The sequence below is a fragment of the Paractinoplanes aksuensis genome (genome assembly GCF_024137025.1).
Classification (GTDB): domain Bacteria; phylum Actinomycetota; class Actinomycetes; order Mycobacteriales; family Micromonosporaceae; genus Actinoplanes; species Actinoplanes aksuensis.
The window spans coordinates 55,398-138,037 of sequence record NZ_JAMYJR010000014.1 but is presented as its reverse complement, the minus strand read 5'-3'; the positions used below and the strand labels follow the sequence as shown (position 1 = coordinate 138,037).

Sequence of the window (82,640 nt, the reverse complement as noted above, 5' to 3'; positions counted from 1 at the left end):
AGAGCACCGCCACCAAGGCGACTGCCACCAAGGCGACGGCGGCCAAGAAGACGGCGGCCACCAAGGCTGCTCCGGCCAAGAGCACCGCGACCAAGACGGCGGCCGCCAAGAAGACGACCGCCCGTAAGACCACCACGGCGGCCACCGCGGCGACTCCGGCTCGCGCCCGCGCGACGGGAACGACCCGCAAGACCCGCTAGTTCCGCGCGCAGAGGCGTCCACCCGAACGGTGGACGCCTTTCGTGTGTCCGGGGCACGGGAACCGTGGCCCGCCTACCGTCGGCGGACATGGGGCGTGATGTATCGCCGCGAGGACTGTTCGGCCGGTCGCTCATCGCCACGCTGGTCTTCACCGCGGCCGTGGTGCCGGGCTGGACGTTCGGCGGGCTGGCCGAGCGGTACACCGGTTCGGGACTGCTCGACTGGCTCGTCACGGGGGCCTGGGCCGCGCTGACGGTGCGTCTGCTGGCCCCGTGGGCCTCGTACCGGCCCCGGGACGCCTGGCTCGGCCTGATCCCGCTCTACAACTGGTATCTCGTCTGTGTGCTCGGCTGGCGGGTCTCGCTGCTGCCGTTGCGCGACTGGGAGCCGCGCGAGGACGAGTTGTGGCGGGCCCGCTGGCTGGCCGGCGACCTGATCGGTTACTGGCGGGCCGACCCCGTGGCTGTGCCTAGAGGCGAGCCGGCGCGAGCAGCCGCTCGCCGGCCCAGGTGAGCAACCAGGCATCGCCTTTGGCGGTCTTGTAGGGCTCGCTGTCGGCCTCGTCGAGCAGGGTGGCCAGCAGGTGCGGGATTATCTTGCCCTGGCTGCAGATCGCGGCCAGACCGCCCGCGCGCACGTCGAGCAGGCGCTGCGCGGCCAGCTTGGCCTTGGCCGGCGCCTCGTCGGCCTCGGCCGGCTCGGCGAACGCCCCGTCGACGACGATCGGCAGACCGCCGTACGCGGCCGACACCGGCTCCAGGGTCTGCTTGCACCGCAACGGCGTCGCCGCGATCAGCCGCTCGGGACCGATCGGGCCGCAGACCGCGGCGAACCGCTCGGCCTCGGCCTGACCCTGCGCGTCGATCGGGCGCAGGGCGTCGTTGCCCGACCACTTCTTGCGCTCGCCGGCGTGGGCGTGCCGTACCAGCACCACGACCGCGGTGACCGCGGGCAGCGCGGCCGCGTGGTCGAGCACGACCCGCTCGTCGGCGTAGGTCAGCCGGGCCGCGGCCTCGTCGAAGGTGAGCCAGGCGATCTCGTCGACCTCGTCGGTGTCCTGTACCGGGCCGCCGTCGCCGGCCGCCGCCATCAGCCAGTAGTCGACCGTCTTGGGCCGGCCGTCGGGCAGCTTGTACGAGACCGAGGGCAGCGCGGCCCGGACGCGGACCGGCTGGCCCGTCTCTTCCAGCACCTCGCGCGCGGCGCCCAGGATCGGCGGCTCGTCGGGGTCGAGCTTGCCCTTGGGCAGGGCCCAGTCGTCGTAGCGTGGACGGTGCACGAGACAGACGCGGCCGTCGTCGCGCACGAGCACACCGCCGGCGGCGCGGACCGTTGACGCCTCGCTCACTTGACCGCCTTGCCGATGACGCGGCGCAGCAGCGCCTCCTGCAGGTGCACCTTGGGGTCGGTGGGGTTGGCCGGGTGCCGGTGCCAGGTGCCGTCGCCGGCCAGGTCGAAGCCCTCGGTGGTGTCGGCCATCGACAGGTCGAGCACGTAGCGCAGCTCTTCCCGGGCGGTCGGCAGCGTGACCCGCACCAGCGCCTCGACCCGGCGGTCGAGGTTGCGGTGCATCATGTCGGCCGAGCCGATCCAGTACTCGGCGTCGTCGCCGGCGCCGAACCGGAACACCCGCGAGTGCTCCAGGAAACGGCCGACGATCGAGCGGACCCGGATGTTGTCGGACAGCCCGGGGACGCCGGGCCGCAGCGCGCACATGCCGCGGATGATCAGATCGGACTTCACGCCGTCCTGCGAGGCGCGGTAGAGCGCGTCGATGGTCTCCTCGTCGACGAGCGAGTTCACCTTGATCTGCACCAGCGCCTCGCCGCCGGAGCGGGCGATGCGGGCCTGCTCCTCGATCCGCTCGATCAGGCCCGAGCGCACGCCGTGCGGGGCCACGAGCAGACGACGGTACGACCGCTGACGGCTGTAACCGGTGAGCACGTTGAACAGGTCGGTGACGTCGGCGCCGACCTCGGGATCGGCGGTCAGCATGCCGAAGTCCTCGTACAGCCGGGCCGTCTTGGGGTGGTAGTTGCCCGTGCCGATGTGGCAGTACCGCCGGATCTGGTTGCCCTCCTGGCGTACGACCAATGCGGTCTTGCAGTGGGTCTTGAGCCCGACCAGGCCGTAGACGACGTGGCAGCCGGCCCGCTCCAGCGTGCGGGCCCAGGCGATGTTGGCCACCTCGTCGAAGCGGGCCTTCACCTCGACCAGCACGACGACCTGCTTGCCGGCGGCGGCCGCGTCGACCAGCGCGTCGACGATCGGCGAGTCGCCCGAGGTGCGGTAGAGGGTCTGCTTGATGGCCAGTACGTTGGGGTCGGCCGCGGCCTGCTCGATGAAGCGCTGGACGCTCGTCGAGAACGAGTGGTACGGGTGGTGGACCAGGATGTCGCTCTCGCGCAGCCGGTTGAAGACGCTGCGCGGCACCTCGCCGTCGGCCAGCTGCGGATGGGTCGACGGGACGAACGGGCGGTCCTTCAAATCGTCGCGGTCGCACTCGCCGAAGACCTGCCACAGCGACGACAGGTCGAGCAGGCCGGGCACCCGCTGCACGTCCGAGCTGACCACGTCGAGCTCGCGGACCAGCAGGTCGAGCACGTGGTCGCTGATCGAGGCGGCCACCTCGAGCCGCACCGGCGGGCCGAACCGGCGCTGGGCCAGCTCACGCTCGAGGGCCTGCAGCAGGTCCTCGTCGCGGTCCTCGTCGACCTCGAGCTCGGCGTTGCGGGTGACCCGGAACAGGTGCCATTCCTGCAGCTGCATGCCCGGGAAGAGCTGGTCGAGGTGGACGGCGATGAGCTCCTCGACGGGCAGGAAGCGCACCGCCCGGCTGTCGTTCTGCACCGTCACGAAGCGCGGCACGTTGTTCGGCACCTTTATGCGGGCGAACAACTCGTTCCCGCCGCCGTCGGGGTCCCGCAGCACGACCGCCAGGTTCAACGACCGGTTCGAGATGTACGGGAACGGGTGCGCCGGGTCGACCGCGAGCGGCGTCAGCACGGGGAACACCTGCTCGCGGAAGTACGTGCGCAGCCGCTCGCGCTCGGGGGCGTCGAGCTCGGCCCAGGTGACCACCTCGATGCCCTCGGCCGACAGCTTGGGCCGCACCTCGTCGCCGAAGCAGGCCGACTGCCGGGTCACCAGGTCGGCCGTGCGCTGCGAGATCATGTCGAGCTGGTTGCGCAGCGAGGAGCGGTCGCCGCCGCGCATGGGCAGGCCCGCGTTGAGCCGGCGCTTCAGGCCCGCCACCCGCACCATGTAGAACTCGTCGAGGTTGCTGGCGAAGATGGCCAGGAATTTGGCCCGTTCCAGCAGCGGGGTCTCCTGGTCCTCGGCCAGGGCCAGCACCCGCGAGTTGAAGTCGAGCCAGGACAGCTCGCGGTTGAGGAACCGGTCTTCCGGCAGCTCGGGCAGATCCGGCCCGTCCGGCGCCTCGATCAGGTCGGATGTCTCGATGCTGCTGGTCACCACTCGCTCCGTCTCGCCCACATGTGCCGGATCGATCTCTGTCGTACGGGGAAGGAAGCGGCCGTTCGGGCCACGCCGGCGGCTGGTGGGGGTCCCGGGCGAGGTGTGCATCGCACCATCATTGCCGGTTTCGCCGGAACGTGAAACGGACACGGCTGCACCGTTTCAGTCGACCCCGGGAATTCTCACCTGGCGGACGCGCCCGCCCTCGCCGGCCTCGATCGCGACGCGCTGCCCCAGTCGGAGTTTCCGCAGCCCGGAGGCGTCGAACGCGGGTGCGTCGAAGGCCAGCTCAGTGCCGTCGTCGAGCAGCAGCGTGCCGGTGCGGGAGGTGGGGTCGAAGGTCGCGATCGTGCCCTGCATGGTCTTGACGCTACCGGTCAGGCGGCCGAGACGCAGGCCACCTTGAGTCCCACATCACGCAGCAGGGCACAGGTGTGCCCGCCCGCGCCCAGGCCGAGGACGGTTCGCAGGTCGGCCGGAGTGTCGACGTCCTGCCGCAGGCCCGGCCAGTCGCCCTCGAGCGGGCGGGCGCCGGAGGCGGCGTGGGCCGCCGCCGAACCGAGGCCGAAACGTGGGTCGAGCGGCTCGCCGGGCGCCACCGCCAGCAGCACCGTGCCGCTGCCGGCGGCGTCGGCCACGAACGCGCGGCCGGGCCGGGCCGCGGCCAGCGCCGCGTCGAGCTGGTGCGGGCGCAGCGCGGGCAGGTCGCCGGCCAGCACGGCGCGGTGCGTGGCCGGCCCGGCGATCTGGTCGGCGCCGTACCGCATGGCCTCGTTGAGCCCGGCCGCCGGCCGGTCGGGCACGACCCGGGCCCCCAGCGCGGCCACGGCCTCGGCCGTCACCGGGTCGTCGGTCACCACCAGCAGCTCGGCCACGGCCGGGGTGGCCAGCACCGCGGTGGCCGTGTCGCGCACCATGGCCAGCGCGAGATCGCCGTGCCGGGCCGCGGGCACGGCGCCCCGCAGCCGGCTCTTCGCGGCCCCCAGCCGCTTCACCGGCATGACCGCCACCCAGTCGCCCGTCGTCATCGCCACCAGTGTGCCAGCGCAGCGGTAAGGACCCCTACCTGGTACCGCAGGCTTCGAGCAGGCATGATTTCGTCGCAGGCACGACGACCAGGGGCGGCGGGGACACGCCGCCCGAGCAGGGGCAGGAGGAGTCGTGGCACACCGCAGGCTCGGGTTCTGGCGGAGTTTCGCGGCGGCACTGGTGATTCCCGTGCTCAAGGTCTGGACCAGGCGGACCTGGCTCGGCACGGAGAACATCCCGCGGTCCGGCGGCGTGATCATCGCCCCGAACCACGTGTCGCACTTCGATCCGGTCGTCGTGGGCTACTACATCTTCAGCGCCGGGCGCTGGCCCCGCTTCCTGGGCAAGGCCAGCCTGTGGAAGGTGCCGCTGCTCGGCGGTTTTCTGCGCAAGGTCCAGCAGATCCCGGTCGAGCGGGGCAGTGTCGAGGCCGTGAAGTCCCTCGACGTGCTGGTCGACGCGCTCCAGCAGGGCGGCGTCGTGGTGATCTATCCCGAGGGCACGACCACCCGCGAGCCCGACCTGTGGCCGATGCGGGGCAAGACCGGCGCGGCCCGGCTCGCCCTGGTCACCGGGGCGCCGGTGATCCCGGTGGCCAACTGGGGCGCCGAGCAGATCTTCGACCCGCGCACGAGCAAACTGCGTTTCCGGCGTACGCCGGTCACGGTGACCTCAGGCCCGCCGGTCGATCTGAGCCGCTGGTCCGGCGCCACCCCGACCCGCCAGGTGCTCGACCAGATGACCGAGGCGATCATGCAGGACATCAGCGGGCTCCTCGGCGAACTGCGCGGCGAGAAGCCCCCGGCCGAGCTCTACGACCGCTCGCGGCGGCAGGCGCCCAGCGCCGGGGACGCCGGATGAGCCGGGCCGCGGTGATCGGGGCCGGCGCCTGGGGCACGGCCTTCGCCAAGATGCTGGCCGAGGCGGGCGCCGACGTCACCATGTGGGCCCGGCGCGAGTCGGTCGTCACCTCGATCCGCGACCACCACCTCAACGAGAGCGCGTTGCCCGGGCTCAAGCTGCCCGAGCGCATCACCGCCACCGGCGACCTGGCCGAGGCCGTGGCCGGGGCCGGGATCGTGGCCATCGCCGTGCCGTCCCAGACGTTGCGCGGCAACCTGGCCGAGTGGGCCGGCGCGTTCGAGGCCGACTGCACGATCGTCTCGCTGATGAAGGGGATCGAGCTCGGCACGACCAAGCGGATGAGCCAGGTCATCGTCGAGACGGCCCGGATCGACGCGTCCCGGGTGGTGGTCGTCTCCGGCCCCAACCTGGCCCCCGAGATCGCCGCCGAGCAACCGGCGGCCACGGTGGTGGCCGGCACCGACAGCGACCGGTGCCGGGCCGTCCAGCACGCGATCGCGCTGCCCTACATGCGCCCCTACACCAGCGAGGACGTGATCGGCTGCGAGCTGGGCGGCGCCGTCAAGAACGTGATCGCCCTGGCCTACGGCATGGCCGCGGCGATGAAGCTGGGCGACAACACCAAGGCGTCGCTGATCACCCGCGGTCTGGCCGAGACGGCCCGGCTGGGCGTGGCCCTGGGCGCCGACCCGCTCACCTTCGCCGGTCTGGCCGGGCTGGGCGACCTGGTGGCGACGTGTTCGTCGCCACTGTCGCGCAACCGCACGTTCGGCGAGCAACTGGGCCTGGGCAAGACTCTGGAGCAGGCGCAGGTGGCCGCTCGGCAGACCGCCGAGGGCGTCAAGAGCTGCCTGGCGATCCGCGACCTGGCCCGCGCGCACGGGGTCGAGGTGCCGATCACCGAGCAGGTCGAGCGCGTGTGCCACGAGGGCGTGGACCCGCGGGTGGCCGTGAAACTGCTGATGGGTCGGGAGATCAAGCCGGAATGAGAGAGCGAAGCGAACGAATCATTGGGCTCAGCCTTTTTGTGCCTCATGTCGATTCGGAGCGAAGCGGAGAATCGGCATGAGCTACAGCGACGGAACCAGGGTTGTGCACGCGGGGTTGCCGGAAGCCGAGGCGGGCGACCCGTTCCTGCCCGGCCCGGTGTTCGCCGCGCCCTACCACCTTGACCCGGCCGAGGGCCAGGTCGGCGACAACGGCTACGGGCGGCCCGACAACCCGACCCGGCGGCGGCTCGAGTCGGCCATCGGCGAACTCGAGGGCGGCCGCACGCTGACCTTCGGCAGCGGTCAGGCCGCGATCACCGCCTTGTTGCTCTCGGTGCTCCGCAGCGGCGACACGGTGGTCCTGCCCTCCGACGGCTACTTCACGGTCCGCAGCTTCGCCGAGAGCACCCTGCGCGACCTCGGGGTGAAGACGGTGCTGGCCCCCACGGCCGGTCCGTTCCCCGACTTCACCGGCGTACGCCTGGTGCTGCTCGAGACCCCGGCCAACCCCGGCCTCGACGTGTGCGACATCGCCGAGGTGTCCGCGGCCGCCCACGCCGCCGGCGCCCTGGTGGCCGTCGACAACACCACGGCCACCCCGCTGGGCCAGAACCCGCTCGCGCTCGGGGCCGACCTGGTCGTCGCCTCCGGCACCAAGGCGCTGACCGGCCACTCCGACGTGCTGCTGGGCTACGTGTCGACCAACGACGACGCGCTGTACGAAAAAGTCGAGACGTGGCGCAAGCACACCGGCGCCGTGCCCGGGGCCTTCGACGCGTGGCTGGCCCACCGCTCGATCGCCACCCTCGACCTGCGCCTGGCCCGCCAGAGCCAGAACGCGGCGGCCGTGGCCGCGCTGTTGAGCGGCCGCGCCGACGTGACCGGGGTGCGCTGGCCGGGGTTGCACTCCGACCCTTCGTACGCGGTGGCGTCGCGCCAGATGCGCCGCGTCCCCGGCGTGGTCTCGTTCGACCTGGGCGACGCCCAGCGGGTGGCCCGCTTCCTGACCGCGGCGTCGCTGGTCTTCGCGGCCACCTCGTTCGGCGGCGTCCACACCACAGCCGACCGCCGCGCCCAGTGGGGCGACGACACCAGCCCCGGTTTCGTCCGCCTGTCGTGCGGCATCGAGGACACGGTGGACCTGCTGGCCGACCTGACCGCCGCCCTCGACGAGGCCTGACCCCCACCACCCGGCTCCGGACCGGCCCGGCCGGCTTCGATCCGACTTCATCGCGGCTACGGCTCGGCACCGGCCCCGGTGATCAACATCGCCGGGGCCGACGGGATACGGTGCCGGGGTGAGTTGGGACAGCTTCTCCGGTGACCAGGTAGCCGCTATGACCCAGGGCGAGAGTTTCTTCGCCGCCCCCGGCGAACGCGAGTGCCCGTCCTGCGGCTCGCTCTCGCTGCGGGCCTACGTCACCGCCCCCGAGAACGCCCGCCGGCCCACATTGGTGAGCTACGTCTGGTGCACGTCCTGCCGCAAGTTCGTCGGCACCCGCGCCAAACACCCCGAGGGCCTCGTCTTCAGCGACCCCCTGGCCGCCCTGCCCGCCACCGAGCGCCGCGAACTCGAACGCAGCCTGGTCGGCTTCCTCGACCACCTCGACACCCTCTGGGAAAACGGCGCCCTGCCTCAGACCTTCGCCGCCTGATTCCCGAAACAGCACGCCTTCAGTCCCGAAACAGCACGCCCGTCAGTCCCGATTCAGCACGGCCGCCGGACCGATCTCATGAGCCGGCGGCCGGGTGCGGCCGTGGGCCGCGACGGCGCGAAGCCCGCTCGGAAGGCGTGGACTCATCCACACCGCGTACGTATTGATTTGGATCTTCGTTGCCTCTATGGTTCGTTACACAAGTAACGAACCACCTAACCTTGGAGGCTCGGGTGTTCAACGATCGCTCCCCGATCTACCTCCAGATCGCCGATGGCATCAAGAACGACATCCTCAGTGGGACTCTGCGGGAGGACGAGCAGGTCATGTCCACGAACCAGTACGCGGCCTTCTATCGCATCAATCCGGCCACCGCGGCCAAGGGCTTCGCCCAGCTGGTCGACGAGGGGGTCCTCTACAAGCGGCGGGGGATCGGCATGTTCGTCAGCCCGGCCGCCCCCGGCAAGCTGCGCGCGGAGCGGCGGGAACGGTTCTTCGCCGAGGCGCTCGAGCCGGTGCTCGACGAGGCGGAGCGGGTCGGCATCAGCGTCGACGAGATCACGCACTACCTGGGGAGCCGGCGATGATCGAGATGCGCGGGGTCACCATTCGCTACGGCGACACCGTGGCCGTCGACGACGTCAGTCTGACGCTGCCCACGGACAAGATCTACGGCCTGCTCGGGCGGAACGGGTCGGGCAAGACCAGCCTGCTCAGCGCGCTCGCGTCGTATCGACGGCCGAGCCGCGGCACCGTGCTGGTCGACGGGGTCGAGGCGTTCGAGAATCCGGCGATCATGCGGGGTACGGCGTTCATCCGCGACACCCTCGACCTGAACGACTCGGATCGGGTGCGGGCCGCGCTCGACGTCGCGGGCCGGCTGCGGCCGACCTGGGACGCGGAGTACGCCCACAAGCTGCTCGACATCTTCGAGCTCGACCCTCGCAAGCGCATCTCCGCCCTCTCGCGGGGCCAGCGCTCGATCGTCGGTGTCGTGCTGGGGCTGGCCGCGCGGACCCCGCTGACCATTCTCGACGAGTCCTACCTGGGCATGGACGCGGTGGCCCGCACCCTGTTCTACCGCGAGCTGCTGGCCGACTACCTGGCCCACCCGCGCACGATCATCATCTCGACCCACCTGATCGAAGAGGTGGCCGAGCTGTTCGAGCGGGTCGTCATCATGGACCGCGGCCGGGTCCTGCTGCACGACGAGACCGACGCCTTGCGCGGGCGCGGTGTCACGGTGACCGGGCCGGCCGAGCAGGTCTCCGCGTTCGCCACCGGGCACACGGTGCTGGGGGAGCAGACCCTCGTGGGCGTACGCGCCCTGACCCTGGACGGCCGGCTCGACCCCGACGAGATCGCCCGGGGTGAGCGCGCCGGCCTGACCTTCGGGCCGCTCGGCCTGCAGGACCTGTTCGTGCACCTCACTTCGCAGCGGCTGGAGGTTTCCCGATGAGTGTCGCCGCGACCCTGCTGCGGCTCTGGCAGCAGATGATCCTGTGGTTCGCCGCCATCCTGCTGGTCGTCCAGGTCGGGGCGGTGGCCGCGATCTCGCTGGCCGGTCCGGTGCGGTTCAGCTTCTGGCTGGTCGTCGCGGGCGCCGCCGCCAAGTATTGGCCCCTGGTGGCCGGCATCCTGCTGGTCAGCCTGCATCTGCGCACGTTCGTGGCCAACGGGGTGACCCGCCACGAGTTCCTGCGCGGGCTGGTCCTGTTCGCGGCCGGCATCGCGCTCGTGTTCCCGGCCGTGGTGGTGGTCGGGCACGCGGTCGAGAGCGTCGTCCTCGGCCTGTTCGACCACCGGGCCGCGAGCTACCCGGTGTTCCACTTCGGCGAGGCGGCGGCCGAGTACCTGCACCTGCTGCCGGCCACGGTGGGCTTCCTCACCACGGGCATCCTGATCTCGGCCGGCTTCTACCGGTTCCGGCCGTGGATCGGCGTGCTGCTGATCGCGCCGGGCGCGCTGCCGGGGCTGGCCGGTGAGGGGCTGATCGAGGTCAGCGACTCCGGCGAGCTGATCGCCCGGCTGCCCTACGCGATCGCGCTGACCCTGACGGCGGTCGCGGTCGTGCTGGGCGCCGTCGCGACGCATCGACTGCTCCGCGACGTCGCCATCAAACGATCAGCAACCTAGGCGCTTCGGCGCGACGGGTGTGCAGCGGCGAAGTCGTAGAGCCAGTCCTGGGTCACCGGCATCTCGGTGCCGCCGGTGACCCGGCTCAGCGCCTCGCCGGGGGCGATGCCCAGCAGCACCAGCGTCGTGCAGGCCAGCAATGTCGACCGGCCGATGCCGCCGAAGCACTGGGTCACGACGAAGCGGCCGGAGCGCACCTGCCCGGCCAGCTTCGTCGCCAGCGCCACGACCTGGACGGCCTCGTCGCGCGGGACGCCGCCGTCCGGCACCGGGAACGACAAGAACTCCAGCCCGTACGCCGCGGCGACCGTGGCGGTGTCGCCGAAGCCCAGCCGATGCTGCTCATGGGTGGTCAAGGCCGAGACGACGACGTTCACCCCGGCGCGGGCGAGCGCGCCGAGCTGGTCGACCGGCCAGGCGTCCGCGCGCGGGTGCGCGATGGTCGCCAATTGCCCGGGCCCCGGCCCGGCGATCACGTGGAGTGCTGCTCTCATGAACTGCCCGTTCCCCTGTCCCGGCCCCGAGGCCGGGTGATCCCGCGAGTGGCTAACGCAGAGTAGGGTTCCCCCCGGCATGCCCGCTAGCGAGAGGCCCAAAGAAAGTGACGACCCCTCGGAAAACCCGCGTCGCGATCGTCTTCGGCGGCCGCAGCAGCGAACACGGGATCTCGTGCGTGAGCGCCGGCAGCATCCTGCGCGCGCTCGACCCGGACCAGTACGAGGTGCTCCCGGTCGGCATCACCCGTGAGGGCCGCTGGGTGGTCTCCGGGGACGACCCGTCCACCTTCGCCATCGCCGACCGCACCCTGCCCGAGATCACCGCGACCAGCGGCCAGGCGGTCGTGCTGGCGGCCGACCCCACCGCTTCCGAGCTGATCGTGCGCGAGCCCGTCGACGGTGTCTCGTCGCTGGCCGGGGTGGACGTGGTCTTCCCGGTGCTGCACGGCGCGTACGGCGAGGACGGCACGATCCAGGGCCTGCTCGAGATGGCCGGCCTGCCCTACGTCGGGGCCAACGTGTTCGCGTCGGCCGCGGCCATGGACAAGGAGTTCACCAAGAAGCTGGCCATCGCGGAGGGCATCCCGGTCGGGCCGTACGCGGTCCTGCGGGCCGGCGTCTCGCTGAGCGAGGCCGACAAGGACAGGCTGGGCCTGCCGGTCTTCGTGAAGCCGTCGCGGGCCGGCTCCTCGCACGGCATCACCAAGGTCACCGACTGGGCCGACCTCGACGACGCCGTCGCCACCGCCCGCCGGATCGATCCGAAGGTGCTGGTCGAGGCGGCGATCGTGGGCCGCGAGATCGAGTGCGGCGTGCTCGAGAGCGAGGCCGGCGGCGCCCCCGAGGCGTCCCTGCTGGCCGAGATCCACGTCGGCGACGCCGACTGGTACGACTTCGAGACCAAGTACATCGACGGCGGCCGGTACGACCTGCCGGCCGATCTGCCGGCCGAGGTGACCCGCCAGGTGCAGGAGTACGCCCGGCAGACCTTCACCGCCCTGGACTGTGCCGGCCTGGCCCGGGTCGACTTCTTCGTCACGGCCGACCATCAGGTCTATCTCAACGAGATCAACACGATGCCGGGCATGACGCCGACCTCGATGTTCCCGCTGATGTGGGCGGCCACCGGCCTCGAGTACCCCAAGGTGGTCGACCGCCTGATCCGCACCGCCCTGCGCCGCGGCAGTGGCTTGCATTAAAGGCGCGGCCTGCACTAGCCCTTGCACCCGCTGGGGACGCCCTTGGTCGTGGACTTGACCGTCTTGACCACCGGCTCGGAGAACTCGTTGGCCCACTGGCCGGTCTGGGTGTAACTGCCGGGCACGGTCACCTGGACGGCGACCTCACGGTCCATCGTGGTGAAGACGTCGGTGGCTGGGCCGTCCTTGGCCCACCAGCAGACCCCGTCCATGGCCAGCATGGTGGCGTCGAGCGGCACGCAACCCTCGTGGCCGCCGTCGATCCGTTCGCACATTGTGGGCTGTGTCACACCGCATTCGAGGGTGACCGGCGGCTCGCCCCAGGCCGCGTTCTGCTCGGGGCCGGCGGTCACCTTGCGGCCGGGCAGGCCCCGCAGTTCGGTCGGCAGCTGCGAGGTCACGGCCAGGCAGACCTGGGTCGTCCGCTCGTCGAGCCGGGGCGCGGCCAACTGGACCGGCGTGGACGGCACGGCGACCGGCGCCGACGCCGAAGGCGCCGCCGCGGGGTCGTCGCTTTCCGGCGTGAACTGCGCGAACGCCACGAGACCGACGATCACCGCGATAGGCACCGCGATAAGCGTGGCCCACAGCGCCGCACCCCGCGTCGCCGGGTCCGATTTCTTCGATTTCGCCGGGGGCGTGTCCACGTCGACCATGGTCAGAGGTTTACCACGGAGCAGGTGAGGGTTCGCATGATGCCGGGTACGTACTGGACTTTGCTCACAATGAGGCCGCCGAGGTCGTCGACCGTGTGCGCCTCGGCCAGAACCACCACGTCGTAAGGGCCGGTGACAGCGTCGACGCGCACGACACCAGGAATTTTGCCGATCGCGGCGGCCACGTCATGGGCCCTTCCGACCTCGGTCTGGATCAGGATGTATGCCTGTACCACGCTCCGACTCCATTCCGTCTCCGCCGTAACCCGAACGTGAAAACTACCGTAAGGATCCGCGCGACAGCGGGCCGCATCAGGAACGAAAGGCCACTCAAGTGAGCATCGCCGAGGCCGGGGAGTTCGGGCTCATCGCCCGGGTGGTCGCCCGGCTCGAGAACGGTCCGACGACACTGCTGGGTCCGGGCGACGACAGCGCGATCGTCGCCGCGCCCGACGGACGGATCGTGGCCTCCACCGACGTCCTGGTCGAGGGCCGCCATTTCCGCCGCGACTGGTCGTCCGGGGCCGACGTCGGCCACCGGGCCGCCGCCGCCAACCTGGCCGACATAGCGGCCATGGGGGCGGTGCCGACGGCCCTGTTGGTCGGTTTGTGCGCGCCGACGGATCTCGACGTGAGCTGGGCCGAGGAACTGGCCGGTGGGCTGTCGGACGAGGCCGCGCTGGTCGGGGCGGCGGTGGTGGGCGGCGACACGTCCGCCAGCCCCACGCTGACCATCGCCGTGACCGCCCTGGGCGATCTGGGTGGCCGCAAGCCGGTGCTGCGCAGCGGGGCCGAGCCGGGCGACACCCTCGCGCTGGCCGGTCGGATCGGCTACGCGGCGGCGGGCTACACGGTGCTGTCCCGAGGTTTCCGTACGCCGAAAGCGCTGGTCGAGGCCTATCGCCGACCCGCTGTGCCGTACGAGGCGGGTCCGGCCGCGGCCCGGGCCGGAGCCACGTCGATGATCGACATCTCCGACGGCCTGCTGCAGGATCTGGGCCACATCGCGCGGGCCAGCGTGGTCGGCATCGACGTGCGCACCGAGTCGTTCGAGGTCTCCGGCCAGATGCTGGACGCCGCGACCGCGCTCGGCGTCGACCCGCTGCAGTGGATCATGGCTGGTGGCGACGATCACGCGCTGGCCGCCACGTTCCCGCCCGGCGCCGAGCTCCCGCCCGGCTGGCAGCCCATCGGCCTCGTGCACGAGGGCACCGGCATCACCGTCGACCGCAAACCGTGGAGCGGGCCGGTGGGCTGGGACCACTTCCGCTGATTACGCTTGCCCGTTGTGCAAGACATCAAGATCAGGCAGGCCGACTACGCCGAGCCGTCCGTCCGGGCGCTGATCGTCGACGTGTTCGCCGAGCTCTCCGAGCGCTACGGCGGATCCGGCGACGACACGCCCATCGCCGACGACGACTTCACCCCACCGAACGGCGCGTTCTTCGTCGCCGACGACGGCGAGCGCCTGGTGGCCTGTGCCGCCTGGCGCCGCCACGGCGACGACGCCGAGCTCAAGCGCATGTTCACGGCCCGCTCGGCCCGCGGCCAGGGCCTCGGGCGGCGCCTGCTGGCCGCGATCGAGGACTCGGCCCGCGCGGCCGGCTGCCACCGGGTGATCCTCGAGACCGGCGACCGGCAGCCCGAGGCGATCGCCCTCTACGAGTCGGCCGGCTACGTCCGCATCGAGGACTTCGGCTACTACCAGGGGCAGGAGGGCGTGCTCTCGTACGCCCGGGCCCTTTAGAAGCAGAGGCTCCTCTGGCCGGAAACAGAACTAACCCCTCGGCCCGCGGGCCGAGGGGTTAGTTACCAAGACTGAATTTAGGCGCGGACGACCTTGCCGGCCTTGATGCACGAGGTGCAGGCCTTGACCTTCTTGGTCGTGCCGCCACCAGCGGGGGTACGCACCGACTGGATGTTCGGGTTCCAGCGGCGGTTGGTCCGCCGGTGCGAGTGGGACACGTTGTGGCCGAAGCCCGGTCCCTTGCCACAGACGTCGCACACGCTAGCCACGGGATACTCCTGGGTCGAAACGAAACTTGAAGACGCCCAGCGAAGCATGGCCCGCGTAGGCAACCCGGCAAGGTTACCCGATGCCCACCCCGAACAGCCAATCGCCCCCGCTCACCGCTCGCGGCGAGAAGTTGTCAGTGGTGGTTAGTACGATTTTCGCGTGCTCGAGACGCTGGACGCCGCAGCCGTCCGCCGCTGGTGCGGCGGCGGTCTGACCGCGCTGCGAGCTCACCAGCGCGAAATCGACGAGCTGAACGTCTATCCCGTGCCCGACGGGGACACCGGCACCAACCTGGTGCTCACCCTCACGTCGGCCCAAGAGGCGCTTGATGCTTCCACCACCGAGCCGGCGGGCCCGGCGCCGGCTTCGGGTGCGCCCGAGGCGTCGGCCCCGGGCAACGCTCTGCGCCGCATGGCCCGGGGAGCGCTGCTGGGCGCGCGGGGCAACTCCGGCGTGATCGTCTCGCAGATACTGCGCGGCATGGCCGACAGCGTCGCCGCCACGGCCGCCGTCCGGGGCGCCGAGCTGGCCCGGGCGCTGCGGTCCGCCTCCGAGGCCGCCTACGCCGCGGTCGCCCGCCCGGTCGAGGGCACCGTTCTCACGGTCGCCGCGGCCGCCGCCGACGCCGCCTCCCGCCTCAAGTCCGACGATCTCATCGCTGTGGCCCGCGCCGCCGCCCGCGCCGCGGCTGAGGCGCTGGCCCGCACGCCACAACAGCTCCCCGCCCTGGCCCGCGCGGGCGTCGTCGACGCCGGTGGCCGCGGCCTGGTCGTCCTGCTCGAGGCTCTGGTCGACGCACTGTCCCCACCAACCACCCGGTCCGCGGCGGCCAACCTGGATCTAGCCTTCGGTCCGTCACCGGCTCTCGAGCCCGCCGTCGGCCCCGCCTCAGCCGAGCCCGACAGCTCAACGCGAGCCACGGCCGACAGCTCAACGCGAGCCACGGCCGACGGGTCGATGCGAGCCATAGCCCACGGGTCGATGCGAGCCACGGCCGACGGGTCAACGCCCGCCATGGCAAATGGGTCGCCGCCTGCCGCAGCCGACGGCCACCGTGATCGGTCGGCGGGCGGCGAAGGCTCGTGGGGCTACGAGGTGCAATACCTGCTGGATGCGGCCGCAGGCGCCGTCGACCGGCTGAAAGAGCAGCTGGACGCCCTGGGCGACTCACTCGTCGTCGTCGGCACCGGTGACCCGGGCGTCGCCACCTGGAACGTCCACGTCCACGTGCCGGCCGCCGCCATCGGCCCCGCGATCGAGGCCGGTGTGCGCGCCGGCCGCCCGTACGACATCGCCGTCACCCCCCTCGACGAGTATCAGCACGACCACGCCGAGCGCGCCGCCGTCGTAGTCGCCGCCGGCGACGGCCTGACCGCCCTGTTCGAGGCCGAGGGGGCCACCGTGGTCGGCCGCAACCCGTCGACCCGCGAGATGCTGGCCGCCATCCAGGCCTGTCGGGCCCGCCGTGTCGTGCTGCTGCCCAACGACGCCAACACCCAGGCCGTCGCCCTCTCCGCCGCCCGTGAGGCCGAGGCGGGCGGCCTGCGGGTCAGCGTCGTCCCCACCCGTTCCCCGGTGCAGGCCCTGGCCGCGCTGGCCGTCCGCGACCCCGGCCGGCCGTTCGCCGATGACGTGATCGCCATGGCCGAGGCGGCCGGCGCCTGCCGCTACGGCGAGGTCTGCACCGCCCAGCGCGACTCCCTCACCGTCGCCGGCCCGTGCCGGGCGGGTGACCTGCTGGGCCTGGTCGACGGCGAGGTGCACGTCATCGGCGACGATCTGGCCGAGGTCAGCGCCCGCCTGCTCGACCGCATGCTGGGCGGCGGCGGCGAACTGGTCACCCTCGTGCTCGGGGCCGACGCCCCGGCCACGCTCGAGGGCGTCCTGCGCGAGCACGCCGGCCGGGCCTGGCCCTTCGCCGAGCTGCACTGCTACACGGGCGGGCAACCCCGCTACCACCTGCTGGTTGGAGTGGAATGAGCGACACCAGAACCACCACCGAGGCCCCGCTCGACCAGGTGCTCAAGAAGAACGACGCCAAGGCGCTGGCCACCCACCTCGACCTGCACACCGCGGGCGACCTGATCTACCACTTCCCGCGCCGCTACGACGAACGCGGCGAAGAGACGGCCATCCACGGCCTGCAGATCGGCGAGCAGGCCACCGTCCTGGCCCAGATCCAGTCGGTCCAGGTCAAGCCGATGCGCCAGCGCAAGGGCAACATCCTCGAGCTCACCATCGGTGACGACTCCGGGGCCACGCTGACCTGCACGTTCTTCGGCCAGGCGTGGCGTGAGCGCGAACTCAGGCGCGGCCGCTGGGGCCTGTTCGCGGGCAAGGTCTCCGATTTCCGCGGCAAGCGCCAGCTGGTCAGCCCGGCCTACCAGCTGCTGGCCGTCGACGCCACGCAGGACGAGGCGGCCGAAGAGATCGAGGAGTTCGCCGGCGCGCTGATCCCGGTCTACCCGGCGGCTCAGGCCGTGCCGACCTGGGTCATCGCCCGTTGCGTACGCACCCTGCTCGAGACCTTCGAGCCGCCGACCGACCCGCTGCCGGCCTCGGTCCGAGCGAAACGCAACCTGGGCGGCATCGGCAACGCCTTGCGCGAGATCCACCGCCCAAGTTCCAAAGAGGCCCTGTACGCCGCCAAGTACCGCCTCAAGTGGGACGAGGCCTTCGCCGTCCAGCTCACCCTGGTCCAGCGCCGGGCCCGAGCCGCCGCCGCCCCCGGCCGCGCCCGCCCCCGCGTCGACGGCGGCATCCTGGCCAAATTCGACGCGAGCCTTCCGTACGAGCTGACCGAGGGCCAGGCCACCGTGGGCGAGGAGATCGCGGCCGACCTGGCCCGCCCCCACCCCATGCACCGTTTGCTGCAGGGCGAGGTCGGCTCGGGCAAGACCCTCGTCTCGGTGCGCGCGATGCTCCAGGTGGTCGACTCCGGGGGACAGGCCGCCCTGCTCGCGCCGACCGAGGTGCTCGCCACCCAGCACTTCCGCGGCATCAGCGCCCAGCTCGGCGCCCTGGGCCGAGCCGGCGAGATCGACGGCGACCTGGCCGGCACCCAGCTCACTCTGATCACCGGCTCCCTGGGCGCCGCCGCCCGCCGAGCCGCACTGGCCAAGGTCGCCGACGGCACGGCCGGCATCGTCATCGGCACCCACGCCCTCCTCTACGAGGGCGTCGACTTCCACGACCTGGGCCTGGTCGTCGTCGACGAGCAACACCGCTTCGGCGTGGAACAGCGCGACGCCCTCCGCGCCAAGGCCGCCCGCCCGCCACACGTCCTGGTCATGACAGCCACCCCCATTCCCCGTACGGTCGCCATGACCGTCTACGGCGACCTCGAGACCTCCGTGCTGTCGCAGCTCCCGCGCGGCCGCTCACCGATCGCGTCACATGTCGTGCCACCCGAGAAGCCGGCCTTCCTCGACCGCGCCTGGCGTCGCATCCGCGAGGAGGTCCAGGCCGGCCATCAGGCGTACGTGGTCTGCCCGCGCATCGGCACCGCCGAGGGCGACGAGGAGGAGCCACCCGGCGACAACGAATCGGCCCGCCGTCCACCCCTGGCGGTCCTGGAGGTCGCGCCCATCCTCGAGGAGGGCCCGCTCCACGGCCTGCGTATCGGCATCCTGCACGGCAAGCTCCCGGCCGACGAGAAGGACGCGGTGATGCGCAAGTTCGCCGCCGGCGACCTGGACGTCCTGGTAGCCACCACAGTCATCGAGGTCGGCGTAGACGTCCCCAACTCCACAGTCATGGTCATCATGGACGCCGACCGCTTCGGCGTCTCCCAACTGCACCAGCTACGCGGCCGCGTGGGCCGAGGCTCAGCCCCCGGCATCTGCCTGCTGGTCACCGAGTCCGTAGAAGGCACCGCAGCCCGCGAACGCCTGGCCGCCGTAGCCTCCACCACAGACGGCTTCAAACTGAGCGAGATCGACCTCGAACAACGCCGCGAGGGCGACGTCCTGGGCGCCTCCCAATCCGGCAAACACTCCCACCTACGCCTGCTCTCCCTGATCAGCGACGCCAAACTGATCACCGAAGCCCGCGCCGAAGCCTCAGACCTGGTCGGCGATGACCCCGACCTCACGAAATACCCCGCCCTGGCCGCCTCAGTAGCCGCCCTGGTCGACGAAGACAGAGCCGAATACCTCGAAAAGGGCTGACGCCGACCGCCGCGCAGCTGATGACGACACCGGTCGGTGGAACACCACCCGGTCAGAGAGGGCAGCAATGATCCTGCACATCGTGCCGCAGGCGACGTGGGAGGCCGCACAGCCAGCCGGCGTCTACGAGGGCGACACCCTGGCCACCCAGGGCTACATCCACTGCTCCACCGAGCAGCAGGCCCACATCCCAGCCACAGCGCTGTTCCGAGGCCGCAACGACCTGCTGCTACTGGTGATCGACGAATCCCGCCTCCCGACCCCGATCACCTGGGAACAGGGCGACCCACCCGCCACCGACGGCAGCCTGTTCCCTCACCTTTACGCACCCCTGCCGCTGAACGCAGTAACCGAGGTCAAGGAGTACCGCCCCGCCCCCGACGGCACTTTCGGCCCGCCACAGTTCTGAGGCAAGCAGGGCTCCGCCCCTCCACCACCTCCCACGACCCACGTCATAGGGACTGACCGAGCCCATTCACCCCGCGTGGCCGAAGCGAGTTGTGCGGGCGTCGGCGGCGGACGCCCGCACTGGCGGTGTCAGCGCGACGTCTGCGCCGACGCCTGGCAGCGCCGTGAGCGGCGCGAACTCTGCGGGGCCGGCGGGGCTGCGCTCGCGTGGGCGGAGCGAAGTGTTCCGGCGGTGGTGGCCGGAGCCGGCATTCGCGTAGGGAAAGCAAGGTTTGGGGGCGGGGATGCCCCACGCAGGGACCAAGCCTGATCGCCCGGAGTGGGGCATCCCCGCCCCCAAACCGTCCCACCGCAACCACCGCCACCCGCCACCGCGAGGTACGAGAGCCGCAGAGGCGCGGCAAACGCCGCGGGCATGTGAGCGGCGGACAGAAGAGCTGCGGGACATGAGGCGGTGGGCACAAAGAAAAGGCGCGCCGACCGAGGTCGACGCGCCTTTCTCAGTAGCTGCTATCAGGCGGTGAAGTTCACCTTGCGGCGACGGGCCAGGAAGAAGAGCACGCCACCGACGGCGAGCAGCAGAGCCGCGCCGCCCGCGATGCTGCCGGCGACCGGGCCGGTGACGGGCAGGCCGCCACCCTCACCCGGGGCGGACTCGGTCGGCGTCGGCGTGGCCGGCGTCTCGCAGTCGCCCGGCTTCTCCTTGTCGAAGTTCACCGGCGTCTGGGCCTCGCCGTTGACGTCAGCCTTGACGATCAGGCCCTTCTGGCCCTTGATCTCGATCGTCTTGGTCTCGCCCGGCTTCGCGACCAGGGTCACGTCCTCGCCCTTGTTCGGCTTGAGGGCCAGGGTGATGGTCTCGTCGCCCTCGCTGTTGTCGATGCCGAAGAGGATCGAGTCACAGGAGACCTCGTAGCCGACCTGGGCGTCGCCACCGGACGGCGGCGGGGTGCAGTCTTCCGGCTTCTCCCACTTGCCCTCGAGGAGCGGCTTGTCGGCTGACTTCTCGGTGACGACGACCTTCTTGGCGTTCTCCGCCGGGATCTCGACCGTGGCCGCGTCCTCGCCCGGCTTGACGGTGACGTCCTTCTTGAAGCCCTTCGAACCCTCGACCTGGAATTCGGCGTCCTTCGTGGCGTCCTTGCCGTTGGTCAGGGTGACCGTCACGCCCTCGCACGACGAGGCGAGCGAGGCTTCCGGCTTCGGCGCCGTCGAGCAGGTGCCGTCGAACTTCACGTAGCCGTACTGGTGCTGGAGCTGGACGTACTCGTCGCTCCACTTGACCTGGATCTCGAGCGAGGCTTCCTTGGCGTTGCCGTCGACGATCTGGACGCCCTTGAGCGTCTCGTTGCTCGTGTGCGGGAACGGGTCGGCCGAGTCGTCCGGCGTGTGGGCGATGCCCTCGAGCTTGGACCCGGCCGGCTGCGCGTCGACCTTGAGGAAGCGGTACTTCTCGGCGCCAGGCTCTTTGCCGTTGTCGGTGGACACTTCCCAGTTGACGACCCAGTTGCCGTCGACACACTTCGCGGTGCCTTCGACCCCGCTGTAGTGGGCGCTGGCGGGCGAGGCGAAGAACGCCACACCGGCCAGGCCGATGAGCGTTCCAGCGGCGACGGCGGTGGCCCGCCGCAGCTTGGACTTCAGTAGGTTCACGCCTACTCCTGTCTGGGGGAATCAGGGGTGCAGCGCAAGGAGGCGGGCGGGCCTTTCGCCGACAACAAGGGCGATGGCCTGCGACGACGCCTCCCCACGTCGACGGCTGACAATCGGTGGAGTGTCAGCAACAGCGCCTGACCATAGCGACTTATGGAAATCTGGGAAATCCCTCAGAGGCGCTTAAAACTGTTGTTGCACATCCGTGATTTTGGATTGACGGATCGCATATGGACCGATGCTCTGCGTGTGCATCGGCTGCGGATTTGTTCACTCTTTCGTTGCGGTGCGTAAGTGGTGAAGTAGCTTCGACTCGTGTTCACCGCAGAGCCGCGCGAGCGCTCATGACCAGGATCATTGCGGGCGCGCACGGCGGCCGCCGACTGTCCGCTCCGGCCGGTGCGCTGACCCGCCCGACGACGGACCGCGTCCGCGAGGCGTTCTTCAGCGCGCTCGACTCCATGATCGACCTGACCGACGTCCGGTTCGCCGACCTTTACGCCGGTTCCGGGGCGGTCGGTCTCGAGGCGTTGTCGCGGGGGGCTGCCCACGCTCTGTTGGTCGAGGCGGACGCCCGCGCCGCGCGCACGATCCGCGACAACATTGTCACGTTGCGGGTCGGTGGGGCCGCGCGGCTGGTCACCGGCAAGGTCGCCCAGGTCGTCGCCGGCCCACCCGACGGGGGCGCCTACGACGTCGTGTTCGCCGACCCGCCGTACGACGTGACCGACCGCGACCTCATCGACGTGCAGCAATCTATGATCGACTTCGGCTGGCTGGCCCCGGACGCCGTGATCATCCTCGAGCGGGCGACCCGCGGGGGCGCGGTGACCTGGGTGGACGGCATCACTGCGGACCGCAGTCGGCGGTACGGGGAGACGACGCTTTGGTACGGTCGCCGATCATGAGACGAGCGGTGTGTCCCGGCTCCTTCGACCCGGTCACCAACGGCCACCTCGACATCGTCGGCCGGGCCAGCCGGCTGTTCGACGAGGTGATCATCGGGGTGCTGATCAATCAGTCGAAAACGGGCCTCTTCACGATCGAGGAGCGGATCGAGATGCTCGGCGAGGCCACCGCCTCGTACGAGAATGTCCGGGTTGCCTCGTTCCACGGTTTGCTCGTCGACTTCTGCCGGTCCCAGGGCGCGGCCGTGGTGATCAAGGGTCTGCGGGCGGTCAGCGACTTCGACTACGAGTTGCAGATGGCGCAGATGAACATCGGGTTGTCGGGCGTGGAGACCCTCTTCATGCCGACCAACCCGCTCTACTCTTTCCTCTCGTCGAGCCTCGTCAAGGACGTCGTGAAGTGGGGCGGCGACGCTTCCGCGTACGTCCCCGACTTCGTCGGCGAGCGTCTGGTCACCCGCCTCAAGCAGAACTGAGCCCCCGCCGAAATGTGGCAAAAGCGCAGAAGGCGGGCAGACGCGCCGAGTGTGGATTGGGCGCGACGGGGGACAGTAACGCAGTAACGTGATCGGACCACGCTGCGTGGCTACAGGGACAGGAGATACCGCCGTGGATCCGCTCGACCGCATCGACGAGATCATCGAGCTCGTGCAGGAGTCGCGCTCCGTGCCCATGTCGCGGACCAACTTCATGTACGACCGGAACGAGATGATCGAGCGTCTCGAGGACCTGCGCGCCGAGCTTCCGTCCGAGCTGCGCAAGGCCGCCGCCGTGCTCGACGAGCGTGACCGGATCATCGAGGCCGGCCGTCGCGAGGCCGACCGGATCATCAGCGAGGGTGAGACCGAACACGCCCGCCTGGTCTCGGTCAACGAGATCACGGTCTCGTCCGAGCACGAGGGGGCCCGGATCGTGGCCGAGGCCCGCACCGAGGCCCAGCGCCTGCGGGAAGAGGTCGACGACTACGTCGACACCGCGCTGGCCAACTTCGAGCAGTTCCTGACCCGGGCCCTGGCGTCGATAGAGCGCGGCCGGGACAAGATGCACGCTTTGCGCGAGATCGGAACCTTCCAGGGGGAAGACGCGGAGCGCCCGCTGCCGTTCTAAGAGAGCCGGAAGACGAGCCTTCAGTCTGATCAAGGGTGGCGGGCGGGGCGGTCGGAAGGCAGACCCGGATTCGACGGTACGGCGGCAGCTCAGGTAACCTTTCCTGTCGGCCTACCCATGGCTGAGGAATAACGATGCCCAAGTCACCACACTCACACCTGGACCCCAGGCAGCCGCTCGTCGTCGACACGACGAAACTTCCACGGCAGCCTGGTGCGACGCGTGCCCTGAAAAGGGTGATCCCGGCACCGAAGGACCTCGGTCTGGAGCTGATCTCGGTCCCCGAGGGGTCGGACGTCGAGCTCGACATGACGCTCACGTCGGTCTCCGAGGGGGTCTATGTCAGCGGCAGTGCCCGCGGTGAGATCACCGGCGAGTGCGGTCGCTGCCTCAACGAGATCAACGAGTCCTTCGACGTCAAGATCGCGGAGTTGTTCGCCTACGCGGACAGCACCACGGAGGAGACGACCGACGAGGACGAGGTGGGCCGGATGCAGGGCGACCTGCTCGACCTGGAACCGGCGTTGCGGGACGCGGTGGTGCTGACGCTGCCGACCAACCCGCTGTGCCGGCCGGACTGTCCCGGTCTGTGCCCCGAGTGCGGGGTGCACTTCGACGACCTCCCGGCCGATCACAGCCACGAGGTCGTGGACGCCCGCTGGGCCGCTTTGCGCACCATTTCGACTGAGCCGTCCAAGACGGCTTCGCCGCAGCAAGATTCTGAGGAGTAGGTACCGTGGCCGTCCCCAAGCGCAAGATGTCGCGCAGCAACACCCGGTCCCGCCGGGCGAACTGGAAGGCGACCGCGGTTCAGACCGTGGCCTGCCCCCAGTGCAAGTCGCCGAAGCTGCCGCACACCGCCTGCTCGGTCTGTGGCACCTACAACGGCCGTCAGGTCCTCGAGGTCTGAGTCGCGCTTAAGTGACGCGCCCGTATACCGGGCGGGTCGCGCCTGAGCTACGGCGACCGATCGGTGCCGCGGCTTCCGGACAATCGTCTGTCGGGGAGCCGGGCACCGCGCGGATCGCCGTCGACCTCCTCGGCGGGGACCACGCTCCCGCCGTCGTGGTTGACGGCGCTCTGCGCGCCTGTCAGGCCGATCCGGCCCTACACCTGTTGCTCGTCGGCCCGCTGGAAGCGGCCGGCGAGGTTCTTGGCGCCCTGCCGCCGGACGATCGCGCCCGGATCAGCACGCTGCCCATAGCGCCCGGTGACCGGGTCGAGAGCTGGGTCGAGTCCGGGGTGCGCTCGGCCGTGCTGGCCGTCGCCCAGGGCGCCGCCGACGCTGTGCTGTCGGCCGGAAACACCGGCGCCACCGTGACTTCGGCCGCGCTCGGTCTGGGCCGCTGTCCCGGAGTACGCCGCCCGCCCCTGGCCGCCGTGCTGCCCACCACCGCCGGCCGCCTGGTTCTGCTCGACGTGGGCTCCTCGATCGACCCCGACGAGGAGACAGTAGTCACGCATGCCCGTCTCGGTTCCGCGTACGCCTCGGTGGTCCACGGCGTCGCCGAGCCCCGCGTCGGGCTGCTCACCATCGGCACCGAGCGCGGTAAGGGCGACCGCCTCCGCCGTGCCCTCCCGGCCCTGCTCGCGCGGGCCGACCTGCCCTCCGGCGGCCGCTACGTCGGGCTCGTCGAGGGCAGTGACGTGGTCACCGGCACTGTCGCCGACGTGGTCGTCACCGACGGCTTCACCGGCAACGTGCTGCTCAAAGGGCTCGAGACGGCGTACGCCGAACTGGGCCCGCCGCACCGCGAGAACCCGCCCCGGGCCGCGCTGCTGCTCGGCGTCGAGGGGACCGTGGTCGTCTGTCACGGCGCCGCGTCCGGCCCGGATCTCGCCGCCGGCATCGCTTTCGCCGCCCAGCTTCATCGCCAAGCCGCGGTCGCGGTGATGGCCGAGATGATCGAAACACAACGAGGTGTTCCATGAGTGACAAGCGTCGCCGGCCGTCGACCCTGCCCCTGGAGGAGGCCTTCGGCGTCCCCCTCGAGCCCGACCTGCTGGAGCGCGCCCTCACCCACCGTTCCTACGCGTACGAGAACGGCGGCCTGCCGACCAACGAGCGGCTCGAGTTCCTGGGCGACTCCGTGCTCGGCGTCGTGATCACGTCGGCGCTCTTCCACAACCACCCCGACCTGCCCGAGGGCCAGCTGGCCAAGCTGCGGGCGAGCGTGGTCAACATGCACGCGCTGGCCGACGTGGCCCGCGGGCTGGGCCCGGAAGGGCTGGGCCGGCACCTGCTGCTGGGCAAGGGCGAGGAGACGACCGGCGGCCGGGACAAGGCCAGCATCCTGGCCGACACGCTCGAGGCGCTGCTCGGGGCGATCTATCTGGAGCACGGCCTGGACCTGGCGGCCGAGGTGATCCACCGGCTGTTCGACCCGCTGATGGCCGAGTCGGCCGGGCGCGGGGCCGCGCTCGACTGGAAGACCAGCCTGCAGGAGCTGACCGCCGCGCTGGGTCTCGGTGTGCCCGATTACGTGATCGAGGACTCGGGCCCCGACCACGCCAAGACGTTCACGGCCTGGGTGGTCGTGGCCGGCGAGCGCTACGGCGGGTCCGAGGGGCGCAGCAAGAAGCAGGCCGAGCAGCGGGCCGCCGCGGCTGCCTGGCGGATCCTGACCGAGCGCACCAGCGAGCCCGACGGCAGCCTGCTCGACAAGCCCGAGGATGAGAACGGTCAGTGAGCCTGGCCGGGGAGAAGCAAGAAGCCGAAGAGAGGCTGTGGGACAAGGCCGGCGCCTGGCGTGGGGTCGGCATCGCGGTCGGGATCTTCGCGCTGACCCGCATCGGGCAGCTGATCATGCTGGGCTGGCTCGACGCGGCCGACGACGACCCGGTCGGTCTGCGGCAACGCCTGCTGGTCTGGGACGCGGGCTGGTTCCTGCGGGTCGCCGTCAACGGGTATCCGCACGGCTACACGTACGAGGGCGGCGTCCTGCAGGGCAACGAGCTCGCCTTCTTCCCGGTCTATCCGCTGCTCATCCGGTTCGTGGCCGCGCTCGGCATCCCGGCCTCGACCGCCGCGCTCGTGGTCAGCTGGCTGGCCTCGATCGGGGCCGCGGTGGCCGTGCACCTGCTGGCCACCTCGCTCTACAACAAGCGGGTCGGGTGGGCGCTGGTCGCCATCTGCTTCAGCGCGCCCGTGTCGATCGTCTTCTCCATGGCGTACTCGGAAGGGATCTTTCTCGCCCTGATCGCCGGGATGCTGGTCGCCGCGCACCGGCGGATCTGGTGGGCGGCCGGGCTGCTGGGACTGCTGACCGCGCTGACCCGCCCGACCGGCGCCGCCGCCGCGGTCGCTCTCGGCGTGGCCGCGCTGCTGGCCGTCCGCGAGTCGCGGGTCAAGGCGTGGCAGCCGATCACCGCCGCCGCCGTCGCGCTGGCCGGGGTGCCGCTGTTCCTGGCCTGGGTCGGCTGGCGGGTCGGCGACCCGGCGGCGTGGTTCCGGATCCAGGCCGCGGGCTGGGGCACCGCCTTCGACTACGGGTCGAGCACGGTGTCCTTCGTGGCCACGACGCTGAGCACGGGCGACAGCTGGGTGCCGGTCAGCGTCGCGTTGATCCTGCTGGCCGCCCTGGCCGCGGCCGGGGTCGCGCTGGCCCGGCGCCCGTGGCCGCCGCTGGCCGTGTACGGGGTGATCGCCATGGTGCTCGTCTACGGCCAGGCCGGGTTCTACCACTCGAAGCCCCGGCTGCTCGTGCCCGTACTGTTGACGCTGCTGCCGGCCGCGCTGGCCGTCGCCCGGGCCCGCCCGCGCGTCGCCGTGGTATCGATCGTGGCCTGGGCGTTGTTCGGCCTGTGGTACGGCGCCTACCTGGTCACCGTGTGGCCGTACACCTTGTGACGTTCCTGAGGAGACGCCGTGCCTGAGCTGCCCGAGGTCGAGACCGTACGCCAGGGCCTGGCCAAGTGGGTCACCGGCCGCACGATCGGGACCGTCGAGGTGCATCACCCGCGGGCGATCCGCCGTCACCTGACCGGCGACGCGCACTTCATCGCCCTGCTGACCGGGCGCACGATCACCGACGTGTCCCGCCGCGGCAAATACCTGTGGTTCCCGCTCGACTCGGGCGACGCGATCATCGGCCACCTCGGCATGAGCGGCCAGCTGCTCATGCAGCCGGCCGAGGCCGAGGACGAGAAGCACCTGCGGATCCGGTTCACGTTCACCGACGGCGGCCCCGAGCTGCGCTTCGTCGACCAGCGCACGTTCGGCGGACTGTCCGTCTCGGAGGACGGCGCCGAGCTGCCGCACGAGATCGCGCACATCGCCCGCGACCCGATGGACCCGTTCTTCGACGACGAGGCGTTCGTCGAGCGGCTGCGAGCCAAGCACACGGAGATCAAGCGGGCCATCCTCGACCAGACGCTCATCTCGGGTGTCGGCAACATCTATGCCGACGAGGCCCTCTGGCGGGCCCAGCTCCACGGCGCCCGGCTCACCGATCAACTGACCCGGCCCGCCGTACGCCGTCTGCTCGCCCACATCCGCGACGTGCTCGGTGAGGCCATCGTGGCCGGTGGCACCAGCTTCGACGAGCTCTACGTCAACGTGAACGGGGAGAGCGGCTACTTCGACCGCTCCCTCAACGCGTACGGCCGGGAGGGCGAGCCGTGCCACCGGTGCGGCACGGTGATCCGCCGGGAGCAGTTCATGAACCGCTCCTCGTTCACCTGTCCCCGCTGCCAGCCCCGCCCGCGAACGATCCGGCACTGACGTACGGGCTGGCGTCGGTGGCCAGCCCGAACCCGGCCCCGCGCCGGCCCATCAACCGGCGCGCGGCGGTGAGCAGGGCCGTCGGCACACCGTGGACGATGTGGCCGTCACCCGTCTTCGACCCGTCGCCGTCCCAGTTCTGGTACGCCTCCCACGGCCCCTCGAACGTGCAGATCCGCACGCCCAGGTCGCGGTAGAGCGGGTGGGTCGGCACCCCGGGGTTGAGCACCACCCGGTGCAGGCCGCGCCGGGCGGCCAGCCGCACGGTCAACGCGACCGGACCGACCCCGCCCGAGCCGGCCGGCGCCCGGTCGAGGAACAGGCCCTCGGCGCCGTCGGCCCGCCAGGCGTCCACATCGGCCAGCACGTCGGCCAGCGAACGGCTGCCCCAGTCCAGGTCGACCCGGCCCAGCGACTGGTGCAGCGAACGTCGCTCGCCGGGCGCCTCGCGGACGATCCAGGTGTCGCCGTCCAGCGGCAGCGAGGGCGACGGGTGGGCGTACGGGGGGAACAGGGTCTTCACGATGTTCTCCGGGGTTCGTCGGCGGTCGGTGCGGGCTGGGCGGTCAGGGCCACGACGAGCAGGCCGGCCAGGTGCGTGGCGGCGAGCACGGCGACGGCGTCCGGCAGGCGGCCGGAGGAGGGGAGGGGCAACATCGGCAGGAGCACGGTGACCAGCGGGGGCGCGGCGGCCAGGGTGGCGGCGATGCCCGTACGGGAACGGGCGGCCAGCAGATAGGTGACGGCGAAGACCCCGCCCAGCAGCGTCCCGCCGGCCAGCCCCAGCACCATGGCCGAGGTCTTGGCGGCCGGCAGCTGGTAGGCGGCCAGGGCCAGGGCGACCCCGACGGCGAACGGCGGCAGCAGCCCCACGATCGTGATGAGGGTGACGCTGCGGACGTGCTTGCGGTAGTCGGCGCCGTTCTCGGTCGTGTCCAGCCCGGCCTCGACCTGCCCGGTGTGCCAGCCGATCAACGCCTCCAGGATCGGCACGGCCAGCAGCAGCGGCAGCCAGAACGGGGCCGTCGAGCCGGACGGACCGGCCTGCCAGACCAGCCCCACCAGCACCGCCTGGGACGCGCCGATCACCAGGTAGCCCCCGCCGCGGCGCAGGTCGGCCGGGCTGAGCCGGGTCCGCCGACCGCCCGCGCCGGGCAGCAGCACCGGCTGGAACGCCCGGACCAAAACCACCACGATGGCCGCGGGCAGCAGCAGGCCGACCTCGGCGGTGCGGCCGATCCACGGTTCGGCCAGCGCCGACGCGGCCAGCAGCCAGCACGGCAGGCTCCACACGACGATGGCCGCCTCGGACCGGGTGACCAGCGCGGCGGTCACCGTGGCCAGCGTGCCCAGCCCGCCCAGCCCGATGATCAGGGCCAGCCCGCGGTAGGGGCCGACCAGCGCGTGCGGCGCGACCCAGACCAGCGCGCACCACAGCCCGGCCACCGCCGCGAAGCCGCCGCCGACCCAGCGCGCCGCCGCGGACGGGCCGGCCCGCCGCGCGACCGAGACGCCGGTGCAGGTCAGGGCCTGGGCCGCGGCCCAGCCCAGCAGCAGGGTGGCCAGCGGCACCGGCCACGGCACCGCGGCCAGTGGCTCGGCGGCGGCCGCGGCCACGCTGAGCGGGGTCAGGTAGAGGGCGCAGCGCACGAACGCGGCCCGCAGGTAGGACCGGCGGGCGGGGGCCCGGTGCGAGCGGGTGGGCGCCGGTTCCTCGGGCGGCGGCGCCGGGGTGTGCGCGACCTGGTCAGAGGTGATCAGCGGCGGCAGGCTGTGCCGGGGACCGGCCGGCGGGCGGCGCCGCGGACGCCGGGGAGCCGTGCGGGTGCGTCCGGGCGTGATCGTCATCCGTCCTGCCTTTCACTGACCAGCCAGCGCATGGTGACCGGCGGCTCGGCCCGCGGGGCCGGGACGGCCAGCGCCAGCTCGAACGAGGGCGGCGGGGGTGGCGCCGCGAGATCGGCGTAGAGCTCGCCGTAGACCCGGACCACCCGGTCCTGGGTGAAACGGGTCAGCGCCCGCTGCCGGGCGGCCTCGCCCAGGGCCCGGCGCCGCTCAGGGGCCCGCAGCAGGTCGACAATGGCGATGGCCAGTTCGGCCGGGTCATCCGGCTGCACCAGCACCCCCGCGTCGCCCAGCGTCTCGGCGGCCGGACCGACGTCGACCCCGACCACCGCGCGGCCCGACATCATGGCCTCGACCAGGCGGTAGGGCGGATCGGCCGGACCCGGCACGTGGGCCACCACGTGACCCCGGGTGTACCGGTCGCCGCGTCCGGCGGGCAGGGGGTGCAGGCGTACGGCCCGGCCCAGCCCGGTGCGCTCGATCTGCTCGGCGCAGTGGTCCTCGTGGGCCGCGGTCACCCCGACCAGGTGCAGCACGGCTCCCGGCACGGCCGCCACGACCTGCTCGAACGCGGCCAGCAACGGGGTCAGGCCGCTGTCCGGCCCGCCGCTGCCGGCCCAGACCACGGCCGGACCCGACTCGGGCTCGGCCGTCTCCGGATACTGCGACGGGTCGACCCCGGGCGGCACCTGGACGAGCCGGCCCGTCTCGGCGCCGTGCCGCAGCGCCCAGCCGTGGTGGTAGGCGCTCAGCGGCGCGATCAGCCCCGCCTCGGCGTACCCGGCGCCGGCGACCGACTCCCGGAACCGCCGCAGCACGGTCCGGACCGCCGGCGACAGGCGCTCCTCGTGCGGCTTGTGCCGGGCCACGGGCGCGCGGGCCTCGGTCAGCAGCAGCGGCACACCCGTCCGCCAGCGCCCACCCAGGGCCGTGAGCAGCGGAGTCGTGCCCCCGATGCAGTGCACGAGATCCGCCTCGGGCAGCTCCACGGCAACCGCGCCGAGCGCGTGCCGCAGCAGGGTGGCCGCGGTGCGGGCGTCGCGCATGCTCAGCCGGGGCAGCGAGTCGCCCGTGCGCCAGGCCTCGAGCAGCGCGTCGCCCAGCGGCATCGTGGCCAGCACCTCCGGGTGCTCGGCGACCTGCCGCAACCCGTCGGCGAAGACCGGCCCGTCCTGTCCGATCAGCCCTCGGCACAGCCCCGAGGCGGCCCTGCGACCCAGCTCAGCCTCGGTGCGACGGCGCTCGTTGCGCTCGTTGCGGCTCTCGCTCCTCTCGATCTTGACCTTGGCCGCGCCGGCGATGGCCACGGCCCGGGACGAGCCGACGTTCAGCGGCAGCGGGTAGGCGGGGGCGGTCGGCGGTTCCCGGTCGGTCACGGTGAGCAGCTCGAAGCGGAAGCGGCGCAGCCCCTCGACGAGGCTGCGGCACCAACCGCTCAGGGCGTCCCGCCGGTACGGGTACCCGCCGCCGGTGAGCATGCAGATGCGCTCGCGCGGCGGGGTCGGATTCACGATGGGGGCAACGAAACAGCACCCCCGAGGCAGGGGAGGCTGTCGGGTAGGCGACAGATTTACGCAACATTTACCCGATTTGCCGCCCTATTTGTCCGTTTAGGCCGGATCTCCTGCTCTCGCGGTTGGTCGTGTTGGGCGGCTGCCTGTGGACAACTCGGGGTGGATCTTGTTCGGCGGGCTACGGTTCGGCCACCACCTCCCCCTCCCATGAGGGTGGGCCGTGGGGCCGGCTGCGGGTGGGTCGTGTGGCGGCGCCCGGGGCTCGCGTGGCGTTCAAGATCGTCATGAGGCGTGCCAACTTCGGCCGGGTTTCCGGCGTCCTCCGGGGCCGACCGGCCGCTCGCTTCCGCTGTCAAGAGGCTGTTTGGCCTGATGACGGCCCTGAGGGTGGCATGATTCACTGCTTCGCCACGGCCGGACGCCGCCCCAGCGCTTGACGGAAACTGGGTATCGGCGGACTATGGAGGAGTCGCCAGTCGCGCCTACTCGTGCCCGGTTCCAGTTGGGTTCGAGCTAATCAGCACCTTGAGTTTACTTTCCTAGGGTGCATGATTCTGTGCCCAAGCGTGCCCTTGAGCATAGTTCTGCGTGTCTGTGCGCGCGTTGGTCGGCCTCTCCGGCAACGCTTTCCATAAAGAAGAAGCAGTGCTTCTCAAGGAGTCACCATGGCGAAGGCCCTCTTTGGCCACGTAGGCGCGGCGCCCGATCGGCGCCTGCTCGACGAGGTCACCCGTCTGCGTTCCAGGGTGCAGTCCCTGGAGTTCGAGGTCACCCGCTTGCGGGCGGAAAACGATCGCTTGGCCGCGGCTGCCGCCGAGGCTGACGATTTCGCGCGGCTGACCGAGCCCGCTCTGACCTGAGTTCCGTCCGGCCGCCTCGACACGGTGGCGGCCACTGCAATCCCCTCGGACCAAACGAAGCACCAAAGACGCACCCCGAAATCGCGCGCCTCCACTCCGTGGCGGCGCGCATCTTTTTGTCCGGTTTCGGGGCGCGCGGAGCGGCGATTACGGCCGCCGGTGCATGCCGGGGGTAGTCTGCGCCGAAGCAGAAGACGACCGACCCCCGGAGATCCGTGCACCTCAAGAGCCTGACGGTCAAGGGCTTCAAGTCCTTCGCCTCCGCGACGACGCTGCGGCTGGAGCCGGGCATCACCTGTGTGGTGGGCCCCAACGGCTCCGGCAAGTCCAACGTCGTCGACGCCATCGCCTGGGTTCTCGGCGAGCAGGGGGCCAAGGCCCTGCGCGGCGGCAAGATGGAGGACGTCATCTTCGCCGGCACGTCGGGCCGGGCGCCGCTGGGCCGGGCCGAGGTGACGCTCACGATCGACAACAACGACGGCGCCCTGCCGATCGAGTACACCGAGGTGTCGATCACCCGCCGCATGTTCCGTGACGGCGCCAGCGAGTACGAGATCAACGGGAACGCCTGCCGGCTGCTCGACATCCAGGAGCTGCTGAGCGACTCCGGCATCGGCCGCGAGATGCACATCATCGTCGGCCAGGGCCGGCTCGACGCCATGCTGCACGCCAAGCCGGAGGATCGCCGGGCCTTCATCGAGGAGGCGGCCGGCGTACTGAAGCATCGCAAGCGGAAAGAAAAAGCGATCCGCAAGCTGGACGCGATGCAGGTCAACCTCAACCGTCTCACCGACCTCACGGCCGAGCTGCGGCGCCAGCTCAAGCCGCTCGGCAAGCAGGCCGAGGTGGCCCGGCGCGCGGCCGGCATCCAGGCCGACCTGCGCGACGCCCGGCTCCGGCTGCTCGCCGACGACCTGCACACGCTGCGCACCACCCTCGACAAAGAGATCGCCGACGAGTCGGCCATGCGCGACCGCCGGGGCCAGGTCGAGGACGAGAACCGCGAGGTCCAGCGGCACCTGGCCGACCTCGAGCTGGCCCACGCCGAGGACGCGCCGCTGCTGCAGGCCGCCCAGGACACCTGGTACAAGCTGTCGGCGCTGCAGGAACGCTTCCGCTCGACCGAGCAGCTGGCCGCCGAGCGGCAGCGCCACCTGGCCGCCACACCCGACGAGGAACGGCCCGGCCGCGACCCCGACCAGCTCGTGGCCGAGTCGGAGCGGGTGCGCGAGCAGGAGGAAGAGCTCCGCGAGGCGCTCACCGACGACCAGATGCGCCTGGCCGAGGCGATCGAGCACCGCCAGGAGCTGGAGCGTCAGCTGGCCGGGGCCGAGGGCGCACTGCGGACGGCGGCCAAGGCGATCGCCGACCGCCGTGAGGGCCTGGCCAAGCTGACCGGCAACGTCAACGCGGCTCGGGCCCGCACCGAGGGCGCGACCGACGAGATCGAGCGCCTCGCCGCCGCCCACACCGACGCGATGATGCGGGCCGAGACCGCGCAGGGCGAGGTGGACGCCGTCGCGGCCGAGTCGTCCGAGGCCGACCGGGGCAACGTCGAGCTCGACGAGCGGCACGCCGAGGCGGTCGAGGAGCACGACCGGGCGGCCGCGGTCGTCAAGGAGCTGTCCGACGCCGAGCGCGCGGCCGAGAAGGACGCGGCCAGCTGGAAGGCCCGCGAGGAGGCGCTCGCCCTCGGCCTCAAGCGCAAGGACGGCGCCGGGGCGCTGCTGGCCAGGGCGGGCGAGGTGCCCGGACTGCTGGGCAGCCTGGCCTCGATGCTCACCGTGCAGCCCGGACACGAGGCGGCGCTGGCCGCGGCGCTGGGTTCGCTGGCCGACGCGGTGGCGCTGTCCGGCGTGGACGAGGCCGTCGAGGCCATGCGCACGCTCAAGATCGCCGACGCCGGGCGGGCCGCGCTGGTCGTGGCCTCGCCGGCCGGGCCGGGCATGCAGGGGTCGCTCGACGCGCTGCGCCCCGCGCTGCCCGCGGGGGCCGTGTGGGCGCCCGACGTGATCGGCTGCCCGGACGACGTGCGCCCGGCCCTCAACCGGGCGCTGCGGGACGTCGTACTGGTGCCGGACCACGCGGCCGCGGTCGCGCTGATCGGATCGAACTCGGAACTGCGCGCGGTCACTCCCGACGGGGACGTGCTGGGGGCGTACGCCGCCGCGGGTGGTTCGGGCAAGGCCACCAGCTACATCGAGGTGCAGGCGGCGGTCGACGAGGCCCGGTCCAAGCGGACCGGCGCCGAGCAGTCGATCGTGGAGCTCAAGGACCAGCTGGCCCAGGCCCGGGCCGAGGTGGCCAAGCACAAGGAAGCCGTCAACGTCACGGCCGCGGCCAAGCGGGCCGCCGAGGGCGAGCGCAACGCGGCCGCCCGCCGGCTGGCCGAGCTGGGTGCGGCGGCCCGGTCGGCCAAGGCCGAGACCGAGCGGCTGGGCGCGGCCCGGCAGAAGGCCGAGTCGGCCCGCGAGGCCGACCTGATGCGGGTGGCCGAGCTGGAGGAGCGGCTGCGCCTGGCCGAGGCCACCCCGATCGACGAGGAACCGTCCACCGAGGAACGGGACACGCTGGCCGCCCTCGTGCCGCAGGCCCGGCAGAACGAGATGGAGGTCCGGCTCGCCGTTCGTACGGCCGAGGAACGGGTCGCCTCGATCGCCGGGCGGGCCGATTCGCTGCTGCGTCAGGCCAACGCCGAACGACAGGCCCGGGAGCGGGCGGCGGCTCGTCGCGCGGCCCGGGCCCGGGGCGCCGAGATCGCCCGGGCGGTCGCACTGGGTGCGGCGGCCGCACTGGCCCGCGTACGGGTGTCTCTGGTGGCCGCAGTTGAGGTCCGCGACGAGCTGGCCCAGGCCCGCACGTTGCGCGAGGCCGAGCTGCAAGAGGTCCGGGCCGGGGCGAAGCGGCTGGTCAGCGAGCTGGAACGGCTCACCAGCGAGGTCCACCGGGACGAGGTGGCCCGGGCCGAGCAGCGGATGCGCATCGAGCAGCTCGAGGCCAAGGCGGCCGAGGACTTCTCGCTCGACGTCGACACGCTGATCACCGAGTACGGCCCCGAGCAGCCGGTGCCGCCCACGCAGGCCGAGGTGGCGCAGGCCGAGAAGGACGGCAAGCCGGTGCCCGAGCCGGTCCCGTTCCACCGGCCGACCCAGGAGAAGCGGGGCAACAAGGCGGAACGCGACCTGGCCCTGCTGGGCAAGGTCAACCCGCTCGCGCTGGAGGAGTTCGCGGCCCTCGAGGAGCGCTTCAAGTTCCTCAGCGACCAGCTCGAAGACCTCAAGGCCACCCGCAAAGACCTGCTCACCGTGGTCAAGGATGTCGACGACCGGATCCTCGAGGTGTTCGCGTCGGCGTTCGAGGACACGGCCCGCGAGTTCGAGCTCGTCTTCCAGGTGCTGTTCCCGGGCGGCGAGGGCCGATTGGTGCTGACCGACCCCGAGGACATGCTGACCACCGGCGTCGAGGTCGAGGCCCGCCCGCCCGGCAAGAAGATCAAGCGGCTGTCGCTGCTGTCCGGTGGCGAGCGCTCGCTGACCGCGGTGGCCATGCTGTGCGCGATCTTCCGGGCCCGCCCCTCGCCCTTCTACATCATGGACGAGGTCGAGGCCGCCCTCGACGACGTCAACCTGGGCCGGTTGATTACGCTCTTCGCGCAGCTGCGGGAGAAGAGCCAGCTTTTGATCATCACGCACCAGAAGCGCACCATGGAGGTAGCCGACGCCCTGTACGGCGTCACCATGCGCGCCGGTGTCACCCAGGTGATCAGCCAGCGGCTCAAGCACGACCCAGAGGAGTAACCCCGAATGACGCGCGACCGCGCCCAGGCCCTGCTCATCGACCTGGACGGCGTGCTGCGCCGCTGGGACCCGGCCCCGATGATCGCCGTCGAGGTCGAGAACGGCCTGAAGCCGGCCGCCCTGCTCGAGACGGCGATGTCGTGGGACATCTACCGCCCCGCGATGGCCGGCGAGATCACCGACGCCGAGTGGATGAAGCTGGTCGCCGACCGCCTTCCCCTGGAACCCGAGGTGGCCGCGGCAGCCGTCGCGCAGTGGCAGTCGTACCGGGGCGAGCCCGACCCCGAGGTGCTGGCGTTCGTCCGCGAGGTGCGGGCGGCCGGCCGCAAGGTCGGCCTGGCCACCAACGCCACCGACCGCCTGCGCGCCGATCTCGACACGCTGGGCCTGGCCGACGAGGTCGACGTGGTGGTCAGCTCGTGGGAGATCAAGACCCACAAGCCGGCCCCCGAGTTCTTCGAGAAGGCCTGCGACCTGATCGGCTTCCCCCCGAAGCTCGTGCTCTTCATCGACGACGACGACCGCGCCGTCCGCGGCGCCCGCGCCGCCGGCCTCTCGGCCTACCGCTGGTCCGGCCCACAGCACCTCGACTACCTGCGCAAGGCCCTCGACCTCTAGCGGGGGTAGGGGACCTCCGCGACCTGGAACAGGTTGCCGTCTTTGTCGGTTCCCTCGACCTTGGCGGTGGCCTGTGGGCCGGTCAGGAGCAGGGTGCTGATGGCGTTGCCGAAGTAGGGGCCGGCCAGGCGCTTCCAGCGCCAGGCGGGGCGGCGGACGCCGGCCGAGCGGGCGATGCCCTGGACGCCGCGGGCGGCCGCGCGGGACCAGCTGAAGCGCATCAGGGGGCGCATGAAGGCCGGCACCTGGTTGTGGACGGGGGAGCAGGTCAGCTGCATGACGGGGGTGGCCATCAGGGTGCCGAAGTCGGCCTCGGCCACGTACGAATGGTGGACGTCGCCGGAGAGGACGCTGATCGAGGCGGGGGCCGCGTAGGCCCCGCCCGCGCCGACCCGGTGACCGGGGGAACCCGTGCCGCCCTCGCCGAGGCGGCGGAACAGTTCGCCCAGGGCGTTGAACGAGCGGCTGAACGCGGCCCAGTGTTCCAGGTCGACGGCCCGGCGCAGCTTCTCGGCGGTCCGGGCCACCCAGGGGCGGTTGGAGGCGGCCGTGCTCTCGTTCCACGCCTCCAGGTAGTGGATGGCCGGCGGCATCAGCCAGGGCAGCGAGCTGCCGACGACCAGGTGGTCGTAGTCGCCGTGGGCCTGGTCGACGAACCAGTTCCACTCGGCGGCGGGCAGCATCTCGCGGCGGTCGGGGGTGAGCACGCGGCTGCAGCGGTTGTCGAGCATGACCAGGCGGGTGCGGCCGATGTCGAGGGCGTAGCTCCACTGGTAGACCTGCTCGGCCGTGTCGACCGTGCGGCCGAACTCGTGCAGCAGGTCGGTGGCGTCGTCGACCGTCGTCACCTTCTGGAACAGCGGGTCGGTGGCCAGCTCGTCGGGGCTCATGTTGCCGAGGTGCTGATAGACCCAGTACGAGGCCAGGCCGCCGGTGATGCGCTCTTCCCACCAACTCTGCTGGTTCATGTCCTGGCGCCACGACTCGGAGGTGTTCCAGTCGTCGATCATCTCGTGGTCGTCGAAGATCATGACCGTCGGCACGGTGGCGAACAGCCAGCGCACCTCGGGGTCGCGCCACGACTCCAGGTAGAGCTTCGTGTACTCCTCGAACGTGACCACCTGGTCGGTCGGGCCGTCGTGACCGGCGGCGCGGCGGCGGCGCAGGAAGCGGCGCACCTTGGCCGAGGTGTTGTCGGCGTAGACCTGGTCGCCCAGCAGCACGATCACGTCGGGCCGCAGCTCGGGGTTCTGCGGGTCGGCCATCAGGCGCCGGGCGTACGCGTCGAGGGCGTCGGGCGGCAGCCTGCGGGTGGTGGCGCTGGGCGTCGCCTCCCGGCACGACCCGAAGATCATCCGTACGGGGGTCTCGGCGTCCGCGGCCGGCCGGGTGTGGATCGAGGGCGGCGGGTAGCTCGACTCGGTGCTCGGCCACACCTGGCGGTCGTCGAGCAGCACCTTGTACGTGCTCGAGGCGCCCCGCCGCAGGCCCTCGACCACGACCAGGGCGTAATGATGCCCGTACGCCGCGAAGGTCGGCGCCGAGCCCGCGCCCCCGCCCTCGGCCTCGACGTGCACGTAGGCCGGCTCGGAGGTCTCGACCCAGATCGTGGCGCGGTCACCGACCACCCGCCGCAGCAGGGGGCCGACGAGCAGGTGAGCGGTCACTGGGCGTACGCCGGGGTCTGACGCATGGGAGAGCCTCCACGCTGATGTTTGTTGAGGGGCGCTCCATCCTCCGTCACATGTGCCGCAGGTCGCCACTCCACGGCCGACGCCACACGCAGCCGGGCCATCTGTCAGGATTTCGGCTATGGAATACGTGGTCGCCGCAGTCATCCTGCTCGTCGTCCTGCTGGCCGGCGCGATCGGCCTGGTGGTGCCGCGCATGCGCCGCCGTGAGCTGCCGCCGTCGTCGACCGGTGGCGACACGGCGACCCTGGAGCGGCCGTCCGCGGCGGAGCCCGGGGTCGAGACGCCGCCCCTGGTCGTCCCGGCCGAGGCCGACGAGGGCCTGCCGCCGCTCATCGTCGAGGAGAAGCCGGCCGAGAAGGCCCCCGAGCTCGATCGGCCCGAGCCCACGGCCGGTCGCCTGGTGCGCCTGCGGGCCCGCCTGGCCCGCTCGCAGAACGTGTTCGGCAAGGGTCTGCTCAGCGTGCTCTCCCGCGACCACCTCGACGAGGACGCCTGGGAAGAGATCGAGGACAGCCTGATCAGCGCCGACGTCGGGGTCGAGGCGACCCAGGTCATCGTCGGGCGGCTGCGCGAGCGGGTCCGGGTGCTCGGCTCCCGCACCGTGGCCGAGGTGCGCGAGCAGCTGGCCGAGGAACTCGTCTCGGCGCTGGAGCCCGAGATGGACCGCACCCTCAGGACCACCCCGCACGACGGCCGGCCCGCGGTGATGCTGGTGGTCGGGGTGAACGGCGCCGGCAAGACCACGACCTGCGGGAAGATCGGCCGGGTGCTGATCGCGGACGGGCGTACGGTGCTCTTCGGCGCGGCCGACACGTTCCGCGCGGCCGCCGCCGACCAGATCCAGACCTGGGGCGAGCGGGTCGGCGCCGAGACCGTGCGCGGGCCCGAGGGCGGCGACCCCGCCAGCGTCGCGTTCGACGCGGTCAAGCGGGGCATCGACACCGGCATCGACACCGTGATCGTCGACACCGCGGGCCGCCTGCAGAACAAGGTGGGCCTGATGGACGAGCTGGGCAAGGTCAAGCGGGTCGTCGAGAAGCACGGCCCGGTCGACGAGACGCTGCTCATCCTGGACGCCACGACCGGCCAGAACGGCCTCGAGCAGGCCCGCGTGTTCACCGAGGTGGTGGACGTGACCGGCGTCGTGCTGACCAAGCTCGACGGCACCGCCAAGGGGGGAATCGTCATCGCCGTGCAGCGCAAGCTGGGCATTCCCGTCAAGCTGGTGGGGCTGGGCGAGGGCCCGGACGACCTGGCCCCGTTCGAGCCGGCCGCGTTCGTCGAGGCTCTGCTTGGCAGTGCCGCGTAATCTCGAAGTTCGAGCGAAGTAGTAGGGGGAGGTGTTGACGTGACTCAGGAGCGGGAGGTTCCGCTGCACGGCGGGAACGTCAGCACCGTCTCCAAGGTCGGCGACACCGTGCGGCGCAACTCCGGGCCGTGGACGCCGGCCGTGCACGGCCTGCTCAACCACCTCGAGCGGGTCGGTTTCACCGGCTCGCCGCGGGCTCTGGGCATGGACGACAAGGGCCGCGAGGTGCTCTCCTACCTCGACGGCGAGTGCGGCGAGTACCCGCTGGCCCCGCACTGGGTTACCGAGGAGGCCCTGGTCACGGTAGCCACCATGCTGCGGATGTTCCACGACGCGCAGTACGGCTTCGTGCCCCCGCCGGGCGCGGTCTGGCGCTCGTTCGGCCCGCCGCCGCCCGACACCGAGGTGATCTGCCACCACGACGCCGCCCCGCACAACGTGGTCTGGCGGCCCGACGGCACCCTGGCGCTGATCGACTTCGACCTGGCCTCGCCCGGCGCGCGCATCTACGACGTGGCCTACGCGGCGTGGACCTGGGTGCCCCTGTTCAGCGACCGGGACTCGTACACCCTGGGCTGGAAGAGGCCGAACCGGCCGCGCCGCCTGCGGCTGTTCGCCGACGCCTACGGCCTGATCCCGCGCGACCGGCACCGGCTGGTGCGCACGATCCGCAAGCGCATCGTCGACCACGTCGAGGGCATCCGGCGGATGGCGGCGGCCGGCGACCCCGCGTTCGTTCGCATTGTTCACAAGGGTCATCTACGTCGGCCGATGCGTGACCTCAGGTTGCTCGACTACGAGCGGCACACCCTGGAGTACGCCCTCCGCTGAGCGGGGGCTTGTGAGAGTTTCTTCACACGTACGAAACAGTCCGTCACGCGCTGGAAATCGCGCGTAGACCGTGCGTGAAACCTCGGAGCGGAAGTCTCTCGTCACGAAACCGGCCGACCGGCGATGCCGCCCTTGGCTGCGTGTGAGACACCTTCATTCCGAGAGGAGGCAGCGTGGAGATCGACACCGGCAATACCGCTTGGTTGCTCCTGTCGTCTGCGCTCGTTTTGCTCATGACTCCGGGTCTGGCGCTGTTCTACGGTGGCCTCAACCGGTCCAAGGGCGTTCTGAACATGATGCTGATGAGCTTCTCCGCCATCGGCCTCATCTCGATCCTGTGGGCCCTCTACGGGTTCTCGCTCGCCTTCAGCCCCAACGGCTCCGAGGGCCTCAACAACATCATCGGCAACTGGGGTTACGCCGGCACCAGCACCAGCTGGGTCGGTGACATGTGGGGCGAGACCGGCATCCCCACCTATGTCTTCATGGCCTTCCAGATGATGTTCGCCATCATCACGGTCGCCCTGATCAGCGGCGCCGTCAGCGACCGCTTCAAGTTCGCCGGCTGGGTGCTGTTCGCGTTCGGCTGGTTCACCCTGGTCTACGTGCCTGTGGCCCACTGGGTCTGGGGCGGCGGCTTCATCGGCGCCCAGATCAAGGCGCTCGACTTCGCCGGTGGCACCGCGGTGCACATCAACGCCGGCGCCGCGGCCCTCGCGCTGGCGCTGATCCTCGGCAAGCGCATCGGCTGGCCGCGCGAGAACATGCGCCCGCACAACGTGCCGTTCGTGGCCCTGGGCGCCGGCCTGCTGTGGTTCGGCTGGTTCGGCTTCAACGCCGGTTCCGAGCTGACCGTCGACAGCACCACGGCTGTCGCGTTCGTCAACACGCAGCTCGCCACCGCGGCCGCCGTGGTCGGCTGGCTCGTGGTCGAGTGGATCCGGGACCGCAAGCCCACCCTGGTCGGCGGTTCCTCCGGCGCCATCGCCGGTCTGGTCGCGATCACCCCGGCCTGTGGCTTCATCGCCCCGCTGCCGGCCGTGCTGCTCGGCCTCATCGCCGGTGCGGTCTGCGCCCTGGCCGTGGGCCTGAAGTACAAGTTCGGCTACGACGACTCGCTCGACGTGGTCGGCGTGCACTTCGTCGGCGGCTGGATCGGCTCGCTGTTCATCGGCCTGTTCGCCACCACCGACGTCAACGGTGCGATCACCGACGTGCTCGGCGCGTCCGAGGGCCTGTTCTACGGCGGCGGCGCGACCCAGCTCGGCCGCCAGTTCGCCGGCAGCCTGATCGTCACGGTCTACTCGTTCGCCATCGCCGCGGTGCTCGCCCTGATCCTCAAGGCCGTCAAGCTCGGCCGGGTCAGCGAGGAGGCCGAGGTCGGCGGCATCGACATCGCCGACCACGGCGAGTCCGGCTACGACATCACCCCGGCCGGCGGTTCCGGCGGGGGCGGCGCGTTCGCCATGGCCGGCCTCAAGCCCGGCGCGGGGGTGGACGCGGACGGCAAGGCCGACGTCAGCCAGAAAGTCGCCGGTTAGATAGCCCCATGACTGCACCGATGGAAGGACTGAGCATGAAGCTGGTGACCGCGGTCATCAAGCCGTACCAGCTCGACGCGGTGAAGGAGGCTCTGCACGCCTTGGGCGTCAGCGGCCTGACCGTGAGCGAGGTACAGGGCTACGGGCGGCAGAAGGGCCACACCGAGGTGTACCGGGGAGCCGAGTACACGGTGGAGTTCCTGCCGAAGATCAAGGTCGAGGTGGTGACCGACGAGATCGACGTCGACAAGATCGTCGACGCGGTCGTCACGGCGGCCAAGACCGGCAAGATCGGTGACGGGAAGGTCTGGGTCACGTCGGTCGACGACGTCATCCGGGTCCGGACCGGCGAGCGCGGCCTCGACGCGCTCTGATCTGAACCGCATATGACACGCATGCCCAGCGAGCCGCCGGCCCCACCCCAGGTGCCGGTCGGCGGTTCGCTGGACAAGCTCCGTGAGCACATCGGCGCCGCCGCCCGCGACGAACGGGCCGCGGCGCTGAGCACCTGGCTGCGTGGGATGTTCCCCAGCCACCTGCCCGGGGTCAGCCTGGTCGCCGTCGGCGGCCTGGGCCGGCGCGAATGCGCCCCGTACAGCGACCTCGACCTCGTGCTGCTGCACAACGGCGCGGCCGGCATCGACCGGATCGCGGCCGCCCTCTGGTACCCGATCTGGGACGCCCGGCTCGGCCTCGACCACTCCGTGCGGACTCTGCCCGAGGCGCTCTCGGTCGCGCACGACGACGCGAAAGTCTCCCTCGGCCTGCTCGACGCCCGCCACGTGGCCGGCGACGCGGCCTTGACCAGCGAGCTCGTGACGGCGGCGGGCGACCAATGGCGGCGCACCGCGGTGCGGTTGCTGCCCCAACTCAAAGAGCTGACCACGGCCCGCTGGGCGGCCAACGGCGAGCTGGCCTTCCTGCTCGAGGGCGACCTCAAGGAGGCGGCCGGCGGGCTGCGCGACGTCACCCTGCTGCGGGCCATCGGCCGGGCCGGGGTGGCCGACACGATGCGGCCCGCGGTGCGCGCGGCCAACCTGCGGCTGCTGGACACCCGTGACGCGCTGCACCTGGCCGTCGGGCGCCGGATCGACCGGCTCGTGGCCCAGGAACGGGCCGCGGTGGCCGAGCTGCTCGACCTCGACGACGGGGACGCGCTGCTGCGCCGGGTCGCGGGGGACGCCCGTACGGTGGCCCATGCTCTCGACGACGCCTGGCGGGCCACCGACCGGCTGCGCAGCGGACGCCGCCGGGGCCTGCCGGCCGGGGCGCCGTCCCGCCGCCCGGTCGCGCGCGACGTGGTCGAGCAGGACGGTGAACTCGTGCTGGCCCGGACGGCGATCGGTCCCGTCCCCGACCCCAGCCTGTCCTTGCGGGTGGCCGCCGCGGCCGCCGTCACCCAACTGCCGATCGCGCGGGCCACCAGCGAGTGGCTGGCCGCGTTCTGCCCGCCGCTGCCCACCCCGTGGCCGCCCGCGGCCCGGGCCGCGCTGGTGTCGCTGCTCGGCTCCGGGGCCGGCCTGCTGCCGACCTGGGAGACCTGCGACCGGTACGGGCTGATCGACGCCTGGCTGCCGGAGTGGGCCCGGATGCGGAGCCTGCCCCAGCACCACCCCATCCACCGCTTTACCCTGGACCGGCACCTGGTGCAGGCCGCGTACGAGGCCACCGCCCACACCCGAGCGGTCGAGCGGCCCGACCTGCTGCTGATCGGCGCCTTCCTGCACGACGTGGGCAAGGGCCTGCCAGGTGACCACAGCATCGTCGGCGCCCCGATCGCCGCCGCCATCGCGACCCGGATCGGGCTGCCCCCGGCCGACGTGGCCACGATCGAGAAGATGGTCCGGCTGCACCTGCTGCTGCCCGACGTGGCCACCCGCCGCGACCTGAGCGACCCGATGACCATCTCGAGCGTGGCCGAGGCGGTCGGCGACAGCACCACCCTCGACCTGCTGCACGCGCTGGCCCGGGCCGACTCGCAAGCCACCGGCCCGGCCGCCTGGTCCGACTGGAAGGGCCGGCTCATGCAGGAGCTGGTCGGCCGGGTGCACACCGCGCTCGACTCGGGCGAGCTGCCCGAACCGCCGGCGCCCGACCCCGAGCTGCTGGAAGGCGGCTTGCCCGCCGTGCACCTGGACGGCGACCGGCTGGCCGTGGCCGCGGCCGACCGCCGGGGGCTGCTCGGTGCGGTGGCGGCCTGCCTGGCCATGCACCGGCTGGACGTGGTGGGCGCGAACGCGAGCACGGTGGACGGCCGGGCCATCGTCGAGTTCTTCACCCAGCCCCGCTACGGCACCCCCTACGACCCGGTGGCGCTCGCGGCCGACCTGCGGCGGGTGGCGGCCGGGGACGTGTCGGTGACCCAGCGCGTACGGGCCCGGGCGATGAGCGCCCGCGGCGGCACTGCCTCGCCCCGCGTGGTGTGGCAGCGCGACGTGGCGACCGACGCTGCCGTGCTCGAGCTGCGCGCGGCCGACTCGCCAGGCCTGCTCTACCGGGTGGCGACGGCGCTCGACGAGGCCGGGGCCGAGGTCCGCGCGGCCCGCATCTCGACCCTGGGCGGCGACGTCGTGGACGCGTTCTACCTGGTCGGGGCCTGGGCCGAGGCAACCCAGCGGGACCGGGTGACGGCGGCCGTGCTGGCCGCGGTCTGAAGATCGACGTCACCGTACGACCCGCGGGCGCGTTGACCGGGGCATGTCCGCTCCCCGTGCCGGCCTGCTCGATGATCATGTCGTGGCGGGCGGGCCCCGCTTCCGCCTCGCGCTGACCGCGACCGCCGCCCGCAACCGGTCGGCCGACGCCCGCGCCCTGCTGGCCCGGGCCGCCCTGGGCGAGCACGGCTCCCTCGACCAGCTGCTCGAAGCGGCGCGGGCCGGGGACCGGCGCTGGCTGCGCCGCCGGCGCCGCCGGATCGACCCCGGCCTGGTCGCCGCGCTGGCCCACACCCTCGGGCTGCAGGAGGAGACGGACGACGCGCTCGCGCTGTTCGAGCTGACCCGGCGGGCCTGCGGGGCGCGGGCCTTGTCACCGACCCATCAGGCCTTGCACGCACAGCTCGCGCTGGCCGTCGAGGGCCCGGCCCGAGCGCGCAAGCTGATGCGCCGCTATCTGCGGATCGGCGAGGGAGTTCGGGCCGGGCTGCGGGCCGACCTGCTCAACCCGTTCACCGGGCCGCGGCCGCTGGGCCCGTGGCGGGCCGCCATGCGGACGCTGGTGCCCGGCCTCGACGTGACCGAGGGCGACGGCGTGCCGTTCGACCGGCTGACCGCGGCCGCGCCCGCGCGGGTGGACGACTCGCACCGGGTCTCGGTGATCGTCACCGCCTACCGCCCGGACCGCGGGCTGATCACCGCGGTGCGCTCGATCCTGGCCCAGAGCTGGGCCAACACCGAAGTGATCATCGTCGACGACGCCTCGCCGCCGGAGTTCGAGCCGGTGCTGCGGGAGGCGGTCGCGCTCGGCGACCGGATCAAGCTGATCCGGATGCCCGTCAACGTGGGCACGTACGCGGCCCGCAACGCCGGCCTGGACGCGGCCGGCGGCGAGTTCGCGACGTTCCAGGACTCCGACGACTGGTCGCACCCGCGCCGGGTCGAGGCCCAGGTGCGGCCCCTGCTCGACGACCGGCGGCTGGTCGCCACCACCTCGGACGGGCTGGCCGTGACCGACCAGCTGCTGTGCACCCGGCCCGGCGTGCGCAGCGGGCGCTTCAACCCGTCGTCGCTGCTGCTGCGGCGCAGTGCCGTGCTGCGGACGGCCGGCTACTTCGACCGGCTGCGCAAGGCCGCCGACTCCGAGTACATCGGACGGATCCAGGCCGCGTTCGGGGCCGGGCGGGTACGCCACCTCGACTCGCCGCCGCTGGCGCTGATCCGGTTGTCGGCCGGGTCGCTGTCGCGGTCCGAGATCCGGGCCCACTGGATGCACCCGGCCCGCACCGCCTACATGTCGGCCTATCAGCGGCACCACCAGGTGATCGCGGCCCGGCAGGCCGGCGCGTACCGGCCCGCGGACGGGGCCGACCGGCCCTTCCCGGCCCCCGACCACCTGCTCGGCACCGTGCGGGACCGGGCCTACGACGTGCTGCTGGTGGCCGACTGGCGCTTCCTGGAGAGCACGCAGCGGACGGCCGTGGACGAGCTGCGGGCGCTGAGCTCGGCCGGGCTGCGGGTGGCGGTGGCCCAGCTCGACTCGTACCGGGCGCTCGAGGCGCGGCGGATGCCGTTCGCGGGGCCGGTGCAGGACCTGGTCAACTCGGGGGCGGTGGACCGGGTGGCGTTGGAGGACCGGGTCGAGGTGGCGCTGCTGGTGGTGCGGCAAGCGGCAGTTCTGCAATTCACCGGGGGGCTGTCGAGCGGTGTACGGGCTACTCGCGCCCTCGTGGTGGCCGACCGCGCGCCCGTACGCTCCGACGGCAGCGACCAGCGTTACGAGCCGGTGACGTGCACGGATGCGGTGCGGCGGCTGTTCGGGGCCGAACCGACGTGGGTGCCCGGCGATGCGGGGGTGCGGGCTGCCCTGCGTACGGTGGAGAACCTGGATCCGGACGACCTGCCGATCACCCTGATCACCACCGGTTGGACAGCCGACCGCACGGCGGGCACCGCCGTGGTCGGCACCGACCTGTGCGACGCCGCCAACTGGCCCCCGGACGTGACCGACAGCCTGGCCGTGTGCCGCCGGCTGCCCGACGCCGACGTCCGGGTGCGGCTGCCCGACCGCCCGGCCGGCTCGTGCGACGTCGCGATCGGGCCGACCTGGCTCGCCTACCAGGCCGCCGACCTCGGACCGAGGCCGTTCCTGCACCAGCTCGACTTCTATCTGCACTTCCCGCCGCGGGAGTCGGCCGAGTGGTACTCGCGCCCGGCCCTGGAGGCCGCGGCGATGGGCTGCGTGGTCGTGATGCCCCCGCGCTACCGGCCGTTCTACGGCGACGCGGCCGTCTATTGCGCCCGCAGCGAGGCGGATGCGTTGATCGCGCGCTACCGGGCCGACCCGGCACTGTTCGCCGAGCGGAGCCGGCGGGCCCGGGCGGCGGTCGCGGCCGCGCACGACCCGGCCCGGTTCGTCGAGCGGATCATGGGCCGGCTGCCCGCATTGCTGACGATCCCGTAACGGCCCGGGTCGGTCCAGCGTTGAGGTCGGTGTGCGCATGACCAGGTTCCTGAGGACCACCCGCACCGTCGTCCGGCGGCTGCGCGGGGCGTCCCGCCGTCAGCTGGCCGGCCTGGTGATCGGCCTGCTGGTGGCCGCGGGCGTGGCCGTCTCGTCCGGGGCGGGGCAGGCCGCGCTGGCCACCGGCCTGCTCGCGCTGCTGCTGGCGGCCGTGCTGGCCGGGGTGATCCACCTGTCCCGGCGGATGGCCCGGCTGCACCGCTCGAACCAGGAGGCCGTCCGCGAGCTGCGGGGCACGGTCGACCAGTTGCAGCGGCGGGTGATCGCGGCGGTCGAGAAGGAACGGCTCGCGGCCGGCGACCGCCACCTGGAGCTGACCGAGGCACTGGCCCGCACCGAACGGCTCACCGCCCGCGGGGCCGAGGTGCTGCTGCACGAGCAGAGCCGCGAGATCGAGGCCATGTTCCAGCTGTTCCGCGCGGTCACCCCGCGGGCGCCGATGCCGGCCGGGGGCGTGCTGCACCCGACCGACCTGCTGGGGCTGGTGCACCTCGCGCGCGAGCGCCGGCCCGGGCTGACGGTGACGCTGGGCTGCGGGCCGTCGACGGTCTGGCTGGGCTACGCGGTCGGGGTGAGCGGGGGCCGGCTGGTCGCCGTGGAGCACGACGAGAACCGGGCCATCCGGGTACGGGCGAAGGTGGCCGAGCACGGGCTGTCCGGGGTCGAGGTGCGGCACGTGCCGCTGGCCGAGCTGTCGGTCGACGGCCGCAGCGCCGACTGGTACGACGTGGACGCGCTGGACGGGCTCAGCGACATCGACCTGCTGCTGGTGGATGGGACGCTGACCCCGGCCGCAACCGACCCGCTGGCGCCCGCGCTGCACGTGCTGGGCCGCCGCCTGGCCCCGGCCGCGGCGGTCGTGGTCGACGACGAGCCGGCCCGGGTCGCGCCCCGGCAGGGCGGTGGGTTCGGGCTCACCGTGCGGCGAAGGCTGCCGGGCCGGTGGACCGCGCTGACCCACCCGCAGGCCACGGCTTCGACGGTGGGGTAGGAACACCGCTGCCCCGTCGCGGGGGACGACGGGGCAGCGGTACGCGGGATGGGGGAGATGGAGCGTCCCGCTTCCGGAGCGGCGGGGGCCGCTCCGAGTCTGTTCTGTGTGGCTTGTGCCCTTACGAATCGGTCGCGCCGGGGCCGGGTTGACGATTCGCCAGGTGCCAACTGGTCACCGATGAGTTGCCTTCAGTCCGGTTTATGGTCGGATGGGCCAGGTGGGAGACCCGTTCCGCGTAGAGCGCGTGGGTGTGGTGGCGGCGGACGTACGCGGCGCCACGGGCCGACTGGTCGCGCAGGGCCCGGCGGTTGGCGTGCAACCGCCGTACGGTGTCCGGCACCTCCTCGGGCGTGCAGTAGACCGCGGCGTCGCCGAACGCGGCCGCGTACCGGTAGGGCAGCACCGCCACGCAGCCCGCGGCCAGGGCCGTGAGCAGGTCCGGCCCCGGATCGGCGGGCTCGTCGTCGGGCGGCAGGTGCAAGTAGAAGTCGATCTGACCCAGGAACGAGCGCAGGCTGACGTCGCCCGGCCCGTAGACCAGCCAGCTGCGCGGCGGCCCGAACCGCCCGAACGAGCGGTCGGCGCTGCCCGCCGCGTCGAGCAGCCGGACGTCGAGCCGGGCCGACTCGGGCACCTCGTCGCGCAGCCGGCGCCACTCGGCCGGGCCGCCGCGGCAGTGCCGGCCCACCACCGGCCGGTCGGCCCGGGGCCCGCGCCGGTCGAGCCGCCACTGCGCGGCGTCGAGCGTGCTCGGCAGGTCGAGCCCGGCCACGGTCACCCCGGTCTCGGCGCTGAGCTGGCGGCGCCCGTCGGGGCCGGCCGGGGTCCAGAGCGGCCACTGGCCGAACAGCCGCTTGGCCGCGGTGGCCGCGGCCGGGACGACGACGGCGTCCTCGATCAGCACCCGCTGGGCCCGGACACCGCTGGGCTGGTCGGGGGCGTACTGCAGGACGTGGGCCGAACGGGCCACCACGAGCCGGGCCCGGGCGTCGTCGGCCAGCCCGATCTCGGTCAGCTCCCCGGTGTTGATCAGATCCTGGACCGCCGGGTCGAGGTCGCGCGGCCCCTCGCGCAGGTGGGGCAGCGCGTCCAGGTGCAGCAGCGCGGCCCGCTGACGGCGGGCGGCCAGGGCCCGGAGCTGGCCGATCCCGGCCGTCCCGGCGCCGCCGGCCGTGGTCCAGTCGCCGGCCAGCACCACGTCGTAGGCCCGGGCGCCGGTCTCGCCCCGGAGCCGGCGGGGCACGGCGAAGGCCCGCGGGCGGGTGGCGGGCTCGCGGCCGTCGCGCACGTGGGCGTGCCAGCGGCGGAACGCCGAGACGTAGGCCCGGGGCGCGTCGGTGTCGTCCGGGCCGAGCCGGGTCAGGGCCAGCGGCAGGCCGTTGACCGGCATCGTGGCGGCCGGGCCGAGGACGGCCTGGGCGCGCTCGGCGTACTCGTGGGCGGCTCCGGCCCGTACGGGATCGAAGTGACCGACCCGGCTCAGTGCGACCGCCCGCCGCAGCATCAGCGACGCCGGGCCGGGCGGGGTCGCCGGGTCCAGGCCGGGCCGGGTCACCACCAGGCCGGGCGTGACCGGCAGCGCGGCCGCCGTGGTCGAGAACAGCCGCTCGTCGGCCAGCAGGGGCGCCACCTGGCGTTCCAGCCGCAGCGGATGGGACCAGCCGTCGGGCTCGGGGAAGGTCACGAAGTCGCCGGTGGCCGCGTCCAGGCCGGCGTTGCGGGCGACGTACGGGCCGGCCCGGGCGACCATGCGGATCACCCGGACCCGGGGGTCGAGGGCGGCCGCGGCCCGCAGCACGGGCGCGAACTCGGTCGACGAGCCGTCGTCGACGACCAGGATCTCGTGGTTGGTCCAGGTCTGCCGGGTCAGCGACCGCACCGCGGTGAGCAGTTCCGGGCCGGGCTGCCAGGTGGTGACGACCGAGGTGATCCGGCGGTCGTGGCCGCGGCGTTGCACCGGGCCCGTGGTGAGGCGGTCGAACGGCCGGCCCGGCCCGTCGGGCACCTGCACCTTCGGGGCCGGCAGCAGGGTGGCCAGGTCGGCCCGGCCGAGGTCGACGGCGAGCGCGGCCCGGACCGGAGCGGGCACGTCCGGGTACTCGGCCAGCAGCGCCTCGGCCTGGGCGGGGTCGCCGGTGGCGTACGCCAGTTGGCAGTGCAGTCCTTGGTGGACGCCGGTGATCCCGCCCCGCTCGCGCAGACCGTCGAGCAGGGTCAACGCCTCGGACCAGTCCTCCGGGCGCAGGTTCTGCACGGCAATCACGCGGGCCAGCTCGCCCTCCGCCCACGGGTCGCCGGCCGCGCGGGACAACGGCTCCCGGGCCGCGACAGACCGGGCCGCCAGGGCCGCGACGGCGAGCGGGTGAGGTCCGGTGTCGCGCATGGTCCCCCTCGGTGAGAGCAATTCCGAGGTGATCAACGACTCGGGCGAATTGTCCGTATCGCCCTGTTGGCAAGTCTCGTTGACCAACCCGTGTACGACGTCGCCATCCTGTCCGACCTGCGGCACACCGGCGGCAGCGCGGCCAGCCTGGTCGCCGAGGTCGAGGCCCAGGCGACGGCCGGTCTGACCACTGTGCTGATCCACGCGCCGGAACCCGACCGGCGACCCGCCCGCCCCTTCGACCAGCGGATCGTCGCCTGCCTGCGCGACGGCCGGGCCGAGCTGGCCCACGACGACGACACCGATCTGGCGGCCCGGGTGCTGCTGATCCGCCGCCCCCAGGCCGTGGCCGAGGCGCCGCCGGTGCGGGCCGCGCACACCATCGCGGTGCTGGACGAGGCGCCGGCCGACTTCGCCGAGGTCCGCGCGCGGGTCGAGCGGCACTTCGGGCCGGACGTGGTGTGGGCCCCGGCCGACGCCGAGGTGCGCTCGCAGCTGCCGGGCGCGGTGCTCGCCGGCGCCGACTGGCCCGACAGCGGGCCCCACCTCGACCGCCTCGCCTCGCTGGGCGTCCTCCCGCGCGGAGTCGTGCCCCCGCCTCGGATCGCGCCGGCCCGGCCGACGCGGCACGTGCTGCTGGTCGGGGACGACATCGCCCGCTTCCGGGCTATCGCCCGCCACCTGCCCGGCGACCTGGAGGCCGTGGTCGTGGCCGGATCGACCGGGCTGCCCGACGCCCACGCGGCCGGGCTGCTCACCGAATACCTGCCCGCCCCGGCCGAACTGGGCGTGGCCGACGACCGCTGGACCGGCTTCGTCCGCGACCGCCTGCGGCACCTGATACAGCTCTACGGCCCGCGGGCCGTGCTGGTCGGCGGCGTGCCCCACGACGGCATCGCCGCCGCCGTGGCCGAACACCCCGATCCCCGCTGGTTGTGGCTGCGCCCGGCGATGTGGCGGCGCGGCACCGGCGGCCAGTGGGCAGCCCGCGGCGCGCTGTTCGCCGGCATCCTCGAACCGGGCGAGTTCGCCGCGGCCGGGGACGAGGGCTGGACCACCGCCGCCCGGGCCGGGGTGACCACTGTCGACCCGATCACCGAACTGCCCGCCCCGCGTCCCCGCCGCCCCGGCCCGGCGACCCTGCTCTGCCGCGGGGTGGAGGCCACTCTGCCCGGGTTCACGGTGGTCGAGGCCGGGCCGGAGCAGCTGGGCGCGGTCGGGCTGGCCGTTTCGCGGGCCGGCTACACGAGCTTCCACGAACTGCTCGGCGCCTGCGTGCCGACCGTCTTCGTGCCCGACCCCGACGGCGCCGACGACGAACTGACCCGGGCCCGCTTCGCCGCCGCGGCCGGGGTGGCGATCTGCGCCACCGACGACGACCAAGCGGCGGCCGCCCTCGAACGGCTGGCCGACCCGGCGGCCCGGGAGGCCCTCAGCCGCCGCTGCGCCGAGGTGGCGTTCGGCAACGGGGCGGCCGAGGCCGCGGCCTGGCTGGCCGGGCACTGTCAGCTACGATCCGAAGTGGAGGCCGGAAGTGTGCGATGAACCGGACGCGGCTGACCTGGCGGTCGCCCGCTGGGAGGTGGCCACGCTGACCGGGCGGTTGCGCTGCGTCGAGGACGAGCGCGACGCCGCCGTCCGCGACCGGGACCGCAACCGCGAGATCGTGCTGGCCCTGCGGCGCAGCCGCTCCTACCGGCTCGGCCGGACCCTGGTCGACCTGGCCCGCGACCCGATGCGGACCGCCCCGGCCATGGCCCGGCACTGGCGCCGGCCCCCGGCCCCACGCTCGCGGATCCGGGCCGCCGAGATGCCGGCCCGGATCTACGTGGCGGTCGGGTTGTCCCGGGCCGGCGCGCACGGGCTGATCCGGGCCCTGCGCCAGCGGGTGCTGGTCGAGGCCGACCACCTGCCGGTGATGGTGACCGACCAGCCGTCGCTGCGCCATCTGCAGGTGCCGGGCGTCGTGCTCGAATACCTGCCCGATCCGGCCACCTGGTCGCGGCACGAGCCCGGCTCGGACTGGGAGACCCTGCTGGCCGAACGGGTGGCCCAGCTGTGCCGCGATCACCGAGCCGCCCACGCCGTCGTGATCGACCCCCGTGACCCGCCCACCCTGGCCCGACTGCTCGTCACTGATCGAAGGGTGGGGTCGTTGGCTTCGGCATGAGCGCTCCGACGGTCGACGCCCCCGCCGCCCCGCGTGCCGGGATGCGCTTCGTCGTCGAGGGCCCGCCGGTCGGGGCGCTGTGGCGGCGGGCGCTGACCCGGGCCGTGCTGGTGCCCCTGCCGGTGCTGGCGCCGCTGGTCGCGCTGGCCCCCAGCCGCGACCACCGGTTCAACCTGTACTGGCACGGCGGCCTGTTCCGCGACGACCCGCTGCGGATCGTGCCCCACACGGTTGACTCGCTGCCCGGTTACCTGCGGCTCGGCAACTTCCGCCTGTTCGGCCGGATGCTCGAGAAGGCGCTGGACACGGCCGCGTACGCGCTGAGCGAGGTGCTCGGGCTGCCGGTGAACGTCGGGTTGCGGCTCGTCTCGTTCCTGTCGGCGGTGGTGTTGTGCGTTGTTGCCGTACTGCTGGCCGAAAGCGTCGTGGCCCGGGGCCGGCTGTTCCGGCGGGCTCCGTCCACTGTGGCCGCTGTCGTGCCGTTCGCAGTCGCGGCCGGGTTCGTGGCAGCCGGCGGATCCAGCCCGATCGTACTGTTCGGCGGGCTGTATCTGGCCTCGGCGGCACTGGTGCTCGGGGTGACGGCGGCGCTGTGCCGGGTTGATCCGGCCAAGCCGCTGCGGTGGTGGTGGGTGCCGTTGTTGCTGGTGGGTGGGGCGGCGCTGGCTGCTTTCAACGAGATTGCGTACCTGGCCCTGCCGCTCGCGACCGTGGCCGTGCTGGCCCGGGGTCGGCTGGTGCTGGAGTTGCCATTCGGCCGGTTGTTCACAACGGCGCCGGCCCGGGCGGTGGGGCTGCTGTGGGTCGGTTTCCTGCCGGTCTTCCTCGCGGTGCGGGTGGTGATCCAGCGCTACTGCTCGGCCGGCAATTGCTACAAGGGCTCGGATGTGCGGTTCGGGCCGGAAACCTTGGAAGCATTTCCGGTACGGGCCATTGCCTGGCTGCCGCCGCTGGCGTGGGACGCGGCCGCTCCGCGGGGGTCGTGGCTGGGCGGTCTGGTGCTTCTGGGAGCGCTGGGGGCGATCGGATGGCCGGCCTGGCGGGCGATCCGTGATCTGCCTCGGCTGTCGCAGGTCGGACGCCGCGGAGCGCTGGCGCTGGCGTTGACCGCGGGGACGTTGGTGCTGCTGGGAGCAGGGATGGGCTCGCTCAACGCCGACGTGCAGCAGCTGGTGAGTTCGGGGCGCTGGGGCTACGGCTGGCGCGATTCCGCGGTGACCACGACGGCGGGGGCGCTGCTGCTGGTGGCGCTGATCCACTTCGTACGAAAGCGGGTGGCCGCCGTTCTCGTGGCCGCTGTCGTTATTTTCGCCATGGCTGCGACGGTGTCGGCCGCGGCCAACAAACGCCAGCGCGACATCGCCATGACCAACCCCGCTGCCCGCCTGGCCGACCGCATCGCCGTCGAGATGGCCGACTTCGACCCGACCCCGGCCGGCGCCACCCGCCGCTGTGCCCTGCGCGCCGACTTCGTCCGCCTGCACCCCGATTCCCCGTTCTCGCTGCGCCGCTTCGACGAGTCCCTCGAGATCGCCTCCCGCCAACGGGCCGATGTGGCGTTCTGCCCGGGCGTAACCGGCTGACCCGTCCGGCGTTTGTCACCTTCGTGGAGGAGTGCTGATGCGCCGGTTGCGGAGCCTGACCCGCCGTCAGGTCGTCTCGGCCAGCGGGGCCGGTGTGCTCTGTGTGGCCGTCGCGGCGGCCGCGCTCACCGGGAACGTGGGCCTGGCCCTCACCCTGCTCGCCGTCTTCTTCACGATTCTCTTCGCGGGGCTGTTGCTGCTGGCCCGGCGACTGTCGGGGCTGCAGCGGATCCAGCGGCGGCAGCAGACCGACGCCCGCACGGTGCTCGACCAGACCCAGCGCCGCCTGCTCGCCGCGCTGGAGGAGCTGGTGTTGCACGCGGGGGACAGGCATGGCGAGGTGGCCGACCGGATGGGCGCCCAGACCCGTCAGGTCGAGGCCATCGTCCAATTGTTTCAGCAGGTCACGCCTCGGGCTCCGATGCCGCCGTCGGGTGGGGCGGCCGACCTGCTGGACGTGCTGCATCTGATCCGCACCCGGCGCCCCCGGGTGGTGCTGGAGCTCGGCGGCGGTGCTTCCACGGTCTGGATGGCGTACGCGATCGAGGAGTTCGGCGGGCGGCTCGTCTCGCTCGACCCGGACGCCCGGCGGGTCGAGCGGACCCGGGCCACGCTGGCCGCCCATCACTTGAGCGAGACGGCCGAGGTGCGGGAGGGGCCGGTGTCGCCGGAGGGGCTGGCCGACGTGCACGACGTGGGTCTGCTCGTCGTCGGCAGCCCGGTTGCCAAGGCGGACATGCCGCTGCTGACGGGCCGGTTGGGCGCGGTGGCCAAGGTCTTCCTGCGGGACGCGCCCGACTCGGCCGCGCGCTGGCTGGAAACGACGGAGGGCCTCACCCCGGAAGGTGAGGCCCTGCTGTCGTATCGCCGGGTGGTGCGGGAACTCAGTAACCGAACTCCTGCGTGAAGTAGGGGGTGCCGTTGGCCGCGTACGCGACGCCGACGCCGACGGTGATGGCCTTGCAGTTGAGGATGTTGGCGCGGTGGCCGGGGCTGGCCATCCAGCCGTTGACGACAGCGGCGGCCGAGGTGAAGCCGAAGGCCACGTTCTCGCTCAGCGGGCGGTTGTAGCCGGCGGCGATGGTGCGGGTGACGAAGGTCGAGTTGCCGGCGCCGGCGTGGCTCAGGGTGTTGGTGCGGGCCTGGTAGGCGCTGTGGCCCTGGGCCGAGCGGGTCAGGGCCGGGCTGACCACGACGGCCTTGCAGCCGTGGGCGGCGCGCTGCTGGTTGGTCAGCGTCGCGATGTCGCTCCGCAGCTGGGCCGAGCCGGTCACGGCGGCCTGGGCGGACGAGGCGAACGCGATCACGACGAGCAGGGTGGCGGGGATCATCGCGATCAGGGCCAGACGCTTGGTGATCGAAGAACGCATCGACTGCCTTCCGGTAAGCGGGCCCCGGTTGCTACCGGTGCGCTCACCGATCTAGTTCGGCGCTTGAGCCGGGGACTTGGTGGCCGGACCGCTGCCCTTCGGTTGCCGGTTGGTTATGCGGTTTCTGTGACCGCAGCGTGACGGTGCGTGTCGAAGATCGTTAGCCCCTGCAGAGAGCGCAGAAGGGGGCGACGGCCGTGCACGATGTGGCGATTCTGGCCGACTTCCGCTTCGCCGGGCCCGAGGTGGCGGCCGAGGTGCGAGCCCAGGCCGACGCCGCGCTGAGCACCGTGCTGGTGCACGTGCCGCTGCCGGACGACAAGCGGCCGCTGCCGTTCGGGTCGTCGGTCCGTGAACTGATCCGTGACGGCGTGGCCGTGCTGGCCCGCGACGACCAGCCGGTGCAGGCCCGCCTGCTGGTGATCCGGGGGCGCCGCCCGATAGTGGAGGACCTGCCCGACGTGCGGGCGCAGCGCACGGTCGCGGTCGACGACCCCGAGGGGCGGGTGGGCCGAGCCCACCTGCGCTGGCTGGCCAATTTCGGCATCCGGCCCCGGATCAGCGCGCCGGCCCGGCCGCGGGGCTCGGCCCCGGCCACAGCCACCCCGACGCGACGGATGTTGCTGGTCGGCGAGGACGAGGAAGCGCTCATCCGGCTGACCGCGATCGCCCGCCGGCTGCCGCCCGACGTGGCGCCGGTGATCGTCACCCAGTCCTCGGGCGCCGTGGACGGCTTCCTCACCGAGCACATCCCGTCCCGGGTGCTGCGGCGTGACCGCTTGGTCCACCTGATCGACCTGCACCGGCCCGAGGTGGTGGTGGTCGACGGTCACTGGCGCGACCGGCCCGTGGCGCCCGGTGTGCTCTGGGTCGGCGTGGGGCCGGCGGAGACCGAGGGGTTCGATCACGTGCTGGTGCCGGGGGAACTGGCCGACGGGGCCGAGCCGATCACCCTGCTCGACGCGGGCGACCTGCTCGACCCGGCGACGGCCCGGGCCGAGCTGGGGCTGGACGACCAGCCGGCGGCCCTGGTGCGGCTGGACGCACTGGCCGGGCCGGTCGCCGAGCGTGGGTTCCAGGTCGTCCGGCGGGATCGGGCCGGCCGGCACCTGCGGGCGTTCGACCTGGTGGTCGGGCCGGCCGACTACCACGGGTTCCACGAGCAGCTGCGGTTCGGGATCCCCAGCGTTTTCGTACCCGACCCGCGTGACCCGGGAGCCGTCCGGGCTCGCTACGCGCGGGCGGCCGGGGTCGGGCTGACCGTGGACGAGCTGGACGCGGCGACCCGGCCCGAGGTGCGGGAGGCCCTGCGGCGGCGCTGCGAGGAGTTGACGTTCGCCAACGGTGCGACCGGGGCGGCGACCTGGCTGAGCGGACTGGCCGCGGGCCGGGAACGGATCGGAGGCTGAGGTGCACGAGACCGCGGTGCAGGTGCTGTCGGCGCGGGAGCCGATCGACGCCCAGCGGGCGCGCTGGGAGTTGCGGGCCATGGCCGGACGGCTGAGGTCGATGGAGGCCAAGCTGGTCGACGAGCGCCGGATCAGCGCCAAGCTGCGGCGTGAGCGCGACCGGCTGCGGGACGGGCGGTCGCTCTGGCAGCGGTGGTTCCCGGCCCTTTTTCGTACGCCACCAAGGGCCCCAGCCGTGCAGCGGGCCCCCGCCTGCCTCTACGTGGTGATCGGGCTCGAGTTCGAGCCGCTGCGCGAGTTCGTGCTGACCCTGCGCCAGCGCGTGCAGATCGAGCCCGGGCACCGGCCGGTGGTGCTGACCGACTGCTCGTCCTTCGCCCTGCTGCGCGACCTCGGGGTGCTGCTCGAATACCTGCCCGACCGGGAGACCTGGGAGCACCACCGGCCGGACCGGTCGTGGGAGGACGTGCTCTCGGAGCGCCTGTCCCGGCTGTATCGCGACCACGGCACCGTACGCACCATCTTCGTCAACCGCGCTCACCCGCCGACCCTGTCGGAACTCCTCCGCTAAACCATCCGACCGCCCCGCCCGCCGCCCCTGACCTGACTGAAGCCCGCGCTTATGTAACTTTTGTTCCTGCGGAGTCGTTGGGCGAGCGTGACGGTATCGAGCCCGATGATCTCCGTGGTGGCGCCCATCTTCAACGAGGGCGCGGGCGTGGACCGCTTCGTGGACCGGCTCACCGAGGTGCTCACGGCGGCCGGTCTGAGCCACGAGCTCGTGCTGGTCGACGACGGCTCGACCGACGACTCGTGGGACCGGGTGGCCGCGCGGGCCCTGCTCGACCCGCACGTGCGCGGTCTCAAACTGTCGCGCAACTTCGGCAAGGAGTCGGCCGTGCTGGCCGGGCTGGAGGCCGCCGCGGGCGACGCCGTCGTGGTCATCGACTCCGACCTGCAGCACCCGCCGGACGCCATCCCGGAGATGGTGCGGCGCTGGCGCGAGGGCGCCCACGTGGTCGAGGCGGTCAAGCGCAACCGCGCCGGTCAGGGCCTGGTCGGGCGGCTCGGCGGGCGCGCGTTCAACCGGGCCTTCACCGGCCTGACCAAGGTCGACCTGGTCGACGCGACCGACTTCCGGCTGCTCGGCCGCCCGGCCCTGGAGGCGTTGCTGCGGCTGCCCGAGCACTCGTCGTTCTTCCGGGGCACCAGCAGCTGGATCGGCTTCCGGCGCAGCACCATCGAGGTCGACATCGACCCGCGGGCCGGTGGGCGGTCGCGCTGGACGTTCGGCTCGCTGTTCCGGCTCGCGGTCAACGGGCTGACCTCGTTCACCTCGGCCCCGCTGCACCTGGTGACCATGGTCGGGCTGGCCTTCGCCGCGTTCGCCGTGCTGCTGGGCGCGCAGACGCTGATCCGCTGGCTCGGCGGCGACTCGGTGGCCGGCTTCCCCACGGTGATCCTGCTGTTGCTGGTGATGGGCACGTTCCTGCTGCTCGGTCTCGGGGTGATCGGGGAGTACCTGGCCCGCATCCACGAGGAGGTCCGGGGCCGGCCGCGCTACCTCGTGCAGGAACGGTCGGACGCCGTCGCCTCGCTGCCCGAGCAGTGGTTGCGGGCCGACCGTGCCGAGCGCTGAACAGCGGGTGCGGGCCGATCATGCCGAGCGCTGATCGGCTGTTGCGGTACGGGATCAGCGGCGCGGCCAGCGCGGCCACCCACGTCGGCGTCGGCCTGCTGCTGACCCGCGGGCTCGACGTGCGGCCCGTGGTGGCGTCGTCGGCCGGTTTCGCGGCCAGCGTCCTGGTGTCGTACGGGCTGCAACGCACCTGGGTCTTCCGGTCCGCGACGGCCCACCGGAGGGCGGGCGGGCGCTTCCTGACCGTCACCGCCGTGGCCTTCGCCCTCAACGCGGCGATCCTGGGCCTGGTCGCCGGGCCGTATCTGATGGTGCAGGCGTTCGCCCTGGTGGCGATCCCGGTGGTCAACTACGCGCTCAACTCGCGCTGGACCTTCCGCGCCGGCTGAGGTGTCATTGTCGGGTGACAGAGCTCACGGTCCAGGACACCAACGGCATCCTCCGGCAGCCCTGGGTCCGGCCCGAACGCACCAGCCGGGGCCTCGGCTGGGAGCAGCTCTACGTCTCGACCCAGAGCGAGCAGCCGTATCAGGCCAGCTTCGGCGGCGCCCCGAGCCACCTGGTGATCCTGCACCGCAACGGCCCGGTCACCGTCCGCCGCGGGCACCTCGGGCTGACCAGCACGCGCACGGTCCCGGCGGGTGGCCTGTTCGTGCATCCGGCGGGCAAGGACCTCACCGTCGAACTCGGCGGGCCGCTCGACACCGTGCACGCCTACCTGACCGACGAGCTGCTGCGCACGGCCTGCGACGGCGACCCGGTCGAACTGGCCGAGGAGCTGGGCACGCTCGACCCGCTGGTCGAACAGCTGCTGCTCAACCTGGACGAGGCGGTGCGGAACTGGGAGCCGGCCGCCCGCACCTACGTCGACCATCTCGGGCACGCGCTGGCCGCTCAGCTCGGGCGGCGGCACAGCGTGCGGGCGCGGGTGGCGCTCCCGGCGACCACCGGCGCGCGGGCCGGGCTGACCGATCGGCAGTTCCATGCCGTACGGGAAATGGTGGAACAACGGCTGGCCGAGGCGCTGCCGCTGCGGGAGCTGGCCGCGGCCACCGGCCTGAGCGTGAGCCAGTTCGCCCGCCAGTTCAAGGCGCGCACGGGGATGTCGCCGCACCAGTTCCTCATCCAGCGCCGGGTCGACGCGGCCGGTCTGCTGCTGCGCCGCACCGCGCTGCCGATCGCCGAGATCGCCCAGCGGTGCGGCTTCTCGCACCAGGAGCATCTGACCCGGGTGCTGCGGGCCCACCTCGGCACCACGCCCGGAGCCCTGCGCCGCGCCTGATTCGTGCAGTCCGGTTGTGCAGGATCTGCCGGGCCCGCGCGCCGACACTGGGGCCGTGGAGTCCTTCGTATACGCCGGGCCCGCGGCGCGGGTGGTCTTCGGGCCGGGCACGCTGAGCGGGCTGCGCGACGAGGTGGACCGTCTCGGCGCGACCCGGGTGCTGCTGCTGGGCGGGCGGGCCGACCGGGCCGCCGACGTGCTCGGACCGCTGGTCGGGGCGCGCTTCGAGGGCGTCGCCATGCACACGCCGGTCGGGGTCACCGAGGGCGCGCTGGAACTGGTCGGCGCGCACGACGTGGACTGCCTGGTGTCGGTCGGTGGCGGGTCGAGCACGGGGCTGGGCAAGGCGCTGACCGCGCGCACCGGCCTGCCGCTGGTCGCGGTCCCGACCACGTACTCGGGTTCGGAGATGACCCCGATCCTGGGCGAGACGGCCGACGGGAAGAAGACGACACGGCGCGACCCGGCCCTGGCCCCGAGGACCGTGATCTACGACGTGGAGCTCACCCTCGGGATGCCGGTCGGGCTCACGGTGACCAGCGGGCTCAACGCCATGGCGCACGCGGTCGAGGCGCTCTACTCGCCCGGCGCCAACCCGGCCACCGACAACTTCGCGCTCGAGGCGATCACCCGGCTCGGTCGGGCGCTGCCCCGGCTGGCCGAGCGGCCGGACGATCCGGACGCGCGGGCCGACGCCCTGCTCGGGGCCTGGCTGGCCGGGATCTGCCTGGGCACGGTCGGGATGGGCCTGCACCACAAGCTGTGCCATGTGCTCGGCGGCACGTACGGGTTGCCGCACTCCGAGACCCACGCGGTGCTGCTGCCGCACGTGATGGCGGCTTCCTCGCCGGCCGCCATGGGCCGGATCGCGGCCGCGCTCGGCGCCACCGACGCTCCGACCGCGGTCTTCGACCTGGCCACCCGGCTCGGTGCTCCCGGCTCGCTGGTCGAACTGGGACTGGCCGAGGGCGACCTGCCCGCGATCGCCGGTTCCGACCCGCGCGTGCTGGCGGTGCTCGAGGAGGCGTGGCGCGGCGACCGCCCGGCGCCGCTGGACGACCGGCCCGATCTGAGCGCGCTCACCGAGCAGGTGGTGGCCAGCTTCACCGGCGCCGCGAACCCGCGCACGGCCGAACTGCTGGGCGACCTCGTCCGGCGGTTGCACGGGTTCGTCGTCGACAACGATCTGACCGAGGCGGAATGGCTGGGCGCGATCGACTTCCTCACCCGTACGGGCCGGCTCTGCTCGCCCACCCGGCAGGAGTTCGTGCTGCTCAGCGACACCCTCGGCATCTCCAGCGCGGTCGACCTGCTGACCAATTCGCGGTCGCCCGACACCACGCCGTCGGCCGTGCTCGGCCCGTTCTACGTCGAGGGGCCACCGGCCGTGCCGTCGGGCGCGAACCTGGCCGAAGGGCTCCCGGGTGTGCCGTTGCGGGCCGACGTCCGGATCACCGACCTCGACGGGCGGCCCATCGCGGACGCGGTGGTCGACGTGTGGCAGTCCAATCAGGACGGTTTCTACGACGTGCAGCTGCCCGAGCTGGAAGGGCCGGTGTTGCGGGCCCGGCTGCGCTCGGCCGAGGACGGCACGCTGTGGTTCCGGTCGATCCTGCCGTCGGAGTACCCGATCCCGGACGACGGGCCGGTCGGGCAGATGCTGCGGGCGACCGGGCGTCATCCGTACCGGGCGCCGCACCTGCACTTCATGATCAGCGCGCCCGGTCACCGCAAGCTGATCACCCAGCTGTTCGTGGCCGGCGGACGCTATCTCGACTCCGACGCCGTCTTCGGGGTCAAGGACGACCTGATCGTCGAGTTCCCACCGGCGGCTGACGGCAGCCGCACCGTCGAGTTCACCTTCAGGCTGGGGGCCGCGAATGGCTGATGTCGAAACCGATGTGCTGATCGTCGGCAGCGGACCGGCTGGTGGGGCCGCGGCCCTGTTGCTGAGTTCCTACGGCGTACGGAACATGGTCGTCACCAAATACGGCCGTCTCTCCGACACACCCCGCGCGCACATCACCAACCAGCGCACGATGGAGGTGCTGCGCGACGCGGGCATCGAGGACCAGGTCGCCGCCCTGGCCACCCCGCAGCACCTGATGGGTGACACGACGTTCTGCTCCAGCCTGGCCGGCGAGGAACTGGGCCGGCTGCACACCTGGTACACCCACCCGTCGCGGCAGGCCGACCACACGCTGGCCTCGCCGTCGAGCATCTGCGACATGCCGCAGCACCTGATGGAACCGGTGCTGGCCTCGGCCGCGATCGCGCGGGGAACCTCCTTCCGGTACGAGACGGAGTATGTGTCGCTGACCCAGTCCGATTCGTTCGTCGAGGCGAGGGTCCGGGACCGGCTGCGCGGCGACGAGTACACGATCCGCGCGAAGTATCTGATCGGCGCCGACGGCGGGCGCAGCAAGGTGGCCGAGGACATCGGGCTGCCCATGGTGGGCCAGATGGGCGTGGCCGGCAGCATCAACATCGTGTTCGAGGCCGACCTGACGCAGTACACGGCGTACCGGCCGAGCACGCTCTACTGGGTGCTGCAGACCGGCTCGGACGTGGGCGGCATCGGCATGGGCCTGGTCCGGTGCGTACGCCCGTGGAACGAGTGGCTGATCGTGTGGGGCTACGACATCAACGGCGAGCCGCCGGACCTCACCGAGGAGTACGCCCGCCGCATCGCCCACCACCTGATCGGCGACGACACGGTTCCGGTCACCATCAAGTCGTCCTCGGCCTGGACGGTCAACCACCTGTACGCCGAGAACTACCAGAGCGGCCGCGTGTTCTGCATGGGCGACGCCGTGCACCGGCACCCGCCGTCGAACGGGCTCGGCTCCAACACCTCGATCCAGGACGCGTACAACCTGGCCTGGAAGCTCAAGCTCGTGCTGGACGGCACGGCCGGGCCCGCGCTGCTCGACTCGTACACGGCCGAACGCGCGCCGATCGGCCGGCAGATCGTCGACCGGGCCAACCGCAGCATCGGCGAGACCACCCGCATCTTCGAGGCGCTGGGCCTGCTCTCGACCGACGACCCCGACCAGTTGCAGGCCAACATCGACGCGCGCAAGCTGCCCACGCCGGCCGCCGAGAAGCAACGGCAGGCGTTGCGCGAAGCCATCGAGTTCAAGAACTACGAGTTCAACACCCACGGCGTCGAGCTCAACCAGCGCTACGAGTCGGCCGCGATCATCCCCGACGGCACGGCGATGCCCACCAACCCGCGTGACGACGAGCTCTACCACCACGCCACCACCTGGCCCGGGGCCAAACTGCCGCACGCGTGGGTCAGCCTGCAGCGGCGTCGACTGTCCACGCTGGACATCGGTGGGCAGGGCCGCTTCACGTTGCTCACCGGTCCCGGCGGCGAGGCCTGGGTGACGGCGGCCGAGGGACTGCCGGTGGTCGCGGTCACCATCGGCCCCGGCGCCGACTACGAGGACATCTACGGCGACTGGGCCCGGCTGCGCGAGGTCGGCGACACGGGCTGCGTGTTGGTCCGCCCCGACAACTACGTCTGCTTCCGCAGCCCCGGCCTCGCCGACGACCCTTCCCGTACGCTGACCGACGCCCTGACCCGAGTGCTCGGAAGGCAGCCGTGACGGCTAGCGCGTGATCAGGCGGGTCGCCCACACGGCGGTCAGGCCCAGCAGCACTCCGATGACGGGGATCAGGACCGCCAGTTGCACCGCGCTGTGGGAGCTGTCGTAGGCGAGCACCAGATACAGAGCCAGGCCGAGCACGATGAGGGTGCCGGCTGCGTCGAGCAGCCACAGGCTCCGCCAGAGCCGGCGGTACCAGCGGTAGGCCAGCGTGGCGGCCAGGACGAACAGCACCCCGTCGAAGTCGTCGACGTAGCTCTCGTCGAAGTCCAGCCCCAGCGCCACACCCGTCCAGCCGAACAGCACCAGCAGCGCGGCCACCCCGAACCACAGGGCGACCCGTTCGCGGCGACCCGTCAGCGGCTCCACCACGAGCACTTTGAAAGCCACCCAGGCAGAGTCACGTGGATCGATGCACGGGGACATCACCCGATCGGTCGTACCCGCCGCCTAGAGTCGGTGGGCCCGGGAATCCGTTGTGGCGCCTCGGGTGTCGAAGAAGCGCTTGGCCAGCGCGGCCAGCGCGTCGGCGTCGTACGCCCGGTGGTTCTGCACCAGGATCACCAGGTCGGCCGAGGTCACTGTGCCGGGCAGGTCGTCGGCCCGGGGCACGATCCAGTCGGTGACGTACGGGTCGTGGTAGACGACGTCGGCGCCCAGCGATTGCAGGTGGCGGGCCAGGGGTGTGGCCGGCGACTCGCGCTGGTCGGCGATGTCGGGCTTGTAGGTGACGCCCAGCAGCAGGATCGTGGCGCCGTGCACGGCCTGGCCGTCGGTGTTCAGCAGGTTCTGGGCGCGGCGGGCCACGTACGACGGCATGGTCGCGTTGATCTCCTGGGCCAGTTCGACGAAGCGGAACGGGTAGCCCAGCTTGCTGCGGACGTTGTGCGACAGGTAGTTCGGGTCGATCGGGATGCAGTGGCCGCCGACCCCGGGGCCGGGATAGAACGCCTGGAAGCCGAACGGTTTGGTCGACGCCGCGTGGATCACGTCCCACAGGTCGATGTCGAGCTCGTGGCAGAACCGGGCCATCTCGTTGACCAGCGCGATGTTCACGTGCCGGTACGTGTTCTCGAGCAGCTTGGCCGTCTCCGCCTCGCGGGTGCCGCGCGTGCGCACCACCGTCTCGACGAAACGGCCGTAGAAGCCGGCGGCCCGTTCGGTGCAGGCCGGCGTGTATCCGCCCACCACCTTGGGGGTGTTACGCGGGCCGAAGCGCTCGTTGCCGGGGTCGATGCGTTCGGGCGAGAACGCCAGGTGGAAGTCGAACCCGGCCACCAGGCCCGACAATTCCTCGAGCAGCGGCCGCACCACCTCGTCGGTCGTGCCGGGATAGGTCGTCGATTCCAGGACCACGAGCATTCCCGTACGCAGGTTCCGCCCGATCGCCGCGGCGGCGCCGGTGACCGCCCGCAGGTCGGGGCCGTCGCCCTCGGCCAGCGGGGTCGGCACGCAGATGACCGCGGCGGCGGCGGTGGCGATTACCGTCTCGTCGGCGGTCGGCGTGAAGCCGCCGGCCAGCATCTCGGTGATGTCGGCGTCGCTCAGATCGTCCACATGGGACCGGCCGCCGGACAGGGCCGCGACCACTTCGGGCTGTACGTCGAACCCGGCCACGGTCAGGCCCGCGCGCACGGCCTGCTGGGCCAGCGGCAACCCGACGTACCCGAGGCCCAGGATCGCCACGTCGAAGCTCATCGCGTGACCTCCGACAGCGGGGCCCGGCCGGCTTGGCGTGCTACTACCGGCGTACGCAAGGAAGTGGTTCCCGCGCGCGGCGTCGCCAGCTCCCAGCGGGAGGGGAACGGCAGGTACGCCGGCAGGAAATCGGCCAGCAGGGCCGCCTGCTCGGCGACCGCCTCGGGACTGCTGAGCGTGTCGTTGAGGCAGAACGCGTCGAGGTGCCGGTCGTGCAGCAGGCGGGCCAGCCGGAACGGCGTCTGCGGATCGGCCAGATCCGTGTACAGGTAACGGATCTGGCCCGGCGCGGCCCGCCCGGTCAGGTACGCGTAGTACTGCTGCAGCGACGAGAGCAGCGCGATGTCCTCGGGATGCCGGAACTGGTGCCCGGCCGTCGCCGCCACCCGGTCGGCGAAACGCGTCTCGATCTCGCCCAGCACGCTGCGCCGCGACGGGTGCGGCGTGTGCTTCATCTTCCGGGTCAGCACCCGGCCGAACGCGCTCCGGATCAGGTCCCGGTTGTTCTTGCCGGCCGAGTCGGCCGGGGTGTCCCGCAGGGTGCGCGGGGCCGAGCCGACCAGCGCCCCCGACGGGAAGAACCGGGTCAGCCCGCCCGGCGTGAAGAACATCTCGGGCGCCACCGGCCGGCCCAGGAAGACGTCGTCGTTCAGATAGAGGAAATGTTCGCCGAGCCCGGGGATCCGGTGCAGCCGCGACTCGATGGCCTGCGAGTTGAACGTCGGCAGCCGCCCGGTGTCGCCGAAGATCTCGCGGTGCGTGACCACGGTCAGGTCACCGCGCGTGGTGTCGAGCCAGGCCGGCACCTGATCGTCGGTGACCACGAAGACATGCCGGACCCAGGGTGCGTACGCATGGAGCGAGCGCAACGAGTACCGCAGTTCGTCCCGCGACACGAAGCGCGACGGGTTGGCCGTCTGCTCGTTCGAGTCCGCGACCCAGCCGTTGTCGCGCAGCGCCCGGTTCTTGCGGGCCCGCCAGGCCGGATCGTCGCCATCGACCCAGGTGTAGACGGCGTCGATCGGGAATGCCACCCGGTCCGGGCTGACCATCGTGAACACCTCGCGGGTGCGGTAGCGCCGGGTGCTCCGGTCGGCCGCGCCGAACGGACCGAACACCGGCTCGGCCACGGCGATCTCGGGCTCGTCGGCCGGAACGACGTCGGCCACCGGGTTGCCGCGGGGGCCGACCAGGTTGCCGGCGTCGGCCTTCCAGAACTCGATCTCGCAGCCGTACTCCGGGCCCAGGGTCAGGCGGCCCCGCGGATCGGTCACCGGCCAGCTCAGCCGCCACACCCGGGGGCCGAGGACCTCGAGGTGGGCGTCCAGGCTCTTGAGGACGCCGATCGCGCGTCCGCGGTCGGTCTCGGCCACGGCCACACCGGTGCGGGTCAGCTCGGCCACCGGGATGCGGAACCAGTCGATGCCGGCGCTGGTGAGCGCGTCGAGCACGCGGTCGAGGTTCTCCCGGCGTACGCCTGCGGGGTGGGCGTCGAGGCGGCGCCGGGCCGTGAGCCGCCCGGCGGCCGTGCGGACCCGCAGGGTGGGCGCGTCGGCGATCGGCTTGAGCCGGCGTCGCGGGCCGAGCGGGACGAGCTGCCGGGCCACCCGCAGGCGGCGGGGCTCCGGCACGAGCGGAAGCAGCCGGCGCTGCACCTGGCCGAGAAGGCGCCGGCGGACGGGCCAGAATGTCAACTTCACGGACCGCCCAACGGCGCCTCCGGGAGCGCGTTGCGACGCTCTATCCGTTTCGTCGGTTTATGGGCGTTTTGGAGTACTCAATCGTGTTCAACCCCTACGGGGAAACGCTCAGGGATACGGCCGATGCGGCAGCTTGCCCGCCTGCGTCATGGTGGAGGTCGACGCTTTTATTTGGGGAGGCCGGGATGGGTAAGGCCGTGGCATTTCTGGTGGCGATGATCGCCGGAGTGATCGCCGTCGGCTGGGTGGTCAGCTCGCTGATCGGCCCGGTGCTGTTCTATCTGATCGTGGGCGCGCTCGCCGTCGGCGGCGGGTACTACCTGTACTCGAAGGCCAAGAAGGGGCTCGCCCCCGGCACCCGCACCCAGCGGCGGATCGAGGCCGCCCAGAAGACGTACCGCATGCGGAACCGGTGAGCCTCCCCGCGGGCGGCTAGGCTTGGCCCGACGCCGCTCTCTTCTGACCATCGGGATGTCTCACCGTGTTTGACACTTTGAGTGACCGCCTCTCCGGCATCTTCACCAAGCTCCGGGGCAAGGGCAAGCTCACCGACGCCGACATCGACGCCACCGCGCGCGAGATCCGTCTCGCGCTGCTCGAGGCCGACGTCGCGCTGCCCGTGGTCAAGGCCTTCATCTTCAGCCTGAAGGAGCGGGCCCGCGGGGCCGAGGTCTCCCAGGCGCTCAACCCGGCCCAGCAGATCATCAAGATCGTCCACGAGGAGCTGGTCAAGGTCCTCGGCGGCGAGGGCCGGCGGCTCCAGTTCGCCAAGCAGCCGCCCACGGTGATCATGCTGGCCGGCCTCCAGGGCGCCGGTAAGACCACGCTGGCCGGCAAGTTGTCGCGCTGGCTCAAGGGCCAGGGCCACCAGCCGCTGCTGGTCGCGGCCGACCTGCAGCGCCCCAACGCGGTCAACCAGCTCCAGGTGATCGCGGGCCGGGCCGGCGTCGACATCTACGCCCCCGAGCCCGGCAGTGGCATCGGCGACCCGGTCCAGGTCGCCAAAGACTCGATCGACGTCGCCCGCCGCACCGCCAAAGACATCGTCATCGTCGACACCGCCGGTCGTCTCGGCATCGACGAGGACATGATGCAGCAGGCCCGCGACATCCGCGACGCGGTCGACCCCGACGAGGTCCTGTTCGTCATCGACGCCATGGTCGGTCAGGACGCGGTGCAGACCGCCGAGGCCTTCCGCGACGGCGTCGGCATCACCGGCGTGGTGCTCTCCAAGCTCGACGGCGACGCCCGCGGTGGCGCCGCGCTGTCGGTCCGCCAGGTCACCGGCGAGCCGATCCTGTTCGCGTCGACCGGTGAGAAGCTCGAGGACTTCGACCTCTTCCACCCCGACCGCATGGCCAGCCGCATCCTCGGCATGGGCGATGTGCTGACCCTCATCGAGCAGGCCGAACTGGCCTTCGACGAGGACCAGAAAGAGAAGATGACCGGCAAGCTCCTCGCCGGTGAGAGCTTCACGCTGGAAGACTTCCTCGACCAGCTCATCGCCGTGCGCCGGATGGGCCCGATCGCCAACATCCTGGGCATGATGCCCGGCATGGGCCAGATGAAGGACCAGTTGGCCGAGCTCGACGACAAGCACTTCGACAAGGTCGCCGCGATCATCCGCTCGATGACCCCCGGCGAACGCACCAACCCCAAGATCCTCAACGGCTCCCGCCGCGCCCGCATCGCCAACGGCTCGGGCGTCACGGTCATGGACGTCAACCAGCTGCTCAACCGCTTCGCCGACGCGCAGAAGATGATGAAGCAGATGGGCGGCATGATGGGCCTGCCCGGCGGCAACCGGCGCAAGGCCACGAAGAGCCCGAAGAACAAGCGCAAGGGCACCAAGGGCGGCAACAACCGTCCCCGTATGGGCGGCGGCGGTGGCCTTCCGGCCGGCTTCCCGGGCGGCATGCCCCAGCTCCCCCCGGGCTTGGACCCGAACGCGCTGGGCGGCGGTGGAGCGGGCGGCTTCAACCTTCCCAACCTCGACTTCAACAAGCTCATGAAGCAGCAGAAGAAGGACGACGACAAGAAGTAAATGCAGGAGTCGCGGACTAGTCGCATGTAAAGTAGCATGCGACTATGGTTGCTGATTACGTGCTGCCCGAAGTTGAGTTCACTGTTGACGAACTCTCGATCCTGCCCGACGAGTGTCGTTACGAGTTGATCGACGGTCGCCTCGATCTGTGGGACCGATCTCCGCTGTCCGACCTGGCCGGTCTCGCAGTGATGTCCAGTTTGAAGGTGTCGTGCCCGCACGACTTCCAGGTCTTGCCGCGCCCGACGCTGTGGCCGGAGAGCGAAGAGATGCCGCCGCCGGACCTCGTTGTTCTGGGTCCCGGTGGCGATGGTGACATCAGATTAGTGATCGACGTCGTTCAGCTGCGCTGGCTTTTCGCCGACATGCTTGAACGTTCGCGGGCCTATGTCGAGCGCGACGTGCCCGCCTACTGGGTGTTCGAGTCGGCGCGGCTGGTGGGGGCCGCGTTGACGGTCTTCCGGCGCGCTCCCGGCGGCGGTTTCGACGCCGGGATGAGCACTCGCGAAGTATTTACTGTGAACGACCCGTTCCCCGTCGCAATAGATCTTCCTAGGCTCTCGGACCGCTGGTGGCAGACGTTCGAGTACGCCGGACCCAGGGATACCGTGCTCCGCTCTTAGTAGGCTGCGACCAGGCCGGCACGCCAGTCGCGCCTGATCAATATTGGCATAGAGCAACTGGTCGGGTGACTAGTATGGTTGAGCGCGATCCCGTCGAGGAGGATTCGATGACCGCTGTGCTCTCCCGTGTCGACCCTCATCTGCTTGAGCGGCGCGACTTGACCGTCGATGACCTGGCTGACCTTCCCGAGGATCTTCGTTATGAGTTGATCGACGGAAGGCTCGTCTTGGCCCCCCACGCCAACCTCACCCATCAATTGATCAGCAAAAACATCGGATTCGCCATCGATCAGCGCTGTCCTGAAGAGTTCGTCGTCAACATCGAGCAGGCGCTCTTTCTCGAGCCCCACGTTGAACTCCGCCCCGATGTGGTGATCTTGCCCGAGGCGGCGCCAGAAACGTTCATCCCGGCGGACGCCGCTCTCCTGGTCGTCGAGGTCATCTCGAAGTCGTCGCGGAACACTGACCGTAAAGACAAGCTTGCCCATTACGCGGGTGCTGGGATTCCGTTCTACTGGATCATTGATCCGCTGGCGGAGCGGGTGACGTTCACGCAGTTCTCCCTCCACTCCAACGGCCGCTATGTCGAGATGAAGCAGACGGACGAATGTGTCACGGTCAATGTTCCCTGGGAGATCACGTTGGATCTCCCGGCCTGGACGCGTAAGCGAGACCGGATGAGGGCTGCCAGGACAGGGGCGCGCCTGGTCCGGTAGGACTGTGGGCATGGCGTTTCATGTGCGTGGGGTTGTGCTGCCTGACGGCGAAGTGAAGGATCTCTGGCTGGTGGGGGATCGGGTCACGTTCGAGCCGGTCAAGGATGCTGAGACGATCAGTGATGGCGGGTTTGTGGTGCCGGGGCTGGTTGATGCGCACTGTCATCTGGGGATCGCGTTCGGGGCCAAGCCGATCACCAGCCTTGATCAAGCGCGGGAGCTGGCGGCGACTGATCGGGACGCTGGAGTGCTGGCGTTGCGGGATGCGGGGTCGCCGTTTCCGTATCCGGAGCTCGAGGACGAGGCCGAAATTCCGCGGCTGGCCCGGGCCGGGCGGCATGTGGCGCCGCCGAAGCGGTACTTGCGTGATGTTGGCATTGAGGTGGACGGCGTCGATGACGTGCGGGCGGCCGTCACCGAGCAGGCCGCGGCGGGCAACGGCTGGGTGAAGCTGGTCGGCGACTGGATCCACCGCGACAAGGGCGATCTGGCGCCGTCCTGGGACGCCGAGACCATGGCCGCCGCCGTTGACGCGGCGCATGCGGCCGGGGTGCGGGCGGCCGTGCACACATTCAGCGAAGAGGGCGTCGACATTATGGTCCGCGCCGGCGTCGACTCGGTGGAGCACGGCACCGGCCTGTCGCTCGACCTGATCGACGAGATGGCCCGGCGGGGCACGGCCCTGGTGCCGACGATGATCAACATTCGGACGTTCGGGGGGATCGCCGAGCGGGCCCGGGGCAAGTTCGACACGTACGCCGATCACATGGTCCGGCTGATGGAGGGTTTCCCGGCCGTGGTGCGGGCTGCCCACGAGGCCGGTGTCCCTATCTATGTCGGCACCGACGCCGGTGGGGGCATCCGGCACGGGCTGGTCGCCGAAGAGATGCTGATCCTCGAAGAGGCCGGCCTCCCGGCGGAGGACATCCTCGCCTCCGCCTCGTGGCGGGCCCGCGAATGGCTGGGCTTCCCGGGGCTGGTCGAGGGGGGCCTCGCCGACCTGGTGGTCTACGAGGCCGACCCCCGGCGTGAGCTGACGGTGGTGCGTGCCCCCAGCCGGATCGTGTTGCGCGGTCGCGTCATCCGGTGAGGCTCCAGACGCGCACCTCGGTCTCCGAGGGGCACACCATGCGGGTCTCGTTGTTCACGCACATGTTGATCGCCATCGGCATCCGGCCCAGAGCGGTCGGCCGGCCGTCGGCGAGTTGCAGGCGCGACACCGTGCCGTCGGCCGCCACGGCCAGCAGGGCGTCGTCGGAGAGCCAGTCCAGGCTTTCCGTCCTGGTGGTGTAGACGCTCCGGCCGTTGGCGTCGATGACCGTTGCCCCGTCGCTGCCGCCCAGCAGGGTGTAGCCGCGCATCGAACTGCCGAACGCGCCGCCCCGGCCGGCCTCGACCTGCCAGAGCTGCTTGCGACTGGCCACCTCGACGGTCCGTACCAACGTGTTCTGGTCGAGGTCGGCGTCGGACAGGCAGATCCGGCCGGAGCCGCAGGGCCAGAGGGCACTGACCGTGTGCCTGGCGGCCGCGTCGAACACGACGGACGTGTTCCCGGTGGACAGATCGGTGGCCCGCACCCGGAACGGGCTGTCGACCGCGCCCGACCGCTCGTAGTTGTACAGCCAGCCCTCGTACGCGACGAAGGTGTAACCCTCCCTCGGCGCCGGGATCGTGGTTGTCCGCAGCAGCCGCCCGTCGGCCACGTTCAGCATCCGGACCTGGCCGCTCCGGGTCACCTGGACCATGCGGTCGCCGGTGAACCGGGTGAGGTTGATGTCGTCGGCCGTGCGCAGGCCCACCGTGTACGCCGGACGGTCGTCACCGGGCGGCAGCGACCATCGCGTCGCGCCGGTCTTCCAGTCGAAGGCCTCGGTGCGCCCGGTCTGCGCCGACGTCCGCACCAGCACCTTGTCGTCGAGCAGCAGGTCGTCGGCCACCGGGGCCTTGAACTTCCACCGTTCCCGCCCGTCCGCCGGGTCGAGCACGTGGATCTCGCGATCGGGGTTGGTGTCGTTCAACGGAACGGCGTCGCGGTCGGGGACGGTGAAGACCAGCAGGGCCTGCGGCAGGGCGGTGACGCCACTGAAGTCGTCGAAGCGGCCGATCGTCCGGGCCGGCCACACCACCTGGTTGGAGTGCAGATTGGCGGCGACCACCTTGACCGTGCCGTCCCCGGCCCGCCAGCCCGTGAAGAACCGGTCGTCGTCGATCGAGGACAGCGAGAACGTCGCCCGGCCGCCGAACTCGAACGGCGAGCCGACCTCGGTCAGCGGGGGCGCCAGACCGGCCGGATGCGTCTCGTGCGGCCGGGGGCGTACGGCCACCGAGACGCCCACGGCCACCAGCGCCACCACGGCCGCCGCGACCAGGGCCTGGTTGCGGTTGCGCTGCCGCCCGCGCCGGCGGGCCTGCTCGGCCGGGGCCAGCGGGATGGTGTCGGCCGTGCGGCTCAGGTCGCCGAACAGGTCGTCGAGGTCAGTGGGCATCACGCACTCCTTCCGGCTCGTACGCGGGGCCGAGCGCCGCGGCCAGGCCGGTGCGCCCGCGGGACAACCAGGACTTGACCGTGCCGGTGGAGGCGCCGGTCTCGGCCGCGATCTCGGCCACCGACCGGTCGAGCAGGTAGTGCAGGGCCAGCGCGCGGCGGTGCACCATGGGCAGGGCCCGCATCGCGCTGATCAGCAGGACGGTGTTCTCGGACGGGGGAGCCGCGGGGCGAGGGGGCGGCTCGGCGGCGGCCCGGGCCCGGCGTACGCCCAGGCGGCGCCACCGGTCGGCCGAGAGCCGGTTGACCACGAGCCGCAGCCACGCCTCCTGGTCCTCGTAGCCGGACAACCGCCGCCAGCGCTGCCAAGCCCGGGCGTACGCCTCCTGCACGAGGTCCTGAGCGTCGGCGACGTCACCCGTGAGCCCGTAGGCATAGCGCGCCAACCGTCTGGACGTGTCGCGGTAGAACTCGTCGAACTCATCGACGGCATTCATTCGGCACCGCCTCCCCTGATAAAGGACACGAGACGCCCTCCCCGAGGGTTGCGCACGCGCGCGACTAAGATGTCGCCTCATGGCTCGAGTGCTCACTCCCCGCGCGGAGGACTTCCCCCGCTGGTACCAGGACCTGATCGCCAAGGCGCAGCTGGCCGACAACGGGCCGGTGCGCGGCACCATGGTCATCCGGCCGGTGGGCTGGGCCATCTGGGAGCGCATGCAGGCCGACATGGACGTGCGGATCAAGGAAGAGGGCGTACAGAACGCCTACTTCCCGCTGTTCATCCCCGAGAGCTACCTGCGCCGCGAGGCCGACCACGTCGAGGGCTTCTCGCCCGAGCTGGCCGTGGTCACCCACGCGGGTGGCAAGCAGCTGGCCGAGCCGCTGGTGGTCCGCCCGACCAGCGAGACCGTCATCGGCGAGTTCATGGCCAAGTGGGTCGACTCGTACCGCGACCTGCCCCTGCTGCTCAACCAGTGGGCCAACGTCGTGCGGTGGGAGCTGCGGCCGCGCACGTTCCTGCGCACCACCGAGTTCCTCTGGCAGGAGGGGCACGACGCGCACGCCACCGAGGAGCTCGCGCGGCAGCACGCCCGCAACATCCATCGCAACGTCTACCAGGCGTTCATGGAGGAGCTGCTGGCCATCCCGGTCATCCCCGGCCGCAAGACCAAGGGGGAGCGGTTCGCCGGCGCCACCAACACCATGACCGTCGAGGCCATGATGGGCGACACCAAGGCGCTGCAGATGGGCACCTCGCACGAGCTGGGCCAGAACTTCGCCAAGGCCTTCGACATCACGTACTCGTCGAAGGACGGCAAGGTCGAGCACGCCTGGACGACCTCGTGGGGCACGTCGACCCGCATGGTGGGCGGCCTGATCATGGTGCACGGCGACGACAACGGCCTGCGGCTGCCGCCGCGCCTGGCCCCCATCCAGGTCCAGGTCATGGTGGTCAAGGCGGGTGAAGGCGTCGTCGAAGCGGCGGCCAAGCTCCGCGACGAACTCAAGGCCTCCGGCGTACGCGTGAAACTCGACGACCGGGCCGACATCCCGTTCGGCCGCCGGGCCGTGGACGCCGAGCTGCAGGGTGTGCCCATCCGCATCGAGGTCGGCCCCCGTGACCTGGCCAACGGCAGCGTCACCATCGCCCGCCGGATCGACGGCTCCAAGACCCCGACCCCGCTCGGCGACGTGCTGGGCGCGGTGACCAGCGCCCTCAAGGCCGACCAGCAGCGTTTGTACGACGAGGCGGTGGCCTTCCGCGAGGCGAACACGGTCGAGGTCAAGACGCTGGGCGAGGCGATCGAGGCCGCGCAGACGGGCTGGGCCCGGGTGCCGTGGTCGGCCGTGGGCGAGGCCGGTGAGAAAGAGGCCAACGGCAAGGCCGTCACGGTTCGCTGCCTGGTCCGCCCCGACGGCACGATGCCCGACTCCGACGAGGAACCGAACCTGGTCGCGATCCTGGCGCGTTCCTACTGACCCGTTTCGAGCCGGGCCGGCTCGTGCTGCACCGCGACACGCATCACGGCCGGCTCGGTTTCGTGCACGTGGCCCGGGTCGTCGCCGACGACGACCGCGGGCTGCTGCTCTGGATCGCCCGCGGCGCGGCGGCCGCGATCGAGACCACGACCGACGCCCGCGGGCCGCGCGACATGCCGTCGTTCGTGGCCTGGGAGGCCGCGCCCAAGCAGATGACGCTCACCACCTGGCGTGGCCCTGGCGTCCTGCGCTTCTTCCCGGCCGGCGCCGACCACTCGGTCTGGTTCTTCTTCACCGACGACGGCGCCTTCAAGAACTACTACGTCAACCTCGAGGAATCCGCCGTCCGCTGGGACGACGGCGCCACGGCCGGCATCGACGTGGTCGACCAGGACCTCGACATCGTCGCTCTTTCCGACCTGACCTGGACGTGGAAGGACGAGGACGAGTTCGCCGAGCGCCTGGCCCGTCCCGACCTCTACTGGGTCCCCGACGAGGCCGCAGTGTGGGCCGAGGGCCACCGAGTGATCAAGCTGATCGAGGCCGGCGACTTCCCGTTCGACGGCACCTGGCGCGACTTCCGCCCCGACCCGGCCTGGCTGATTCCGACGGCGCTGCCCGCGGGCTGGGACCGCCCGGTCGTCGCCCGTATCTGACCGAGTCCTCGCGTTCGTCCCTTTCCGCCGCCCCACCCAGGGTGGGAACCTAGCGGATGTCGGCTCGGAGTGGTTCGCGTTGTCCACAGGCGGGTGCGTTGTCCACAGGGGGTTGCGGGGTTGAGCGCAAGCGCTCACGCACGTGGAGCGAAGCGACCCTCGGCGGGAGCTGCGGTCGGCAACCCACCACCCAGCTACGACCTCCAGATTTTGATCTTGCTTTGTCGAATAATCCGGGCCGATTGGGAGTCACCCCCTCCCGTCTGGCAGAATGGTTCCCTGGTATCCGGCTCGCGTGAGGCGCCCTCTAACCCCTCTGCGTGGCCAATCCATGAGACACCGGTGAGCCTGTCCCCACGGGAACACCCTGCCTCGCCTCGTAGTCATTCAGGAGCGAAGAGAACCGTGGCCGTTAAGATCCGGCTCCTGCGGATGGGCAAGATCCGCAACCCGCAGTACCGCATCGTCGTCGCCGACTCGCGCACCAAGCGCGACGGCCGCGCCATCGAGTACGTCGGCATCTACCAGCCGAAGGAACACCCCTCGGTCATCCAGGTCAAGTCCGAGCGCGTGCAGTACTGGCTCTCCGTCGGCGCCCAGCCGAGCGAGGCCGTGCAGCGCATCCTCGAGAAGACCGGTGACTGGCAGCAGTTCAAGGGCCTCCCGGCCCCGCCGCCGCTGCTCGTCGCGGAGCCGAAGGTCAGCCGCACCGAGGTTTACGAGGCCGAGGCCAAGTCGGCCGCCGGTGTCGCCGAGACCCCGGCCAAGACCGCCAAGAAGGCTCCGGCCAAGGCTGAGAAGGTCGCCGCTGCTCCGGAGGCCGCCGAGGCCAAGCCGGCGCAGACCAAGGCCGCCGACCCGGCCGAGCCCAACCGTGAGGCTGTCGCCGAGACCGCAGAGGACCCGGCCGGTGCCGGCGCCGACGCGAGCTGACGGGGCGCTCCGGCCGGCGCTGGAGCACCTCGTCAAGGGCATCGTCGACAACCCGGACGACGTCCGGGTCCGGCTGGTCGACTCGCGTCGCGGCAAGCGGCTCGAGGTGCGCGTGCACCCGGAGGACCTGGGAACGGTCATCGGGCGCGGCGGGCGCACGGCCAAGGCCCTGCGGCAGGTCATCGGGTCGATCGGTGGGCGCGGCATCCGCGTCGACATCGTCGACGCGTACTGACATGTGCTCCAAGAACGGCTTCGCCGTACTGCAAGGAAATTGAAGTGCTTCTAGTAGTCGGCCAGATCGGAAAGCCGCACGGCATCCGGGGCGAGGTCTCGGTGGTCGTGCGGACCGACGAACCGGAAGAACGTTTCGTCCCCGGGTCGGTGTTCGTGACGGAGGTCCCTCGGGACCGCCGCGTGAGCACCGGCCCGGCGGCCGTTCCCGGCGTCAAGTTCGACGTGCCCAAGCAGCTCGTGCTCGAGTCGATCCGCTGGCATCAGGGCCGCGGCATCGCCGTGTTCGAGAACATCTACGACCGCAACGTCGCCGAAGAGCTGCGCGGCGTATTTCTGCAGGTCGACAGCGATGAGCTGACCCCGCCCGACGATCCCGACGAGTTCCACGACCACCAGCTGGTCGGGCTCCGGGTCGAGTCGGCCGACGGCACTTTGCACGGCTCGGTCGAGCGGATCGAGCACGCGCCCTCCTCCGACCTGATCGTGCTGAAGAAGGCCGACGGCGGCCGGGCGCTGATCCCGTTCGTGAGCGCGATCGTGCCGACGGTGGATCTGGCCGGGGGTCGTGTCATCGTCGACCTGCCCGAGGGTCTGCTGGATCTCTAGATGCGCGTCGACATCATTTCGATCTTCCCGGAGTACTTCGCCCCGCTCGAGCTGTCGCTGATCGGCAAGGCGCGGACGACCGGGCTGCTCGACGTGGCCGTGCACGATCTGCGCACCTGGACGTCGGACGTGCACCGCACGGTGGACGACACCCCGTACGGGGGTGGGCCGGGCATGGTGATGCGGCCCGAGCCGTGGGGGCAGGCCCTGGACGCGGTGGGCGAGGGCACGTTGATCGTCCCGTCGCCCGTGGGCCGGCCGTTCACCCAGGCCGACGCGCACGAGCTGGCCGAGCTCGACCACCTGATCTTCGCCTGCGGGCGGTACGAGGGCATCGACCAACGGGTGATCGACGACGCGGCGGCCCGGATGCCGGTGCGGGAGGTATCGCTCGGGGACTACGTGCTGTTCGGCGGCGAGGTCGCGGTCATCGTGATCATGGAAGCGATCGTCCGGCTGCTGCCCGGCGTACTCGGGAACGCGGACTCGCTGACCGAGGAGTCGCACGCCGCGGGGCTGCTCGAATCGCCCGTTTACACCAAGCCGGCGTCGTGGCGCTCGCGGGAGGTGCCGGAGATCCTGCGCTCCGGCGACCACGGCAAGATCGCGCGATGGCGGCGGGATCAGAGCCTTTTGCGTACGGCGTCCCGGCGGCCGGACATGATGGCGGTGTACCCGGCCGATAACTTGGACAAAAAAGACAGGAAAGCGCTCGACGAGGGTGGATTTCTGATCACGCCGCCCTCTGTGGCAAAGTAGTGAGGTTGCCGATTTCGCTCCGCGCCGCGGGGTGAGGTCGAGGATCCTCTGAGGTCATAGGGGATCAGTAGTACCCAGCCGCGCATCGAACTCCCGGTGCGCCATGAATAACGAGGATGCAGCGATGAACACGCTGGACGCTCTCGACGCCCAGTCGCAGCGCACCGACCTCCCCAACTTCCGCGCCGGCGACACCCTCAAGGTGTACGCCCGGGTCGTCGAAGGTAACCGTTCCCGCGTCCAGATCTTCCAGGGCGTCGTGATCGGCCGTCAGGGCGCCGGTCTCCGCGAGACCTTCAAGGTCCGGAAGATCAGCTTCGGCGTCGGGGTCGAGCGGACCTACCCGATCAACAGCCCGGCGATCGACAAGATCGAGGTCGTGAGCCGCGGTGACGTCCGTCGCGCCAAGCTCTACTACCTGCGTGAGCTCCGCGGCAAGAAGGCCAAGATCAAGGAGCTTCGCGAGAAGCAGACGGTTTGATCTCATCGATCCCTCAGCATCCGGGCATTACTCTTGCCCTGTGCCGGATGGGATCAGTGTGAACCCTTCCAGCACTACCGCCCGTAAGTCCCCGTTAGGGGAGCCACTCGGGCGGTAGTGCTGTATCCGGGGTGGTTCGGCCGGTCGGCGGCGGGAGATGCGAAGCGTGGAACCGATGGAGGGCTACGGCCCGGCCTCTCGGCGGCGATCGATGGTACGGCGGCGTAAGGAGATGCCGCTCTGGCAGGAGTTGCCGCTGTTGCTGGTGGTGGCGTTCTGCCTCGCGGTGCTGATCCGCACGTTCCTGGTCCAGGCGTTCTACATCCCCAGCGGGTCGATGGAGAACACCCTGCTGGTCAAGGACAGGGTGCTGGTCAACAAGGTCATCTACGACATGCGCGACCCGGTCCGGGGCGAGATCGTGGTGTTCCGGGGCGACGAGAACTGGACGCCCGAGGTCACCGAGCCGGTCAGCAACACGTTCGCGGCCAAGCTCGGGCGCACGATCGGCGACCTCGTCGGGGTCAGCCGCCCGGGTGAGCGTGACTTCATCAAACGGGTGATCGGCCTGCCCGGCGACAAGATCGCCTGCTGCGACGCCAAGGGCCGGATCACGGTCAACGGCGTCGGCATCGACGAGTCGTACATCGCCGACGGATTCAATTCCGACCTGAATCAGCCGCCCAATCCCAACCAGTGCACGAGCCGCCGCTTCACCGAAGTGGTCGTCCCGGCGGGTGAGATGTTCGTCATGGGCGACCATCGCCAGGTCTCGCAGGACGCGCGGTGCCAGGGTCCGGTGCCGATCAGCAACATCATCGGGCGGGCATTCGTCATCGTCTGGCCCAGCAACCGGTTCACCAGCCTCTCCGTCCCCGACGAGTGGAAGGCGTTCGCGGCCGACCATCCGACCGCGGCCGCACCGGGCACCGTGCCGGTGCGCGAGAACGATCCGGCGACCGAGATTTTCGCCCTTCCCTTTCTGTTAAGTGCCGCGATATCCGCGCGTTCCGGACTGCCGTTCGTGACCCGGCGACGTAGGCTCCCCTCGTGATTGACGAGCAGACGGAAAAGAAGCGCAGTTCGTTCTGGCGCGAGCTTCCGATTCTTCTGGGCGTGGCGATCCTGGTGGCCGTGCTGGTCCGGGCCTTCGTTCTCCAGACGTTCTACATTCCGTCGCCGTCCATGGAGCACACGCTCAACGTGCTCGACCGGGTGCTCGTCAACAAGCTCGTCTACGACTTCCGGGAACCGCGCCGGGGCGAGATCATCGTGTTCGAGGCGCCGGCCGCGTGGCAGTCGGGGGCCGAGGGTGAAGACTTCATCAAGCGCATCATCGGGGTGCCGGGCGATCACATCGTCTACAAGTCGAGCGTGGGTAAGCTGGAGATCAACGGCGTTCAGTTGGACGAGCCGTACATCTTCACGAACGAGGCTGGCGAGCAGGATCTCCCGGCCGACGAGGAGTTCGACGTCACCGTGCCGCCGAACCGTCTGTGGGTGATGGGCGACCACCGCTCCGCCTCCGGCGACTCGCTGGAGCACTACCAGGACAGCAACAAGAACGTGCAAGAGGCGACGATCCCCGAGGATTCGATCGTCGGTCGCGCCTTCACCGTGTTCTGGCCGGTCAACCGGGCCACCTGGCTGTCGGTGCCGAACGGTTTCAGCGCGATTCCGGACCCGCAGTCGTAAGATCCACTGTTCTCGCAATAGGCTGGTCGGCGTGACCGTTGTCGAACGCCGCGCCGCCCGCGTGCTGCTGGTCGACCCGGCCGGGCGCGCCCTGCTGCTCTTCGGCGGCGACCCGGCCCGTCCCGGCACCACATGGTGGTTCACCCCCGGCGGCGGGCTGGAAAGCGACGAGACGCCCGCGCAGGGCGCCGCACGCGAGCTGTACGAAGAGGTCGGCCTGCAAATCGAGGCGAGCGCCCTGGGCGAGCCGTTCTGGCACCAGCAGACCGAGTTCAGCTACGGCGGCCTCGAATACAGCCAGGAACAGCACTTCTTCGTTCTGCGCGTCCCCGAGTGGCAGGTCGACTTCGCCGGCATGGACGACGAAGAGAAGGCCACCATCACCGCCCACCGCTGGTGGTCGGCCGACGAGATCGAGGCCAGCGCCGAGTCGATCTTCCCGGTCGAGCTCCCCGGTCTGTTGTGGCGGTTGCCCTGATGCTGGCCCCACCGCGCACCGTGGTCCGCCGTGAGGGCGGCCTGTACGCCCTGGAACGCGCCCTGCAGCGCCGGGGCTTCAGTCACGTGGCGGGCGCCGACGAGGCCGGTCGGGGCGCTTGCGCCGGGCCGCTCGTCGCCGGTGCGGCCATCCTGCCCGAGGGCAAGCGCGGCGAGATCGACGAACTGGCCGACTCCAAGCTGCTGACCCCGGCCGCCCGTGAGCGCGTCTACGAGCAGGTGGTGGCCCGGGCGCTGGCCTGGTCGGTGGTGATCGTGCCGGCCACCGAGGTCGACGCGCGCGGGCTGCACGTCTGCAACCTGGCCGCGATGCGCCGGGCCCTGGCCTCGCTGACCACCCCGCCGGAATACGTGCTGACCGACGGCTTCCCGGTCGACGGGCTCGGCGTACCCGGGCTGGCGGTCTGGAAGGGTGACCGGGTGGCCGCTTGTGTGGCCGCGGCGAGCGTGCTGGCCAAGGTCACCCGGGACCGCATCATGGTCGAGATGGACGACCAGTTCCCGGCCTACGGGTTCGCGGTGCACAAGGGCTACATCACCGAGGACCACAGCGCCGCGTTGAAGCAGCACGGCCCCTGTGCCGAGCACCGATTTTCGTACGTGAACGTCGCCGCCGCCTCGGGCCGCGGCAACCGTCCGCCCCGGGCGCGCCGTCCCGTGCCGCGCGTGTCGCCCGAGGCGGTGCAACCAGTACTGTTTGATGCATCCGAGACCGCGTCCCTGGTGCTTCCGGAGACCCCTGGGAGTACCGTCGGCGTGGCGTCGGGCGAGCAGCCTCAGCCGTCGCCGTCGGTGGGGGAAGATGAGGCCATGGAGGGCGAGAAGCGATGAGCGCAGAGGATCTCGAGAAGTACGAGACCGAGATGGAGCTGCAGCTCTACCGGGAGTACCGCGACATCGTCCGCCAGTTCTCCTACGTGGTGGAGACGGAGCGCCGGTTCTACCTGGCCAACCAGGTCGACCTGCACGTGCGCAACTCCGACGGCGAGGTGTATTTCGAGGTCGAGATGCACGACGCCTGGGTCTGGGACATGTACCGGCCGGCCCGGTTCGTCAAGAACGTGCGGGTCATGACGTTCAAGGACGTCAACGTCGAAGAGCTCGAGAAGCCCGACATCTCGCTGCCCGACGAGCCGGGTTTCGGTAACTAAATGAGCAGAGCCTTCAGTCCTTTCTAGGGGCGGCGGGCGGGGTGGTCGGACGGGTTATCCACAGGCCTGTTTTTCCGGGTTCTGGTGCGGCAGGTTGTCGGCATGCTCCAACTGCTGATCCTGCTCGTTGTCACATCCTTCGGGTGGCCGATCGTGCCGCCCACGGTCGTCCGGTCCTTCGATCCGCCCGCTCAGCCCTGGCTGGCCGGGCATCGCGGGGCCGACCTGGCCGCGCCGCCCACCGCGGTGGTGCGGTCGGCCGGGGCGGGCATCGTCCTGTTCGCCGGCCGTGTGGCGGGTCGTGGGGTCGTAAGCGTCGGTCATGCCGGTGGCTTGCGCACGACCTACGAGCCGGTGACGGCCACGGTCGACCTCGGCACGGTCGTCGCCCCCGGCGACCCGATCGGGCGCCTCGAGCCCGGCCACCACGGCTGCGCCCAGGCTGCCTGCCTGCACTGGGGTCTGCGGCGAGGCGATCTCTACCTCGACCCGCTGCTGCTGCTCGGGCTGGGCCGGGTAAGGCTGCTGCCGGTCGATCAGGCGCGGTAGTCGTGCAGCAGTTGCGGCAGGCGCTCGGCGAACCGGTCGTACTCGTCGGCGCGGTTGTAGACCTGAGCGCTCAGCCGCAGCAGCCCGCGGCCGCCCCAGGCGTTCACGGCGGTCTCGACGGCCAGCTTGTCGGCGATGTGCTGGCGCAGCTCCTGCGCCTCGGGGGCGGTGGTGGCCAGCCCGGCCGGCAGCGGCACGATGCGCATCGAGATGTCGGGCCCGGCCGGCTGGGGCAGCTCGGCCACCGGCACCTCGAGCGCCTCACCCACCACCCGCTGGCCGTACGCGGCCAGCGCCGCGTTGTGGGCCCGCACCTCCTCCCAGCCCAGGGTGCGCAGCGTGAAGAGCCCGGCCGGGGCGGCCAGCCAGGGCGTGTAGTCGACAGTGCCCTGCGACTCCACCGCGTGCGGGTAGCCCTGGTCCTGATCCCACGAGACGACCAGCGGCTCGATCTTGCGACGCCACCCGGCGGCCACCGAGAGCAGGGCCGTGCCGCGCGGCGCGAAG

82 protein-coding genes and 3 pseudogenes (1 of these 85 only partly in view) are annotated in these 82,640 nt (G+C 71.6%); 64 read left to right on the top strand and 21 right to left on the bottom strand.

Annotated features, from left to right (window positions below; translation table 11 throughout):
* A partial coding sequence (locus M1L60_RS15455) for a hypothetical protein (RefSeq protein ID WP_253238108.1) occupies positions 1-200 on the top strand: 200 nt, incomplete at its 5' end.
* A gap of 88 nt (positions 201-288) precedes the next feature.
* Positions 289-714 carry a hypothetical protein gene (locus M1L60_RS15450; protein ID WP_253238107.1) on the top strand — a complete coding sequence of 142 codons (426 nt, stop codon included), beginning with the start codon at positions 289-291 and terminating at the stop codon, positions 712-714.
* On the opposite strand, the gene M1L60_RS15445 is transcribed toward M1L60_RS15450, so the two are convergent.
* From M1L60_RS15445 to cofC, 4 genes are read right to left on the bottom strand one after another with little or no spacing between them, the layout of a single operon-like run.
* Positions 671-1,549: an NUDIX hydrolase gene (locus M1L60_RS15445; RefSeq protein ID WP_253238106.1), complete on the bottom strand. Its 879-nt coding sequence runs from the start codon at positions 1,547-1,549 to the stop codon at positions 671-673. The genes M1L60_RS15450 and M1L60_RS15445 overlap by 44 nt on opposite strands.
* Positions 1,546-3,786, bottom strand: coding sequence for an RNA degradosome polyphosphate kinase (locus M1L60_RS15440; RefSeq protein WP_253238105.1), 2,241 nt, complete (start codon positions 3,784-3,786; stop codon positions 1,546-1,548). The genes M1L60_RS15445 and M1L60_RS15440 overlap by 4 nt, the downstream gene beginning before the upstream one ends.
* Before the next feature lie 54 nt (positions 3,787-3,840).
* A complete protein-coding gene (locus M1L60_RS15435; protein WP_253238104.1) occupies positions 3,841-4,038 on the bottom strand; it encodes a cold-shock protein in 198 nt (65 codons plus the stop codon).
* A gap of 17 nt (positions 4,039-4,055) precedes the next feature.
* Entirely contained in the window at positions 4,056-4,706 is a 651-nt protein-coding gene (gene cofC / locus M1L60_RS15430; RefSeq protein WP_253238103.1) for a 2-phospho-L-lactate guanylyltransferase, read from the bottom strand.
* 133 nt (positions 4,707-4,839) lie between these two features.
* Here cofC and M1L60_RS15425 point away from each other — a divergent pair, with 133 nt between their 5' ends.
* The 7 genes from M1L60_RS15425 (at position 4,840) to M1L60_RS15395 (ending at position 10,351) form a co-directional block, all read left to right on the top strand.
* A complete protein-coding gene (locus M1L60_RS15425; protein ID WP_253238102.1) occupies positions 4,840-5,568 on the top strand; it encodes a lysophospholipid acyltransferase family protein in 729 nt (242 codons plus the stop codon).
* A complete protein-coding gene (locus M1L60_RS15420) occupies positions 5,565-6,560 on the top strand; it encodes an NAD(P)H-dependent glycerol-3-phosphate dehydrogenase (protein ID WP_253238101.1) in 996 nt (331 codons plus the stop codon). The genes M1L60_RS15425 and M1L60_RS15420 overlap by 4 nt, the downstream gene beginning before the upstream one ends.
* A 76-nt stretch (positions 6,561-6,636) precedes the next feature.
* Positions 6,637-7,740, top strand: coding sequence for a cystathionine gamma-lyase (locus M1L60_RS15415; protein ID WP_253238100.1), 1,104 nt, complete (start codon positions 6,637-6,639; stop codon positions 7,738-7,740).
* A 118-nt stretch (positions 7,741-7,858) separates the two neighbouring features.
* Positions 7,859-8,215 carry a hypothetical protein gene (locus tag M1L60_RS15410; protein ID WP_253238099.1) on the top strand — a complete coding sequence of 119 codons (357 nt, stop codon included), beginning with the start codon at positions 7,859-7,861 and terminating at the stop codon, positions 8,213-8,215.
* Between the two features lie 233 nt (positions 8,216-8,448).
* On the top strand, positions 8,449-8,802 hold the full coding sequence (locus tag M1L60_RS15405) for a GntR family transcriptional regulator (RefSeq protein WP_253238098.1): 354 nt from the start codon (positions 8,449-8,451) through the stop codon (positions 8,800-8,802).
* Positions 8,799-9,674, top strand: a complete 876-nt coding sequence (locus M1L60_RS15400; RefSeq protein WP_253238097.1) for an ABC transporter ATP-binding protein — start codon at positions 8,799-8,801, stop codon at positions 9,672-9,674. The genes M1L60_RS15405 and M1L60_RS15400 overlap by 4 nt, the downstream gene beginning before the upstream one ends.
* Positions 9,671-10,351 (top strand): hypothetical protein, encoded by a 681-nt coding sequence (locus M1L60_RS15395; protein WP_253238096.1) that lies wholly within the window; start codon positions 9,671-9,673, stop codon positions 10,349-10,351. Before M1L60_RS15400 ends, M1L60_RS15395 begins: the two co-directional genes overlap by 4 nt.
* Here the strand turns inward: M1L60_RS15395 and M1L60_RS15390 are convergent.
* Positions 10,348-10,845 (bottom strand): protein-tyrosine phosphatase family protein, encoded by a 498-nt coding sequence (locus M1L60_RS15390; RefSeq protein WP_253238095.1) that lies wholly within the window; start codon positions 10,843-10,845, stop codon positions 10,348-10,350. The two genes, M1L60_RS15395 and M1L60_RS15390, sit on opposite strands and share 4 nt — an antisense overlap.
* Positions 10,846-10,952: 107 nt before the next feature.
* Here M1L60_RS15390 and M1L60_RS15385 point away from each other — a divergent pair, with 107 nt between their 5' ends.
* A complete protein-coding gene (locus M1L60_RS15385; protein WP_253238094.1) occupies positions 10,953-12,047 on the top strand; it encodes a D-alanine--D-alanine ligase family protein in 1,095 nt (364 codons plus the stop codon).
* A gap of 14 nt (positions 12,048-12,061) precedes the next feature.
* On the opposite strand, the gene M1L60_RS15380 is transcribed toward M1L60_RS15385, so the two are convergent.
* Both M1L60_RS15380 and M1L60_RS15375 read right to left on the bottom strand, forming a co-directional pair.
* Positions 12,062-12,703: a DUF3515 family protein gene (locus tag M1L60_RS15380; protein WP_253238093.1), complete on the bottom strand. Its 642-nt coding sequence runs from the start codon at positions 12,701-12,703 to the stop codon at positions 12,062-12,064.
* 2 nt (positions 12,704-12,705) lie between these two features.
* Positions 12,706-12,939 carry an Lrp/AsnC ligand binding domain-containing protein gene (locus tag M1L60_RS15375; protein WP_133874791.1) on the bottom strand — a complete coding sequence of 78 codons (234 nt, stop codon included), beginning with the start codon at positions 12,937-12,939 and terminating at the stop codon, positions 12,706-12,708.
* 95 nt (positions 12,940-13,034) lie between these two features.
* On the opposite strand from M1L60_RS15375, the pseudogene M1L60_RS15370 reads away from it, so the two are divergent.
* A pseudogene (locus M1L60_RS15370) lies at positions 13,035-13,976 on the top strand (thiamine-phosphate kinase); the annotation flags it as partial.
* Positions 13,977-13,991: 15 nt separating this feature from the next.
* A complete protein-coding gene (locus M1L60_RS15365) occupies positions 13,992-14,450 on the top strand; it encodes a GNAT family N-acetyltransferase (RefSeq protein ID WP_253238091.1) in 459 nt (152 codons plus the stop codon).
* 77 nt (positions 14,451-14,527) lie between these two features.
* Here M1L60_RS15365 and rpmB read toward each other — a convergent pair whose 3' ends face one another.
* Entirely contained in the window at positions 14,528-14,719 is a 192-nt protein-coding gene (gene rpmB, locus M1L60_RS15360) for a 50S ribosomal protein L28 (protein WP_111654257.1), read from the bottom strand.
* A gap of 160 nt (positions 14,720-14,879) precedes the next feature.
* Between rpmB and M1L60_RS48520 the strand changes: the two are divergent.
* From M1L60_RS48520 to M1L60_RS15345, 4 genes and pseudogenes are all read left to right on the top strand, one after another.
* A pseudogene (locus tag M1L60_RS48520) lies at positions 14,880-15,620 on the top strand (DAK2 domain-containing protein); the annotation flags it as partial.
* 129 nt (positions 15,621-15,749) lie between these two features.
* Positions 15,750-16,700 (top strand): annotated as a pseudogene (locus tag M1L60_RS48515) (fatty acid kinase subunit FakA-related protein); the annotation flags it as partial.
* Complete coding sequence (gene recG / locus M1L60_RS15350; RefSeq protein ID WP_253238089.1) at positions 16,697-18,889, top strand: ATP-dependent DNA helicase RecG; 2,193 nt, start codon at positions 16,697-16,699, stop codon at positions 18,887-18,889. The pseudogene M1L60_RS48515 and the gene recG, both read left to right, overlap by 4 nt.
* Positions 18,890-18,956: 67 nt before the next feature.
* On the top strand, positions 18,957-19,298 hold the full coding sequence (locus M1L60_RS15345; RefSeq protein WP_253238088.1) for a DUF952 domain-containing protein: 342 nt from the start codon (positions 18,957-18,959) through the stop codon (positions 19,296-19,298).
* Between the two features lie 512 nt (positions 19,299-19,810).
* On the opposite strand, the gene M1L60_RS15340 is transcribed toward M1L60_RS15345, so the two are convergent.
* Entirely contained in the window at positions 19,811-20,950 is a 1,140-nt protein-coding gene (locus tag M1L60_RS15340; RefSeq protein ID WP_253238087.1) for a cell wall anchor protein, read from the bottom strand.
* A 344-nt stretch (positions 20,951-21,294) separates the two neighbouring features.
* Between M1L60_RS15340 and rsmD the strand changes: the two genes are divergently transcribed.
* The 9 genes from rsmD to mutM all read left to right on the top strand — a co-directional run bounded on the left by rsmD (position 21,295) and on the right by mutM (position 27,688).
* Positions 21,295-21,858, top strand: coding sequence for a 16S rRNA (guanine(966)-N(2))-methyltransferase RsmD (gene rsmD, locus M1L60_RS15335; RefSeq protein ID WP_253238086.1), 564 nt, complete (start codon positions 21,295-21,297; stop codon positions 21,856-21,858).
* Complete coding sequence (gene coaD, locus M1L60_RS15330; protein ID WP_133874798.1) at positions 21,855-22,334, top strand: pantetheine-phosphate adenylyltransferase; 480 nt, start codon at positions 21,855-21,857, stop codon at positions 22,332-22,334. The genes rsmD and coaD overlap by 4 nt, the downstream gene beginning before the upstream one ends.
* 133 nt (positions 22,335-22,467) lie before the next feature.
* The gene (locus tag M1L60_RS15325) at positions 22,468-22,965 is read left to right on the top strand and encodes a hypothetical protein (protein WP_253238085.1); all 498 of its coding nucleotides are present in this window, start codon (positions 22,468-22,470) and stop codon (positions 22,963-22,965) included.
* 134 nt (positions 22,966-23,099) lie between these two features.
* Complete coding sequence (locus tag M1L60_RS15320) at positions 23,100-23,696, top strand: YceD family protein (RefSeq protein ID WP_253238084.1); 597 nt, start codon at positions 23,100-23,102, stop codon at positions 23,694-23,696.
* Positions 23,697-23,701: 5 nt separating this feature from the next.
* Positions 23,702-23,875, top strand: a complete 174-nt coding sequence (gene rpmF, locus M1L60_RS15315; protein ID WP_221375975.1) for a 50S ribosomal protein L32 — start codon at positions 23,702-23,704, stop codon at positions 23,873-23,875.
* 59 nt (positions 23,876-23,934) lie between these two features.
* Positions 23,935-24,897, top strand: a complete 963-nt coding sequence (locus M1L60_RS15310; protein WP_253238112.1) for a phosphate acyltransferase PlsX — start codon at positions 23,935-23,937, stop codon at positions 24,895-24,897.
* Positions 24,894-25,655, top strand: coding sequence for a ribonuclease III (gene rnc, locus M1L60_RS15305; protein WP_253238083.1), 762 nt, complete (start codon positions 24,894-24,896; stop codon positions 25,653-25,655). Before M1L60_RS15310 ends, rnc begins: the two co-directional genes overlap by 4 nt.
* A complete protein-coding gene (locus M1L60_RS15300; RefSeq protein WP_253238082.1) occupies positions 25,652-26,815 on the top strand; it encodes a putative hexosyltransferase in 1,164 nt (387 codons plus the stop codon). Before rnc ends, M1L60_RS15300 begins: the two co-directional genes overlap by 4 nt.
* Before the next feature lie 18 nt (positions 26,816-26,833).
* A complete protein-coding gene (gene mutM / locus M1L60_RS15295; RefSeq protein ID WP_253238081.1) occupies positions 26,834-27,688 on the top strand; it encodes a bifunctional DNA-formamidopyrimidine glycosylase/DNA-(apurinic or apyrimidinic site) lyase in 855 nt (284 codons plus the stop codon).
* On the opposite strand, the gene M1L60_RS15290 is transcribed toward mutM, so the two are convergent.
* The 3 genes from M1L60_RS15290 to M1L60_RS15280 are packed head-to-tail and all read right to left on the bottom strand — an operon-like array spanning position 27,642 to position 31,044.
* The gene (locus M1L60_RS15290) at positions 27,642-28,211 is read right to left on the bottom strand and encodes a spherulation-specific family 4 protein (RefSeq protein WP_253238080.1); all 570 of its coding nucleotides are present in this window, start codon (positions 28,209-28,211) and stop codon (positions 27,642-27,644) included. The two genes, mutM and M1L60_RS15290, sit on opposite strands and share 47 nt — an antisense overlap.
* Entirely contained in the window at positions 28,208-29,536 is a 1,329-nt protein-coding gene (locus M1L60_RS15285; protein WP_253238079.1) for a hypothetical protein, read from the bottom strand. The genes M1L60_RS15290 and M1L60_RS15285 overlap by 4 nt, the downstream gene beginning before the upstream one ends.
* On the bottom strand, positions 29,533-31,044 hold the full coding sequence (locus tag M1L60_RS15280) for a DUF3492 domain-containing protein (RefSeq protein ID WP_253238078.1): 1,512 nt from the start codon (positions 31,042-31,044) through the stop codon (positions 29,533-29,535). The genes M1L60_RS15285 and M1L60_RS15280 overlap by 4 nt, the downstream gene beginning before the upstream one ends.
* Before the next feature lie 668 nt (positions 31,045-31,712).
* Between M1L60_RS15280 and M1L60_RS15275 the strand changes: the two genes are divergently transcribed.
* The 3 genes from M1L60_RS15275 (at position 31,713) to M1L60_RS15265 (ending at position 36,322) form a co-directional block, all read left to right on the top strand.
* Positions 31,713-31,907, top strand: a complete 195-nt coding sequence (locus M1L60_RS15275; protein WP_097318386.1) for a hypothetical protein — start codon at positions 31,713-31,715, stop codon at positions 31,905-31,907.
* A gap of 215 nt (positions 31,908-32,122) precedes the next feature.
* Positions 32,123-35,704, top strand: coding sequence for a chromosome segregation protein SMC (gene smc / locus M1L60_RS15270; protein ID WP_253238077.1), 3,582 nt, complete (start codon positions 32,123-32,125; stop codon positions 35,702-35,704).
* 6 nt (positions 35,705-35,710) lie between these two features.
* Complete coding sequence (locus tag M1L60_RS15265; RefSeq protein WP_253238076.1) at positions 35,711-36,322, top strand: HAD family hydrolase; 612 nt, start codon at positions 35,711-35,713, stop codon at positions 36,320-36,322.
* Here M1L60_RS15265 and M1L60_RS15260 read toward each other — a convergent pair.
* Complete coding sequence (locus M1L60_RS15260) at positions 36,319-37,989, bottom strand: alkaline phosphatase D family protein (RefSeq protein ID WP_253238075.1); 1,671 nt, start codon at positions 37,987-37,989, stop codon at positions 36,319-36,321. The genes M1L60_RS15265 and M1L60_RS15260 overlap by 4 nt on opposite strands.
* Before the next feature lie 145 nt (positions 37,990-38,134).
* Between M1L60_RS15260 and ftsY the strand changes: the two genes are divergently transcribed.
* The 7 genes from ftsY (at position 38,135) to M1L60_RS15225 (ending at position 47,866) form a co-directional block, all read left to right on the top strand.
* Positions 38,135-39,325: a signal recognition particle-docking protein FtsY gene (ftsY, locus tag M1L60_RS15255; RefSeq protein ID WP_253238074.1), complete on the top strand. Its 1,191-nt coding sequence runs from the start codon at positions 38,135-38,137 to the stop codon at positions 39,323-39,325.
* 39 nt (positions 39,326-39,364) lie between these two features.
* On the top strand, positions 39,365-40,156 hold the full coding sequence (locus tag M1L60_RS15250; protein ID WP_253238073.1) for an aminoglycoside phosphotransferase family protein: 792 nt from the start codon (positions 39,365-39,367) through the stop codon (positions 40,154-40,156).
* A 173-nt stretch (positions 40,157-40,329) separates the two neighbouring features.
* Entirely contained in the window at positions 40,330-41,697 is a 1,368-nt protein-coding gene (locus M1L60_RS15245) for an ammonium transporter (protein WP_308208488.1), read from the top strand.
* Between the two features lie 35 nt (positions 41,698-41,732).
* Positions 41,733-42,071, top strand: coding sequence for a P-II family nitrogen regulator (locus M1L60_RS15240; RefSeq protein ID WP_221376040.1), 339 nt, complete (start codon positions 41,733-41,735; stop codon positions 42,069-42,071).
* A 12-nt stretch (positions 42,072-42,083) separates the two neighbouring features.
* A complete protein-coding gene (locus tag M1L60_RS15235) occupies positions 42,084-44,351 on the top strand; it encodes a [protein-PII] uridylyltransferase (RefSeq protein ID WP_253238071.1) in 2,268 nt (755 codons plus the stop codon).
* A 43-nt stretch (positions 44,352-44,394) separates the two neighbouring features.
* Positions 44,395-46,815: a glycosyltransferase family A protein gene (locus tag M1L60_RS15230; RefSeq protein WP_253238070.1), complete on the top strand. Its 2,421-nt coding sequence runs from the start codon at positions 44,395-44,397 to the stop codon at positions 46,813-46,815.
* A 37-nt stretch (positions 46,816-46,852) separates the two neighbouring features.
* A complete protein-coding gene (locus M1L60_RS15225) occupies positions 46,853-47,866 on the top strand; it encodes a class I SAM-dependent methyltransferase (RefSeq protein WP_253238069.1) in 1,014 nt (337 codons plus the stop codon).
* Between the two features lie 121 nt (positions 47,867-47,987).
* Here M1L60_RS15225 and M1L60_RS15220 read toward each other — a convergent pair whose 3' ends face one another.
* The gene (locus M1L60_RS15220) at positions 47,988-50,252 is read right to left on the bottom strand and encodes a glycosyltransferase family 2 protein (RefSeq protein ID WP_253238068.1); all 2,265 of its coding nucleotides are present in this window, start codon (positions 50,250-50,252) and stop codon (positions 47,988-47,990) included.
* A gap of 66 nt (positions 50,253-50,318) precedes the next feature.
* On the opposite strand from M1L60_RS15220, the gene M1L60_RS15215 reads away from it, so the two are divergent.
* From M1L60_RS15215 to M1L60_RS15200, 4 genes are read left to right on the top strand one after another with little or no spacing between them, the layout of a single operon-like run.
* On the top strand, positions 50,319-51,797 hold the full coding sequence (locus M1L60_RS15215) for a glycosyltransferase (RefSeq protein WP_253238067.1): 1,479 nt from the start codon (positions 50,319-50,321) through the stop codon (positions 51,795-51,797).
* Positions 51,787-52,422: a hypothetical protein gene (locus tag M1L60_RS15210; protein WP_253238066.1), complete on the top strand. Its 636-nt coding sequence runs from the start codon at positions 51,787-51,789 to the stop codon at positions 52,420-52,422. The genes M1L60_RS15215 and M1L60_RS15210 overlap by 11 nt, the downstream gene beginning before the upstream one ends.
* Positions 52,419-54,005: a hypothetical protein gene (locus M1L60_RS15205; RefSeq protein ID WP_253238065.1), complete on the top strand. Its 1,587-nt coding sequence runs from the start codon at positions 52,419-52,421 to the stop codon at positions 54,003-54,005. Before M1L60_RS15210 ends, M1L60_RS15205 begins: the two co-directional genes overlap by 4 nt.
* A gap of 37 nt (positions 54,006-54,042) precedes the next feature.
* Positions 54,043-54,912 carry an O-methyltransferase gene (locus M1L60_RS15200; protein WP_253238064.1) on the top strand — a complete coding sequence of 290 codons (870 nt, stop codon included), beginning with the start codon at positions 54,043-54,045 and terminating at the stop codon, positions 54,910-54,912.
* Here the strand turns inward: M1L60_RS15200 and M1L60_RS15195 are convergent.
* On the bottom strand, positions 54,890-55,375 hold the full coding sequence (locus M1L60_RS15195) for a CAP domain-containing protein (RefSeq protein WP_253238063.1): 486 nt from the start codon (positions 55,373-55,375) through the stop codon (positions 54,890-54,892). The genes M1L60_RS15200 and M1L60_RS15195 overlap by 23 nt on opposite strands.
* 197 nt (positions 55,376-55,572) lie before the next feature.
* Between M1L60_RS15195 and M1L60_RS15190 the strand changes: the two genes are divergently transcribed.
* The 7 genes from M1L60_RS15190 to M1L60_RS15160 all read left to right on the top strand — a co-directional run bounded on the left by M1L60_RS15190 (position 55,573) and on the right by M1L60_RS15160 (position 63,319).
* A complete protein-coding gene (locus M1L60_RS15190; RefSeq protein WP_253238062.1) occupies positions 55,573-56,784 on the top strand; it encodes a hypothetical protein in 1,212 nt (403 codons plus the stop codon).
* Position 56,785: 1 nt separating this feature from the next.
* Positions 56,786-57,355, top strand: coding sequence for a hypothetical protein (locus M1L60_RS15185; RefSeq protein ID WP_253238061.1), 570 nt, complete (start codon positions 56,786-56,788; stop codon positions 57,353-57,355).
* Positions 57,356-57,460: 105 nt separating this feature from the next.
* The gene (locus tag M1L60_RS15180; RefSeq protein ID WP_253238060.1) at positions 57,461-58,423 is read left to right on the top strand and encodes a glycosyltransferase family 2 protein; all 963 of its coding nucleotides are present in this window, start codon (positions 57,461-57,463) and stop codon (positions 58,421-58,423) included.
* Positions 58,424-58,443: 20 nt separating this feature from the next.
* The gene (locus M1L60_RS15175) at positions 58,444-58,812 is read left to right on the top strand and encodes a GtrA family protein (protein ID WP_253238059.1); all 369 of its coding nucleotides are present in this window, start codon (positions 58,444-58,446) and stop codon (positions 58,810-58,812) included.
* 14 nt (positions 58,813-58,826) lie between these two features.
* Complete coding sequence (locus M1L60_RS47825; protein WP_253238058.1) at positions 58,827-59,705, top strand: helix-turn-helix domain-containing protein; 879 nt, start codon at positions 58,827-58,829, stop codon at positions 59,703-59,705.
* Positions 59,706-59,760: 55 nt separating this feature from the next.
* Positions 59,761-61,593, top strand: coding sequence for a maleylacetate reductase and hydroxyquinol 1,2-dioxygenase domain-containing protein (locus M1L60_RS15165; RefSeq protein WP_253238057.1), 1,833 nt, complete (start codon positions 59,761-59,763; stop codon positions 61,591-61,593).
* Entirely contained in the window at positions 61,586-63,319 is a 1,734-nt protein-coding gene (locus M1L60_RS15160; RefSeq protein WP_253238056.1) for an FAD-dependent oxidoreductase, read from the top strand. The genes M1L60_RS15165 and M1L60_RS15160 overlap by 8 nt, the downstream gene beginning before the upstream one ends.
* Positions 63,320-63,322: 3 nt before the next feature.
* On the opposite strand, the gene M1L60_RS15155 is transcribed toward M1L60_RS15160, so the two are convergent.
* The 3 genes from M1L60_RS15155 to M1L60_RS15145 are packed head-to-tail and all read right to left on the bottom strand — an operon-like array spanning position 63,323 to position 66,717.
* Positions 63,323-63,709, bottom strand: coding sequence for a hypothetical protein (locus tag M1L60_RS15155; protein WP_253238055.1), 387 nt, complete (start codon positions 63,707-63,709; stop codon positions 63,323-63,325).
* 60 nt (positions 63,710-63,769) lie between these two features.
* Complete coding sequence (locus M1L60_RS15150) at positions 63,770-65,017, bottom strand: nucleotide sugar dehydrogenase (protein ID WP_253238054.1); 1,248 nt, start codon at positions 65,015-65,017, stop codon at positions 63,770-63,772.
* Positions 65,014-66,717 carry a stealth family protein gene (locus M1L60_RS15145; protein WP_253238053.1) on the bottom strand — a complete coding sequence of 568 codons (1,704 nt, stop codon included), beginning with the start codon at positions 66,715-66,717 and terminating at the stop codon, positions 65,014-65,016. Before M1L60_RS15145 ends, M1L60_RS15150 begins: the two co-directional genes overlap by 4 nt.
* Positions 66,718-66,902: 185 nt before the next feature.
* On the opposite strand from M1L60_RS15145, the gene M1L60_RS15140 reads away from it, so the two are divergent.
* The 5 genes from M1L60_RS15140 (at position 66,903) to M1L60_RS15120 (ending at position 71,190) form a co-directional block, all read left to right on the top strand.
* Positions 66,903-67,133, top strand: coding sequence for a hypothetical protein (locus tag M1L60_RS15140; RefSeq protein WP_221378581.1), 231 nt, complete (start codon positions 66,903-66,905; stop codon positions 67,131-67,133).
* Positions 67,134-67,198: 65 nt separating this feature from the next.
* On the top strand, positions 67,199-68,761 hold the full coding sequence (ffh, locus tag M1L60_RS15135) for a signal recognition particle protein (protein ID WP_253238052.1): 1,563 nt from the start codon (positions 67,199-67,201) through the stop codon (positions 68,759-68,761).
* A 44-nt stretch (positions 68,762-68,805) separates the two neighbouring features.
* Positions 68,806-69,384 (top strand): Uma2 family endonuclease, encoded by a 579-nt coding sequence (locus tag M1L60_RS15130; RefSeq protein WP_253238051.1) that lies wholly within the window; start codon positions 68,806-68,808, stop codon positions 69,382-69,384.
* 74 nt (positions 69,385-69,458) lie between these two features.
* On the top strand, positions 69,459-70,100 hold the full coding sequence (locus M1L60_RS15125) for a Uma2 family endonuclease (RefSeq protein WP_253238050.1): 642 nt from the start codon (positions 69,459-69,461) through the stop codon (positions 70,098-70,100).
* 10 nt (positions 70,101-70,110) lie between these two features.
* The gene (locus M1L60_RS15120) at positions 70,111-71,190 is read left to right on the top strand and encodes an amidohydrolase family protein (RefSeq protein WP_253238049.1); all 1,080 of its coding nucleotides are present in this window, start codon (positions 70,111-70,113) and stop codon (positions 71,188-71,190) included.
* Here M1L60_RS15120 and M1L60_RS15115 read toward each other — a convergent pair.
* Both M1L60_RS15115 and M1L60_RS15110 read right to left on the bottom strand, forming a co-directional pair.
* On the bottom strand, positions 71,180-72,586 hold the full coding sequence (locus M1L60_RS15115) for an outer membrane protein assembly factor BamB family protein (protein ID WP_253238048.1): 1,407 nt from the start codon (positions 72,584-72,586) through the stop codon (positions 71,180-71,182). The genes M1L60_RS15120 and M1L60_RS15115 overlap by 11 nt on opposite strands.
* Positions 72,576-73,082 (bottom strand): SigE family RNA polymerase sigma factor, encoded by a 507-nt coding sequence (locus M1L60_RS15110; protein WP_253238047.1) that lies wholly within the window; start codon positions 73,080-73,082, stop codon positions 72,576-72,578. Before M1L60_RS15110 ends, M1L60_RS15115 begins: the two co-directional genes overlap by 11 nt.
* A 79-nt stretch (positions 73,083-73,161) precedes the next feature.
* Between M1L60_RS15110 and proS the strand changes: the two genes are divergently transcribed.
* The 13 genes from proS (at position 73,162) to M1L60_RS15045 (ending at position 82,133) form a co-directional block, all read left to right on the top strand.
* Positions 73,162-74,568, top strand: coding sequence for a proline--tRNA ligase (gene proS, locus M1L60_RS15105; protein ID WP_253238046.1), 1,407 nt, complete (start codon positions 73,162-73,164; stop codon positions 74,566-74,568).
* A gap of 23 nt (positions 74,569-74,591) precedes the next feature.
* Positions 74,592-75,224: a ribonuclease FAU-1 family protein gene (locus M1L60_RS15100; RefSeq protein ID WP_253238045.1), complete on the top strand. Its 633-nt coding sequence runs from the start codon at positions 74,592-74,594 to the stop codon at positions 75,222-75,224.
* A gap of 405 nt (positions 75,225-75,629) precedes the next feature.
* Positions 75,630-76,157, top strand: a complete 528-nt coding sequence (rpsP, locus tag M1L60_RS15095; RefSeq protein ID WP_253238044.1) for a 30S ribosomal protein S16 — start codon at positions 75,630-75,632, stop codon at positions 76,155-76,157.
* Positions 76,135-76,392 carry an RNA-binding protein gene (locus M1L60_RS15090; RefSeq protein WP_014447131.1) on the top strand — a complete coding sequence of 86 codons (258 nt, stop codon included), beginning with the start codon at positions 76,135-76,137 and terminating at the stop codon, positions 76,390-76,392. Before rpsP ends, M1L60_RS15090 begins: the two co-directional genes overlap by 23 nt.
* A 44-nt stretch (positions 76,393-76,436) precedes the next feature.
* Positions 76,437-77,000, top strand: a complete 564-nt coding sequence (rimM, locus tag M1L60_RS15085) for a ribosome maturation factor RimM (protein ID WP_253238043.1) — start codon at positions 76,437-76,439, stop codon at positions 76,998-77,000.
* On the top strand, positions 77,001-77,759 hold the full coding sequence (gene trmD, locus M1L60_RS15080) for a tRNA (guanosine(37)-N1)-methyltransferase TrmD (RefSeq protein WP_253238042.1): 759 nt from the start codon (positions 77,001-77,003) through the stop codon (positions 77,757-77,759).
* Positions 77,760-77,883: 124 nt separating this feature from the next.
* A complete protein-coding gene (gene rplS / locus M1L60_RS15075) occupies positions 77,884-78,240 on the top strand; it encodes a 50S ribosomal protein L19 (RefSeq protein WP_253238041.1) in 357 nt (118 codons plus the stop codon).
* A 157-nt stretch (positions 78,241-78,397) separates the two neighbouring features.
* Positions 78,398-79,294 (top strand): signal peptidase I, encoded by an 897-nt coding sequence (lepB, locus tag M1L60_RS15070; protein WP_253238040.1) that lies wholly within the window; start codon positions 78,398-78,400, stop codon positions 79,292-79,294.
* On the top strand, positions 79,291-79,935 hold the full coding sequence (gene lepB, locus M1L60_RS15065) for a signal peptidase I (protein ID WP_253238039.1): 645 nt from the start codon (positions 79,291-79,293) through the stop codon (positions 79,933-79,935). Before lepB (M1L60_RS15070) ends, lepB (M1L60_RS15065) begins: the two co-directional genes overlap by 4 nt.
* 31 nt (positions 79,936-79,966) lie before the next feature.
* A complete protein-coding gene (locus tag M1L60_RS15060) occupies positions 79,967-80,413 on the top strand; it encodes an NUDIX hydrolase (protein ID WP_253238038.1) in 447 nt (148 codons plus the stop codon).
* Positions 80,413-81,264 (top strand): ribonuclease HII, encoded by an 852-nt coding sequence (locus M1L60_RS15055; RefSeq protein WP_253238037.1) that lies wholly within the window; start codon positions 80,413-80,415, stop codon positions 81,262-81,264. Before M1L60_RS15060 ends, M1L60_RS15055 begins: the two co-directional genes overlap by 1 nt.
* Entirely contained in the window at positions 81,261-81,584 is a 324-nt protein-coding gene (locus tag M1L60_RS15050; RefSeq protein WP_221378596.1) for a DUF2469 domain-containing protein, read from the top strand. Before M1L60_RS15055 ends, M1L60_RS15050 begins: the two co-directional genes overlap by 4 nt.
* A gap of 102 nt (positions 81,585-81,686) precedes the next feature.
* Positions 81,687-82,133 carry a M23 family metallopeptidase gene (locus tag M1L60_RS15045; RefSeq protein WP_438862110.1) on the top strand — a complete coding sequence of 149 codons (447 nt, stop codon included), beginning with the start codon at positions 81,687-81,689 and terminating at the stop codon, positions 82,131-82,133.
* On the opposite strand, the gene M1L60_RS15040 is transcribed toward M1L60_RS15045, so the two are convergent.
* On the bottom strand, positions 82,121-82,640 hold the end of the coding sequence (locus M1L60_RS15040; protein WP_253238036.1) for an aminotransferase class V-fold PLP-dependent enzyme. The gene runs 668 nt beyond the window's last position; the window shows 520 of its 1,188 coding nt (coding positions 669-1,188); the start codon falls outside the window, past its right edge; its stop codon occupies positions 82,121-82,123. The genes M1L60_RS15045 and M1L60_RS15040 overlap by 13 nt on opposite strands.

Excerpts from the sequence above, each read along its gene's own strand:
- M1L60_RS15225 (WP_253238069.1), top strand. The coding sequence starts at position 46,853 with ATGACCAGGTTCCTGAGGACCACCCGCACCGTCGTCCGGCGGCTGCGC.
- M1L60_RS15220 (WP_253238068.1), bottom strand. The coding sequence starts at position 50,252 with ATGCGCGACACCGGACCTCACCCGCTCGCCGTCGCGGCCCTGGCGGCC.
- rplS (WP_253238041.1), top strand. The coding sequence starts at position 77,884 with ATGAACACGCTGGACGCTCTCGACGCCCAGTCGCAGCGCACCGACCTC.
- M1L60_RS15380 (WP_253238093.1), bottom strand. The coding sequence starts at position 12,703 with ATGGTCGACGTGGACACGCCCCCGGCGAAATCGAAGAAATCGGACCCG.
- M1L60_RS15050 (WP_221378596.1), top strand. The coding sequence starts at position 81,261 with ATGAGCGCAGAGGATCTCGAGAAGTACGAGACCGAGATGGAGCTGCAG.
- M1L60_RS15435 (WP_253238104.1), bottom strand. The coding sequence starts at position 4,038 with ATGCAGGGCACGATCGCGACCTTCGACCCCACCTCCCGCACCGGCACG.
- M1L60_RS15140 (WP_221378581.1), top strand. The coding sequence starts at position 66,903 with ATGGGTAAGGCCGTGGCATTTCTGGTGGCGATGATCGCCGGAGTGATC.
- M1L60_RS15110 (WP_253238047.1), bottom strand. The coding sequence starts at position 73,082 with ATGAATGCCGTCGATGAGTTCGACGAGTTCTACCGCGACACGTCCAGA.
- M1L60_RS15395 (WP_253238096.1), top strand. The coding sequence starts at position 9,671 with ATGAGTGTCGCCGCGACCCTGCTGCGGCTCTGGCAGCAGATGATCCTG.
- M1L60_RS15390 (WP_253238095.1), bottom strand. The coding sequence starts at position 10,845 with ATGAGAGCAGCACTCCACGTGATCGCCGGGCCGGGGCCCGGGCAATTG.
- recG (WP_253238089.1), top strand. The coding sequence starts at position 16,697 with ATGAGCGACACCAGAACCACCACCGAGGCCCCGCTCGACCAGGTGCTC.
- proS (WP_253238046.1), top strand. The coding sequence starts at position 73,162 with ATGGCTCGAGTGCTCACTCCCCGCGCGGAGGACTTCCCCCGCTGGTAC.
- M1L60_RS15175 (WP_253238059.1), top strand. The coding sequence starts at position 58,444 with ATGCCGAGCGCTGATCGGCTGTTGCGGTACGGGATCAGCGGCGCGGCC.
- M1L60_RS15235 (WP_253238071.1), top strand. The coding sequence starts at position 42,084 with ATGACACGCATGCCCAGCGAGCCGCCGGCCCCACCCCAGGTGCCGGTC.
- M1L60_RS15420 (WP_253238101.1), top strand. The coding sequence starts at position 5,565 with ATGAGCCGGGCCGCGGTGATCGGGGCCGGCGCCTGGGGCACGGCCTTC.
- M1L60_RS15320 (WP_253238084.1), top strand. The coding sequence starts at position 23,100 with ATGCCCAAGTCACCACACTCACACCTGGACCCCAGGCAGCCGCTCGTC.
- M1L60_RS15240 (WP_221376040.1), top strand. The coding sequence starts at position 41,733 with ATGAAGCTGGTGACCGCGGTCATCAAGCCGTACCAGCTCGACGCGGTG.
- M1L60_RS15160 (WP_253238056.1), top strand. The coding sequence starts at position 61,586 with ATGGCTGATGTCGAAACCGATGTGCTGATCGTCGGCAGCGGACCGGCT.
- M1L60_RS15120 (WP_253238049.1), top strand. The coding sequence starts at position 70,111 with ATGGCGTTTCATGTGCGTGGGGTTGTGCTGCCTGACGGCGAAGTGAAG.
- M1L60_RS15195 (WP_253238063.1), bottom strand. The coding sequence starts at position 55,375 with ATGCGTTCTTCGATCACCAAGCGTCTGGCCCTGATCGCGATGATCCCC.
- rsmD (WP_253238086.1), top strand. The coding sequence starts at position 21,295 with ATGACCAGGATCATTGCGGGCGCGCACGGCGGCCGCCGACTGTCCGCT.
- cofC (WP_253238103.1), bottom strand. The coding sequence starts at position 4,706 with ATGACGACGGGCGACTGGGTGGCGGTCATGCCGGTGAAGCGGCTGGGG.
- ftsY (WP_253238074.1), top strand. The coding sequence starts at position 38,135 with ATGGAATACGTGGTCGCCGCAGTCATCCTGCTCGTCGTCCTGCTGGCC.
- M1L60_RS15415 (WP_253238100.1), top strand. The coding sequence starts at position 6,637 with ATGAGCTACAGCGACGGAACCAGGGTTGTGCACGCGGGGTTGCCGGAA.
- trmD (WP_253238042.1), top strand. The coding sequence starts at position 77,001 with ATGCGCGTCGACATCATTTCGATCTTCCCGGAGTACTTCGCCCCGCTC.
- rnc (WP_253238083.1), top strand. The coding sequence starts at position 24,894 with ATGAGTGACAAGCGTCGCCGGCCGTCGACCCTGCCCCTGGAGGAGGCC.
- M1L60_RS15285 (WP_253238079.1), bottom strand. The coding sequence starts at position 29,536 with ATGACGATCACGCCCGGACGCACCCGCACGGCTCCCCGGCGTCCGCGG.
- M1L60_RS15450 (WP_253238107.1), top strand. The coding sequence starts at position 289 with ATGGGGCGTGATGTATCGCCGCGAGGACTGTTCGGCCGGTCGCTCATC.
- M1L60_RS15055 (WP_253238037.1), top strand. The coding sequence starts at position 80,413 with ATGCTGGCCCCACCGCGCACCGTGGTCCGCCGTGAGGGCGGCCTGTAC.
- M1L60_RS15150 (WP_253238054.1), bottom strand. The coding sequence starts at position 65,017 with ATGAGCTTCGACGTGGCGATCCTGGGCCTCGGGTACGTCGGGTTGCCG.
- coaD (WP_133874798.1), top strand. The coding sequence starts at position 21,855 with ATGAGACGAGCGGTGTGTCCCGGCTCCTTCGACCCGGTCACCAACGGC.
- M1L60_RS15180 (WP_253238060.1), top strand. The coding sequence starts at position 57,461 with ATGATCTCCGTGGTGGCGCCCATCTTCAACGAGGGCGCGGGCGTGGAC.
- M1L60_RS15200 (WP_253238064.1), top strand. The coding sequence starts at position 54,043 with ATGCGCCGGTTGCGGAGCCTGACCCGCCGTCAGGTCGTCTCGGCCAGC.
- M1L60_RS15130 (WP_253238051.1), top strand. The coding sequence starts at position 68,806 with ATGGTTGCTGATTACGTGCTGCCCGAAGTTGAGTTCACTGTTGACGAA.
- M1L60_RS15045 (WP_438862110.1), top strand. The coding sequence starts at position 81,687 with ATGCTCCAACTGCTGATCCTGCTCGTTGTCACATCCTTCGGGTGGCCG.
- M1L60_RS15275 (WP_097318386.1), top strand. The coding sequence starts at position 31,713 with ATGGCGAAGGCCCTCTTTGGCCACGTAGGCGCGGCGCCCGATCGGCGC.
- lepB (WP_253238040.1), top strand. The coding sequence starts at position 78,398 with ATGCGAAGCGTGGAACCGATGGAGGGCTACGGCCCGGCCTCTCGGCGG.
- M1L60_RS15345 (WP_253238088.1), top strand. The coding sequence starts at position 18,957 with ATGATCCTGCACATCGTGCCGCAGGCGACGTGGGAGGCCGCACAGCCA.
- M1L60_RS15205 (WP_253238065.1), top strand. The coding sequence starts at position 52,419 with ATGAGCGCTCCGACGGTCGACGCCCCCGCCGCCCCGCGTGCCGGGATG.
- M1L60_RS15230 (WP_253238070.1), top strand. The coding sequence starts at position 44,395 with ATGTCCGCTCCCCGTGCCGGCCTGCTCGATGATCATGTCGTGGCGGGC.
- M1L60_RS15265 (WP_253238076.1), top strand. The coding sequence starts at position 35,711 with ATGACGCGCGACCGCGCCCAGGCCCTGCTCATCGACCTGGACGGCGTG.
- M1L60_RS15400 (WP_253238097.1), top strand. The coding sequence starts at position 8,799 with ATGATCGAGATGCGCGGGGTCACCATTCGCTACGGCGACACCGTGGCC.
- M1L60_RS15125 (WP_253238050.1), top strand. The coding sequence starts at position 69,459 with ATGGTTGAGCGCGATCCCGTCGAGGAGGATTCGATGACCGCTGTGCTC.
- M1L60_RS15440 (WP_253238105.1), bottom strand. The coding sequence starts at position 3,786 with ATGCACACCTCGCCCGGGACCCCCACCAGCCGCCGGCGTGGCCCGAAC.
- M1L60_RS15115 (WP_253238048.1), bottom strand. The coding sequence starts at position 72,586 with ATGCCCACTGACCTCGACGACCTGTTCGGCGACCTGAGCCGCACGGCC.